This is a genomic window from Pseudomonas sp. M5A4_2d (genome assembly GCF_053345295.1).
Genome location: NZ_JBKEZW010000002.1, coordinates 1 through 115,343 on the forward strand (window position 1 = coordinate 1; position 115,343 = coordinate 115,343).

The 115,343-nt window shown below is 60.4% G+C and carries 102 protein-coding genes and 1 tRNA gene (1 of these 103 running past the window's edge); 56 read left to right on the top strand and 47 right to left on the bottom strand.

Going from position 1 to position 115,343, the window contains the following annotated elements; all coding sequences use genetic code 11:
• Positions 1-317: 317 nt before the first annotated feature.
• Positions 318-1,517 carry a tyrosine--tRNA ligase gene (gene tyrS, locus ACLBW8_RS06950; RefSeq protein ID WP_064454362.1) on the bottom strand — a complete coding sequence of 400 codons (1,200 nt, stop codon included), beginning with the start codon at positions 1,515-1,517 and terminating at the stop codon, positions 318-320.
• Positions 1,518-1,726: 209 nt separating this feature from the next.
• Between tyrS and ACLBW8_RS06955 the strand changes: the two genes are divergently transcribed.
• The gene (locus ACLBW8_RS06955; RefSeq protein WP_221295751.1) at positions 1,727-3,139 is read left to right on the top strand and encodes a peptidoglycan DD-metalloendopeptidase family protein; all 1,413 of its coding nucleotides are present in this window, start codon (positions 1,727-1,729) and stop codon (positions 3,137-3,139) included.
• Positions 3,140-3,142: 3 nt separating this feature from the next.
• A complete protein-coding gene (locus ACLBW8_RS06960) occupies positions 3,143-4,234 on the top strand; it encodes an anhydro-N-acetylmuramic acid kinase (RefSeq protein ID WP_447805030.1) in 1,092 nt (363 codons plus the stop codon).
• 78 nt (positions 4,235-4,312) lie between these two features.
• On the opposite strand, the gene erpA is transcribed toward ACLBW8_RS06960, so the two are convergent.
• Both erpA and argC read right to left on the bottom strand, forming a co-directional pair.
• A complete protein-coding gene (erpA, locus tag ACLBW8_RS06965; RefSeq protein ID WP_003176443.1) occupies positions 4,313-4,663 on the bottom strand; it encodes an iron-sulfur cluster insertion protein ErpA in 351 nt (116 codons plus the stop codon).
• Positions 4,664-4,827: 164 nt separating this feature from the next.
• Positions 4,828-5,862, bottom strand: a complete 1,035-nt coding sequence (argC, locus tag ACLBW8_RS06970; RefSeq protein WP_064454365.1) for an N-acetyl-gamma-glutamyl-phosphate reductase — start codon at positions 5,860-5,862, stop codon at positions 4,828-4,830.
• A 136-nt stretch (positions 5,863-5,998) separates the two neighbouring features.
• On the opposite strand from argC, the gene hemJ reads away from it, so the two are divergent.
• The 6 genes from hemJ (at position 5,999) to coq7 (ending at position 10,450) form a co-directional block, all read left to right on the top strand.
• Complete coding sequence (hemJ, locus tag ACLBW8_RS06975) at positions 5,999-6,427, top strand: protoporphyrinogen oxidase HemJ (RefSeq protein ID WP_017476328.1); 429 nt, start codon at positions 5,999-6,001, stop codon at positions 6,425-6,427.
• Positions 6,428-6,451: 24 nt separating this feature from the next.
• The gene (locus ACLBW8_RS06980) at positions 6,452-7,414 is read left to right on the top strand and encodes an NAD(P)H-dependent flavin oxidoreductase (protein ID WP_128589093.1); all 963 of its coding nucleotides are present in this window, start codon (positions 6,452-6,454) and stop codon (positions 7,412-7,414) included.
• 69 nt (positions 7,415-7,483) lie between these two features.
• On the top strand, positions 7,484-8,449 hold the full coding sequence (locus ACLBW8_RS06985) for a DUF805 domain-containing protein (RefSeq protein WP_064454368.1): 966 nt from the start codon (positions 7,484-7,486) through the stop codon (positions 8,447-8,449).
• 63 nt (positions 8,450-8,512) lie between these two features.
• Entirely contained in the window at positions 8,513-9,301 is a 789-nt protein-coding gene (locus tag ACLBW8_RS06990) for an SDR family NAD(P)-dependent oxidoreductase (protein ID WP_064454369.1), read from the top strand.
• Positions 9,302-9,346: 45 nt separating this feature from the next.
• Complete coding sequence (locus tag ACLBW8_RS06995; RefSeq protein ID WP_003210943.1) at positions 9,347-9,685, top strand: histidine triad nucleotide-binding protein; 339 nt, start codon at positions 9,347-9,349, stop codon at positions 9,683-9,685.
• Between the two features lie 117 nt (positions 9,686-9,802).
• Entirely contained in the window at positions 9,803-10,450 is a 648-nt protein-coding gene (gene coq7 / locus ACLBW8_RS07000; RefSeq protein ID WP_053258296.1) for a 2-polyprenyl-3-methyl-6-methoxy-1,4-benzoquinone monooxygenase, read from the top strand.
• A 64-nt stretch (positions 10,451-10,514) separates the two neighbouring features.
• On the opposite strand, the gene ACLBW8_RS07005 is transcribed toward coq7, so the two are convergent.
• Positions 10,515-10,937: an OsmC family protein gene (locus ACLBW8_RS07005; RefSeq protein WP_017138086.1), complete on the bottom strand. Its 423-nt coding sequence runs from the start codon at positions 10,935-10,937 to the stop codon at positions 10,515-10,517.
• A 249-nt stretch (positions 10,938-11,186) separates the two neighbouring features.
• On the opposite strand from ACLBW8_RS07005, the gene crp reads away from it, so the two are divergent.
• Complete coding sequence (gene crp, locus ACLBW8_RS07010) at positions 11,187-11,831, top strand: cAMP-activated global transcriptional regulator CRP (protein WP_064454370.1); 645 nt, start codon at positions 11,187-11,189, stop codon at positions 11,829-11,831.
• Here the strand turns inward: crp and ACLBW8_RS07015 are convergent.
• The 4 genes from ACLBW8_RS07015 to ACLBW8_RS07030 all read right to left on the bottom strand — a co-directional run bounded on the left by ACLBW8_RS07015 (position 11,828) and on the right by ACLBW8_RS07030 (position 15,152).
• Entirely contained in the window at positions 11,828-12,523 is a 696-nt protein-coding gene (locus ACLBW8_RS07015) for a lipoate--protein ligase family protein (RefSeq protein WP_447805031.1), read from the bottom strand. The two genes, crp and ACLBW8_RS07015, sit on opposite strands and share 4 nt — an antisense overlap.
• A 143-nt stretch (positions 12,524-12,666) precedes the next feature.
• A complete protein-coding gene (trpC, locus tag ACLBW8_RS07020; protein ID WP_064454372.1) occupies positions 12,667-13,503 on the bottom strand; it encodes an indole-3-glycerol phosphate synthase TrpC in 837 nt (278 codons plus the stop codon).
• Positions 13,500-14,549: an anthranilate phosphoribosyltransferase gene (trpD, locus tag ACLBW8_RS07025; protein ID WP_064454373.1), complete on the bottom strand. Its 1,050-nt coding sequence runs from the start codon at positions 14,547-14,549 to the stop codon at positions 13,500-13,502. Before trpD ends, trpC begins: the two co-directional genes overlap by 4 nt.
• A 9-nt stretch (positions 14,550-14,558) precedes the next feature.
• Positions 14,559-15,152, bottom strand: coding sequence for an aminodeoxychorismate/anthranilate synthase component II (locus ACLBW8_RS07030; protein ID WP_447805032.1), 594 nt, complete (start codon positions 15,150-15,152; stop codon positions 14,559-14,561).
• Between the two features lie 423 nt (positions 15,153-15,575).
• Between ACLBW8_RS07030 and estP the strand changes: the two genes are divergently transcribed.
• Positions 15,576-17,498: an esterase EstP gene (gene estP, locus ACLBW8_RS07035; protein ID WP_432750186.1), complete on the top strand. Its 1,923-nt coding sequence runs from the start codon at positions 15,576-15,578 to the stop codon at positions 17,496-17,498.
• Between the two features lie 135 nt (positions 17,499-17,633).
• Here the strand turns inward: estP and trpE are convergent, their stop codons facing one another.
• From trpE to ACLBW8_RS07085, 10 genes are all read right to left on the bottom strand, one after another.
• Positions 17,634-19,115, bottom strand: a complete 1,482-nt coding sequence (gene trpE / locus ACLBW8_RS07040; protein ID WP_447805033.1) for an anthranilate synthase component I — start codon at positions 19,113-19,115, stop codon at positions 17,634-17,636.
• Between the two features lie 68 nt (positions 19,116-19,183).
• Positions 19,184-20,002, bottom strand: a complete 819-nt coding sequence (locus ACLBW8_RS07045; RefSeq protein WP_053258304.1) for a phosphoglycolate phosphatase — start codon at positions 20,000-20,002, stop codon at positions 19,184-19,186.
• Entirely contained in the window at positions 19,999-20,673 is a 675-nt protein-coding gene (gene rpe, locus ACLBW8_RS07050; protein ID WP_046035020.1) for a ribulose-phosphate 3-epimerase, read from the bottom strand. Before rpe ends, ACLBW8_RS07045 begins: the two co-directional genes overlap by 4 nt.
• Positions 20,674-20,756: 83 nt before the next feature.
• Positions 20,757-21,905: an iron-containing alcohol dehydrogenase gene (locus tag ACLBW8_RS07055; protein WP_064454377.1), complete on the bottom strand. Its 1,149-nt coding sequence runs from the start codon at positions 21,903-21,905 to the stop codon at positions 20,757-20,759.
• Positions 21,906-22,059: 154 nt separating this feature from the next.
• Entirely contained in the window at positions 22,060-22,884 is an 825-nt protein-coding gene (locus ACLBW8_RS07060; RefSeq protein ID WP_028618151.1) for an ABC transporter permease, read from the bottom strand.
• A gap of 12 nt (positions 22,885-22,896) precedes the next feature.
• Positions 22,897-24,129: an ABC transporter permease gene (locus tag ACLBW8_RS07065; protein WP_053258306.1), complete on the bottom strand. Its 1,233-nt coding sequence runs from the start codon at positions 24,127-24,129 to the stop codon at positions 22,897-22,899.
• A 197-nt stretch (positions 24,130-24,326) separates the two neighbouring features.
• Entirely contained in the window at positions 24,327-25,367 is a 1,041-nt protein-coding gene (locus ACLBW8_RS07070) for an ABC transporter substrate-binding protein (RefSeq protein ID WP_064454379.1), read from the bottom strand.
• Between the two features lie 43 nt (positions 25,368-25,410).
• Positions 25,411-26,523 (bottom strand): ABC transporter ATP-binding protein, encoded by a 1,113-nt coding sequence (locus ACLBW8_RS07075; RefSeq protein WP_064454380.1) that lies wholly within the window; start codon positions 26,521-26,523, stop codon positions 25,411-25,413.
• A 214-nt stretch (positions 26,524-26,737) separates the two neighbouring features.
• The gene (locus tag ACLBW8_RS07080) at positions 26,738-27,367 is read right to left on the bottom strand and encodes a response regulator (protein WP_064454381.1); all 630 of its coding nucleotides are present in this window, start codon (positions 27,365-27,367) and stop codon (positions 26,738-26,740) included.
• 18 nt (positions 27,368-27,385) lie between these two features.
• Entirely contained in the window at positions 27,386-29,380 is a 1,995-nt protein-coding gene (locus ACLBW8_RS07085; RefSeq protein WP_064454382.1) for a sensor histidine kinase, read from the bottom strand.
• A gap of 77 nt (positions 29,381-29,457) precedes the next feature.
• Here ACLBW8_RS07085 and ACLBW8_RS07090 point away from each other — a divergent pair, with 77 nt between their 5' ends.
• On the top strand, positions 29,458-30,432 hold the full coding sequence (locus ACLBW8_RS07090) for an alpha/beta hydrolase family protein (RefSeq protein ID WP_447805034.1): 975 nt from the start codon (positions 29,458-29,460) through the stop codon (positions 30,430-30,432).
• Positions 30,433-30,585: 153 nt separating this feature from the next.
• On the opposite strand, the gene ACLBW8_RS07095 is transcribed toward ACLBW8_RS07090, so the two are convergent.
• Genes ACLBW8_RS07095 through ACLBW8_RS07105 form a run of 3 tightly spaced genes read right to left on the bottom strand, consistent with a single transcriptional unit; the run spans position 30,586 to position 33,054 of the window.
• A complete protein-coding gene (locus tag ACLBW8_RS07095; protein ID WP_447805035.1) occupies positions 30,586-31,353 on the bottom strand; it encodes a TerB family tellurite resistance protein in 768 nt (255 codons plus the stop codon).
• Between the two features lies 1 nt (position 31,354).
• The gene (gene murU / locus ACLBW8_RS07100; protein ID WP_447805036.1) at positions 31,355-32,032 is read right to left on the bottom strand and encodes an N-acetylmuramate alpha-1-phosphate uridylyltransferase MurU; all 678 of its coding nucleotides are present in this window, start codon (positions 32,030-32,032) and stop codon (positions 31,355-31,357) included.
• On the bottom strand, positions 32,029-33,054 hold the full coding sequence (locus ACLBW8_RS07105) for an aminoglycoside phosphotransferase family protein (protein WP_447805037.1): 1,026 nt from the start codon (positions 33,052-33,054) through the stop codon (positions 32,029-32,031). The genes murU and ACLBW8_RS07105 overlap by 4 nt, the downstream gene beginning before the upstream one ends.
• 130 nt (positions 33,055-33,184) lie before the next feature.
• Between ACLBW8_RS07105 and ACLBW8_RS07110 the strand changes: the two genes are divergently transcribed.
• The 11 genes from ACLBW8_RS07110 to ACLBW8_RS07160 all read left to right on the top strand — a co-directional run bounded on the left by ACLBW8_RS07110 (position 33,185) and on the right by ACLBW8_RS07160 (position 47,232).
• Positions 33,185-36,001 carry an LPS-assembly protein LptD gene (locus tag ACLBW8_RS07110; RefSeq protein ID WP_447805038.1) on the top strand — a complete coding sequence of 939 codons (2,817 nt, stop codon included), beginning with the start codon at positions 33,185-33,187 and terminating at the stop codon, positions 35,999-36,001.
• Positions 35,982-37,316 carry a peptidylprolyl isomerase gene (locus tag ACLBW8_RS07115; RefSeq protein ID WP_447805039.1) on the top strand — a complete coding sequence of 445 codons (1,335 nt, stop codon included), beginning with the start codon at positions 35,982-35,984 and terminating at the stop codon, positions 37,314-37,316. Before ACLBW8_RS07110 ends, ACLBW8_RS07115 begins: the two co-directional genes overlap by 20 nt.
• Complete coding sequence (pdxA, locus tag ACLBW8_RS07120) at positions 37,313-38,302, top strand: 4-hydroxythreonine-4-phosphate dehydrogenase PdxA (RefSeq protein ID WP_447805040.1); 990 nt, start codon at positions 37,313-37,315, stop codon at positions 38,300-38,302. Before ACLBW8_RS07115 ends, pdxA begins: the two co-directional genes overlap by 4 nt.
• On the top strand, positions 38,299-39,111 hold the full coding sequence (rsmA, locus tag ACLBW8_RS07125) for a 16S rRNA (adenine(1518)-N(6)/adenine(1519)-N(6))-dimethyltransferase RsmA (protein WP_064454389.1): 813 nt from the start codon (positions 38,299-38,301) through the stop codon (positions 39,109-39,111). The genes pdxA and rsmA overlap by 4 nt, the downstream gene beginning before the upstream one ends.
• 106 nt (positions 39,112-39,217) lie before the next feature.
• Positions 39,218-39,598, top strand: a complete 381-nt coding sequence (gene apaG, locus ACLBW8_RS07130; RefSeq protein ID WP_064454390.1) for a Co2+/Mg2+ efflux protein ApaG — start codon at positions 39,218-39,220, stop codon at positions 39,596-39,598.
• Positions 39,598-40,446 carry a symmetrical bis(5'-nucleosyl)-tetraphosphatase gene (locus ACLBW8_RS07135; RefSeq protein WP_262666382.1) on the top strand — a complete coding sequence of 283 codons (849 nt, stop codon included), beginning with the start codon at positions 39,598-39,600 and terminating at the stop codon, positions 40,444-40,446. Before apaG ends, ACLBW8_RS07135 begins: the two co-directional genes overlap by 1 nt.
• A 9-nt stretch (positions 40,447-40,455) precedes the next feature.
• Positions 40,456-40,785 carry a thiosulfate sulfurtransferase GlpE gene (gene glpE, locus ACLBW8_RS07140; protein ID WP_064454392.1) on the top strand — a complete coding sequence of 110 codons (330 nt, stop codon included), beginning with the start codon at positions 40,456-40,458 and terminating at the stop codon, positions 40,783-40,785.
• 284 nt (positions 40,786-41,069) lie between these two features.
• Positions 41,070-42,992: a PrkA family serine protein kinase gene (locus tag ACLBW8_RS07145; protein ID WP_003194732.1), complete on the top strand. Its 1,923-nt coding sequence runs from the start codon at positions 41,070-41,072 to the stop codon at positions 42,990-42,992.
• A gap of 116 nt (positions 42,993-43,108) precedes the next feature.
• A complete protein-coding gene (locus ACLBW8_RS07150; protein WP_003194735.1) occupies positions 43,109-44,380 on the top strand; it encodes a YeaH/YhbH family protein in 1,272 nt (423 codons plus the stop codon).
• Positions 44,377-45,939 carry a SpoVR family protein gene (locus ACLBW8_RS07155; protein ID WP_053258321.1) on the top strand — a complete coding sequence of 521 codons (1,563 nt, stop codon included), beginning with the start codon at positions 44,377-44,379 and terminating at the stop codon, positions 45,937-45,939. The genes ACLBW8_RS07150 and ACLBW8_RS07155 overlap by 4 nt, the downstream gene beginning before the upstream one ends.
• 63 nt (positions 45,940-46,002) lie before the next feature.
• Positions 46,003-47,232, top strand: coding sequence for a multifunctional CCA addition/repair protein (locus ACLBW8_RS07160; protein ID WP_447805041.1), 1,230 nt, complete (start codon positions 46,003-46,005; stop codon positions 47,230-47,232).
• Here the strand turns inward: ACLBW8_RS07160 and folK are convergent.
• On the bottom strand, positions 47,227-47,745 hold the full coding sequence (gene folK, locus ACLBW8_RS07165) for a 2-amino-4-hydroxy-6-hydroxymethyldihydropteridine diphosphokinase (protein ID WP_064454394.1): 519 nt from the start codon (positions 47,743-47,745) through the stop codon (positions 47,227-47,229). The two genes, ACLBW8_RS07160 and folK, sit on opposite strands and share 6 nt — an antisense overlap.
• A complete protein-coding gene (gene folB, locus ACLBW8_RS07170) occupies positions 47,736-48,089 on the bottom strand; it encodes a dihydroneopterin aldolase (RefSeq protein WP_053258324.1) in 354 nt (117 codons plus the stop codon). Before folB ends, folK begins: the two co-directional genes overlap by 10 nt.
• Before the next feature lie 72 nt (positions 48,090-48,161).
• Between folB and plsY the strand changes: the two genes are divergently transcribed.
• Complete coding sequence (plsY, locus tag ACLBW8_RS07175) at positions 48,162-48,731, top strand: glycerol-3-phosphate 1-O-acyltransferase PlsY (RefSeq protein ID WP_064454395.1); 570 nt, start codon at positions 48,162-48,164, stop codon at positions 48,729-48,731.
• A 33-nt stretch (positions 48,732-48,764) separates the two neighbouring features.
• Here plsY and tsaD read toward each other — a convergent pair whose 3' ends face one another.
• Entirely contained in the window at positions 48,765-49,790 is a 1,026-nt protein-coding gene (gene tsaD / locus ACLBW8_RS07180; protein ID WP_053258326.1) for a tRNA (adenosine(37)-N6)-threonylcarbamoyltransferase complex transferase subunit TsaD, read from the bottom strand.
• Positions 49,791-49,993: 203 nt separating this feature from the next.
• Between tsaD and rpsU the strand changes: the two genes are divergently transcribed.
• The 14 genes from rpsU (at position 49,994) to pqqE (ending at position 67,555) form a co-directional block, all read left to right on the top strand.
• Positions 49,994-50,209: a 30S ribosomal protein S21 gene (gene rpsU / locus ACLBW8_RS07185; protein WP_002551877.1), complete on the top strand. Its 216-nt coding sequence runs from the start codon at positions 49,994-49,996 to the stop codon at positions 50,207-50,209.
• Positions 50,210-50,650: 441 nt separating this feature from the next.
• Positions 50,651-52,621, top strand: a complete 1,971-nt coding sequence (gene dnaG, locus ACLBW8_RS07190) for a DNA primase (protein ID WP_262666384.1) — start codon at positions 50,651-50,653, stop codon at positions 52,619-52,621.
• 67 nt (positions 52,622-52,688) lie between these two features.
• Positions 52,689-54,539 carry an RNA polymerase sigma factor RpoD gene (rpoD, locus tag ACLBW8_RS07195; protein ID WP_064454398.1) on the top strand — a complete coding sequence of 617 codons (1,851 nt, stop codon included), beginning with the start codon at positions 52,689-52,691 and terminating at the stop codon, positions 54,537-54,539.
• A gap of 135 nt (positions 54,540-54,674) precedes the next feature.
• A complete protein-coding gene (locus ACLBW8_RS07200; protein ID WP_447805042.1) occupies positions 54,675-58,418 on the top strand; it encodes an EAL domain-containing protein in 3,744 nt (1,247 codons plus the stop codon).
• Between the two features lie 15 nt (positions 58,419-58,433).
• A tRNA-Ile gene (locus ACLBW8_RS07205) sits at positions 58,434-58,510 on the top strand.
• 133 nt (positions 58,511-58,643) lie between these two features.
• Positions 58,644-59,090: an Lrp/AsnC family transcriptional regulator gene (locus tag ACLBW8_RS07210; protein WP_053258330.1), complete on the top strand. Its 447-nt coding sequence runs from the start codon at positions 58,644-58,646 to the stop codon at positions 59,088-59,090.
• A 167-nt stretch (positions 59,091-59,257) separates the two neighbouring features.
• Positions 59,258-60,940, top strand: a complete 1,683-nt coding sequence (locus ACLBW8_RS07215; protein ID WP_064455019.1) for a flavin monoamine oxidase family protein — start codon at positions 59,258-59,260, stop codon at positions 60,938-60,940.
• A 10-nt stretch (positions 60,941-60,950) separates the two neighbouring features.
• Positions 60,951-61,745 (top strand): carbon-nitrogen hydrolase family protein, encoded by a 795-nt coding sequence (locus ACLBW8_RS07220; protein ID WP_447805043.1) that lies wholly within the window; start codon positions 60,951-60,953, stop codon positions 61,743-61,745.
• A 59-nt stretch (positions 61,746-61,804) separates the two neighbouring features.
• Positions 61,805-64,180 (top strand): pyrroloquinoline quinone biosynthesis protein PqqF, encoded by a 2,376-nt coding sequence (gene pqqF, locus ACLBW8_RS07225; protein ID WP_447805315.1) that lies wholly within the window; start codon positions 61,805-61,807, stop codon positions 64,178-64,180.
• 158 nt (positions 64,181-64,338) lie between these two features.
• Positions 64,339-64,413, top strand: a complete 75-nt coding sequence (pqqA, locus tag ACLBW8_RS07230; RefSeq protein ID WP_003194766.1) for a pyrroloquinoline quinone precursor peptide PqqA — start codon at positions 64,339-64,341, stop codon at positions 64,411-64,413.
• A gap of 71 nt (positions 64,414-64,484) precedes the next feature.
• On the top strand, positions 64,485-65,396 hold the full coding sequence (gene pqqB / locus ACLBW8_RS07235) for a pyrroloquinoline quinone biosynthesis protein PqqB (protein ID WP_447805044.1): 912 nt from the start codon (positions 64,485-64,487) through the stop codon (positions 65,394-65,396).
• Between the two features lie 11 nt (positions 65,397-65,407).
• Positions 65,408-66,160: a pyrroloquinoline-quinone synthase PqqC gene (gene pqqC, locus ACLBW8_RS07240; RefSeq protein ID WP_053258334.1), complete on the top strand. Its 753-nt coding sequence runs from the start codon at positions 65,408-65,410 to the stop codon at positions 66,158-66,160.
• The gene (pqqD, locus tag ACLBW8_RS07245) at positions 66,157-66,432 is read left to right on the top strand and encodes a pyrroloquinoline quinone biosynthesis peptide chaperone PqqD (protein WP_447805045.1); all 276 of its coding nucleotides are present in this window, start codon (positions 66,157-66,159) and stop codon (positions 66,430-66,432) included. Before pqqC ends, pqqD begins: the two co-directional genes overlap by 4 nt.
• Positions 66,425-67,555, top strand: a complete 1,131-nt coding sequence (gene pqqE / locus ACLBW8_RS07250) for a pyrroloquinoline quinone biosynthesis protein PqqE (protein WP_447805046.1) — start codon at positions 66,425-66,427, stop codon at positions 67,553-67,555. The genes pqqD and pqqE overlap by 8 nt, the downstream gene beginning before the upstream one ends.
• Before the next feature lie 5 nt (positions 67,556-67,560).
• Here pqqE and ACLBW8_RS07255 read toward each other — a convergent pair whose 3' ends face one another.
• Together ACLBW8_RS07255 and ACLBW8_RS07260 are read right to left on the bottom strand one after the other, a co-directional pair.
• Positions 67,561-67,719 carry a YqaE/Pmp3 family membrane protein gene (locus ACLBW8_RS07255; RefSeq protein ID WP_010207008.1) on the bottom strand — a complete coding sequence of 53 codons (159 nt, stop codon included), beginning with the start codon at positions 67,717-67,719 and terminating at the stop codon, positions 67,561-67,563.
• Positions 67,720-67,901: 182 nt separating this feature from the next.
• Positions 67,902-69,161: an aspartate aminotransferase family protein gene (locus tag ACLBW8_RS07260; protein ID WP_447805047.1), complete on the bottom strand. Its 1,260-nt coding sequence runs from the start codon at positions 69,159-69,161 to the stop codon at positions 67,902-67,904.
• Positions 69,162-69,370: 209 nt separating this feature from the next.
• Between ACLBW8_RS07260 and ACLBW8_RS07265 the strand changes: the two genes are divergently transcribed.
• Positions 69,371-70,270: a LysR family transcriptional regulator gene (locus ACLBW8_RS07265; protein WP_221295774.1), complete on the top strand. Its 900-nt coding sequence runs from the start codon at positions 69,371-69,373 to the stop codon at positions 70,268-70,270.
• Between the two features lie 226 nt (positions 70,271-70,496).
• Here the strand turns inward: ACLBW8_RS07265 and ACLBW8_RS07270 are convergent, their stop codons facing one another.
• The 10 genes from ACLBW8_RS07270 to bioB all read right to left on the bottom strand — a co-directional run bounded on the left by ACLBW8_RS07270 (position 70,497) and on the right by bioB (position 82,868).
• Positions 70,497-72,275 carry an acyl-CoA dehydrogenase C-terminal domain-containing protein gene (locus ACLBW8_RS07270; protein ID WP_447805048.1) on the bottom strand — a complete coding sequence of 593 codons (1,779 nt, stop codon included), beginning with the start codon at positions 72,273-72,275 and terminating at the stop codon, positions 70,497-70,499.
• 119 nt (positions 72,276-72,394) lie between these two features.
• Positions 72,395-74,167: an acyl-CoA dehydrogenase C-terminal domain-containing protein gene (locus ACLBW8_RS07275; protein ID WP_447805049.1), complete on the bottom strand. Its 1,773-nt coding sequence runs from the start codon at positions 74,165-74,167 to the stop codon at positions 72,395-72,397.
• 90 nt (positions 74,168-74,257) lie between these two features.
• The gene (locus tag ACLBW8_RS07280) at positions 74,258-75,547 is read right to left on the bottom strand and encodes a GGDEF domain-containing protein (RefSeq protein WP_064454415.1); all 1,290 of its coding nucleotides are present in this window, start codon (positions 75,545-75,547) and stop codon (positions 74,258-74,260) included.
• Between the two features lie 205 nt (positions 75,548-75,752).
• Positions 75,753-77,558: a phenylacyl-CoA dehydrogenase gene (locus ACLBW8_RS07285; RefSeq protein ID WP_221295775.1), complete on the bottom strand. Its 1,806-nt coding sequence runs from the start codon at positions 77,556-77,558 to the stop codon at positions 75,753-75,755.
• Between the two features lie 334 nt (positions 77,559-77,892).
• On the bottom strand, positions 77,893-78,174 hold the full coding sequence (locus tag ACLBW8_RS07290; protein ID WP_053258342.1) for a hypothetical protein: 282 nt from the start codon (positions 78,172-78,174) through the stop codon (positions 77,893-77,895).
• 106 nt (positions 78,175-78,280) lie between these two features.
• The gene (bioD, locus tag ACLBW8_RS07295; protein WP_064454417.1) at positions 78,281-78,961 is read right to left on the bottom strand and encodes a dethiobiotin synthase; all 681 of its coding nucleotides are present in this window, start codon (positions 78,959-78,961) and stop codon (positions 78,281-78,283) included.
• Entirely contained in the window at positions 78,958-79,770 is an 813-nt protein-coding gene (bioC, locus tag ACLBW8_RS07300) for a malonyl-ACP O-methyltransferase BioC (protein WP_128589035.1), read from the bottom strand. The genes bioD and bioC overlap by 4 nt, the downstream gene beginning before the upstream one ends.
• Positions 79,763-80,494, bottom strand: a complete 732-nt coding sequence (locus ACLBW8_RS07305) for an alpha/beta fold hydrolase (RefSeq protein WP_262666407.1) — start codon at positions 80,492-80,494, stop codon at positions 79,763-79,765. Before ACLBW8_RS07305 ends, bioC begins: the two co-directional genes overlap by 8 nt.
• Positions 80,487-81,668 carry an 8-amino-7-oxononanoate synthase gene (bioF, locus tag ACLBW8_RS07310; protein ID WP_447805050.1) on the bottom strand — a complete coding sequence of 394 codons (1,182 nt, stop codon included), beginning with the start codon at positions 81,666-81,668 and terminating at the stop codon, positions 80,487-80,489. The genes ACLBW8_RS07305 and bioF overlap by 8 nt, the downstream gene beginning before the upstream one ends.
• A gap of 144 nt (positions 81,669-81,812) precedes the next feature.
• Entirely contained in the window at positions 81,813-82,868 is a 1,056-nt protein-coding gene (bioB, locus tag ACLBW8_RS07315; RefSeq protein ID WP_064454421.1) for a biotin synthase BioB, read from the bottom strand.
• A 92-nt stretch (positions 82,869-82,960) separates the two neighbouring features.
• Between bioB and ACLBW8_RS07320 the strand changes: the two genes are divergently transcribed.
• The 5 genes from ACLBW8_RS07320 to rarD all read left to right on the top strand — a co-directional run bounded on the left by ACLBW8_RS07320 (position 82,961) and on the right by rarD (position 88,980).
• Positions 82,961-83,698, top strand: coding sequence for a phosphoribosyltransferase family protein (locus ACLBW8_RS07320; RefSeq protein WP_447805051.1), 738 nt, complete (start codon positions 82,961-82,963; stop codon positions 83,696-83,698).
• 57 nt (positions 83,699-83,755) lie between these two features.
• Positions 83,756-84,520 (top strand): TOBE domain-containing protein, encoded by a 765-nt coding sequence (locus ACLBW8_RS07325; protein WP_447805052.1) that lies wholly within the window; start codon positions 83,756-83,758, stop codon positions 84,518-84,520.
• Between the two features lie 90 nt (positions 84,521-84,610).
• A complete protein-coding gene (locus ACLBW8_RS07330) occupies positions 84,611-86,509 on the top strand; it encodes a PhoX family protein (RefSeq protein ID WP_447805053.1) in 1,899 nt (632 codons plus the stop codon).
• 434 nt (positions 86,510-86,943) lie between these two features.
• Positions 86,944-87,918 carry a serine/threonine protein kinase gene (locus tag ACLBW8_RS07335; RefSeq protein ID WP_015886213.1) on the top strand — a complete coding sequence of 325 codons (975 nt, stop codon included), beginning with the start codon at positions 86,944-86,946 and terminating at the stop codon, positions 87,916-87,918.
• A 177-nt stretch (positions 87,919-88,095) separates the two neighbouring features.
• Positions 88,096-88,980 carry an EamA family transporter RarD gene (gene rarD / locus ACLBW8_RS07340; protein WP_064454425.1) on the top strand — a complete coding sequence of 295 codons (885 nt, stop codon included), beginning with the start codon at positions 88,096-88,098 and terminating at the stop codon, positions 88,978-88,980.
• 222 nt (positions 88,981-89,202) lie between these two features.
• Here rarD and ACLBW8_RS07345 read toward each other — a convergent pair whose 3' ends face one another.
• Entirely contained in the window at positions 89,203-89,715 is a 513-nt protein-coding gene (locus tag ACLBW8_RS07345; RefSeq protein WP_064454426.1) for a glycine cleavage system protein R, read from the bottom strand.
• 386 nt (positions 89,716-90,101) lie between these two features.
• On the opposite strand from ACLBW8_RS07345, the gene ACLBW8_RS07350 reads away from it, so the two are divergent.
• On the top strand, positions 90,102-92,279 hold the full coding sequence (locus ACLBW8_RS07350; protein WP_447805054.1) for a malate synthase G: 2,178 nt from the start codon (positions 90,102-90,104) through the stop codon (positions 92,277-92,279).
• Between the two features lie 173 nt (positions 92,280-92,452).
• Here the strand turns inward: ACLBW8_RS07350 and ACLBW8_RS07355 are convergent, their stop codons facing one another.
• A complete protein-coding gene (locus ACLBW8_RS07355) occupies positions 92,453-92,899 on the bottom strand; it encodes a response regulator (protein ID WP_064454428.1) in 447 nt (148 codons plus the stop codon).
• A 246-nt stretch (positions 92,900-93,145) separates the two neighbouring features.
• On the opposite strand from ACLBW8_RS07355, the gene ACLBW8_RS07360 reads away from it, so the two are divergent.
• The 8 genes from ACLBW8_RS07360 (at position 93,146) to ACLBW8_RS07395 (ending at position 102,166) form a co-directional block, all read left to right on the top strand.
• On the top strand, positions 93,146-95,080 hold the full coding sequence (locus tag ACLBW8_RS07360) for a putative nucleotidyltransferase substrate binding domain-containing protein (RefSeq protein ID WP_447805055.1): 1,935 nt from the start codon (positions 93,146-93,148) through the stop codon (positions 95,078-95,080).
• Complete coding sequence (locus tag ACLBW8_RS07365) at positions 95,077-95,784, top strand: 3'-5' exonuclease (protein WP_447805056.1); 708 nt, start codon at positions 95,077-95,079, stop codon at positions 95,782-95,784. Before ACLBW8_RS07360 ends, ACLBW8_RS07365 begins: the two co-directional genes overlap by 4 nt.
• A 100-nt stretch (positions 95,785-95,884) precedes the next feature.
• Positions 95,885-96,409 (top strand): RNA polymerase sigma factor, encoded by a 525-nt coding sequence (locus ACLBW8_RS07370; protein ID WP_447805057.1) that lies wholly within the window; start codon positions 95,885-95,887, stop codon positions 96,407-96,409.
• Complete coding sequence (locus tag ACLBW8_RS07375) at positions 96,400-97,368, top strand: FecR domain-containing protein (RefSeq protein WP_447805058.1); 969 nt, start codon at positions 96,400-96,402, stop codon at positions 97,366-97,368. The genes ACLBW8_RS07370 and ACLBW8_RS07375 overlap by 10 nt, the downstream gene beginning before the upstream one ends.
• Before the next feature lie 229 nt (positions 97,369-97,597).
• Positions 97,598-100,027 carry a TonB-dependent siderophore receptor gene (locus ACLBW8_RS07380; protein ID WP_447805059.1) on the top strand — a complete coding sequence of 810 codons (2,430 nt, stop codon included), beginning with the start codon at positions 97,598-97,600 and terminating at the stop codon, positions 100,025-100,027.
• Between the two features lie 62 nt (positions 100,028-100,089).
• Positions 100,090-101,193, top strand: coding sequence for a PepSY-associated TM helix domain-containing protein (locus tag ACLBW8_RS07385; protein ID WP_447805060.1), 1,104 nt, complete (start codon positions 100,090-100,092; stop codon positions 101,191-101,193).
• Positions 101,190-101,372: a hypothetical protein gene (locus ACLBW8_RS07390; RefSeq protein ID WP_064454434.1), complete on the top strand. Its 183-nt coding sequence runs from the start codon at positions 101,190-101,192 to the stop codon at positions 101,370-101,372. The genes ACLBW8_RS07385 and ACLBW8_RS07390 overlap by 4 nt, the downstream gene beginning before the upstream one ends.
• A gap of 164 nt (positions 101,373-101,536) precedes the next feature.
• Positions 101,537-102,166, top strand: a complete 630-nt coding sequence (locus ACLBW8_RS07395; RefSeq protein WP_447805061.1) for a glutathione S-transferase — start codon at positions 101,537-101,539, stop codon at positions 102,164-102,166.
• 377 nt (positions 102,167-102,543) lie between these two features.
• Here ACLBW8_RS07395 and creD read toward each other — a convergent pair whose 3' ends face one another.
• The 4 genes from creD to rloA2 are packed head-to-tail and all read right to left on the bottom strand — an operon-like array spanning position 102,544 to position 106,600.
• Positions 102,544-103,917, bottom strand: a complete 1,374-nt coding sequence (gene creD, locus ACLBW8_RS07400; protein WP_447805062.1) for a cell envelope integrity protein CreD — start codon at positions 103,915-103,917, stop codon at positions 102,544-102,546.
• Positions 103,918-103,968: 51 nt separating this feature from the next.
• Entirely contained in the window at positions 103,969-105,408 is a 1,440-nt protein-coding gene (gene creC / locus ACLBW8_RS07405; RefSeq protein ID WP_447805063.1) for a two-component system sensor histidine kinase CreC, read from the bottom strand.
• Positions 105,408-106,076 carry a two-component system response regulator CreB gene (gene creB, locus ACLBW8_RS07410; RefSeq protein ID WP_128589008.1) on the bottom strand — a complete coding sequence of 223 codons (669 nt, stop codon included), beginning with the start codon at positions 106,074-106,076 and terminating at the stop codon, positions 105,408-105,410. Before creB ends, creC begins: the two co-directional genes overlap by 1 nt.
• 8 nt (positions 106,077-106,084) lie before the next feature.
• A complete protein-coding gene (gene rloA2 / locus ACLBW8_RS07415; protein ID WP_447805064.1) occupies positions 106,085-106,600 on the bottom strand; it encodes a retropepsin-like aspartic peptidase RloA2 in 516 nt (171 codons plus the stop codon).
• Between the two features lie 171 nt (positions 106,601-106,771).
• Here rloA2 and ACLBW8_RS07420 point away from each other — a divergent pair, with 171 nt between their 5' ends.
• Positions 106,772-107,662 carry an acyltransferase gene (locus tag ACLBW8_RS07420; RefSeq protein ID WP_447805065.1) on the top strand — a complete coding sequence of 297 codons (891 nt, stop codon included), beginning with the start codon at positions 106,772-106,774 and terminating at the stop codon, positions 107,660-107,662.
• Positions 107,663-108,088: 426 nt separating this feature from the next.
• On the opposite strand, the gene ACLBW8_RS07425 is transcribed toward ACLBW8_RS07420, so the two are convergent.
• On the bottom strand, positions 108,089-108,658 hold the full coding sequence (locus tag ACLBW8_RS07425; RefSeq protein WP_064454441.1) for a DUF2780 domain-containing protein: 570 nt from the start codon (positions 108,656-108,658) through the stop codon (positions 108,089-108,091).
• Between the two features lie 151 nt (positions 108,659-108,809).
• Here ACLBW8_RS07425 and ACLBW8_RS07430 point away from each other — a divergent pair, with 151 nt between their 5' ends.
• The 3 genes from ACLBW8_RS07430 (at position 108,810) to ACLBW8_RS07440 (ending at position 111,040) form a co-directional block, all read left to right on the top strand.
• Entirely contained in the window at positions 108,810-109,436 is a 627-nt protein-coding gene (locus tag ACLBW8_RS07430; RefSeq protein WP_064454442.1) for a sigma-70 family RNA polymerase sigma factor, read from the top strand.
• Entirely contained in the window at positions 109,433-110,110 is a 678-nt protein-coding gene (locus ACLBW8_RS07435; RefSeq protein ID WP_447805066.1) for an anti-sigma factor, read from the top strand. Before ACLBW8_RS07430 ends, ACLBW8_RS07435 begins: the two co-directional genes overlap by 4 nt.
• Positions 110,111-110,779: 669 nt before the next feature.
• Positions 110,780-111,040, top strand: coding sequence for a hypothetical protein (locus ACLBW8_RS07440; RefSeq protein WP_447805067.1), 261 nt, complete (start codon positions 110,780-110,782; stop codon positions 111,038-111,040).
• Positions 111,041-111,094: 54 nt separating this feature from the next.
• On the opposite strand, the gene fdhA is transcribed toward ACLBW8_RS07440, so the two are convergent.
• From fdhA to ACLBW8_RS07460, 4 genes are all read right to left on the bottom strand, one after another.
• Positions 111,095-112,294 (bottom strand): formaldehyde dehydrogenase, glutathione-independent, encoded by a 1,200-nt coding sequence (fdhA, locus tag ACLBW8_RS07445; RefSeq protein WP_048722231.1) that lies wholly within the window; start codon positions 112,292-112,294, stop codon positions 111,095-111,097.
• 181 nt (positions 112,295-112,475) lie between these two features.
• Positions 112,476-113,333, bottom strand: a complete 858-nt coding sequence (gene purU / locus ACLBW8_RS07450; protein ID WP_032883972.1) for a formyltetrahydrofolate deformylase — start codon at positions 113,331-113,333, stop codon at positions 112,476-112,478.
• Positions 113,334-113,343: 10 nt separating this feature from the next.
• Positions 113,344-113,976 carry a sarcosine oxidase subunit gamma gene (locus ACLBW8_RS07455; protein WP_064454445.1) on the bottom strand — a complete coding sequence of 211 codons (633 nt, stop codon included), beginning with the start codon at positions 113,974-113,976 and terminating at the stop codon, positions 113,344-113,346.
• 123 nt (positions 113,977-114,099) lie between these two features.
• On the bottom strand, positions 114,100-115,343 hold the 3' end of the coding sequence (locus tag ACLBW8_RS07460; RefSeq protein WP_447805068.1) for a sarcosine oxidase subunit alpha. The gene runs 1,774 nt beyond the window's last position; the window shows 1,244 of its 3,018 coding nt (coding positions 1,775-3,018); its start codon lies off the right edge, out of view — the gene reads right to left on this strand; the stop codon is at positions 114,100-114,102.

A 115,343-nucleotide genomic window follows, 5' to 3' on the forward strand; every position in this document is an offset into this window, starting at 1 on the left:
CAGAAGTTTTCGAAGAATTCCTCAACAACTTCAACCACTTGCGCTTCCGATCTCTCGTTAGCGGAAGGCGAATTCTACAGCGTTACACGCTGCTGTCAACACCTCTTTTTCTCCGCTTTCGACCGAGAGGATCGAAACGTTAATAGAGCCAAACAACACTGCCCTACCAACTCCTTCTGGGCTTCGATCAACTGAAGCAACTCGCTGTCGAACTCTGTATAACTTCTTGTTTACCAAGGAGTTTTCCGTTTCGACTGCGCCGGAAGTGGGGCGAATTATAGACAGATATAAATCGCCGTCAACACCTAATTCCAGCTTTATTCGGATTTGAGCGTAATACGCGCAAATGCCTTCTTGCCGGCCTGGCAAACGTGGGTAGCGCCCAGCTCGTATATAAAGGTGCGATCCACAACCTCACCATCTATACGCACACCACCGGAACCCAAAAGGTCACGAGCAACCGCGGAGTTCTTCACCAGACCCGCCTTATTAAGGACGGCAGCAATCGGCATCGCCTCAGCAGCAGTCAATTCGATCTCCGGCAGATCATCCGGCAGCTCGCCATCCTTCATACGGTTACCCGCTGCACGGTGAGCATTGGCCGCAGCCTCCTCACCATGGAAGCGTGCCACAATCTCTTCCGCCAATTTGATCTTCACATCACGCGGATTGGCGCCCGCCTCGACTTCAGCGCGCAGTGCATTAATCTCGTCCATCGAGCGGAAGCTCAACAGCTCGAAGTAACGCCACATCAATGCATCTGGAATCGAAACCAGCTTGCCGTACATAACACCCGGCGCTTCCTGGATACCCACATAGTTACCCAAGGACTTGGACATCTTCTTGACGCCGTCCAACCCCTCCAGCAACGGCATGGTCAGAATGCACTGGGCCTCTTGACCGTATGCGCGCTGCAGCTCACGCCCCATCAGCAGGTTGAACTTCTGGTCGGTGCCGCCCAGCTCAACGTCTGCGCGCAATGCCACCGAGTCATACCCTTGTACCAGCGGGTAGAGGAACTCATGGATAGCGATAGGCTGATTGGTGGAGTAGCGCTTGTCGAAGTCATCACGCTCAAGCATGCGCGCTACGGTGTACTGGGATGTCAGGCGAATGAAATCCGCCGGCCCCATCTGATCCATCCAGGTGGAGTTGAATGCCACCTCGGTCTTGGCCGGATCGAGAATCTTGAACACTTGGGTCTTATAGGTCTCGGCATTATCGAGAACCTGCTCACGAGTCAACGGCGGACGCGTCGCGCTCTTGCCGCTCGGATCACCAATCATCCCGGTGAAGTCACCTATAAGGAAGATCACCTGGTGCCCCAGTTCCTGGAACTGGCGCAGCTTATTAATAAGCACGGTGTGACCCAGGTGTAGATCCGGCGCTGTCGGATCAAAGCCAGCCTTGATACGCAGGGGTTGGCCACGCTTGAGCTTTTCGATCAGCTCGGCCTCGACCAACAGTTCTTCCGCACCACGTTTTATCAGCGCTAGCTGCTCTTCAACCGACTTCATAACAGACCCGCAAGGCTCAGATTCAAAAGGGAACCAACCATACAAGATCAGGGACTAATTACAAGTTTTGCCCTGCGCACGGACACCGTTCAGCAAGCCCAGCGTTCGCGAGCTTGCGCCACAGATGATTTGGTTATATTTTATACAGTTATTTCATCTTCATCATGTCATTCATCTTTTCCATTTCATCTTCAAAGTCAAAATTACTTATGACCACAGAACCGTCTAAAGCGCCGCCGCTTTACCCGAAGACCCACCTGCTCGCCGCAAGTGGTATCGCCGCCCTTCTCAGCCTGGCACTCCTGGTATTCCCTTCCAGTGACGTAGAAGCCAAACGAACATCCCTGAGCCTTGACCTGGAAAGTCCAGTTGAACAACTGACACAAGATCAAGACGCTTCCGACGCGCAACAAGCCACAAACGCACCAGCCGAATCACCATTTGCACAGATAGAAAGCACTCCCGAAGACACTCAACACGCCGCTCAAGAGCAGCCTGCAGCGGTTGTCCCAAAGAATCCCCTGCACCGCGAAGTAATCGTCGCCAAAGGCGATACGCTTTCAACGCTGTTCGAAAAGGTCGGCCTGCCCACTGCTACTGTTAATGAGGTGCTGGCCAGCGATAAACAAGCCAAGCAATTCACCCAGCTCAAACACGGCCAGAAGCTTGAGTTCGAATTGGCACCCAATGGCCAGTTGAAGAACCTGCACAGTAATGTCAGCGACCTCGAGAGCATTACCCTCACCAAGGGCGCCAAAGGCTTTGCCTTCAACCGCATCACCACCAAACCGGTTATGCGCTCCGCCTACGTACACGGTGTGATCAACAGCTCATTGTCACAATCGGCCGCCCGCGCCGGCTTGTCACACAGCATGACCATGGACATGGCCAGCGTGTTTGGCTACGACATCGATTTCGCCCAGGACATTCGCCAGGGTGACGAATTCGACGTGATATACGAACAAAAAGTCGCCAACGGCAAGGTGGTCGGCACCGGCGCCATTCTTTCCGCGCGCTTCACCAACCGTGGCAAGACCTACACCGCTGTGCGCTACACCAACAAACAAGGCAATAGCAGCTACTACACGGCTGACGGCAATAGCATGCGCAAAGCCTTCATCCGCACGCCAGTGGACTTTGCTCGCATCAGCTCGCGCTTCTCCATGGGTCGCAAGCATCCAATCCTGAACAAAATCCGCGCCCACAAAGGCGTCGACTATGCCGCTCCACGCGGCACGCCAATCAAAGCGGCCGGTGATGGCAAGGTCCTGCTGGCCGGACGTCGCGGTGGCTACGGCAATACCGTAATCATCCAGCACGGCAACACCTACCGCACGCTGTACGGCCATATGCAAGGGTTCGCCAAAGGCGTCTCCACGGGCAGTAACGTGAAGCAAGGCCAGGTGATCGGCTACATCGGCACCACAGGCCTGTCCACCGGCCCGCATTTGCACTATGAGTTCCAGGTGAATGGCGTCCACGTCGATCCATTGGGTCAGAAGCTGCCGATGGCCGACCCCATCGCCAAAGCAGAGCGCGCGCGCTTCCTGCAACAAAGCCAGCCGTTGATGGCACGCATGGACCAGGAGCGCTCCACCCTGCTGGCCTCGGCGAAGCGTTAAGGTATGCCGCGCTATATAGGTGTGATGTCGGGGACCAGCCTTGATGGCCTGGATATCGCCCTGATCGAACAAAACCCGGCGATCAACTTGATCGCCACGCACTACATCCCTATGCCAGACACCCTGCGCGCAGAGCTGCTAAGCCTGTGCGCCAGCGGCCCGGACGAAATCGCTCGTTCGGCCATTGCCCAGCAACACTGGGTGACACTTGCAGCCCAAGGCATTCACGCCTTACTGGGCCAGCAGCACCTCACGCCTCATGACATTCGCGCAATTGGCAGCCACGGCCAGACCATTCGCCACGAACCTGCACGGGGCTTTACCGTACAGATCGGCAACCCGGCCCTGCTGACCGAGCTGACTGGCATTACTGTCGTCAGTGATTTTCGCAGTCGCGATGTCGCCGCCGGGGGCCAGGGCGCACCATTAGTGCCTGCCTTTCATGAAGCATTGTTCGGGGAACATACCTGCAACCGCGCGGTGTTGAATATCGGCGGGTTCAGCAACCTTAGCCTGATCGAGACCGGCAAACCTGTAGCCGGCTTCGACTGCGGCCCAGGCAACGTCCTGCTCGACGCCTGGATTCACCATCAACGTGGCGAACAATTTGATCGCGACGGCCAATGGGCCGCCAGTGGCAAAGTCGAGATTCAGTTGCTTAACGCGCTACTCAGCGATCCATTCTTCCTGACCCGGGGCCCCAAAAGTACCGGGCGTGAAGTCTTCAACCTGGGATGGCTGCAACATCACCTTGGCAGATTGCCAGCCTTCCAACCCCGGGATGTACAAGCAACCCTGCTTGAACTGACCGCGTTGACCATCGTCGAGTCCCTGCAAGCGGCACAAGCCGACACCAAAACGTTACTGGTGTGTGGCGGCGGCGCGCATAACGCAGCACTCATGAGCCGTTTGGCGGCGCTGTTGCCGTCCACCCAGGTCAGCAGCACCGCGACTTACGGCGTGGACCCCGACTGGGTTGAAGCCATGGCCTTCGCCTGGCTGGCCCATTGCTGCCTGGAAGGCATCGCCGCCAACCGCCCCAGCGTCACCGGCGCACACGGGCTGCGGGTACTGGGCGCGATCTACCCCGCCTGACTACCCCTTCAGAATCTGCAGACAGCAAAACGCCGCTTGGCCTATTAAGCCAAGCGGCGTTTTTGTTTCCGTTGCCGATCAGATCGAGAACGAAGACCCGCAACCACAGGTCGTGGTGGCGTTAGGGTTTTTGATCACGAAACGCGAACCTTCAAGACCTTCCTGGTAATCCACCTCGGCACCTGCCAGGTATTGGAAGCTCATCGGGTCCACGACCAGGCTGACGCCCTCGCGCTCAACGATGGTGTCGTCATCGGCTACATCTTCATCGAAGGTAAAACCGTACTGAAACCCTGAACAACCGCCGCCCGTAACGAATACGCGCAGCTTCAAGCGATCATTACCCTCTTCATCGACCAGGCTCTTCACCTTGTGCGCAGCACCGTGGGTGAATTGCAAAGCCGTGGGGGTGAAGGATTCAACGCTCATGCTGATAATCTCCCGGCGTACCGCCGCCATATGCGTAATGACGGGCATTATCCGCTTCTCCTAGAAAAGCGGTCAACTATTGTTACGGTATATCAATCTGCGCTGCTGCCATTAAAAACACAAAAGGCCCGATCATCGGGCCTTTGGCAATCAACCGCGAAGCCTTAAGGCAACATGCCTGCGTGGGACAGGCCCAGCTTCTCATCCAGGCCAAACAGGATGTTCATGTTCTGTACCGCCTGGCCCGACGCGCCCTTGACCAGGTTATCGATCACCGACAACACCACCACCAGGTCGCCATCCTGCGGCCGATGAACCGCAATACGGCACACGTTTGCACCACGCACGCTGCGGGTTTCCGGGTGACTGCCGGCAGGCATCACATCGACGAACGGTTCATTCGCATAGCGCTTTTCAAACAGCGCCTGCAGGTCTACCGAGCGATCGACAACGGTTGCGTACAGCGTGGAGTGAATGCCACGGATCATCGGCGTCAGGTGCGGAACGAAGGTCAGGCCCACATCCTTACCGGCAGCACGACGCAGCCCCTGGCGGATTTCCGGCAAGTGACGATGCCCTTTTACTGCATAGGCCTTCATGCTTTCCGACGTCTCGGAGTACAGAGAACCCACTGCAGCACCACGACCGGCGCCGCTGACACCCGACTTGCAGTCCGCGATCAGGCGCGAAGTATCCGCCAACCCCGCTTCCAGCAATGGCAGGAACCCCAGCTGCGTCGCGGTTGGATAGCAACCTGGCACCGCAATCAGGCGCGCTTGCTTGATTTGCTCGCGATTGACTTCCGGCAGGCCATACACCGCCTCCTCCAACAACTCAGGGGCGCCGTGCGGCTGGCCGTACCACTTGGCCCACTCATCGGCGTCCTGCAGACGGAAGTCAGCCGACAGGTCGATGACTTTGGTACCGGCAGCAAGCAGTTCGCCAGCCAGTGCATGGGCCACTCCGTGCGGGGTAGCAAAGAACACCACATCACACGCGCCAAGGGTCTTGATGTCCGGAACGCTGAACGCCAGGCCGTCATAGTGGCCTCGCAGGTTCGGATACATATCGGCAACGGCCAGCCCGGCCTCGGATCGGGAAGTGATGACCACCACCTCAGCTTGCGGATGCTGAGCCAACAGACGCAGCAATTCGACACCGGTGTAACCCGTGCCGCCGACGATACCGACCTTGACCATAAACCTGCCCTCAACGAACCCACTGGAAAGCCGTCGATAATAGGGGCCGTATCGTCCTGCGACAACCGCCAACGTGACGTAAGGGCGCATGAGCCACTACTATCTTCAGTTACCGTGAACCTGGGAATAACTAGAAATGCTCTATCTATGGGTCAAAGCCTTCCACATCGTCAGCATCGTCTGCTGGTTTGCCGCGCTGTTCTACCTGCCACGCCTGTTCGTCTACCACGCCCAAAGTGAAGACACCGTCAGCAAAGAACGCTTCAGCGTCATGGAGCGCAAGCTCTACCGCGGCATCATGGGCCCGGCGATGATTGCCAGCCTGGTGTTCGGCGGCTGGCTGATCTACCTCAACCCCGCCATCTTTCAATCCGGCGCGTGGATCCACGCCAAGCTGACGCTCGTGGTGCTGCTAATCGGCTACCACCATATGTGCGGCGCCCAGGTAAAACGCTTCGCCCGTGGCGAAAACACCCGCAGCCATGTCTTTTATCGCTGGTTCAATGAAGTGCCCGTTCTGATATTGCTGGCTATCGTAATTTTGGTCGTGGTCAAACCGTTCTAATTTCAATTACTCGGGGTACCTCCAATGTCATTGCCTGCTTTGCTCGAACAACGTCTGCGCCTGCCCGTGGTGGCGGCGCCGATGTTTCTGATTTCCAACCCGCAACTGGTCCTGGCGTGCTGTCGCAATGGGGTGGTCGGGAGTTTCCCGGCGCTCAACCAGCGCGAGAGCAGCGGCTTCAAGGCCTGGCTGGAAGAAATCGAAGCGGGCCTGGCGCAACTGGACAACCCTGCGCCATATGCCGTGAACCTGATCGTGCACAACAGCAACCCACGCCTGGAAGCCGACTTGGCGATTTGCGTCGAGCACAAAGTGCCGATCGTCATCACCAGCCTGGGCGCAGTAAAGGAATTGGTCGATGCCGTGCACAGCTACGGCGGCCTGGTGTTTCACGACGTGACCACTCGGCGCCATGCCGAGAAAGCCGCAGAAGCCGGTGTTGATGGCCTGATTGCCGTGGCCGCAGGCGCCGGTGGCCATGCCGGCACGTGGAGCCCATTTTCTCTGATTGCCGAGATTCGCCAATTCTTCGATAAAACCCTGCTGCTGGCCGGCTGCCTCAACCATGGGCACGAGATCCTCGCCGCCCAAGTGCTGGGCGCAGACCTCGCCTATTTCGGCACGCGCTTTATCGGCACCACTGAAAGCCACGCCCCGGATGCCTATAAAGAGATGCTGCTCACATCGCGCGCCGCCGACATCGTGCACACTCCCGCAGTCTCCGGCGTACCGGCGAGCTTCATGCGCCAAAGCCTGGAAAACGCCGGTTTCGACCTCGCTGCCTTACAAGGCAAAGGTGAAGTAAACTTCGGCTCCAAGCTCAAGCCGTTGAGCGACGAAGCCAAAGCCTGGAAGACCGTATGGTCCGCCGGCCAGGGCGTCGGTGAGATTAATGATTTGCCCAGCGTCGATGAACTGATTGCCCGCCTGGATGCCGAATACCGCAAGGCACGCGAGCACGCGGCACAACTTCGCTGGCCACGCTGATAACCGCCAGGCCTGCTGACCGAAGTCGGCCTGTACTCCTTCCCTGATTCAAGTGACAAGGATGCCCGCATGAGCGACAACCGTTTCAAGATTGTGTTTGACGGAGCCCTGCTCCCGGGTGTCGAAAGCACCACTGCCAAGCTGAACCTCGCCGAACTGTTCAAAAGCGATGTGGCAGCCATCGAAAAGCTTTTTACCGGCCGCCCGGTCGCGCTCAAGCGTGACCTGTCCCGCTCCGATGCCGAAACCTACCTCACGGCGCTGAAAAACGCCGGGGTCGATGCACGTATCGAACCTGAGCAACCCGTGGCCTTCAGCCTGGCCGAAGCTCACGAAACGGATACCCGCGCGTCTGACTTCTCGCGTTCCGCTGCTTCGCCCTATGCTCCGCCGCGTGCGGCAGTGGGTGACCACACCGAGGAGTACTCGACACTCAAGGTCTTCACCATCAACGGGCGTATCGGCCGCCTCCGGTATCTCGCCTGGACGCTGGTGTTGACCCTGGCAATGCTGGTCGCTGGCGGCATCATCAGCACCGCGAGCTTTGCCGTGGCGACCGCCTCACCGACCGCCGGCATCATTCTCGGCTCGCTGCTGGGCTTCGCGCTGGTTGTTGCGATTGTCTGGGTCAGTGTGCAAATCGGTGTGCAACGCCTGCACGACCTGGGTTGGTCGGGCTGGCTGTGGTTCCTGCACCTGGTGCCTTTGGTGAACAGCGTCTTCCCGATCCTGTTGCTGGTATTGCCGGGTAATGCAGGCGCCAACCAATACGGCGCGCCGCCTCCGCGCAACTCCACCGCGGTAAAAGTGTTGGCTGCCCTGTGGCTGGCATTCATTCCGGTGATGTTCGCCATTGTGGTGGCGCTGGGTATGAACGGCTACTTGAACCAACTCGAAGCCAATATGGACAGCAGCTACGAAAGCAGCTCCATCACCTCCGATGACGCCACCGATCAAAGCGTCACCGTTGATGAAGAAGAAGGCGCGCAAAGTGCTGACGACACGGCCGAACCTGTAGACTCTCCAGAACAGTGAAGAAACGCCCGCCGCCTGTGATGCCTCTGTCACAGGCCCGGCGGCGTTGCGATGGAGAAAGGCATGACCCGTTACGCTCTGATCACCGGTGCCTCCAGCGGCATCGGCCTGGCTTTGGCCGAAGCACTGGCCCGTCGCGGCCGCAGCTTGATTCTGGTGGCCCGCCAGCGTGATCAGTTGGAAAGCATTGCAATTGAATTGACTCAACGCTTCGGCGTCGAGGTGCTGTTTCGTGCCTGCGACCTGGGCGAGCCGCTGCGCTTGTCCGGGTTTCTGCTGGAACTTGAAGAAGGTGAGCGCCAGATAGACCTGCTGGTCAATTGCGCCGGCATGGGCACCAGCGGGCCATTCCTGGCCCAGGACTGGATGACTGAACAAGACCTGATCGAAGTCAACATCCTGGCCCTGACCCGCATGTGCCATGCCCTTGGTAACGCCATGGCCCTCAATGGTGGGGGCCAGATTCTCAACGTTGCCTCGGTCGCAGCCTTTCAGCCTGGCCCGTGGATGAGCAGCTATTACGCCAGCAAGGCGTATGTGTTGCACTTCTCCGAAGGCTTGCGCGAAGAGTTGAAGACCTGCGGCATCAAAGTCTCGGTACTGTGCCCCGGCCCTACGCGCACCGCATTCTTCGGCACCGCTCAAATGGACACCGCCAAGCTGGACCGCAGCAAGCAACTGATGAGCCCCGAAGAAGTTGCGCTCTACACCGTGCGTGCGCTGGAAAGAAACAAAGCCATCATCATTCCCGGGCGACGCAACCGTTGGCTGGCCTTCAGCCCGCGTTTCAGCCCTCGCTGGCTGACACGCAAGATCGCCGGTGCGATCAACAAGGCCTATTGCCCACGCTGACTGGCTGGGTACACTCCCCTGCACTTTCACAATGGAGAAACAGCTGTGGATACTCTGTTCACCAAGATCATCAACAGGGAAATACCCGCGAAGATCATCTATGAAGATGACCAGGTCCTCGCCTTCCACGATATTGCCCCAATGGCGCCCGTGCATTTTCTGGTGATTCCGAAAAAGCCTATTCGTACCCTCAACGACCTGACCGAAGAAGACAAAGCCCTCGCTGGCCACATTTTGTTCACCGCTCAGCGATTGGCGGTGGAGCAAGGCTGCGAGAAGGGCTTTCGCGTGGTCATGAACTGCAATGAGGATGGCGGGCAGACCGTTTATCACATTCATATGCACGTGCTGGGTCAGCGCCAGATGAACTGGCCACCGGGCTGATCAACCCTGCAACCACGGTCGCAGCCCCGGGCTGCGACCCAATGCCCTTGACTCAGCGCAAACGCTTCACCCTCTCTTGCGGTAAACTGACCGCCGAGATTCTTCCCGGAGGTCAGCATGACTACCCAACGTCACTACTCGCCGATTGACCGTCTGTTGCTGCAAGCCGACACGGCCATGCGCACGCTGTTGCCGTTCAGCGGCCAACCGTACCGCCCATCGCCTGCCATCGTGCAGCCCGACGCGCAGATGAGCGAGACCGACACCCGCCACGTTGCCGGCCTGATGCGCATCAACCATACCGGTGAAGTCTGTGCCCAGGCGTTGTACCAAGGCCAGGCGCTGACCGCCAAGCTGCCGCAAGTACGTGCAGCGATGGAACATGCGGCCGAAGAAGAGATCGACCACCTGGCCTGGTGCGAGCAACGCATTCGCCAGCTCGGTAGCCATCCCAGCGTGCTCAACCCACTGTTTTACGGTTTGTCGTTTGGTATCGGCGCCGCTGCCGGCTTGATCAGCGACAAGGTCAGCCTGGGTTTTGTCGCCGCCACGGAACATCAGGTCTGCAAACACCTGGATGAACACCTGGAGCAACTGCCGGCTGAGGACGAAAAGTCTCGCGCCATTCTTGAGCAGATGCGTATTGATGAAGAACATCACGCAGATAGCGCACTGGATGCGGGCGGCTTCCGCTTCCCGGCGCCGGTGAGGTTTGGTATGAGCCTGCTGGCCAAAGTGATGACCAAAAGCACTTATCGCATCTAAGTGCGTCAAAACTGAGCCACAAAAAAGGGCGCTATCGAAGCGCCTTTTTCTTTTGCGGTGTGTCTCAACCTAACTCAATGATCTCGTAATCATGAGTGATAGCCACACCGGCCGCGCCGAGCATGATCGACGCCGAGCAATACTTCTCAGCTGACAGCTCAATGGCACGCTTGACCTGGGCTTCCTTCAGCGCCCGCCCCTTCACCACGAAATGCATGTGGATCTTGGTGAACACCTTGGGATCTTCGGTGGCGCGCTCGGCTTCCAGGAAGGCTTCGCAGCTTTCCACGGCCTGACGGGATTTCTTCAGGATGCTGACCACGTCGAAGTTGCTGCAACCGCCTACCCCCAGCAGGAGCATTTCCATCGGGCGTACGCCCAGGTTACGGCCACCGGCGTCCGGCGGGCCATCCATGACCACTACATGGCCACTGCCCGACTCACCGAGGAACATGGCCTCGCCCGCCCATTGGATGCGTGCCTTCATCGCCCAGACTCCACTGCTAAAAAAGGGTCGCCAGCTTAGCACAGGGCTTTGAAACCGCAGCGCCCAGCATGAAAGCGATAAATAGCAGTCTTTGCCCGGTAAATTCCTTAATCGAAGCAGAATGTGTCTGTTAAGCTGGCGCCAATTCAATGGCGCATTGCCATCCTTTGTACAGCGTGTCTCAATGCCGACACCGCTGGATAAAAAAATAAATCCAACCACACCGTGCAGTCTTTCCGGGAAACAACCATGGTTGCTCTTACTCCCACACCCAAGATCAAGAACCTCGACAAACTGTTGATGCATTGCCAGCGCCGGCGTTATCCGGCCAAGCACAACATCATCTGCGCGGGCGAACGTTCGGAAACACTGTTCTTCATTATCAAGGGCTCGGTCACCATCCTGATCGAGGATGAAGAGGGCCGCGAAATGATCATCGCCTACCTCAATACCGGCGATTTCTTTGGGGAGCTGGGGTTGTTTGAACAGGCGGGCAAAGAGCAGGAACGCAGCGCCTGGGTGCGGGCCAAGGTCGAGTGCGAAGTCGCTGAAATCAGTTACACGAAGTTCCGCGAACTGGCCCAGCATGATCCCGACATCCTGTACGCCCTGAGCGGTCAGATCGCCCAGCGGCTGCGCGACACCACACGCAAAGTGGGTGACCTGGCGTTCTTTGATGTCACCGGACGCGTGGCCCGTTGCCTGCTGGAGCTGTGCAAGCAACCGGACGCCATGACCCATCCTGACGGCATGCAGATCAAAGTCACGCGCCAGGAAATCGGGCGCATTGTCGGCTGCTCACGGGAAATGGTCGGTCGGGTGCTCAAGGACCTGGAAGAACGCAACCTGGTGCACGTCAAAGGCAAGACGATGGTGGTGTTCGGTACGCGTTAAACCGGCAGGAACCCGGCCAGCATCTGACGGTACAACGTATCCAGACGGGTGATCGCATCCGGCGCGGGAAAGGCTTCGTGCAAGGCAATATGGCTGTCGGCACGCACCCGCTGGTCGAGGCCACACGCTTCATTGAAGCGATTGACCGCCGCAATCAACTCCTCGCGGTCGTTATCCAGCAACAAAGCACCGTGCACCAAGCCCACCGGGCGGCCGCCGCTTTGCCGCCAGCGCTGGGCGGTGCCCACCATCTTGCGACCGTTGAGGTTGACGTTGTAACGGCCATCGCAGAAGGCGCCGTCAATCTCACCGACACTGGCATCACCGCCCAACTCAATCAGAAAGTCACAGATCGGCTGGCACAAACGCTGGTAGCCGGTTTCGATCCGCCCTTGATCGCCTTCACTGCGCGGCGGTGCGTAAACCAGCGCGATATTAACGGTCGCAGCAGACTGCGGCACCGGTTCACCGCCGGTTTCGCGCAGCAATACCGGCCAACCGGCATCGGCCGAGACTTGGCTGGCCGCATCAAAAGCCGGCAAGCGGCTCAACCGGCGCGGCATGACCAAGGCCTGATCACTGGGCTGCCAGAACAGCAGGCCGAATTCTTGCTCGCCCGCGCAAACGGCCGCCAGCAGGTCCTGCTCGGCGGCAAGGCCTGCTTCAACTGTCATCGGCACTGGCTTGAGCATCGAACACCTATTTCTATGAATAGACACAAAACCAAATGTGGGAGCGGGCTTGCTCGCGAATGCGGTGGATCAGCGAGCACATGTATCGACTGACACTCCGTCTTCGCGAGCAAGCCCGCTCCCACATTTGAACCGCACTTCAATCAATCCAGGGTCGAACCGCTGACGGCCACGCCACGCTCAGGGAAGAACAGGCGTTGCAGTTCCGCGCCCGGGTTCTCGGCGCGCATGAAGGTCTCGCCCACCAGGAACGAATACACACCGCTGATTTCCATCAGTTCCACGTCGGCGCGGTTGACGATGCCACTTTCGGTAATCACCAGGCGATCGCGTGGAATACGTGGCAGCAGGTCGAGGGTGTTTTCCAGGCTGACTTCAAAGGTGTGCAGATTACGGTTGTTGACCCCCACCAGCGGTGTGTCGAGGGTTTTCAGCGCTCGCTCAAGTTCGTCGCCGTCGTGCACTTCGACCAGCACGTCCAGGCCGACGCTTTTGGCGACTGCCGCCAACTCCGCCATTTTCACGTCATCCAATGCGGAGACGATCAGCAATACGCAGTCGGCGCCCAAGGCACGGGCTTCGACGATCTGGTAAGGGTCGACCATGAAGTCCTTGCGGATCACGGGCAACTTGCACGCGGCGCGGGCCTGCTGCAGGAACAGATCGGAGCCCTGGAAGTAGTCGATATCGGTCAGCACGGACAAACACGTGGCACCGCCCTTCTCGTAGCTCTTGGCAATGTCTTCAGGAATGAAGATCTCGCGAATCACGCCCTTGCTGGGTGAAGCTTTTTTGATCTCGGCAATGACGGCGGGCTGCTTTTCCTTGGCCTGCTTGATCAAGGCATTGGCAAAGCCACGCGGTGCATCGGCGCTTTTCGCCAGGCCTTCCAACTCGGCCAGGCTGACACGGGCGCGGCGCTCGGCGACTTCTTCAGCCTTGCGGGCCAGAATTTTTTCCAGAACGGTCGGAACACTCATCCTTCATTCTCCATTTTGAACACCGCAGTAAAGGCACCCAGCTCTTCGAGTTTCTCGCGAGCAAGCCCGGTGTGCAGAGCGTCATGAGCGAGGGCCACGCCCTCTTTAAGACTGTAGGCGTGATCCGCGGCATACAGCGCCGCACCGGCATTGAGCACAATCATTTCTGCCGCTTTCTGGCCGTTCTCAGTCTTGCGGCGCCCCAGGGCATCACGAATCAGCTCAAGAGACGCTGCCGGGCTTTCTACGGACAGTCCATGCAAACTCTGGCTTTTCATACCAAGGTCTTCAGGCTCGACCCAATATTCAGTGACCTCGTCATTCTTCAGCTCCGCCACAAAGGTTGGGGCGGCCAGGCTGAATTCGTCCAGGCCATCTTTGGAATGCACCACCAGCACATGCTTGCTGCCCAGGCGCTGCAGGACTTCAGCCAATGGCCGGCACAGTGCCTGGCTGAACACGCCTACCACCTGATGTTTCACACCGGCCGGATTCGTAAGCGGGCCGAGCATGTTGAACAGGGTGCGCAGGCCGAGGTCCTTGCGCGGGCCGGCGGCGTGTTTCATCGCGCCGTGATGGGACTGGGCAAACATGAAGCCAATGCCGACGCTGTCGATGCAGCGCGCCACTTGCACTGGCGTCAGGTTCAGGTAGATCCCGGCGGCTTCCAACAGGTCGGCACTGCCGCTCTTGCCGGAGACCGCACGGTTACCGTGCTTGGCCACGGTGCAGCCAGCCGCTGCGACCACAAAGGACGCCGCCGTGGATACGTTGAAAATATTCGCACCGTCACCGCCGGTGCCGACCACATCGACCACACCGTCGAGGGTCTTGAGTTCGACCTTGTCCGCCAGCTCACGCATGACCGATACGGCGCCGACGATTTCGTCGATGCTTTCGCTCTTCATGCGCATCGCCATCATGAACGCGCCAATCTGCGCATCGGTGCATTGGCCGGTCATGATCTCGCGCATCACATCGCTCATTTCAGCGGTGCTCAGGTCCAGGTGGCCGACGATACGGCTCAGGGCAGTCTTGATATCCATGGAAGGTCCTTAGCGCGTGCCGCCGCTTTGCTTGAGAAAGTTGGCGAACAGCTCATAGCCCTGCTCGGTCAGGATTGACTCGGGGTGAAACTGCACCCCTTCGATATTCAGTGTCTTGTGGCGCAGGCCCATGATCTCGTCGACCGAGCCGTCTTCCAGTTGGGTCCAGGCCGTCAGTTCCAGGCACTCGGGCAGGGTTTCACGCTTGACCACCAGCGAGTGGTAGCGGGTTACCGTCACCGGCAGGTTCAAACCGTGGAATACACCGAGGTCCTTATGGAATACCGGGCTGGTCTTGCCGTGCATCACCTGGCGCGCGCGCACCACATCACCGCCAAAGGCCTGACCGATGGACTGGTGGCCCAGGCACACGCCCAGAATCGGCAACTTGCCGGCGAAATACTGGATGGCTTCGAGAGAGATGCCCGCTTCGGTCGGCGTGCAAGGGCCAGGCGAAACCACGATGCGCTCCGGGTTCAGGGCAGCGATTTCGGCAACCGTCAGTTCATCGTTACGCACCACCTTGACCTCGGCACCGAGTTCGCACAGGTACTGCACAACGTTGTAGGTAAAGGAATCGTAGTTATCAATCATCAGCAACATGTGGGTTCAAACCTCTTGAATTCACTGATTTCGAATGACCGCCTTCCAAGAGAGTGTCCCGCTGCCAGACGCACGTTCCGGTTGCCAGGGTTAGCCGGCAAGGGGCGTCGAACAACGGGTGAAGAAGGCAAATCGGTACAGGTCCGGCCGGGCCGGCAGAGAAAAATGTCAGGCGCGCCAACGCCAACGGGCGTGTGCCTTGACTACTCGCATCAAGAGTTTGCTGATGATCAACACGGGAAGGGTCTCATTCATACGTTCAGGCACAGTAACGTAGCCTCGCCAGCGGTGCAATATGGAGCAGCGAATACGGGGGAATCACTACGACTTCTTTATAGGAAAAAACTGTTTTCTTCGAAGAAAACCCTCACTACATTGCTAGTGTTTCGCGTCCGATACAAAAACAACTAAATGGAATTTCGCATGCTCAGACCACCGTTTTTCGCTCCCCTCGCTGGCGCTCTCTTGTCCCTGGCCTGCGCGCAGGCGTTTGCAGCCCCTTCACCCTATTCAACCATGGTCGTTTTTGGCGACAGCCTGGCAGACGCCGGCCAGTTCCCCGATGGCTCGGCCGGCGCCACTTTGCGCTTCACCAACCGCACCGGGCCGACCTTTCAGGGCGACTATGGCCTTGTCTCATCGACCCTCCTGGGTGCGAAACTGGGTGTAGCGCCCAACGACCTGAATGCCTCCACTTCGCCGGTTCGCGCGGCACAAGGCCTGCCTGACGGGAACAACTGGGCGGTCGGCGGCTACCGTACCGACAACATCCTGGACTCCATCACCTCAGTCTCCAATGCGGCGATTCCGCCTGGAAACCCCGGTGGCGGCACCGTTTTGCGCAGTCGCCAGGGTTATCTGCCGGCAAACGGCGGGCGGGCCGACCCGAACGCGCTGTATTTTCTGTCCGGTGGCGGCAATGACTTCCTGCAAGGGCGTGTGCTCAGCCCGGGTCAAGCCGTTGCCGCGGGTGGGCGCCTGGCGGACAGCGCCCAAGCCCTGCAACAGGCCGGGGCTCGCTACATCATGGTATGGATGCTGCCCGACCTGGGCTTGACCCCCGCCATCAACGGCACGCCGGCGCAGGCAGCAAGCTCGGCCCTGAGCGGCATCTTCAACCAGTCACTGGTGCAACGCCTGTCGCAGATCGATGCCCAGATCATCCCGCTGAACATCCCGCTGCTGTTAAACGAAACCTTCGCTGACCCAGCCCGCTTCGGCTTGGCCTCCGGGCAAAACCTCACGGGCACCTGCTTCAGCGGCAACAGTTGCACCGCCAACCCGACCTACGGCATAGGCGGCACCCAGCCGGACCCGACCAAGCTGATCTACAACGACTCGGTCCACCCCACCATCGCCGGCCAACAACTGATCGCCGACTACGCCTATTCCCTGCTCGCAGCCCCCTGGGAAATCACCTTGCTGCCGGAGATGGCCCAAGGCACCTTGCGCGCCCACCAGGATGAACTGCGCAACCAGTGGCAAGCCGACAACGGCAACTGGCAAGCCGTCGGCCAATGGCGCGCGATCGTGGCCGGTGGTGGCCAGCACTTGGACTTCGATGATCAACGCAGCTCGGCCAGTGGCGACGGCAGTGGCTACAACGTGAATGTCGGCGGCAGCTATCGGCTCGACGACAGTTGGCGCGTCGGTGTAGCAGCCGGGCTGTATCGCCAAACACTCGAAGTCGGCGCCCGCGACTCGGACTACACGCTCAACAGCTACATGGGCACCGCCTTCGCTCAATATCAGCAAAATCACTGGTGGGCCGATGCCGCGCTGACCGGCGGCAAGCTGGACTTCGACAGCCTCAAGCGCAAGTTCGCCCTGGGCGTCAGCGAAGGCTCCGAAAAAGGCGACACCGATGGCTGGCTCTGGGCCTTGAGCGGCCGAGTGGGCTATGACATTGCCGGCGTCGGCAGCGATTGGCACCTGTCACCGTTTATCAGCGCCGACTACGCGCGGGTGGAAGTGAACGGTTATTCGGAAAAGGACAGCCGCTCCACGGCACTGACGTTTGATGATCAACAACGCGACTCCAAGCGTCTCGGCGTCGGCCTGCAGGGCAGCTACCGCGTCACCCCGCAAACCCAAGTATTTGGCGAAGTGGCCCACGAGCACGAGTTCGAAAACGATGCTCAGAAGGTCAACATCTCACTCAACAGCGTGCAGGGAATCGACTTCAAGCTGGACGGCTACACACCTCGCAGCAATTCGGATCGCTTGAACCTCGGCATCAGCCACAAGCTGACTCAGGAGCTGGCGTTGCGGGCGGTGTATAACGTGAGGAAGGATGACAGCCTGACCCAGCAAGGGGTGAGTGTCGGGGTGAGTCTGGATTTCTGATGAAGTCTTAAGGACAGTAGATACCAATGTGGGAGCGGGCTTGCTCGCGAATACGGTGGATCAGCTACTTATTCAGTGACTGACACTGCGCATTCGCGAGCAAGCCCGCTCCCACATTTGGATCTGGGTCGACCGTTAACCCTGAGGAGTCTGCTCGGCCAACGCCACAGCCCGAAACATCGCGCGGCGTTTGTTCAGCGTCTCTTCCCATTCGAGCGCCGGCACCGAGTCAGCAACAATCCCGCCACCCGCCTGCACATGCAGCTCGCCGTCCTTGATCACCGCGGTGCGGATCGCAATCGCGGTGTCCATGTTGCCGTTCCAGGCGAAATACCCCACGGCGCCGCCGTAGACACCACGCTTGACCGGCTCCAGTTCGTCGATGATTTCCATCGCGCGAATCTTTGGCGCACCCGACAACGTGCCCGCCGGCAGAATCGCGCGCAACGCGTCCATCGCGGTCAACCCGGCTTTCAGCGCGCCGGTGACGTTGGACACAATGTGCATCACGTTGGAATAACGCTCGATCACCATCTTCTCGGTCAACTTCACCGAACCGATTTCCGAGACGCGCCCAGTATCGTTACGGCCCAGGTCGATCAGCATCAAGTGCTCGGCAATTTCCTTGTCGTCACTGAGCAAGTCTTCTTCCAGCGCCAGATCAGCCTCTTCGGTCGCGCCACGCGGGCGAGTGCCGGCGATCGGGCGCACGGTGATCAGGTTGTCTTCGACGCGCACCAGCACTTCCGGTGAACTGCCCACCACGTGGAAGTCGCCGAAGTTGAAGAAATACATGTACGGCGTCGGGTTGAAGCAACGCAGCGCGCGATACAGGTCAATCGGCGCAGCCTTGAAGTCGATGGACATGCGTTGCGACGGCACCACCTGCATGCAGTCACCGGCCAGGATGTATTCCTTGATCGTGTCGACCGCGCGCTCGTAGTCATCCTGAGTAAAGCTTGAACGAAAGATCGGATCGGCAGCAGGCGGACGGCTGAGGTCCAGGCCACGACGCGGGGTGATCGGCTGGCGCAGTTTTTCCAGCAGGGCTTCCAGGCTGGCCTGGCCTTGCTCGAAGGCATCGGCCTGGGAAGGGTCGGCGAGGACAATCGCATGCATCTTGCCGGCGAGGTTGTCGAACACCACCACCGCGTCGGAGACCATCAGCAGAATGTCCGGCACGCCCAGCGGGTCCGGATTCGGGCATTTGCCCAGGCGTTTTTCCACATAACGCACACAGTCGTAGCCGAAATACCCCACCAGGCCGCCGTTAAAGCGCGGCAGGCCGGCGATGGTCGGCACGTTGTAGCGCGCCTTGAACGCTTCGACGAAGGCCAGCGGGTCTTCAACGTCGTGGCTTTCGATCTCGACGCCGTCCTGCGTGATGCTCACATGGTGATCATGCACGCGCAGCACGGTGCGGCATGGCAGGCCGATGATCGAGTAACGGCCCCACTTCTCGCCGCCCTGTACCGATTCCAGCAAGTAGGAATTGGGCTCGTCGGCCAGTTTCAGGTAGATCGACAGCGGCGTATCGAAGTCAGCCAGGGTTTCGCAGGCCAACGGGATACGGTTATAGCCGGCAGCGGCCAAACGCAGGAATTCTTCGCGGTTCATGAGGTGCCTCGTGGCTTGAGGGTCAAACGGTCAGGTGTGCAAACATGCCGCAGCGCGGCCAGGATCAGTCAGGCGCGCCAACGCCAGCGGGCCAGGGCCTTGATGACTTTCATCCAGAGTTTGCGAGTGACCACCACGATGGGATTTCCAGAAGGGGACGGTTCGGTGTCGGGCAACGTTATCTCAGCGCCCGCTCCCAAGCAACCGGGGATTAGCAGTCGCAGGTCATCAATCACCAGTGCCGGCGATTCTTCGGCAATCGGACGACCATGGTTGTAGCCGTAACTCAGGGCCACGCACTGCACACCGGCGGCTTTTGCGGCCAGCACGTCACTGCGCGAATCGCCGACAAACAACGATTGGGATGCCGGGATGTTGGCCATTTTCATCACGAAAAACAGCGCTGCCGGGTCGGGCTTTTTCTGCGGCAAGGTATCCCCGCCGATGATCCAGCGGAAGTAACGGCCGATTTTCATCTGGTCCAACAGCGGCGCGACAAAGCGCTCCGGCTTGTTGGTGATCAGGGCCATTTCCACGCCCTGCTTGTGCAGCCATTTGAGCGTGTCGCGCACGCCGGGGTAAACCACGGTCAGTTCGTGGCTGCTTTCGTAGGCTGCATTGAACAATTCCAGGGCGTGTTCGGCTTCGACATCATCGACACCTTCAGCCTCGATATGATTGGCCAGGGCCCGGCGCACCAGCATCTGCGCGCCATTGCCGACCCACTCGCGTACCGACTCGATACCCGCCGGCTTGCGCCCCAGCTTGAGCAGCATCTCGTCCACCGCCGCTGCCAGGTCAGGCACCGAGTCGATCAACGTACCGTCCAGATCGAACATCACCAGCCGTGGCAGTTTGCCGGGGAACAGCCGCTCAAAACCGCTCATGGACGCGCCAGCGCGAGTTCGGCACGCATCTTGTCGATGACTTCCTGGTAGTCCGGGGCGTTGAAGATCGCCGAGCCGGCCACAAAGGTATCGGCCCCGGCGGCGGCGATCTCACGGATATTGTTGACGTTAACCCCACCGTCGATTTCCAGGCGGATATCACGCCCAGACGCATCGATCAGCGCGCGGGCTTCGCGCAGCTTGTTCAAGGTGCCGGGGATGAACTTCTGGCCACCGAAGCCTGGGTTGACGCTCATCAGCAGGATCATGTCGACCTTGTCCATCACGTACTCAAGTACGCTCAACGGGGTCGCCGGGTTGAACACCAGGCCCGCCTTGCAACCGCCTTCGCGGATCAGTTGCAGGGTGCGGTCGACGTGCAGCGAGGCTTCCGGGTGGAACGTGATGTAGGTCGCGCCGGCGTCAACGAAGTCGCCGATGATGCGATCCACCGGGCTGACCATCAGGTGCGCATCAATCGGCGCGGTGATGCCGTACTTGCGCAGTGCGGCGCACACCATCGGGCCGATGGTCAGGTTGGGCACGTAGTGGTTGTCCATGACATCGAAGTGCACGAAATCGGCACCGGCGGCCAATACCTTGTCCACTTCCTCACCCAGGCGGGCGAAATCGGCGGAGAGAATCGATGGAGCAATGACGAAGGGCTGCATGACGCACCTTTTTGAGCTAAATCACGATGGCGCGCATTGTATACCTCATGCTTTGCCGTGCGCACCGTGACCTCACTCAACGGTTAGTAAGCTGCCCGGTAGATTTTCTCGATATCCGCTGCGCTGAGCTTGCGTGGGTTGTTGCGCATCAGGCGCTCGATACCCGCCGCTTCCGTGGCCATGGCCGGGATTGCATCCTCGGGTATCCCAAAGCTGCGCAGGCCCGAAGGGATCTCCACTGCGGCACACAGCCGCGTCATCGCCTCAACCGCCTGGTCGGCTGCGTCGTTGATGCTGAGCCCGGTGACATTGACCCCCATCGCCTGGGCAATGTCCTGCATGCGCTCGACACACGCCAGCTTGTTCCAGTGCATCACGTAGGGCAGCAACAGCGCGTTGCTCACGCCGTGGGCAATATTGAATCGCCCGCCCAGCGGGTAGGCCAACGCATGCACCGCGCCCACCCCGGCATTGCCGAACGCCATACCGGCCATCAGGCTGGCGGTGGCCATGTCGTCACGGGCTTGCAGGTTGGCCGGGTTGGCGTAGGCCTTGGGCAGCGCATTGGCAATCAGTTTGATCGCGCCAATGGCCAGGGCATCGGTGATCGGCGAGGCATTCAGTGACAGGTAGGATTCGATGGCGTGCACCAAAGCATCCACGCCACTGGCGGCGGTGACACTGCGCGGGCACGTGAGCGTCATTTGCGGGCTGATCAGCGCGACGTCCGGCAGCAGGTAGTCGCTGACGATGCCTTTTTTCAGCTGTGCCACTTTGTCCGAGAGGATCGCCACGTTGGTCACCTCCGAGCCGGTGCCGGCCGTGGTCGGGATGGCGATCAGCGGCGGGCCCTTGCGCGGCACCTGGTCAACGCCGAACAAGTCCGCCAGGGCGCCGTGGTAACCGGCATAGGCCGCAACGCTTTTGGCAATGTCGATGGCACTGCCGCCGCCCACGCCGATCAGGCCGTCATGCCCGCCTTCGCGGTATGCGCGCATGCAGTCTTCGACGATGGCGATTTCCGGGTCGGGCAGCACACGGTCGAAGATTTCATAGGGCCGCTCGCCCAAGTGTTCCAACGCCAGCGCCACGGTGCCGGACTTGACCAGCGCGGCGTCGGTGACGATCAGCGGGTTATCCACATCCAGGCGTGTGAGTTCGGCGGCCAGTTGTTCGATGGCGCCAGCGCCGGTCAACAGTTTGTGGGCGATCTTGAATGAGGAAGTGCTCATGTGCGCGGCCTCTCGTTAATGTTGGGCTTGCACAAGAGTAGCTGAGGCAAATGGGTTGTCTGCCATTCAGCGGCTGAATGGTCATTATCTGAATAAACACAAACCAATGTGGGAGCGGGCTTGCTCGCTCCCACATTTTGAGCTCGGTTTGGCCTCAGACCTGCGCAGTGCGCAGTTTTTCGCTGCGGCCTCGTAGCCATTCCAGTGTCAGCAACAGCAGCACAGAGAAGGCAATCAGCAAGGTTGCCGCTGCGGCAATCGTCGGGCTGAGGTTTTCACGGATGCCGCTGAACATCTGCCGAGGCAAGGTTGCTTGCTCAGGGCCGGCGAGAAACAGCGTCACGACCACTTCATCGAATGACGTGGAGAACGCAAACAGCGCCCCGGAAATCACCCCGGGCGCAATCAACGGCAAGGTCACCCGACGAAACGCAGTCAACGGCGAAGCGCCCAGGCTGGCGGCCGCCCTCACCAGGTTATGGTTGAAGCCCTGCAAGGTCGCCGACACCGTGATAATCACAAACGGCACGCCCAACACCGCATGCACCACAATCAGCGAGAAGAAACTGTTGCCCAGCCCCAATGGCGCAAAGAACAGGTAACTGGCCACGCCGATAATCACTACCGGCACCACCATCGGCGAAATGACCAGCGCCATCACCAGCGCCTTGCCGGGGAAGTTGCCGCGGGTCAGGCCAATCGCCGCCAGGGTGCCGAACACCATTGCCAGCACGGTGGCCGCCGGGGCAACGATGATGCTGTTCTTCAGTGCGCGCATCCATTCGGCCGAGGCGAAGAAGTCCTGATACCAATGCAGCGAGAAACCTTGCAGCGGGTACACCAGGAAACTCCCGCTGTTGAACGACAGCGGGATAATCACCAGCACCGGCAATATCAGGAACAGCAGGATCAAGCCGCACAAGATCCGCAAGCTGTAGAACCACACCCGTTCCACCGGTGACATATAAGGGCTCAGCATCGCAAGGTCTCCTCAGCTCAGGCGCAGGCGACTGGCGCCCACCAGCCGGTTGTAGATCAGGTACAGCAGCACGGTCGCCAGCAGCAGTAAGCCGCCCAATGCCGTGGCCATGCCCCAGTTGATGCTGGTGTTGGTGTAGAAGGCCACAAAGTAGCTGACCATCTGGTCGTTCGGGCTGCCCAGCAGTGCCGGCGTGATGTAGTAACCAATCGCCAGGATGAACACCAGCAGGCAACCGGCGCCGACACCGGCATAGGTCTGCGGGAAGTACACGCGCCAGAAGCTGGCGAACGGGTGGCACCCCAGGGAGATCGCCGCCCGCATATACGTGGGCGAGATGCCTTTCATCACGCTGTAGATCGGCAGGATCATGAACGGCAGCAGGATATGCACCATGGAGATGTACACGCCGGTACGGTTGAACACCAATTCCAACGGTTTATCGATCAGGCCCACACTCATCAGCGCGCTGTTGATCAGCCCACCGGATTGCAGCAACACAATCCACGCTGCCACGCGCACCAGGATCGAGGTCCAGAACGGCAGCAACACCAGGATCATCAGCAAGTTACTTTTGCGTGCCGGCAGGTTGGCCAGCAAGTAGGCCAACGGGTACGCCAGCAGCAGACAGATGAAGGTAATCACCAGGCCCATCCAGAACGTGCGGGCGAAGATGTCCAGGTAGATCGCCTGGTCCGGCGTTGCCGGGGCGACTTCGCCGAGGTCATCAATGCGGTGATCGACGGCCGCCAACAGGTAGTAAGGCGTAAGGCTGCTGGTATTGCGCCGGATAGCCTGCCAATACGCCGGATCGCCCCAGCGTTCGTCGAGGGTTTCCAGCGCCTGTTTATAAGAGGCGGGCGCTTCGGTAAACGGCAGCGCCCGCGCGGTCTTGGTCAGCAGGCTACGGTAGCCGGCCAGTTCCATGTTCAAGCGTTTGGACAGGTCGCCCAGTGTCTGGTTTTTACGCGCTTCGCCCAGGTCTTCGCTGAGTGCCTGATACACCGGTTCACCCGGCAGACCACGACCATCCCAGGTCTTGACCGCCACCACGGTACGCGGCAAACCACCCACCACTTCCGGGTTGCCGACGCTTTTGTATAGCAGCGCAACGATCGGCACCAGGAACACCAGCAGCAAAAACAACACCAATGGCGCAATCAAGGCTTGGGCCTTCCAGCGGTTGAGCCGCTCGGCACGCGCCAGGCGCTGCTTGAGGGTGGGGCTGGGAATGGCGATAACCATGGCAAACTCCGGAACTTAAAAATGAATGCACTCTGCCCAACACAACAGATCCCAAATGGGAGCGGGGTTGTGTGGGAGCGGGCTTGCTCGCGAATGCGATGTGACAGTCAGCGCATGAAGCGACTGATCCACCGTATTCGCGAGCAAGCCCGCTCCCACACTTACCGGTTCGCACAAGGATTTAGCGGTGTTGCTGGTTACTTAGCCGCCCACGAATTGAAGCGCTGCTCCAACTGCTCGCCGTTATCCGCCCAGAAGCTCACGTCGATCTGCACCTGGTTGGCAATGTTTTCCGGCGTGGTCGGCATATCCTTCAACACATCCTTGGCCAGCAACGGCACAGCCTGGGTGTTGGCCGGGCCGTAGGCGATGTTTTCCGAATAGGTCTTCTGCTGTTGCGGCTGTACCGAGAAGGCGATGAACTTCTTCGCCGCTTCCGCGCGGTCCTTGGCCAAGCCTTTAGGGATAGCCCACGCGTCGAAGTCGTAGATGCCGCCGTTCCAGACCACTTTCAGGTTGCTTTCTTTTTGCACGGCAGCGATGCGACCGTTGTAGGCAGAGCTCATCACCACGTCGCCAGAAGCGAGGTACTGCGGTGGTTGGGCGCCAGCTTCCCACCATTGGATCGACGGTTTGAGTTCATCCAGCTTCTTGAATGCACGGTCCTGGCCATCTTTGCCGGCCAGCACTTTGTACACGTCTTTGGGTGCCACGCCGTCGGCCATCAAGGCGAATTCCAGGGTGTACTTGGCGCCCTTACGCAGGCCGCGCTTTCCGGGGAATTTCTTGGTGTCCCAGAAATCCGCCCAACTGGTCGGTGCGCTGGTCAGCTTGTCGGCGTTGTAGGCCAGCACGGTAGACCACACGAAGAAACCCACGCCGCAGGGCTGGATCGCGCCTTTGACGTAGTCGCCAGGGTTACCGAACAGTTTAGGGTCGAGCGGCTCGAACATGTCTTCGTCACAGCCGCGGGACAGCTCCGGCGACTCCACTTCCACCAGGTCCCAGGACACGCTCTTGGTGTCGACCATGGCTTTGACCTTGGCCATTTCACCGTTGTACTCGCCGGCGACGATCTTGCCGTTGCCCGCACTTTCCCACGGTGCATAGAAAGCCTTGACCTGGGCCGCCTTGTTCGCGCCACCAAAGGACACGACCGTCAGGTCCGGGCCTGCCATGGCCTGTGTCGCGCCCATCAGGCCTAAAGCCAGGGCGGAATATTTAAGGGATCTCAACATTGTTGTTCTCTCCACGTGCAGGGTTGGTGAAGCCATGGGGCGATTAATTCGCCTCTAGAAGTGGGTCGAGTGCGCGAACGTGCTCGACTTGCCAGCCAATCGGTACCACGTCGCCGACCGCCAGGGCCGGGTCCAGCTCGGCAATCGGTTGTTTCACAAAAAAATCGGCCTTGCCGCAGACTTCCAGGCGCACGCGCACGTGGTCGCCCAGGTAGATAAATTCCACCACCCGTCCGGAGAAGCGGTTCACGCAGCTTTCGCTGGAGCCGTTGAGACTCACGCGCTCCGGGCGCACCGAAAGGGTCACCGGGCCGCCGATCTGGCCGACATTCACCGCCAGCGCCTCGACCTTTTCGCCACGCGCCAGCTCCACCACGCAACGCTCGCCGCTGTGGCTGTGCAGACGCCCGTTGAGGCGGTTGTTCTCACCGATGAAGTTGGCGACGAAGGTGTTTTTAGGTTCTTCGTACAAGGTGCGCGGCGCGGCGATCTGCTGGATCTCGCCTTGGTGAAACACCGCCACGCGGTCGGACATGGTCAAGGCTTCGCCCTGGTCGTGGGTCACGTACACCACCGTCACACCGAGACGCTGGTGCAGGTGCTTGATCTCCATCTGCATGTGTTCGCGCAATTGTTTGTCGAGTGCGCCGAGGGGTTCGTCCATCAGCACCAGCTGCGGTTCGAACACCAGCGCCCGGGCCAGGGCCACGCGCTGCTGCTGGCCGCCGGAGAGTTGCGCCGGGTAGCGCTGGGCGAAGGCGTCGAGCTGGACCATGCTCAACACACGTTTGACCCGCTCGCTGACATCGGTCTTGCTCAAGCCGCGCACCGACAACGGGAACGCCAGGTTTTCGGCGACGGTCATGTGCGGGAACAACGCATAGTTCTGGAACACCATGCCGATGTCGCGTTTGTGCGGCGGCACGTTGTTGATCGCGCGCCCGGCCAGCAGGATTTCACCGGCGGTCGGTGTCTCGAAACCGGCGAGCATCATCAGGCTGGTGGTCTTGCCCGAGCCGGATGGCCCGAGCAGGGTGAGGAACTCGCCCTTGCGAATCTCCAGGTTGAGGTCTTTGACGATCAGGTTCTCGCCGTCGTAGCTTTTCTGCACGCCACGAAAGCTGACCAGCACATCATTTGAATCCACCTCGCTCATACCCGCACCTTTGTGTTTTGGACTGCTGTGGCACAAGCGTAGTCCAGGCGCGAGGCCCCGGAAATCGGGGGCCAGGAGAGAATTGCATCAGCAGGATGGAAGCCTGGGGGTAGGGATTGCCCTACAGCGATGACGGGGATGGAACAGTGTCAGGGTCGCGCCCGCCGGGAACGCTCACGACAGGGCTCAAGGGAGGTCGCAAACAGGCATGTCGTCACAACAGCTTATGTTCCATGGCGTACTTCACCAATTCGGCCAGGGAGGTGATATTGAGCTTTTGCATCAGGCGCGCCTTGTGGGTGCTGATGGTCTTGCTGCTCAGTGCCAGTTGCTGCGCGATGTCATTGACGTTCGCGCCCTGGGCCAGGCGCTCGAACACCGAAAACTCGCGCTCCGAGAGCAACGAATGCAGCGGCCGCGTATCCGTCAGGCCGACTTCAAACACCATGCGGTCAGCCAGGTCCGGGTCGATATAGCGCCCGCCCGCCGCGACTTTGCGAATCGCCGTCAGCAACAGGGCCGGGTCGCTGTCCTTGGTCGCATACCCCGCCGCACCGACTTTCAAGGCTCGGGCGGCCATTTGCGCTTCATCGTGCATGGACAACACCAGGATCGCCGGCGGGTTATTCAGTGCACGGATGCGCGCAATGGCTTCCAGCCCATTCACACCCGGCATCGAGATATCCAGCAACACAACCTCGCACGCCACATGGCGCAAGGTCTCCAGCAACTGCTCGCCGTTACTCGCCTCGCCCACCACTTGCAGGTCTTTGGCCAGGCCGATCAATTGCTTGATGCCTTCACGGACGATGGTGTGGTCTTCGGCTACCAATACGCGAATCACAGGGGTTTCCTCTTATAGTTATGCATCCAACGGCACCCTGACAGTCAAGGTGGTGCCCTCCCCCGGCTCGCTGTGCAGGCTCAGTTGCCCGCCCATCATCAACACCCGCTCGCGCATACCCACTACGCCAAAGGAGACGGGCCGCCCCTGGGACTCAACGAAACCGATACCGTCATCGCTGATGGTCAACTGCAGGTCGCCGCCCTCAACGACCAGGGTCAGCTCGACAGTATGCGCCCGGGCATGGCGCATCACATTGGTCAACGCCTCCTGCAGGATGCGGAACAGGCCGATGGCCTTGGCATCGCTCAGGGCCGGCAGGTTATCCGGGACTTGTACCAGGCAGGGGATTTGCGTGCGGGCTTCAAAGCGGCGGGCTTGCCATTCGATGGCCGAGGCGATGCCCGCGTCCAGAATCGGCGGGCGTAAGGCGGTTGCCACGTCGCGCACCAGTTGGAACAGCTGGGCGATCAGGCGCTTCATGCTGTTCAGGCGCTCGTTTAAGCCCGGGTCCAATTGCGCATAGGCCAGTTCGCACATCGAGGTTTCCAGCTTGAGCACCGTGAGCATCTGCCCGAGTTCGTCGTGCACTTCGCGGGCGATACGGGCCTTTTCTTCTTCGCGTACGGTTTCCAGGTGGGCGGACAATTCGCGCAACTGCGCCTCGCTTTGCAGCAAGGCGGCCACATAACGGCGGCGCTCGGTCACGTCATTGAGATAAACGACCAGGTATTCGCCATCGGCAAAGCGCAGAAAGCTCAGGGACACATCGGCGGGCAGTACTGTGCCGTCTGCGCGCACGCAATCGGCCGCAAAGTTTTGCGGGCCTTCTTCGCTGGCGCGGGCGCGCTTCCACAGGTTGAGCCAGCGGTCCATGTTCAACGTCGGGTCAAAATCGATCAACGGCCTTTCGATCAATGCCCCTGCGCCATAACCGAGCATGGTTTCGGCGGCGAGGTTGGCATAGCGCACATGGCTGTCCCAATTGACCCACAGGATGCCGACCGTACTTTGATCGATGGAAAATTGCGTCAACCGCAAGGCTTCGGCACTGGCGGCGCGCGCGGCACTTTCTTCCCGAGCCGCCAGCAGGCGCTGTTCCAGCTCACGCTGCTGGCGACGCTGCCAGACCACCACGGCGAGACTGGCGATCAGGAACAACCCCAAGAGCAGGCTGAGGTTTTTCCAGAAGGCCGGTGACTCCGACAAACGCGGGTACTTGGGTTGTAACCAGCGACTATGCAGTTGGTCCAGATCGCGGGCGGGGATCGCACGCAAGGCACTTTGCATGATGGTTGCCAGTTCCGGCCATTCACGGCGGGTGGCCACACGCAGCAATTGCGGCAAGCCGATATCCCCCACCACGGCCAGCCCGGCAAACTCCGCCTCGCCGGACAACCGGCTCAACTGCGCCTCATCCACCACGGCATAACGCGCCTGCTGGCTGACCAGCAATTGCAAGGCCTGACGCTCCATGGGCACGCCTTGCACATTCAGGTTGGGATAGTTACTGCGCAGGTAATCCGCTACGGCGCTGGGCATGCGCACGGCAACGCGAGACTGCTCATCGAGTTTTTCCAGCTCCACGGCACCGCCGCCTTCGCGGAAACCGACGATATGCTGGGGCACGCGCATGTACGGGTCGGTGAATAACCACAGGCGAAGGCCTGCGGGCGTTTGCTGCAGGCCGGGGGCGATATCCACCTCGCCGTCACGCACGGCGGCTTCCAATTGCTCCTGGCTGGGAAAGTTGCGCCAGGTCAGCTCAATGTTCAGCGCCTTGGCCAACCACTGCATCAACTCGACATTGGCCCCGGACAACCGCTGCAAGCGCCGGTCGTATTGCGCGTAAGGCGCCTGCAATACCAGACCCACGCGCAACTCCGGATGCTGGGCCAGCCATTCCCGCTGCTGTGCATTCAGTTGCGCCAGTGGTGCAGCAGGCGCAGGCGCGGCACTCGCCATCAAGGCAAAGCACCAACAGCCGATAACCAGCAGACAGCGAAAACCCATGATCCACGTCTCACATCACTGACAAATACTGACCAACCCATTAGGCTGCTGGAATGACTTCTGGCCGGGAATTAACGATGCTCTTTCTCCACCGTTCGGCACTGCCAGCATTGTGCCTGTCGCTACTATTTACCAGCGCCTTTTCTGTACAGGCCGCCGACGCACCTGCGCCCGCCGCCGAAAAACCGGTTGAACGCCAACCCCTGCCCGAGCGCAGCCAGGAAGAAGCCAACGCCCTCGAGCGGCAACTTCCGCAACAGGAACAGCAACAGTTGCAGGCCGGCACTGACTCATTCCTGGCCCTGTGGAAGCCGGCCAACAGCGCCGAGCCCCAAGGTGTGGTGATTATCGTGCCCGGCGCCGGCGAAAGTGCTGACTGGCCGCAAGCAATTGCGCCTTTGCGCAGTAAATTGCCGGACGCCGACTGGGGCACCCTCAGCCTTTCGTTACCGGACCTGAACATGGACACCTTGCCGCCACGGGCCATGGAAGCACCCAAGGCAGCGGTCGACACCAGCAGCAAAGAAGGCAGCACCGCCGCCAAACCCATCGAACAAGCCGCCAGCGCCGAAGCTGAAGGGACGGACCCGGCCGTGGTGCCGGGTGCGGAGCAACAGGACAAGACTGACGCCAAGCGCATCTTTGATCGTATCGACGCCGCCGTCGCCTTCGCCCAAACCCAGAGCGCGCGCAGCGTGGTGTTGCTCGGCCATGGCACCGGCGCGTGGTGGGCCGCGCGTTACCTGAGCGAGAAGCAGCCGTCCCAAGTGCAGAAGCTGGTGATGGTGGCCGGCAAGACGCCTGCGGGTCGGCAGCCGAATCTGCAACAACTGGCCCCAACGCTGAAAGTGCCTACGGCGGACGTCTTCTACCAGGACGGCGCCCAGGAGCGCAAAAACGCACTGGAGCGCGCGCAAGCCGCCAAGCGTGCGAAGAATGACGGCTACAAACAGGTGTCACTCAAAACCCTGCCCGGCAATAGCTCGGCCGAGCAGGAGCAGTTGTATCGGCGGGTTCGCGGGTGGCTGAGCCCGGAGCCGAGAGAGGGCTGACCGCCTATCTCAAAAGCGCCGTAGACCTAATGTGGGAGCGGGCTTGCTCGCGAATAGGGTGTGTCAGTCAACAGATTCATCGGCTGATCCACCGCATTCGCGAGCAAGCCCGCTCCCACATTGGATTGAGTGCTCACTTCCAAAGGGTGGTAGCTATCTGAAATCCCGCCGCTCGCGAATCAATGCATAGGCGTTATGCAGTTCGCGGGTTCGCTCGGTCGCCTCGCGCACTTGCGCGGGGCTGGCGCCAGTACCGGCGATCTTGTCCGGGTGGTGGCGACTGAGCAGGCGACGATAGGCACGTTTGATCACCGACGGTTCGCTGGTGGCGGTTACGCCAAGCGTGCGCAACGCCTCCTGATAGGCGCCGCTGCGGCTGACCATTGGCGTGCGTTCGGGCGCGTAATCGGAGGCCAGCGCCTGCAACTGTTGCGGCGTCCAACCCAGCCACTTGCCCCATTGATCGATCAGGTCGCGCTCGGCCTCATCTGCCCTGCCATCCGCCCAGGCCATTCGCCAGCACGCACGCAACACGCCTTCCGCCGCATGCGGCTGAGCCTTGAGCACGCGCAGATAAGTGCGCACCCGGTCGGACCCGGACTTGCCGCGATTGAACGCGGTAATTGCCCGGCGCCGTGCCGGCTCGCTCATGTCCAGCGAGCGCATCTCCTGGCGCGCCTGCTGGATATGCCCATCCACGACCCGGCCATTACTTTTGGCCAGGCGCCCCAGCAGCACAAACAGCAGTTCATCGTTGCGCAACGCCGTGCGCCCGCCCAGGCGTTCGCGCAATTGCGCCCAACTGTGCAATTGCAGGCGGCGATCCAGTGCCTGCCCCAACAATGCGCCCAACAAGGCCCCCGGAATACTGGCAATGGCAAAGCCAGCCCCGGCACCGATCAGTGTCCCTGGCCACAACATCCTATCGCCCCGCAGTCAGCAAGGTTTCGACCCGCGCCAGACGTTCCAGCGTGCCGACATCAATCCAGCGTCCCGTCATGTGTTCCCCCGTTACCCGTCCTTTGGCCATGGCCTCCCGCAACAGCGGCGCCAATTTGAAGGCTCCGGCGCTGCAACCCGCGAACAGCTGGGGGTCGAGCACTGAGATGCCACTGAAGGTCAGGTTATCGGCACCGGGCGCGGCATCATGAAGCACGCCGTCGCTCAAATAGAAGTCGCCGCCCGTAGGGGCATGGTCAGGCATGTCGACCATCACCAGGTGGGCAAGCCCTTGCAGCGGCTTGTTGCGCAGGCTGGCGAAGTCGAAGTCGGTCCAGATGTCGCCGTTGACCAGCAGGAAGGGTTCGTCGCCCAGCAGTGGCAGTGCCTTGAAAATACCCCCGCCGGTTTCCAGCGGCTCGCCTTCGGCCGAGTACTGGATGCGCAGGCCAAACTGCGCGCCGTCGCCCAGGTAGCTTTCGATCTGCTGCCCGAGCCAGGCATGGTTAATGACGATATCGGTGAAGCCGGCCTTGGCCAGCGCTTCAAGGTGATACTCGATCAACCGCTTGCCGCCCGCCTGCACCAGGGGTTTGGGCGTGTGCAGCGTGAGCGGACGCATGCGCTCGCCCTTGCCTGCCGCCAGGATCATCGCCTTCATACGCCCGCCTCGGCCGGTTCGCGCAGGCTGGCGAGCAATTCACCCAGCTCATCCAGTTCAGGCCGGTCGGCCAGTACCGCTTCTATATAAGCAAAGAAGCGCGGCACGTCCGCCAGGTAGCGTGGCTTACCGTCGCGATGGCAAATGCGCGCAAAAATGCCGATCACCTTGAGGTGGCGCTGCACACCCATCAGGTCACTGGCGCGCAGGAATGCTTGAAAATCGCCCTGCACCGGGATGCCCAATTGCCCGGCACGCTCCCAGTAACCACGCTGCCATTCGCGCACGCGCGCCTTGGGCCAACTGAGGAACGCATCCTTGAACAGGCAGGTGATGTCGTAGGTCACCGGGCCGTAGACCGCGTCCTGGAAATCCAGCACGCCCGGGTTCGGCGTGCTGATCATCAGGTTGCGTGGCATGTAGTCGCGATGCACCAGCACTTTGGGCTGGGCCAGGGCGCTGTCGATCAAGTGATCGCTGACGCGCTGCCACAAGGCTTGTTGCCGGGCGTCGAAATCGATACCCAAATGCCGGCGAACGTACCACTCCGGAAACAATTCCAGCTCACGGCGCAACAAGGCGACGTCATAGCTGGGCAGCGGCGTGTCCATCGGCAACTGCTGAAAAGCCAGCAGCGCATCGATGGCATCGGCAAACAATTGGTCGGCGTTTTGCTCGTCAATCACGTCCAGATAGGTTTTTCTGCCCAGGTCGTTGAGCAAAAGAAAGCCGCGAGGCAAATCTTCTGCATAAATTTTTGGCACATTAATTCCCGATTTCGCGAGCAAATCAGCGATATCGACGAAAGGTTTGCAGTTTTCCTGGGGGGGTGGCGCGTCCATGACGACGAACGTTCGACCGCCGCCTTCCCAACGGAAGTAACGCCTGAAACTCGCGTCGCTGCTGGCCGCGGTCAATGTGGCCGGTGGTACGACACCCCAATCCTGAGCGTTGAAAAGGATCGGCAACTGCTCATCCAGCCATACTTTCAGCTGTTGTAAACGTAGATCTTGCTCGGGCATTACAAGGGTCTCCGACGGCGCTAGCCGTCAAGCGGGTCATGCTTTATTATCACGCATCTTTTTCAGACCATCGAGAGGCGTGCGGCCCAAACCGCGGGCAGATGGCACGCAGGAAGCCCGGACTAATAAGATGGCATTGAAATCCCCCGCGTTTCGTAGAAAATTTCCGTTGCTGGTAACCGGCAGTCTGCTGGCCATGCAACCTTTCGCCACCTCATTCGTGGTCGCCGCGGAACAGTATGACTGCTCAGTCTCTGCTTCGGGTGCCTGGGATTGCGCGCCGAAAACCGCCGCAGCCCCGTTGCCACCGCGCCCGGTGCATGACGGTGCAGCCGTCAGCTCGGCCGGCAGTACGGCGCAAGCCGACGCTGGCGGCAGCGGCGACGCTGAACCGAAGACCGCGCTGGTCACCGAAGCCAAGGGCCGTGGCCTGCGTTCGCGCAGCGCCGACTACAGCCACCTGGACTGGGTGCCTCGCGAGAAGCTGACCGCGGCCCAACTGGCCGAAACCGGTCCTTATTGCTCCGGCGCGTACATCGAGCCGACCCGTCCTGGCATGAACGACAAGACGGACAAAAGCGATACGCCGACCTTCATCGGTGCCAAGGCCTCTCGTTACGAGCAGGAACAGCAAGTCGCGACCCTGGCCGGTGACGTCGTCATGCGCCAGGGCAGCATGCAGCTGGAGGCTCAGGAAGCCAGCCTGTATCAGGCTGAGAACCGTGGCGAGTTGAACGGTAACGTTCGTCTGCGCGACAACGGTGCCCTGATCGTGGGCGACCACGCAGAGGTCCAGCTCGACACGGGCGCCGCCCAGATCGACAACGCCGAATACGTACTGCACAAGTCGCGCATACGCGGTAACGCGCTGTACGCCAAGCGTGCCGAGAACGCGATCATCCGTCTCAAGGACGGTACGTACACCACCTGCGAGCCGGACAGCAACGCCTGGCAGCTCAAGGGCAACAACATCACGTTGAACCCGGCCACCGGTTTCGGTACGGCGACCAACGCGACGTTACGGATCAAGAACATCCCGATCCTGTACACCCCGTACATCTATTTCCCGATCGACGACCGTCGCCAATCCGGCTTCCTGCCGCCGAGCTTCAGCACCGGCAGCAAAACCGGCTTCACACTCGTCACACCTTACTACTTCAACCTGGCACCGAACTACGATGCCACGTTGTACCCGCAATATATGACCAAGCGCGGCATGATGGTGGAAGGCGAATTCCGCTACCTCACCAAGTCCAGCGAAGGTCAGTTCGGCGGCGCGTACCTGAACGACGACAGCGACGAACGGAAAAATCAGACCGACTACGAAAAAACCCGCTATATGCTCAATTGGCAGCATAAAGGTGGGCTGGATTCGCGACTGACGACCCTGGTCGACTACACCAATATCAGCGACCCTTACTTCTTCCAGGATCTCAAAACCTTCGAAGAGGGCATCCAACCGCGGGACTTCGTCAACCAGCAGGGCGCCGTGACCTATCGCGGCGACTCCTACCAGGCGCGCCTGAACCTGCAGGCCTTCCAGCTGGCGACGATCTCCCAGATCACGCCGTATGACAGGTTGCCGCAGATAACCTTCAACGGGACACTGCCATACCATCCGGGCGGTTTGAATTTCAGCTATGAGACTGAAGCTGTTCGGTTCCAACGTAGCCTGGAGAACGGCACGTTTACGGATGAGAATGGCCTTGTGTCGCGGCGCCTGGATACCTACGTTACCGGCTTGACCCGTGCAAACGGTGATCGCTTGAACATCGCTCCGGCCGTCGAGTACCCGATGACCTCGACCTACGGTTTTATTACGCCGAAGCTCAAGTATGTCTATACCAAGTACGATCTGGACCTGGATAGCCAAGGCAAGAACGACATTATTGAAGCGCAGCAGGCGGCCACTCTACCCGGCGCTTCTCCGTACGCAGGCGGTGTGTTCAAAAGTTCACAAGACCGCGCGGTTCCAGTCGCCAGTATTGACAGCGGCCTGTACTTTGACCGCAATACCAACTGGTTTGGCAAAGACTATCGTCAGACCTTGGAGCCGCGAGCCTTCTATCTCTATGTCCCGAATAAGGACCAGAGTGACATCCCGGTATTCGACACCAGTGAACTATCGTTTAGCTATGCCTCACTCTTCCGCGACAACCGCTTCAGCGGCACCGACCGGATCGGCGACGAGAACAAACTCTCCTTGGGCGTCACCAGCCGCTGGATCGAAGAGAATGGCTTTGAACGTCAGCGTGTCAGCGTGGGCCAAGCCGTGTACTTCAAGGATCGCCAAGTCCAACTGCCAGGTATTCTGGCCTCCACACGTGACGACGCGACCGAGAAGGTCTCCCCAATTGCCCTGGACTATGAATTCCGCTTCAACCGCGATTGGCGCGCCACCGCAGACTACAACTGGGACCCTACTTCCCATAGCCCACGTTCCGGCAGCGCAATGTTCCACTACCAGCCGGAAGACAACCCGAACAAGGTTGTTAACCTCGGTTATCGCTATCGCAACGACCAAGTGGTTTATAACCAGTTGACCGGTAAATACCAGTTTGGCGGTGACTTCGGTACACCTGGCGACCCTAACTACGTGAAGGATTACTACAAAATCCAGCAACACGACTTCTCGATGATGTGGCCGATCATTCCTCAGTGGAACCTGATCACCCGCTGGCAGTATGACTATGCCCGCAACCGCACCCTGGAAGCCTTCGGTGGTTTCGAGTACGACAACTGCTGCTGGAAACTGCGTGTGATCAACCGTTACTGGGTTTCCAACGACGAATACAGCCAGATCGCCCCGCTGAACGAAAAGGGTGACCACGGGCTCTTCTTCCAGATCGTCCTTAAAGGACTCGGCGGCCTGACCGGCGCCAAGGTAGAGAGCTTCCTCGACAAAGGCATTGAAGGTTATCGTGAACGTGAAGACCAAGCTTTCTGATTGCGTGCGCCCGCTAGTGCTGGGCGCGCTGTTCCTGGGGGCCGCATCGGCACACGCTGCGGTTCAACAGCTGGACAAAGTTGTGGCCATCGTCGATAACGACGTGATCATGCAGAGCCAACTCGACCAACGGGTCAAGGAAGTTCAGCAAACTATCGCCAAGCGTGGTGGCGGCGTGCCGCCTACCAGCGTGCTCGATCCACAGGTGCTGGAACGCCTGATCGTCGAAAACCTGCAACTGCAGATCGGCGATCGTTCCGGCATCCGTATTTCGGATGAAGAACTGAACCAGGCAGTAGGCACCATCGCTCAGCGCAACAACATGAGCATTGACCAGTTCAAAGCTGCTCTGGCCCACGACGGCCTGTCCTATGAGGACGCCCGTGACCAGATCAAGCGTGAAATGATCATCAGCCGTGTGCGTCAGCGCCGTGTGGCCGAGCGGGTTCAAGTGTCCGAGCAGGAAGTGAAAAACTTCCTGGCGTCGGACCTGGGCAAGATGCAGCTCTCCGAAGAACTGCACCTGGCCAATATCCTGATCCCGACACCGGACAGCGCCAACGCCGAGCAGCTCAATGCAGCCGCCGCAAAAACTCAGGCCGTTTATGACCGTTTGAAAGCCGGCGCTGACTTCGCCCAGACGGCAATTGCCGTCTCCGGCAGCGACAACGCCCTGGACGGCGGTGATATGGGCTGGCGTAAAGCCGCTCAATTGCCACCTCCGTTTGACCGTGAACTGAGCGCCATGCAGCCGGGTGAAATTACCCAGCCAGCACGCACACCGGGCGGCTTCATCATCCTCAAGTTGCTGGAAAAACGCGGCGGCGAGACCTCGCTGAAAGACGAAGTGCATGTTCGTCACATCCTGGTCAAACCAAGCGAAATCCGAACCGAGGCGCAAACCAAGGAACTGGCCCAGAAGATCTATGACCGCATCGAAGGCGGTGAAGACTTCGCCACCTTGGCCAAGAGCTTCTCGGAAGACCCGGGTTCGGCCCTCAACGGTGGCGACCTGAACTGGATCGACCCGAAAGCGCTGGTGCCGGAGTTCCAGGACGTTATGGCCAAGACCCCGCAAGGCGTTCTGTCCAAGCCGTTCAAAACTCAATATGGCTGGCACGTCCTGGAAGTTCTTGGCCGTCGCGCGACCGACAACACCACCCAGGCCCGCGAGCAACAAGCCCTGACCGTATTGCGTAACCGCAAATACGACGAAGAGCTGCAAACCTGGTTACGTCAGATCCGTGACGAAGCCTACGTGGAAAACAAGCTGCCAGGCGCCGAGCAAACAGGCACCGACCAGGCAACGAAGTGAAACCACAGCGTTTCGCGGTCACACCCGGCGAGCCGGCCGGCATTGGTCCAGACCTGTGCCTGCTCCTCGCCTCGCAACCCCAGCCACACCCCCTGATTGCCATAACCAGCCGCGACCTGCTCCTTGAGCGGGCCGCGCAACTGGGTGTGGCCGTCACGTTGCTGGACGTGGCGCCGGGCAATTGGCCTGACCTGCCGGCACCCGCAGGCAGCCTGTATGTGTGGGACACCCCGCTTGCGGCCAAGGTCGTTGCCGGGCAACTGAACAAGGCCAATGCGGCGTTTGTGCTGCAAACCCTGACCCGTGCCGGCCAAGGCTGTATCGACGGCGACTTCGCGGGCATGATCACCGCCCCTGTGCACAAGGGCGTCATCAACGACTCCGGTATCGCCTTTTCCGGCCATACCGAATTCCTCGCCGAACTGACCCACACCGCTCAAGTCGTGATGATGCTTGCCACACGCGGCCTGCGCGTGGCCCTGGTGACCACGCACCTACCGTTGCGCGATATCGCCGATGCCATCACCGCCGAGCGCGTGGAGCGCGTCACGCGCATCCTGTATACCGACTTGCAACAAAAATTCGGCATTGCCCAACCCCGAATCCTGGTCTGCGGGCTTAACCCGCACGCCGGTGAAGGCGGCCATTTGGGCCATGAAGAAATCGACATCATTGAACCGACATTAGAGCGTCTGCGCCAAGAAGGCATGGACCTGCGTGGCCCACTGCCTGCGGACACTCTGTTTACCCCCAAATATCTGGAGCACTGCGACGCAGTGCTGGCGATGTACCATGACCAGGGGCTGCCCGTGCTGAAATACAAAGGCTTCGGCGCCGCAGTCAACGTGACACTGGGCCTGCCGATCATCCGCACCTCCGTCGACCATGGCACTGCCATGGACCTGGCGGGCAGCGGCAAGATCGATACCGGCAGCCTGCACGTGGCCCTGGAAACCGCCTATCAGATGGCCGAGACCCGTATATGACCGAGCATTACCAACACCGTGCGCGCAAGCGCTTCGGGCAGAACTTCCTGCACGACGCCGGCGTGATCGACCGCATCCTGCGCTCCATCCATGCCAAACCTGAAGACCGCCTGCTGGAAATCGGCCCGGGCCAGGGCGCACTGACCCAAGGCCTGCTGGCCAGTGGCGGTCAACTGGACGTGGTTGAACTGGACAAGGACCTGATCCCGATCCTCAACCAGCAGTTCGCAGGCAAGTCCAACTTCAACCTGCACCAGGGCGACGCACTGAAGTTCGACTTCAACAGCCTCAATGCCGCGCCCAACAGCCTGCGGGTGGTCGGCAACCTGCCTTACAACATCTCCACACCGCTGATTTTCCACCTGCTGAACAACGCAGGGATCATTCGCGACATGCACTTCATGCTGCAAAAAGAAGTGGTTGAGCGCTTGGCGGCGGGGCCTGGTGGTGGTGATTGGGGCCGTCTGTCAATCATGGTTCAATACCATTGCCGCGTGGAACACCTGTTCAATGTTGGCCCAGGCGCGTTTAATCCGCCGCCGAAGGTCGACTCGGCCATCGTGCGCCTGGTGCCTCACGCCGTACTGCCGCACCCGGCCAAGGACCACAAGCTACTGGAGCGGGTGGTGCGCGAAGCGTTCAACCAGCGCCGCAAGACCCTGCGCAACACACTCAAGGCGCTGCTGAGCAACGCCGAGATCGAAGCCGCCGGCGTCGATGGCAGCCTGCGCCCCGAGCAACTGGACCTGGCCGCGTTCGTGCGCCTGGCCGACCAGCTTGCCATCCAGCCTGCGCCAACCGTGGACTGAAGCCTGCCATGCATGGGCCAGACAGCATGTCTGGCCTAGTGCCCTGCTGATGGCCTAGACTGATCCGCATCTGCTGTCCTCCGCTTTTGCTTTTAAGGCCTCTTGCATGTCCGATCCTCGCTACCAGATCGACGTCAGCGTCGTCACCCGCTTCCTCGCGGACCAATCTCAACCCGAACATAACCGTTTCGCCTTTGCCTACACCATCACGGTGAAGAACAACGGGCAGGTGCCGGCCAAGCTGCTGTCGCGCCACTGGGTGATCACCGACGGTGACGGCCAGGTTGAGGAAGTGCGCGGCGCCGGTGTGGTTGGCCAGCAACCGTTGATCGACGTTGGCGCCAGCCATACCTACAGCAGCGGCACGGTGATGACCTCCAAAGTCGGCACCATGCAGGGCTCGTATCAGATGAAAGCCACCGACGGCAAACTGTTCGACGCCATCATCGCGCCCTTCCGCCTCGCCGTGCCTGGAGCCCTGCACTGATGGCGACGTACGCGGTCGGCGACCTGCAAGGCTGCCTGGAACCCCTCAAGTGCCTGCTGGAGCGGGTTGCCTTCAACCCGGCGAGCGATCGCCTGTGGCTGGTGGGTGACCTGGTCAATCGCGGCCCCGAGTCCCTGGAAACCCTGCGTTTCCTGTATGGCCTGCGCGACTCCCTGGTGTGTGTACTGGGCAACCATGATCTGCACTTGCTGGCGGCCGGCAATAACATCGAGCGCCTGAAAAAGAGCGACACCCTGCGCGAAATCCTTGAGGCACCGGATCGCGCGCAACTGCTGGATTGGCTGCGTCGACAAAAGCTCATGCATTACGACGAAGGCCGCAACATGGCCTTGGTCCATGCTGGCATCCCGCCTCAATGGACACTGAAGAAAGCCCTCAAGTGTGCCGCTGAAGTGGAAAGCGCACTGGCCGATGACAGCCTCTACACCGCGTACCTCGACGGCATGTACGGCAATGAGCCCGTCAAGTGGGACAACGACCTCACCGGCGTGACCCGCCTGCGCGTCATCACCAACTACTTCACACGCATGCGTTTCTGCACCGCAGAGGGCAAACTGGACCTCAAAAGCAAGGAAGGCGCCGACACCGCGCTGCCCGGCTACAAGCCCTGGTTTGCCCACAAGGAGCGCAAGACCCGCGACACGCAAATCATTTTCGGCCACTGGGCTGCCCTTGAAGGCAAGTGCGACGAGCCGGGTGTCTTTGCCCTCGATACCGGCTGCGTGTGGGGCGGCGCCATGACCCTGATGAACATCGACACCGGCGAGCGCTTGAGCTGCCAGTGTGAATCCCCCCTTTCCGTGACACTGCCGGCCGCCAAGCCATAGGAGCCCGCCATGAGCGAATTCAAACGTATCCCTCCCGAAGAAGCCCAGGCCCTGCGCGAGCAAGGTGCCGTGGTGGTCGACATCCGCGACCCGCAGGCTCACGCCGCTGGCCATATCACCGGCGCGCAGCATCTGGACAACCACAACATCGCCGACTTCATCCGTGCCGCGGACCTCGACGCACCGGTGATCGTGGCCTGCTATCACGGCAACTCCAGCCAGAGCGCGGCCGCCTACCTGATCAGCCAGGGCTTCTCCGACGTCTATAGCCTGGACGGTGGCTTTGAGCTGTGGCGTACGACCTATCCTGCAGAAATTGCCTCCGGCGATTCGCAATAATTTTTTTCACACCCCGCTACCCCGCGTGACGCATGGGCTCGCGCCGTTTCTGACGAACGGCGCAGCCAACTAATTGCGCATCGCGCCTTGAACTCCCGGATTCCGAACTATCCTTAAGCGCAGGCCATCCGAATCAGGGGAGAGCCGGTACACCGGCGTGCGGGTCATCGGTAGCGTTTGAGGGTGTTCTGGGGGGAAAACAGCCATTGGTGATCACCAATGACTGCCAGCATCGACTGATTGATCCGGCGTCGGCTCCACGTATCGAGCGAGGTGACGACGTCATGAGTATCTTTAGCCACTTCCAACAACGCTTCGCGTCCACACAGCAGGAAGAGCTCACGCTGCAAGAGTATCTCGAGCTGTGCAAGCAGGACCGCAGCACCTACGCGTCTGCCGCCGAACGTCTGCTATTGGCAATTGGTGAGCCGGAACTGGTGGAAACCGCCAACAATTCGCGCCTGTCGCGAATATTTTCCAACAAGGTGATCCGCCGCTATCCGGCCTTTGAAGACTTCCATGGTATGGAAGAATGCATCGACCAGATCGTCTCCTACTTCCGCCATGCCGCCCAAGGCCTGGAAGAGAAGAAACAGATCCTTTACCTGCTCGGCCCCGTCGGCGGCGGCAAGTCGTCCCTGGCTGAAAAACTCAAACAACTGATCGAGAAGGTACCCTTCTACGCGATCAAGGGCTCACCGGTATTCGAGTCGCCACTGGGCCTGTTCAACGCCACGGAAGATGGCGCGATCCTCGAAGAGGACTTCGGCATTCCGCGCCGCTACCTCAATACCATCATGTCGCCCTGGGCCACCAAGCGCCTGGCCGAATTTGGCGGTGATATCAGCCAGTTCCGCGTGGTGAAACTCTACCCGTCGATCCTCAACCAGATCGGCGTCGCCAAGACCGAGCCAGGCGATGAGAACAACCAGGACATTTCGGCCTTGGTGGGTAAAGTCGATATCCGCAAACTCGAAGAATTCCCGCAGAACGACGCCGACGCCTACAGCTATTCGGGCGCACTGTGCCGGGCCAACCAGGGCCTGATGGAGTTCGTGGAAATGTTCAAGGCACCGATCAAGGTGCTGCACCCACTCCTGACCGCGACCCAGGAAGGCAACTACAACAGTACTGAAGGTCTGGGCGCGATTCCGTTCACCGGGATCCTGCTGGCCCACTCCAACGAATCGGAATGGCATACCTTCCGCAACAACAAGAACAACGAAGCCTTCATCGACCGGATCTACATCGTCAAGGTGCCGTACTGCCTGCGGGTCAGCGACGAGATCAAGATTTACGACAAGCTGCTGTTCAACAGTTCTCTGGCCAAGGCTCACTGCGCGCCCGACACCCTGAAAATGCTTGCGCAATTCACCGTGCTGTCGCGCCTCAAGGAGCCGGAGAATTCGAACATCTACTCGAAGATGCGTGTGTACGACGGCGAAAACCTCAAGGACACCGATCCCAAGGCCAAGTCGATCCAGGAATATCGCGACACGGCGGGCGTGGATGAGGGCATGAACGGCCTTTCCACACGTTTCGCGTTCAAGATCCTCTCCAAGGTCTTCAACTTCGACCCGCACGAAATCGCCGCCAACCCGGTGCACCTGCTCTATGTGCTGGAGCAGCAGATCGAACAGGAGCAATTCCAGGCGGAAACCCGCGAACGCTACCTGCGCTTCCTCAAGGAATACCTGGCGCCGCGCTACATCGAGTTTATCGGCAAGGAAATCCAGACCGCGTACCTGGAGTCCTACAGCGAGTATGGCCAGAACATTTTCGACCGCTACGTGCTGTACGCCGACTTCTGGATTCAGGACCAGGAATACCGCGACCCGGAAACCGGCGAAATCCTCAACCGCGTAGCCCTCAACGAGGAGCTGGAAAAGATCGAAAAACCAGCCGGCATCAGCAATCCGAAGGATTTCCGCAACGAAATCGTCAACTTCGTGCTGCGCGCCCGGGCCAACAACAACGGCAAGAACCCTACCTGGCTCAGCTACGAGAAGCTGCGGGTGGTTATCGAGAAGAAAATGTTCTCCAACACCGAGGATCTGCTGCCGGTCATCAGCTTCAACGCCAAGGCCAGCAAGGAGGACCAGCAAAAACACAACGACTTCGTTACACGAATGGTCGAGCGTGGCTACACCGACAAACAGGTACGGCTGCTCTCCGAGTGGTATCTGCGGGTTCGCAAATCGCAGTGAAATAGCGACAAGCTTCTAGCGACAAGCTGCAAGATAAAGGCGAGTGAGCCGTCATATTGGGCGCACACTCCTCTTGCAGCTTGTAGCTTACGACTTGAAGCTCCCCGGAGGGGCCTATGAGCTATGTGATCGACCGACGCCTTAATGGCAAGAACAAGAGCACGGTAAACCGCCAGCGTTTCCTGCGGCGGTACCGTGACCACATCAAAAAGGCCGTTGAAGAGGCTGTCAGCCGCCGCTCCATCACCGACATGGAGCATGGTGAACAAATCAGCATTCCCGGACGGGACATCGACGAACCGGTGCTGCACCATGGCCGGGGCGGCAAGCAGACCGTCGTGCACCCCGGCAACAAGGAGTTCACCACCGGCGAGCACATCCAACGGCCCCAAGGTGGCGGCGGGGGTAAAGGCCCGGGCAAGGCCGGCAACTCCGGCGAAGGCATGGATGAGTTCGTGTTCCAGATTACCCAGGAAGAATTCCTCGAATTCATGTTCGAGGACCTGGAGCTGCCCAACCTGGTCAAACGCAACCTGACCGGCACCGATACGTTCAAGACCGTGCGCGCCGGGATCAGCAACGAGGGCAATCCGTCCCGGATCAACATCATCCGCACCCTGCGCTCGGCCCATGCTCGCCGTATCGCACTGTCGGGCAGCAGCCGCGCCAAACTAAAACAGGCCAAGGAAGAGTTGGCGCGCTTGAAGCGCGAAGAGCCGGACAACTTCGGCGATATTCAGGAAATCGAGGCCGAAATCGAAAAACTCAGCGCGCGCATTCACCGCGTGCCGTTTCTCGATACCTTTGACCTGAAATACAACCTGCTGGTGAAGCAACCCAACCCCAGCTCCAAGGCGGTCATGTTCTGCCTGATGGACGTGTCCGGCTCCATGACCCAGGCCACCAAGGACATCGCCAAGCGCTTCTTCATCCTGCTGTACCTGTTTCTGAAGCGGAACTACGACAAGATCGACGTGGTGTTCATCCGCCATCACACCAGCGCCCGGGAAGTGGACGAAGAAGAGTTCTTTTACTCGCGGGAAACCGGCGGCACCATCGTGTCCAGCGCGTTGAAGCTGATGCAGGAGATCATGGCCGAGCGCTACCCGGCCAACGAGTGGAATATCTACGCCGCCCAGGCTTCCGACGGCGACAACTGGAATGATGATTCGCCCATCTGCCGCGACATCCTGATCAACCAGATCATGCCGTTTGTGCAGTACTACACGTACGTCGAAATTACCCCCCGTGAGCACCAGGCCCTGTGGTTCGAATACGAGCGCATCGGCGAAGCCTTTGCCGATACCTTCGCCCAGCAGCAACTGGTCTCGGCCGGCGATATCTACCCGGTCTTCCGTGAACTCTTCCAGCGCAGGTTAGTGACATGACGGCCAAAGCGCATAAGCGCCAACCCATTTCCACCGGGTCCGAGTGGACCTTTGAACTGATCCAGGCCTATGACCGGGAAATCAGCCGTATCGCGGCGGGTTATGCCCTGGACACTTACCCTAACCAGATCGAAGTCATCACCGCCGAACAGATGATGGATGCGTATGCGTCAGTCGGCATGCCCTTGGGCTATCACCACTGGTCCTATGGCAAGCACTTCCTCAGCACCGAAAAGTCCTACACCCGCGGCCAGATGGGCCTGGCCTACGAGATCGTCATCAACTCCGACCCATGCATCGCCTATCTGATGGAGGAAAACACCATCTGCATGCAGGCGTTGGTGGTGGCCCATGCATGCTACGGGCACAACAGTTTCTTCAAAGGCAATTACCTGTTCCGCACCTGGACCGATGCCAGCTCGATCATCGATTATCTGGTGTTCGCCAAGCAGTACATCATGCAGTGCGAGGAGCGTCATGGCATCGACGCGGTGGAGGACTTGCTCGATTCCTGCCACGCCCTGATGAACTATGGGGTTGATCGCTACAAACGTCCGTACCCGATTTCTGCCGAGGAAGAACGCCTGCGCCAGAAGGAGCGTGAGGAACACTTGCAGAAACAGATCAACGACCTGTGGCGCACCATTCCAAAACGTGCGGGCAAAAACAGCGACAAGGACAATGCGCGCTTCCCCGCCGAACCTCAGGAAAACATCCTCTATTTCCTGGAAAAACACGCGCCACTGCTGGAGCCGTGGCAGCGGGAAATCGTGCGCATCGTGCGCAAGATCGCCCAGTACTTTTATCCACAGCGCCAGACCCAGGTGATGAACGAAGGTTGGGCCACGTTCTGGCACTACACCTTGATGAATGACCTGTACGACGAGGGCCTGGTCACCGACGGTTTCATGATGGAGTTCCTCACCTCCCACACCAGCGTAGTGTTCCAGCCAGGCTTCGATAGCCCGTATTACAGCGGCATCAACCCCTACGCACTGGGCTTTGCGATGTATCGCGACATCCGGCGCATGTGCGAACACCCCACCGAAGAAGACCGCCGCTGGTTCCCGGAAATCGCCGGCAGCGATTGGCTGTCGACCATCAAGTTCGCCATGAGCAGCTTCAAGGATGAGAGCTTCATCCTGCAGTACCTGTCACCCCAGGTGATTCGCGACCTCAAGCTGTTCAGCATCATGGATGACGACCTCAAGGATGACTTGGTGGTGCCCGCGATTCATGACGAACCCGGCTACCGCACCATCCGTGAAACCCTGGCGGCGCAGTACAACCTGGGCAATCGTGAGCCTAACGTGCAGATCTACAGCATCGATGTACGCGGCGACCGCTCGCTGACCCTGCGCCATCAGCAGCACGACCGCAAACCCTTGGGCGAATCCACCGAGGAGGTGCTCAAGCACCTGCATCGGTTATGGGGCTTCGATATTCACCTGGAAACCCTGCAGGGCGATCAAGTGATGAAGACCCACCACGTGCCGCCACGCAGCGATCACAACGACAACGACTACGGCCGCCTGGACCTGGCCGTCGTTCACCTCTGAAACAGCAAAGCCTCCATTGGTCAGGCACAGGCGTTATCCTGTGCCGCTAATGGAGGCTTTTTCATGAAAATCTACAAAGTCGGCGGTGCGGTGCGTGACCGCTTGCTGGGCATCAAGGTCACCGACATCGACCGTGTTGTCGTCGGCGCAACCACTGAAGAAATGCTCGCCAAGGGCTACAAGCCGGTGGGCGCTGACTTTCCGGTATTCCTGGACCCCAAAAACGGCGACGAATACGCCCTCGCCCGCACCGAACGCAAGAGCGGCCGGGGTTATGGTGGTTTTGTATTCCATGCCAGCCCCGAGGTGACGCTGGAAGAAGACCTGATTCGTCGCGACCTGACCATCAACGCCATGGCGGAGGATGATGACGGCAACCTGACCGATCCCTATCACGGCCAGCAGGATTTGACAGCGCGCGTTTTGCGTCACGTTTCCCCCGCATTTGCCGAAGATCCCCTCCGCGTACTGCGCGTTGCACGTTTTGCAGCACGTTACGCTCACCTCGGCTTTACCGTCGCGCCGGCAACGTTGGAGCTGATGCGTCAGCTCAGCGAATCCGGCGAACTGGAAGCCCTGACGCCAGAGCGCAGTTGGAAAGAAATCTCCCGGGCGCTGATGGAGGATCAGCCTCAAGTCTTTATTCAGGTACTGCGCGACTGCAACGCGCTGAAAACCCTGATGCCGGAAGTGGATGCCCTGTTCGGTGTACCGCAACCAGCAGCCCATCACCCTGAAATCGACACCGGCCTACATACCTTGAGCGTGCTGGAACAGGCGGCCCGGCACAAACAGCCGCTCACCGTGCGCTGGGCCTGCCTGCTGCATGACGTGGGCAAAGGCCTGACACCTGTGGATAAGTTGCCGCAGCATATTGCCCACGAACAGACCGGCCTGAAGCTGATCAAGGCGGTGAACGAGCGCTTCAAGGTGCCGAAGGATTGTCAGGAATTGGCCCTGCTTGTCGGCCAATATCACACCCACGGCCATCGCGCGCTGGAGCTGAAAGCGTCGACATTGCTGGAATTGCTGCAGAGTTTTGACGTTTATCGCAGGCCACAGCGTTTTGAAGAGTTCGTGGTGAGCTGTGAAATGGACGCTCGGGGCCGCAAAGGCCTGGAACAAAGAAGTTATCCACAAGCGGATTATTTACGCGGCGCGGCGAAAGCGGCCCGTGAGGTGCCTGTGGCGCCTTTGCTGGAGAAAGGTTTCAAAGGCCCCGAGCTGGGTGAGGCGCTCAAGCGTGAGCGGCTCAAGGTGTTGAAAGCCTACAAAGAACAACACGCCCTATAGGGGCGCGTCCGGCGTCAGCTGCTGGCCCTGCCACTCAAAACCGACAGGCGCCAGCACTTGATCGATCTGTGCATCGCGCCATAGCTGCGCCAATGTCTTGCCCGCCTCAGGGTGCACACGATCGGGCGCCATCAACGACAGCGGCCACAGCACAAAGGCGTTTTTCAGGATCTCTGCCCGCGGCAGGATCAAGCCATCAAAATTTCCCACCAGCTCGCCGTACAGCAACACATCGATATCCAGCGGCAGCCCTTTGCGGTCCGGGGCATAACGACCATTGTCGGCCTCGATGAATTTCAACCGGCGATCCAGCTCCATCAGCGGCAGGTCGGTGTAGGCCGAGACCACCAGATTGAAGAATGGCCCGCTTTTGATCCCCACTGGCTGGCTTTCGAACACTGGAGAACAGCGCACATCGGTCAAGAAGCTCGCCAGCGCATCCAGGCCGGCGACCAAATGGCGCTCGCGCTCGATATTGCTGCCAAGGCCTAGATAAATCTGAGTTAGCGACATCCGCGCTCGATCTCCACGCCCACGCCTTTGGCTGCCGGTACGGCGCCGGGCTTGGTCAACTTGAGGTGCAGCCAGGGAATCTGAAATTCACGCATCAGCACTTCGGCCAGGCGCTCGGCAAAGGTTTCCACCAACTGGTACTGGGATTGTTCGGCAAAGGCCTGGATACGCGCAGATACGCTGGCGTAATCGAGCGCCAGGGTCAGATCGTCACCCGCAGCAGCCGGGCGGTTGTCCCAGGCAAAGCTCAGGTCCAGACGCAGACATTGCTTGATGCCGCGCTCCCAGTCGTAGGCCCCGATCACGGTGTCGACTTCCAGGCCTTCGATAAACACTCTGTCCAAGCTCTTCTCCGCAGCACGACAAGGGCGCGTTGCCCCGTTAGAATCAGGGCGTCCTCGCCCGGAATAGTTAGCATGTTTTGGTTACTGGCGACTCTCGCCTACCTGCTCGGCTCGCTGTCCTTCGCCATTTTGCTCAGCCGCCTGACGGGAAATCCCGACCCGCGAATGAGTGGCTCAGGCAATGCCGGCGCCACCAATATGTTGCGCCTGGCCGGCAAGAAGCTCGCCGTCCTGACGCTGCTGGGCGACGTGTGCAAGGGCCTGCTGCCCGTGCTGATCGCCAACGGCGTCGGCCTCTCCCTGCAACAGCAAGCCTGGGTGGGCGTGTCTGCCGTCCTGGGCCATCTGTTCCCGCTGTACTTCCGCTTTCGCGGTGGCAAGGGCGTCGCCACGGCGGCCGGCATGTTGCTGGGGATTTACCCTCCGGCAGCGTTGCTGGCCGTGCTCGCCTGGTTACTGACGTTCTACCTGACCCGCACGAGCTCCTTGGCCGCACTGATCGCCACGCCGCTCACCCTGCCATTGCTGGCCTGGCAAGAACCTGCGGCGCTGTTGCCGATGAGCGTGCTGACACTGCTGATCGTCTGGCGCCACCGCGGCAATTTACGCGACCTGTTTGCCGGGCGCGAACGGCATTTTTAAATACGTTCGATGAACCCGGCTCACAGTGAGCCCTTACAACGGTGTCAGCTGCTCCATCGGCCAGCGGGCCTGCACGCTGATCGCCAGGCTCTCATGCTGGCCGGCCTGCAGGCGCTGGCAACCGGCATACGCAATCATTGCGCCGTTGTCGGTGCAGAACTCAGGGCGCGCGTAAAAAACATCGCCCTTCATGTCGCCGAGCATTTTTTCCAGCGAGGTGCGCAGGGCCTTGTTGGCACTGACGCCGCCCGCAATCACCAGGCGCTTCATACCGGCCTGCTTGAGGGCGCGCTTGCACTTGATGGTCAAAGTCTCCACCACGGCCTGCTGGAACGCCAGCGCGATGTCGCAACGGGCTTGCTCACTGTCGTCCCCGGCGCTGACGCTCTGTTGCCAGGTGTTGAGCGCGGAGGTTTTCAAGCCGCTGAAACTGAACATCAGGCCAGGGCGATCACACATCGGACGCGGGAACGTGTAGCGGCCCGGGACGCCTTTTTCGGCAAGACGGGCAATTTCCGGCCCGCCGGGGTAATTGAGGCCCATCATCTTCGCGGTTTTGTCGAAAGCCTCGCCGGCAGCGTCATCCAGAGACTCGCCTAAAAGCGTGTATTGGCCTATCCCATCGACCTGAACCAGCTGCGTATGGCCGCCGGAAACCAACAAAGCGACGAACGGGAACTCTGGAGGTGTTTTTTCCAACATCGGGGCCAGCAAATGGCCCTCCATGTGGTGCACACCCAGGGCAGGAATGCCCCAGGCAAACGCCAGTGCCTGAGCGCAAGAAGCCCCAACCAGCAGGGCTCCGACCAATCCAGGGCCAGCGGTGTAAGCGATGGCATCGATCTCGGTCGGCACGCAGCCGGCCTCGTCCAACACCTGGCGAATCAACGGCAGCATACGTTTGACGTGATCACGGCTGGCCAGCTCCGGCACCACGCCGCCATAGGCGCGATGCAGGTCGATCTGACTGAACAGTGCATCGGCCAAAAGCCCGCGTTCACTGTCGTAAAGTGCGACACCGGTTTCGTCGCAGGAGGTTTCAAGTCCCAGTACTAGCATGGGTTTGCGCCTTGTAGAGGCTGAATTCGAAGGCGCGCATAATAGTCGCCACTCCCCCTCCCGACTAGCGGTTTTCGATCAGAGGCTTTGCATTCCGGGCAATGAGGGGTTAACATCCGCAACCCTTAAAAACCGACGACCTCAGCCGCGAATTTTTTGCGACGAGAACGTTGATTCCCGGTAATGAAAGAAGGTAGCTCTGGATGCCAGCCGTCAAAGTAAAAGAGAACGAACCCTTCGACGTAGCTCTGCGTCGTTTCAAGCGCTCCTGCGAAAAAGCCGGTGTTCTGGCTGAAGTTCGTAGCCGCGAATTTTATGAGAAGCCAACTTCTGAGCGTAAGCGTAAAGCAGCAGCCGCTGTTAAGCGTCACGCTAAGAAAGTTCAGCGCGAGCAGCGCCGCGCCGTTCGTCTGTACTAATACACAGACGTTCGTAGCAAGCTTCTGCCAAGCCCGGCCCTCAGCCGGGCTATTGGCATTTGCGGATATCGCTTGATGCTTCACCGTCGACGCCGCACACGCGACCGAGACACTGCTTCAAACGTCAGGACTGGCTTTTCTGCCAGCGGTGCGCGTCTCTTCTGACGAGCCTAACAAGGCTACTGACGAGCACACTTATTTTTTAACAGGCGATCAACAGATCGACTGCGCCCACCGATGAGCTTCCGAGGCCCGCACACGGCCAAGACCGGACTCCCGGGCAACATTTCCATGCCGAAATCTGATTGAAATTAACGTCAGTGAATGTTCGGCAGATACACTTCCTGACAGCCCAAGCAGACGACAGTTGATCGAGCCGCACAATTTGCGCGCCCGAGCACTTCACGGGCCTCATTGACACGCAGTGATGACGAGAACGCCATGGCCGGGCTAATTCCCCAGAGCTTTATTGACGACCTTCTGAACCGCACCGACATCGTCGATGTAGTCAGCTCGCGCGTGCAAATGAAGAAGGCTGGCAAGAACTACACCGCCTGCTGCCCGTTTCACAAAGAAAAAACCCCGTCGTTCAGCGTCAGCCCCGACAAGCAGTTCTACTACTGTTTCGGCTGCGGCGCGGGCGGCAACGCCCTCGGCTTCATCATGGACCACGACAACCTGGACTTCCCCCAGGCCGTCGAGGAACTGGCGAAAGCCGCCGGCATGGAAATCCCTCGCGAAGAAAGTGGCCGCCCGCACAAACCGCGACAACCCACCGACTCGCCGCTGTACCCGCTGCTGACGGCCGCTGCCGACTTCTATCGTCAGGCGCTTAAAAGCCATCCGCAGCGCAAGGCCGCCGTCGATTATCTCAAGGGCCGCGGCCTCACGGGCGAGATCGCAAGGGACTTCGGCCTCGGCTTCGCCCCGCCCGGCTGGGACAACCTGTACAAGCACCTGAGCAGCGACACCTTGCAACAGAAGGCTATGATCGACGCCGGCCTGCTGGTGGAAAATGCCGAGACGGGTAAGCGCTACGACCGGTTCCGCGACCGCGTGATGTTCCCGATCCGCGACAGCCGTGGCCGGATCATCGCTTTCGGCGGCCGAGTACTGGGGGACGATAAACCCAAGTACCTGAACTCCCCGGAAACTCCCGTATTTCATAAAGGCCAGGAACTCTACGGCCTGTTCGAGGCGCGCAAAAACAATCGCAACCTCGATGAAATCATCGTGGTGGAAGGCTACATGGACGTGATTGCCCTCGCCCAGCAGGGCCTGCGCAATGCCGTCGCCACCCTGGGGACTGCCACCAGCGAAGAACACATGAAACGCCTGTTTCGCGTGGTGCCCAACGTATTGTTCTGCTTCGACGGCGACCAGGCCGGCCGTAACGCCGCCTGGCGCGCACTCGAAGCCACACTGTCGAGCCTGCAGGATGGGCGCCGCGCACGTTTCCTGTTCCTGCCCGAAGGCGAAGACCCGGACACCCTGGTGCGCTCCGAAGGCACCGACGCCTTCCGCGCGCGCATTAATCAGCATGCGCAGCCCCTGGCGGACTATTTCTTCCAGCAACTGACCGAAGAAGCCGACCCGCGCTCCCTCGAAGGCAAGGCCCACATGGCCACCCTCGCAGCACCGCTGATCGACAAAGTGCCGGGCGCCAACCTGAAGTCACTGATGCGCATGCGCCTGCTGGAAATAACCGGCTTGAGCGGCGAGGCCGTCAGCCAGCTGGTACACAACGCACCGCAAGACGCGCCACCCGCGTACGACCCAGGCATGGATTACGACGCCATGCCGGACTATTCCGACTTCCACCAACCGCAGGACGCCTACGCGCCACAGCAGGAGTGGACACCGAAAAAGCCCGGCGCCGGCGGTAAAAAATGGGACAAGAAGCCCTGGAGCAAGAACGGCAAGCGCGGTGATCGTGATGAGTCCTACGCTCCACGCACGCCCCTGGCGGTCGAAGCCCCGACACTTATTGCGTTGCGAACGCTTATTCACCACCCGCAATTGGCGGGAAAGGTGGAAAGCGCCGACCATTTTGCCAACGAGAGCAACACCTATGCTCAGGTACTGATCGCCTTGATCGAGGCGGTACAGAAAAATCCTAAGCTAAACTCAATTCAGTTGATGGCTCGTTGGCATGGCACCGAACAAGGCCGCCTCCTTAAAGCACTTGCAGAAAAGGAGTGGCTAATTGACGGCGATAACCTTGAACAACAGTTTTTAGACACCATTACTAGGTTATCCGCGGGTCAGCATACGCAGACCCTCGATGAACTCATCAAAAGAGCGAGGCAGCCGGGATTGTCGGCTGAAGAGCAAATTCAGATAGCAAAACAGATGCGTGACCTCTTAAAACAGAATGTTTCCGCATCAAACCCGACCTCAGCTGGCGTGTGAGGTCATAGCTCGGGTATAATCCTCGGCTTGTTTTTTGCCCGCCAAGACCTTCAGTGGATAGGGTGTTATGTCCGGAAAAGCGCAACAGCAGTCTCGTATCAAAGAGTTGATCGTTCTCGGTCGTGAGCAGGGTTACCTGACTTACGCGGAGGTCAACGACCACCTGCCTGAGGATATTTCAGATCCAGAGCAGGTGGAAGACATCATCCGCATGATTAACGACATGGGGATCAACGTATTCGAAGCTGCGCCAGATAAGGATTCCCTTATGCTGGCGGACGCCGATACCGACGAGGCTGCCGCTGAAGAAGCGGCTGCCGCGCTGGCCGCTGTGGAGACCGATATCGGTCGTACCACCGACCCTGTGCGCATGTATATGCGTGAAATGGGTACCGTCGAGCTGTTGACACGTGAAGGCGAAATTGAAATCGCCAAGCGTATCGAAGAGGGTATCCGTGAAGTGATGGGCGCAATTGCGCACTTCCCAGGCACGGTTGACCACATTCTCTCCGAGTACACCCGCGTCACCACCGAAGGTGGTCGCCTGTCCGACGTTCTGAGCGGTTATATCGACCCGGACGACGGTATTGCGCCGCCTGCCGCCGAAGTACCGCCGCCCGTCGACCCGAAGGCCCCTAAAGCCGACGACGACACCGAAGAAGACGATGCTGAAGCCAGCAGCGACGACGAAGATGAAGTCGAAAGCGGCCCGGACCCGATCATCGCTGCCCAGCGTTTCGGTGCGGTTTCCGATCAAATGGAAATCACCCGCAAGGCCCTGAAAAAGCACGGTCGTGGCAACAAGCTGGCAATTGCCGAGCTGGTGGCCCTGGCTGAGCTGTTCATGCCAATCAAGCTGGTGCCGAAGCAATTCGAAGGCCTGGTTGAGCGTGTTCGCAGTGCCCTTGAGCGTCTGCGTGCCCAAGAGCGCGCAATCATGCAGCTCTGTGTACGTGATGCACGTATGCCGCGTGCCGACTTCCTGCGCCAGTTCCCGGGCAACGAAGTTGATGAAAGCTGGACCGATGCACTGGCCAAAGGCAAGGCGAAATACGCTGAAGCCATTGGTCGCCTGCAGCCGGACATCATCCGTTGCCAGCAGAAATTGACCGCGCTTCAAACCGAAACCGGTTTGACGATTGCTGAGATCAAGGACATCAACCGTCGCATGTCGATCGGCGAGGCCAAGGCCCGCCGCGCGAAGAAAGAGATGGTTGAAGCGAACTTGCGTCTGGTGATCTCCATCGCCAAGAAGTACACCAACCGTGGCCTGCAATTCCTCGATCTGATCCAGGAAGGCAACATCGGCTTGATGAAGGCTGTGGACAAGTTCGAATACCGTCGCGGCTACAAGTTCTCGACTTATGCCACCTGGTGGATCCGTCAGGCGATCACTCGCTCGATCGCCGACCAGGCCCGCACCATCCGTATTCCGGTGCACATGATCGAGACCATCAACAAGCTCAACCGTATTTCCCGGCAGATGTTGCAGGAAATGGGTCGCGAACCGACGCCGGAAGAGCTGGGCGAACGCATGGAAATGCCTGAGGATAAAATCCGTAAGGTATTGAAGATCGCTAAAGAGCCGATCTCCATGGAAACGCCGATTGGTGATGACGAAGACTCCCACCTGGGTGACTTCATCGAAGACTCGACCATGCAGTCGCCAATCGATGTGGCTACCGTTGAGAGCCTTAAAGAAGCGACTCGCGACGTACTGTCCGGCCTCACTGCCCGTGAAGCCAAAGTACTGCGCATGCGTTTCGGCATCGACATGAATACCGACCACACCCTTGAGGAAGTCGGTAAGCAGTTTGACGTGACCCGTGAGCGGATCCGCCAGATCGAAGCCAAGGCACTGCGCAAGTTGCGCCACCCGACGCGAAGCGAGCATCTACGCTCCTTCCTCGACGAGTGATACCAGAACCCCCGGCCCAGGCCGGGGGTTTTGCTTTTTACAGACTACTTTCTATAGATTTACTGCCCCGCAATACCCCTCTCCCGCAATGCCCGTCTACACTCGAACCATTCCCCGTGCCATAACGAGACCGTTATGCCCAGACTGCCGACCGTGATACTGCTGTCGCTGCTGACCTGGACCGCAACGGCTGGCGCGTTGACTCTTACTGATGAAGAGCGTGGCTGGCTGTCGGACCATCAGGAGCTGCGCCTGGGGGTGGATGCTTCCTGGCCACCCTTCGAATACCGTGACGAAAATGGCCGTTACCAAGGCCTGGCTGCTGACTATGTTCGCTTGATCCAGGACCGCCTGGGCGTACGGATCAAACTGGTCGAGCCCGTAAACTGGACCGCCGTGCTTGAGCAGGCAAAAAATAACCAGCTCGACCTGCTGCCCGGCATCATGTCCACGCCGGAGCGCCAGAACTACCTGGCCTTCACACGCCCCTATCTGGATTTCCCCATCGTCATCCTCGCCCATGAGGGCGGCGCGCAACCGCGCAACCTCAAGGACCTGTATGGCCTGAAGATCGCGGTCGTGGAGAACTACGCGCCTCACGAATTGCTGCGCACCCACCATCCCGATCTCAACCTGGTGGCGATGCCCAATGTCAGCTCGGCCCTGCAAGCACTGGCCACTGACGAAGTGGATGCCGTGATTGGCGACCTGGCATCCAGTGTCTGGAGCCTGCGCCAGCTCAAACTGGATGGTTTGTACGTCAGCGGCGAAACGCCCTACCGCTATCAGTTGGCGATGGGTGTGCCGCGCGATCAGAAAATGCTGGTAGGCATTCTGGACAAAGTCCTCGCCGACCTCAGCTCAGACGAAACCGACGCGATCCAGCAGCACTGGGTCGGTAGCGTTACCGATCACCGCACCTTTTGGGTCGACTTGCTGAAATATGGCCTACCGGCGGTGCTGTTGTTGAGTACCGTGCTGGCCATCGTGATTCGGATCAATCGTCGACTCAGCTCGGAGATTGCCCGGCGGGTCGCCCTTGAGCAGGAACTGCGCAGCAGCGAGTATCACTATCGCGGCCTGGTAGAGAGCCTGTCCGCCATCGCCTGGGAAGCCAGCATCAGCGATTTCACCTACAGCTACGTATCACCCCATGCCGAAGAACTGCTGGGCTACCCCCGCGCCCATTGGCTGATTCCAGGCTTTTGGCGCAACATCATCCACCCCGCCGACCTGACGCGCGCTGAAGCCTATTGCTACCGGGAAACGCGCGCCAACCGCGACCACAGCATCGATTATCGGGTGATGACCGCCGACGGCCGCTGCTTGTGGGTGCGCGATATTGTCAGCCTCATCGAGCACGGGCATGAGCCGGTGCTACGCGGCTTGATGATCGATATCAGCGAAGCCAAGCGCACCGAAGAAGCCTTGCAGCTGTCCGAGCAAAAATTTGCCTCGGTGTTCCAGCAATGCCCGGACATCCTGGTGATTGCGCGGATGTCCGATGGCTGCCTGCTTGAAGTGAACAAAGCGTTCGAGGATCAGATTGGCCTTAGCGCCGAAGAAGTGGTCGGTAAAACCGCCACCGAACTGAATATCTGGGGCATCCAGGGCGTCGGCCCCGACCTGCTGCAACGGGTCCAAAGCAGCAGCGTGCGCAACCTGGAAATGCCTTTTCTGCGCAGCAATGGCCAAGCGTTTACCGGGCTGATCTCCGCGGAGCCGTTCCAGCTCGACACCACCGAGGCCCTGGTCGTGGTGGTGCGTGATATCACCCAGCTCAAGGAAACCCAACAACAGCTGCAAACCTCCGAAGAGAAATTCGCCAAAGCCTTCCACGCCTCACCGGATGGCTTGCTGCTGAGCCGCCAAAGCGATGGGTTACTGATTGAAGTGAACGAGGGTTTCAGCCGACTGACCGGGTTCACCAGCGCAACCTCACTTGACCAGTCAACCCTGGACCTGGGCATTTGGGTCGACCTCAACGAACGCACACAACTGCTGAAACTGATGCAGCGCGACGGTTTTGTCCGCGATTTCGTCTGCCATATACGGCGCAGTGATGGGCAAATTCGCCTTTGCGAAGTGTCCAGCCGCCCGCTGCCCATTGCTGATGAAGATTGCATGCTGACCATCGCGCGGGACATCACCGAACGCCAATTCATGCAGGAAAAACTGCAACAGGCCGCCACCGTGTTCGAGAGCACGGCCGAAGGTGTATTGATCACCGACACCCGGCAGAACATCAGCGCCGTCAACCGCGCCTTCAGCGAAATCACCGGCTACAGCGAAGCCGAAGCCCTCGGCAGTACGCCGCGCCTGCTCGCCTCCGGCCTGCATGACAGCGCATTCTATGCGGCAATGTGGCACCAGTTGACCGCTTTGGGGCACTGGCAGGGCGAGATTTCCAACCGCCGCAAGAACGGCGAGCTGTACCCCAGTTGGCTGACCATCAGTGCCGTGCGTAACCGCGAGCAAGTGGTCACACACTTCGTCGCTGTGTTTGCCGACATCTCCAGCCTCAAGCATGCCCAGGCCCGCCTCGACTACCAGGCCCATCATGATCCGCTGACTGGACTGCCCAATCGCACCCTGTTTGAAAGCCGGTTGCAGGCGGCACTTAACGGCCAGCAGGAAAGCGGTAACCAGGGCGCCGTGCTGTTCCTCGACCTGGACCGCTTCAAACACATCAACGACAGCCTCGGCCACCCCGTTGGCGACCTGTTGCTCAAAGACATCGCGGTGCGCCTCAAGGAGCAACTGCGCGACGTCGATACCGTGGCGCGCCTGGGCGGCGACGAATTCATCATCCTGCTGCCCGGCCTGCAGCAAGCCAGCGATGCCGAGCACCTGGCCAACAAGCTGCTCGCCTGCTTCACCCCACCGTTCCAGGCCGGCGAGCACGAGTTCTTTATCAGCGCCAGCATCGGCACCAGCCTGTACCCGCAGGACGGCACTGACGTCGCCACCCTGGTCAAAAACGCCGACGCCGCGATGTACCGCTCCAAGGCCAAGGGCCGCAACCGCGTTGAAAGCTACACCCGCGACCTCACCACTCAAGCCAAAGAGCGCGTAGCACTGGAGCATGAACTGCGCCGCGCCATCGAGCGTGAAGAGCTGTTTTTGTACTACCAACCGAAGCTGAGCCTGGACACTCAGGAACTGATCGGCGCCGAAGCACTGATCCGCTGGCACCACCCGACCTTCGGCGACGTGCCACCCGAACACTTCATCGCCCTCGCCGAAGAGAACGGCACGATCCTGCAGATTGGCGACTGGGTATTGGAACAAGCCTGCCGGCAGCTGCAAGCCTGGCAAACCGCCTATGAGGGTTTCGGCCCACTGTCGGTCAACCTTGCTGGCGCGCAACTGCGTCATCCCGGCCTGTTAGCGCGCATCGAACAACTCTTGCGCGACTACCGCCTGGAGCCCGGCTGCCTGCAACTGGAAATCACCGAAAACTTCATCATGAGCCAGGCCGAAGAAGCGCTGGAGGTGCTGCACCAGCTCAAACAACTGGGCGTGCAACTGGCAATCGATGACTTCGGCACCGGCTATTCATCCCTCAGCTACCTCAAGCGCCTGCCGCTGGACTTCCTCAAGATCGACCAGTCTTTCGTACGCGGCCTGCCCGACGACCCCCACGACGCCGCCATCGTGCGCGCCATCATCGCCCTGGGCCACAGCATGCAATTCACCATCATCGCCGAAGGCGTGGAAAACCCCGCGCAACAGGCCTTCCTCGCGGCCGAAGGCTGTGAACAGATGCAAGGCTACATCGTCAGCCTACCGCTGCCGCCCGAGCTTTTTGCCGAAGCTTTTCTTCATATGAGGGTTTCAGACTTTTCGGATGGCACAGCGGGGAAACCGTCGTTATAATCCGCGACCTACTGAGGGCCTATAGCTCAGTTGGTTAGAGCAGGGGACTCATAATCCCTTGGTCGTAGGTTCGAGTCCTACTGGGCCCACCAAACAAGAAAGCCGCGCACTGCGCGGCTTTCGTGTATCTGGCGTAGCGGTTTTTGTCAGCTGTTCGCCTACCACCTCCACACCCACGCAAACCTGTAACATGGCGCCCCATTGCCGCCCGCACTGGAGCTCCCCTTGCCCACCCTGGATGAAATCGATCGCCAACTGATCGCCGCCTTGCAGATTAACGCCCGCGAAAGCGTGGCCATGCTTGCCCGGCAGTTGGGTATTGCGCGCACCACGGTGACGTCGCGCCTGGCACGCCTGGAGAAAACCCAGGTGATTACCGGGTATGGCGTGCGCCTCGGCCAGCGAGTGATCGATGGTGGTTTGCAGGCTTATGTCGGGATCACCGTTCAAGCGCGTTCGGGCAAGGAAGTGTTGCGCCGGCTCAGCGCCATGGCGCAGGTGCAGCAGCTGTGTGCGGTGAGTGGCGAATTCGATTACGTGGCCTGGCTGCGCACCGACTCGCCGGAGCAGCTGGATCAGTTGCTGGACCAGATTGGCAGCGTCGATGGCGTGGAGAAAACCACCACTTCGATCATCCTCAGTAACAAATTGGATCGTGGCCAACCGATCTGACTTACAACTTCGTCACTTTGACTAAAAACAATCCAATCCGACGACACATTGCGTCTTATTAACGAACGCAACGCTCCCTAAACTGGCTGCCATCTTTTCCTATACTCAACGGGCCGAATCCCGCCGAGTCGCCAGTAAGGTCAGCCATGAGCATTCCGTCCAGCACCATCAGCAAAACCAATCGCCACCCCGCCGACGGTAAAAAACCCATCACCATTTTTGGCCCGGACTTTCCGTTTGCCTTTGATGACTGGATTGAGCACCCGGCCGGTCTGGGCAGCATCCCGGCGGCCAACCATGGCGCCGAAGTGGCGATTGTCGGTGCCGGGATCGCGGGCCTCGTGGCCGCCTACGAGCTGATGAAGCTGGGCCTCAAGCCCGTGGTGTATGAAGCCTCGAAAATGGGCGGTCGCCTGCGTTCCCAGGCATTTGAAGGGGCCGAAGGCATCATCGCCGAGTTGGGTGGCATGCGTTTTCCGGTGTCGTCCACCGCGTTTTACCACTATGTAGACAAGCTGGGCCTGGAAACCAAACCCTTCCCCAACCCGCTGACGCCGGCCTCCGGCAGTACCGTGATCGACCTCGAAGGCCAGACTCACTACGCGCAAAAAATCTCCGACTTGCCGGTACTGTTCCAGGAAGTTGCCGATGCCTGGGCGGATGCGCTGGAAGCCGGTTCGCAGTTCGGTGATATCCAGCAGGCCATCCGCGACCGCGACGTGCCACGCCTCAAAGCGCTGTGGAATAAGCTGGTGCCGCTGTGGGACGACCGCACTTTCTATGACTTCGTCGCCACCTCCAAGGCCTTCGCCAAGCTGTCGTTCCATCACCGCGAAGTGTTCGGCCAGGTCGGTTTTGGCACCGGCGGCTGGGACTCGGACTTCCCCAACTCGATGCTCGAGATCTTCCGCGTGGTGATGACCAACTGCGACGACCATCAACACCTGGTGGTCGGCGGTGTGGCGCAAGTGCCCATGGGCATCTGGCGCCATGTGCCGGAGCGTTGCGCCCACTGGCCGGCAGGCACCAGCCTCAGTTCGTTGCATCGGGGCGCGCCACGAGCGGGTGTGAAACGCATTGCCCACGCCGCCGATGGCCGTTTCGCAGTCACCGACAACTACGGCGACACCCGCGAATACGCCGCCGTACTGACCACCTGCCAAAGCTGGCTGCTGACCACCCAGATCGAATGCGACGAAACCCTGTTCTCGCAAAAAATGTGGATGGCCCTGGACCGCACGCGCTACATGCAGTCGTCGAAAACCTTCGTGATGGTCGACCGCCCGTTCTGGAAAGACAAAGACCCGGAAACCGGCCGCGACCTGATGAGCATGACCCTCACCGATCGCCTGACCCGTGGCACTTACCTGTTCGACAACGGCGACGACAAGCCTGGGGTTATCTGCCTGTCGTACTCGTGGATGAGCGACGCGCTGAAAATGCTGCCGCAGCCCATCGACAAGCGCGTGAAGCTGGCCCTCGACGCGCTGAAGAAGATTTACCCGAAAGTCGACATCAAGGCGCGCATCATCGGCGACCCGATCACCGTATCGTGGGAAGCCGACCCGCATTTCCTCGGGGCGTTCAAAGGTGCATTGCCCGGCCACTATCGCTATAACCAGCGGATGTATGCGCACTTCATGCAAAAGGACATGCCCGCCGAACAACGCGGGATTTTTATCGCCGGTGACGACGTGTCCTGGACGCCCGCCTGGGTGGAAGGCGCGGTGCAGACTTCGCTGAACGCGGTGTGGGGCATCATGACTCACTTCGGTGGCAGCACTCACTCGGAGAACCCGGGGCCGGGTGACGTATTTGATGAAATCGGACCGATCGCCCTGGCCGATTAAGGAGTTGAACATGCGCGTCGCCCTGTACCAATGCCCACCGCTGCCGTTGGATGTCGCCGGTAACCTCAAGCGCCTGCACCAACTCGCGCATGAAGCGTCGGGTGCCGATGTGCTGGTGCTGCCGGAGATGTTCCTCAGCGGCTACAACATCGGTGCCGAAGCGGTTGGCGCGCTGGCCGAAGCCCAGGACGGGCCGTCAGCACAGACGATTGCCGACCTGGCGAAAAGCGCCGGGCTGGCGATCCTCTATGGCTACCCGGAGCGAGCCGAGGACGGGCAGATCTACAACGCCGTGCAGTTGATCGACGCCCACGGCCAGCGCCTGTGCAACTATCGCAAGACCCACCTGTTTGGCGACCTGGATCACTCGATGTTCAGCGCCGGGGAGGATGATTTCCCGCTGGTGGAATTGAACGGTTGGACGCTCGGTATTCTGATCTGCTATGACCTGGAATTCCCGGAAAACACCCGTCGCCTGGCCCTCGCCGGGGCCGAACTGATCCTGGTGCCCACCGCCAACATGGTGCCGTTCGACTTCGTCGCCGACGTAACCGTGCGGGCACGGGCCTTTGAAAACCAGTGTTATGTGGCGTATGCCAACTATTGCGGGCACGAGGACGAGATTCAATACTGCGGACAAAGCAGCATTGCCGCGCCGAATGGTCAGCGAATCGCCCAGGCCGGCCTGGATGAAGCCTTGATCGTCGGGCAGTTGGATCGCCAAGCCATCACGGACGCACGCACTGCCAATCACTACCTTCAGGATCGACGCCCCGAGCTATACGGCGCACTGCACAAGCCCTGACCCAGCCGGTTTGTTAGCGGTTTGTTAACATGGGCACATCCTACGTTTCGGAAGTGCCCATGCCTGCGCCGGCCCACCCTCATCACCTGCACCTGACCCTGGCCAACGGCCTGCACGTTTCCCTGCACCATGCGCCGCGTTTGAAGCGTTGCGCCGCGTTGTTACGCGTGGCCGCTGGCAGCCATGACGTGCCATTGGCCTGGCCGGGGCTGGCGCATTTTCTTGAGCATTTGTTGTTTCTCGGCACCCAACGGTTTCCGACAAACGAAGGGTTGATGGCCTACGTGCAGCGTCATGGCGGGCAGGTCAACGCCAGCACCCGCGAGCGCACCACGGACTTCTTCTTTGAGTTGCCGGTGGCGCCCTTTGCGGATGGCTTGGAGCGGCTGGCCGAGATGCTGGCCAATCCGCGCCTGGCGCTTGAAGACCAACTGCGTGAACGCGAAGTGCTGCAAGCGGAGTTTGTTGCCTGGTCTCAGGACGCCCAAGCGCAACAGCAAGTCGCGCTGCTGGAAGGTTTGGCAGCCGATCATCCTCTGCGCGGCTTTCATGTGGGCAATCGCGATAGCCTGCCGGTGGAGCGTGAGGCATTTCAACAGGCACTGCGGGAATTCCACTCCGGGTTCTATCGGACCGGGCAGATGACCTTGAGCCTCGCTGGCCCGCAACCGCTGGAGGAACTGCACGCGTTGGCTCAACAGTTCAGCGAAACATTGGTTTCAGGGCCTGCGCGCCCACAGGCACCGCCGCCAGCGCTGATGCGAGGCCAGGCACGGCGTTTTCAACACACCGCCAACCACCACCTGCACCACGTCATTACCTGTGACGCCCCCCGTGAAGCACTGGATTTTCTCTGCACGTGGCTCAACGCCTCGGCACCGGGTGGGCTGCTGGCGGAACTGAAAGCACAAAAACTGGCCAGCGCTGTGCAGGCTTCCGTGCTCTATCACTTCGCCGGCCAGGCAGTGCTGGATATCGACTTTACCCTCGGCAATCAAGACAGTTCGACTACCCGAATCGAAGCGCTGCTGCACGACTGGCTGAGCTTTTTCATACACAGCGACTGGTCTTCGTTACGCGAAGAATTCGCCCTGCGTGCGGCTCGCCAACAACAGGTCCAGGGCGCCCTGGCATTGGCTCGGCACGACAGCGCAGACCTGTCGGATAACGACTGCGTAGCCCTGAAGGCGATGCTTGATGCTCTGCACCTGCCGCCCTCTGAACACACCTGGCAATTGCCACCCCACAACCCGTTCCTGCGCCCGCCTGTCAAAGAAGAACGCGCCGGGCTGATTCGCGGCCAGACCAGCGCCCACCGTGGTTTGCGCACCTTTGCCCAGGACCGCTCCCGAGGCCGCCGAGAAGTGTCGGCGCTGGCATTCAGCCAGGCCTTGGCAGATGACACCGATGAAGGCGCGCTCTACCTGCAGTGGCGGTTTGATTGCGCCGTACCCGTCGGGCTGGAAAGCACATTGCAGCCGTTGCGTGAGCATGCCCATCAGGCCGGAATCGAGTTGTCTTTCGAAACCACTGGCAATGACTGGCAGGTGAAAATGGTCGGCCTTCACGAGCCCATGCCGGCAGTGGTTGAAGAATTGGCGCGTCGCCTTGGCTCAGCGGATGAACACCTGCCGCCACCCGCCCCAGCGCCGCTGATCGCTATTCGCGCATTGCTCAAGGCGTTGCCTGCTTGCTGCACCGGTGATCATTCGCGAGCATGCGAGACGCCCGCCCCATGGACGAACGCCCGGTGGCAAGGGCTGGGTTTCGGTTTACCCGCCGCGTGTGAAGCTGCGATCAAAATCGCGGCAGCGCGGTTGCCCGGGCAGCCGGCAAGCCTTGAGTACACGTCACCCACCCTCGACGGCCAGAAGCGATGGCACGAGGTAAACACCGACGCCAGCGAGGCCGCGTTGTTGCTATTTTGCCCAACGCCGACGCGTGCCCTGGCTGACGAAGCGGCATGGCGACTGCTTGGGCATCTGCTGCAGGGTCCGTTTTACCAGCGCCTGCGCGTCGAACTGCAAATCGGCTACGCGGTCTTCAGCGGTATCCGACAGGTCAACGGGCAAACCGGGCTGCTGTTTGGCGTGCAATCCCCCGGCGTTTCCCTGAGCGGGATCGTTGATCACCTGCAAACCTTCCTGGAACAGGTGTCGGCATTGGTCGACAGCCGCGGCGACTTTGACAACCAACGCTTGGCGCAGCAATTCACTGCCGATGAGCTGCCTGTCGCCCAAGCCGCCGAGCTGCTTTGGCATGCCCACCTGGCGGGCCACACGTCGGATTATCTGGGGCAACTTCAACACCTGATCCAAACCCTGACGCGCGAGGATTTGCAGCACGCCGCCCAGCAACTCAACGACGCTACAGGAGGCTGGCGCTGTGTGGCCAACGGGCCGCGTGTCACGGGCGCCTGGCAACCGGCAGGCTGATCATTGCCAACCCTGCAACAGGCTTTTTCCGCCAAGACAGCGCTAACTTGAAAAGAATTGCGTAACATTAATAGGCAATATCTGAACATCTCCGATTGGAGGTGGACTATATGTATTACTCAGTAGTGAACGTCCCATCCCTTGGTAGGAGTATGAATATGACTTGGTCCAAACCTGCTTACACTGATCTGCGTATCGGTTTTGAAGTCACCATGTACTTCGCCAGCCGCTGATTGGCTGGGTAAGACAACGCCTCGGCTCGCCCGGGGCGTTTTTGTTTTGAGTTTTGCTTGATGGAGCGACCATGTTTGTCCAGATTCTAGGTTCCGCCGCCGGCGGTGGCTTCCCGCAGTGGAACTGCAACTGCGTGAACTGCGCAGGCTTTCGCGATGGCAGCCTGCGGGCCCAGGCGCGTACTCAGTCGTCCATCGCGATCTCTGACGATGGCGTTAACTGGGTGCTGTGCAATGCGTCGCCGGATATCCGCGCGCAACTGCAAGGCTTTGCACCGATTCAGCCCGGCCGCGCCCTGCGCGATACCGGCATCAGCGCGATCATCTTGATGGACAGCCAGATCGACCACACCACCGGCCTGTTGAGCCTGCGCGAAGGCTGCCCGCACCAGGTGTGGTGCACCGACATGGTCCATGAAGACCTGAGTACCGGCTTCCCGCTGTTCACCATGCTCACGCACTGGAACGGCGGCCTGGCCTGGAACCGCATCGAACTGGACGCCAGCTTCACCATCCCGGCGTGCCCTAACCTGCGTTTCACCCCGTTGCCACTGCGCAGCGCCGCACCGCCCTACTCGCCGCACCGCTTCGACCCGCACCCCGGCGATAACATCGGCCTGATCGTTGAAGACCTGCGCACCGGCGGCAAACTGTTCTACGCCCCGGGCCTGGGCAAGGTCGACGCGCAATTGCTGGAGATCATGGCCGGCAGCGATTGCCTGCTGGTGGACGGCACGATGTGGGATGACGATGAAATGCAGCGCCGTGGCGTTGGCACCCGCACCGGTCGCGAGATGGGCCACCTGGCGCAAAACGGCCCCGGCGGCATGCTGGAAGTGCTGGAGCAGTTGCCCAAGCAACGCAAAGTGCTGATTCACATCAACAACACCAACCCGATCCTCGATGAAGACTCCCCCGAAAGGGCCGAGCTGGTGCGACGTAACGTTGAAGTGGCTTACGACGGCATGAGCCTCGAATTGTAGGAGCAACCGAAATGACTGACACACCACTGACGCCCGCCGAGTTCGAGCACGCCTTACGGGCCAAGGGCGCCTTCTACCATATCCATCACCCGTACCACGTGGCGATGTATGAAGGCCGCGCCACCCGCGAGCAGATCCAGGGCTGGGTCGCCAACCGTTTTTACTATCAGGTGAACATCCCCTTGAAGGATGCCGCCATCCTGGCCAACTGCCCGGACCGCGAAATCCGCCGCGAGTGGATCCAGCGCCTGCTCGACCACGACGGCGCCCCCGGTGAAGATGGCGGTATCGAAGCCTGGCTGCGCTTGGGTCAGGCGGTCGGCCTCGACCCGGACCAGCTGCGTTCCCAGGAGCTGGTGCTGCCCGGCGTGCGGTTTGCCGTGGACGCTTACGTTAACTTCGCCCGCCGCGCCAGCTGGCAAGAAGCCGCCAGCAGCTCACTGACCGAACTGTTCGCGCCGCAGATCCACCAGTCGCGCCTCGACAGCTGGCCGCAGCACTACCCGTGGATCGACCCTGCCGGTTATGAGTATTTCCGCACCCGTCTGGGCCAGGCCCGGCGCGACGTGGAGCACGGTTTGGCGATCACGCTGCAGCACTACACCACCCGCGAAGGCCAGGAGCGCATGCTGGAAATTCTCCAGTTCAAATTGGACATTCTGTGGAGCATGCTGGATGCCATGAGCATGGCCTATGAACTGAACCGCCCGCCCTATCACAGCGTGACCGAGCAGCGGGTCTGGCATAAAGGGATCACCCTATGAGCTTTGATCGCAGCAAAACACCGACCTGGCGCCAGGGCTATCGCTACCAGTACGAGCCAGCGCAAAAAGGCCACGTGTTGCTCTACCCCGAAGGCATGATCAAGCTCAACGACAGCGCCGCGTTGATCGGTGGTTTGATCGACGGCGAGCGCGACGTAGCGGCGATCATCGCCGAGCTGGATAAACAATTCCCTGGCGTGCCTGAGCTTGGTAAAGACATCGAGGATTTCATGGAGGTCGCCTGTGCTGAGCACTGGATCACCCTTGCCTGAAAAGCCACCGATTGGCCTGCCGCTGTGGCTGCTCGCAGAGCTGACCTACCGCTGCCCGCTGCAGTGCCCGTATTGCTCCAATCCACTGGATTTTGCCGAGCAAGGCAAGGAGCTGGGCACTGAGCAATGGATCAAGGTATTTCGCGAAGCCCGGGAGATGGGCGCTGCGCAATTGGGCTTCTCCGGCGGTGAACCGCTGGTGCGCCAGGACCTTGCCGAGCTGATCGCCGAAGCGCGTAAGCTGGGCTTCTACACCAACCTGATTACCTCCGGCATTGGCCTCACTGAGCAGAAGATCAGTGACTTCAAGAAAGCCGGCCTGGACCATATCCAGATCAGCTTCCAGGCCAGCGATGAACAGGTGAACAACTTGCTGGCAGGCTCGAAAAAAGCCTTCGCGCAAAAGCTCGAAATGGCCCGCGCAGTGAAAGCCCATGGCTATCCGATGGTGCTGAACTTCGTCACCCATCGGCACAATATCGATAAAATCGACCGCATCATCGAGCTGTGCATCGCACTGGAAGCAGACTTCGTCGAGCTCGCCACCTGCCAGTTCTATGGCTGGGCGCAGCTCAATCGTGTGGGGTTGCTGCCGACTAAAGAGCAGCTGGTGCGCGCCGAACGTATCACCAACGAGTACCGCGCCAAGCTGGAAGCCGAAGGCCATCCATGCAAGCTGATTTTCGTCACACCGGATTATTACGAGGAACGCCCGAAAGCCTGCATGAATGGCTGGGGCAGCATTTTTCTGACGGTAACGCCGGACGGCACTGCCCTGCCCTGCCACGGTGCCCGACAGATGCCGGTGCAATTTCCCAATGTGCGTGACCACAGCATGCAGCACATCTGGTACGACTCGTTTGGCTTCAACCGCTTTCGCGGCTACGACTGGATGCCCGAGCCTTGCCGTTCATGCGATGAAAAAGAAAAGGACTTTGGCGGCTGCCGTTGCCAGGCGTTCATGCTCACGGGCGACGCGAGCAATGCCGACCCGGTGTGCAGCAAGTCCGAGCAGCACGGCATCATCCTGCAAGCGCGGGAAGAGGCTGAACATGCCACCCAGACCATTGAGCAACTGGCCTTTCGCAATGAGCGCAACTCACGGCTCATCGCAAAAGGCTGACGGCTTTAGCGTTTGGCGATGATGTACACGGCGTGAATGATGCCCGGGAAATAACCGCACAGGGTCAGCAGGATGTTCAGCCAGAACGCGCCGGCGAAACCCACTTGCAGGAACACACCCAGTGGCGGCAGCAGAATGGCGATGATGATACGAATAATGTCCATGGGTCAGCTCCAAAAAGTCGGCTCGTGTGAGCCGTGTAGCTAATCGACCTTGGCCGTTCGTGAGGGTTCAGTGGAATCTGGCACTGGGCCATCCTGAAGTAAGCAGGCAAAAAAACGCCCCCAGCCAAAAGAATCAGGCTGGAGGCGCCGCGTATGCCGCAAGACGGTTCGGGAAAATGGGGTTAAACGGCGATGCCCTTGCGGCATTGCAGTTGTGCGGTGCGCACGCGCGCGAAGGCGCGGGCCAGGCGTACGAGCATTTCGTCAATGTTGCTTTTGCTGACCGTGAGGGCCGGAGTAAAGCGCAGGCAGTCAGGTTGCGGGGCGTTAAGGATCAGGCCTTCGTGCAAAGCGGCTTTTACAACGGCATCAGCGCAATCATCCGATAACGTCAGGCCCCACATCAGGCCATGGCCGCGTAATTGGCCATGGTCGTATCGATAGGCCAACCGGGCGAGGCCTTCGCCGAGGCAAAGGCCGGATTCACGGACGTGTTGGAGAAAGTCGTTCGCCAATACCGTATCGAGTACCGCCACCCCGGCCGCGGCCATCAACGCATTGCCGTGATGGGTGCCTGCCAACTCGCCCGCTTCGAAGCAACACGCCTTGCCACGTGCCAGCAGTGCTGCCAACGGCACGCCGCCGCCCAGGCCTTTGCCGAGGGTCACGATGTCGGCGCGCACGCCGTACTGTTTTTCCGCAAGCAAGGTGCCGCAACGCCCAATACCGGTTTGCACCTCGTCGAGGATCAGCAGGATGCCCAACTCGCGGCACAGGCGTTCAACACCCTTGAGGTAGTGTTCGGTGGCAGGGATTACACCGGCTTCGCTCTGGATCGGCTCCAGCATGATGGCGACAGTCTGCGCATCCACCGCCGCATGCAGGGCGGGCAAGTCGTTAAAGGGCACATGGCTGAAGCCCGGCAACAGCGGTTCAAAACGGCTAGCGCCAGCGCCGGCCGAGGCCGCCATCGCCGCAAAACTGCGGCCATGGCAACCCGTGCTGGCGCTGATGATGCGATAAGCGCCGCCGCGATGCAGTTGCCCCCATTTGCGCGCCAGCTTGATCGCGGCTTCGCAGGCTTCCGCACCACTGTTGAGCAGGTAACCCTGATCGCTGCCGGTGTGCTGGCACAGCCGGTCGACGAGGTTCAATTGGGCGCGGTTGTGCAGGCCGCTACCTGGGTTGATCAGCGCTTGAGACTGATCGGCCAGGGCGTTGATCAATACCTGTGGGCTGTGGCCGAGGCTGTTGGCGGCGCTGCCCTGGCTGAAATCCAGATAGGCTCGGTCTTCGCTGTCCCAGAGCCAGGAGCCCTGGCCGCGCACGAAGACCTGCGCAGGCCTGGCCACCGTCGGCATCAGGGATTCACTGGGCAATTCATGCGGCGCGTCCAGGATCAAATCGTCCAGGCTCGGCGCAGGGCGACGAAATAGATTCACAGCTCACCCCCCATGGCAACCCGACCTTGGTCGGCGTCCCGTGCAAACACTGCCTGAAGGTTTTTTGCCTTGCCTATGTAAACGCTATCAAGATAAACGTTATTCATTGCCCGATTCGGCCCTGTAAGCCCTGCGAATAGGCGCTAGACTAGGCGTCTCAGGGGCCAGCGGCTATTTCGATTTTCCAGCTTTTTCGATAAGTAAGTCTTATGGATTTCAAGCAACTGCGTTATTTCGTCGCGGTGTATGAGGAAGGCCACGTGGGCCGTGCCGCGGAGCGACTTTCGATCTCTCAGCCGGCGCTGTCGCAACAGATTCGCCAACTGGAGCAGAACCTGGATGTGAGCCTGTTCGAGCGCAGCAGCAAGCGCCTGTTACCCACGCTGGCTGCGCATACGTTGTACAACCACGCGTTGCCTTTGATTGATGGCATGCAGCAGGCCGTCGAAGCCCTGCGCAACTTCAAGGGCCAGGCGATGCGCACCTTGGCCATTGGCGTACTGCAAACCGTGCACACCAGCCTGGTCCCGCAAATGCTGGAGCGCGTGCGCAAGGCCCAGCCGCATTTGGTGGTGCAGATTTACGAATTGACCGGGCTGGAGATCGAACGCCGGTTGCTTAACGGCTCGCTGGACATCGGCATCAGCTACTTGCCGCCGCGCCAGCCAGGGCTGCATGGCGTGCTGTTGTATGAAGATGAGTTGAAAGTGGTCATCCCCGAAGACCATCCTCTGCGGGCTTTCAAAAAAGTCTCGCTGAAACAGGCGGCCGAGTTGCCGATGTTGCTGCTGGGGGAAGAGTTTCAGGTGCGGCAGATCTGGCAAGGCCAGCTGTCCAACCTCGGGCGGCGACCGCAGGTGCAAGCGGAATTGAATACCATGGTGGGGATTCTCGACAGCCTGCCCCATACCAAACTTGCCACCGTATTGCCGGGGCGCTCCCAGGATGAACACAACAGCAAAGCACTGCTGTGGAAACCCTTGAGTGAACCGAGGGTGCCGCTCAAAGTGGGGTTGGTGTGCCGCGACGTACAGCGCCAGCAAGCGACCGTGGCGTTGTTGCGCACGCTGCTGGAGGACGTGATGAATGCCCCTCAGGCGCCGGCCTGACTTTTTCGCGGGCAAAAGAAAACCCCGCCGAAGCGGGGCTTTGCAGACTGTTTCCCTGACATCCATTTCACTCCGCCGTCCTGGCAGAATCCTACGTGTCCGTGTTGTTGCTTTGCGCTTCCTGCGCGACGTCCATGTGAAGTAGATTATCCGTGGATCCAATTTGGCGATAGAGGACGAATAGCAGCACGTCATGTAAGAGAATGCTTACACGCCCTCCAAGCCCTTAAAACAGTGCTTCATCCAGCAAAAACAGTGATTCACTGCCGGCTTTTACCGACGCACTCAGCGAATGAATACGTGGCAGCAGGCGGGCAAAGTAGAAGCGTGCGGTGCCCAGCTTGCTGGCGTAGAAGTCTTCTTCAGACTCCTTGCCCCACGCCGCCTTGGCCATGCGCGCCCACATGTAGGCGTAAGCCATGTAGCCAAAGGCGTGCAAGTACTCCACCGAAGCCGCGCCGATTTCATTCGGGTTGGCCTTGGCGCGGTCCAGCACCCAGGCCGTCAATTCATCCAGGTTATCCACTGCCGCGCTGAGCGGACGGGTGAATTCGCCCAGCTCGGGGCCAGCCGTGGCGATGAACTGACGGATTTCGTCGGCGAACAGGGTATAAAACGCACCGCCACTGCCGACAATCTTGCGGCCCATCAAGTCCAGCGCCTGAATGCCGTTGGTGCCTTCGTAGATCTGGGTGATGCGCACGTCCCGCACCAGTTGCTCCTGGCCCCACTCGCGAATGTAGCCGTGGCCGCCAAACACTTGCTGGCCGAGCACCGTCGTTTCCAGGCCCAGGTCGCTGAGGAAGGCCTTGGCGACTGGCGTCAGCAACGCCACCAGGTTGTCGGCGCGCTCGCGGGCGGCGGCATCTTCGCTGAACTTGGCGATGTCCAACTGTGTGGCCACATAGGTGGAGAACGCACGACCGCCTTCGTTCGAAGCCTTCATGGTCAGCAGCATACGGCGCACGTCCGGGTGCACGATGATCGGATCAGCCACTTTATCCTTGGCCTTGGCGCCGGTCGGCGAACGGCTTTGCAGGCGGTCGCGCGCATATTCAATCGCGTTCTGGTAGGAACGTTCGCCGGACGCCAAGCCCTGGATACCCACCCCCAACCGCTCGTAGTTCATCATGGTGAACATCGCCGCCAACCCACGGTTGGGCTCACCCACCAGGTAACCTACCGCTTCGTCGAAGTTCATCACACAGGTGGCGGACGCCTGAATACCCATTTTGTGTTCGATGGAGCCGCAGGTTACCGGGTTACGCGCGCCCAGGCTGCCGTCGGCATTGACCATGAACTTCGGCACCAGGAACAGCGAGATGCCCTTGGGGCCCGCCGGCGCATCCGGCAGCTTGGCCAGCACCAGGTGGATAATGTTTTCGGTAAGGTCGTGTTCGCCGCCGGTGATAAAGATCTTGGTGCCGCTGATCTTGTAGGAACCGTCCGTCTGAGGCTCAGCTTTGGTGCGGATCATCCCCAGGTCAGTCCCGGCATGCGCTTCCGTCAGGCACATGGAACCGGCCCACTCACCCGAGTACATCTTCGGCAGGTAGGTCGCCTTGAGCGCTTCGCTGGCGTGAGTGTTGATCGACACGCAGGCGCCGGAAGTGAGCATTGGGTACAGGCCAAACGCCAGGCTCGACGAGTTGATCATCTCTTCAACCTGGGCCGAGACGGCTTTGGGCATGCCCATACCGCCAAACACCGGATCACCGCCTACACCCACCCAGCCGCCTTCGGCGTAGGTTTTGTAAGCCGCAGGGAAACCCTCCGGGGTGCTGACCACGGTGTCGGCCCAGCGGCAGCCTTGCTCATCGCCGTTGCGGCTTAGCGGTGCGATGGATTTAGCGGTGACCTTGCCAGCTTCCTCAAGGATCGCCTCAACGGTTTCGGCATCCACGGTGTCTGCCAATGCCGGCAATTGGGCCCAAGTATTAGCGACCTCAAACACTTCGTTGAGGATGAAGCGCATATCACGCAGCGGCGCTTTGTAATCAGCCATGGCAAACCTCGTGAGAACATGAAAAGTGATTCGATAGGATCGGTTTTACAGACTCCGAGTGTACCCGAACAACTTTTCAGACACATAGGGTCCACTTGTGACTGATTGGTATTTTTTAGTCACGACAAGCCAAACGCCTCCGCCGGCAGACTCATCAAGCACTCACTGCCCGCCTCCACAGCAGCTCGGTGCGTCGTCGTGCGCGGCAGCAAGCGCTTGAAGTAGAAGTCGCACGTCGCCAGCTTGGCTTTGGCAAACTCGGTGTCGTCGAGTGCCTGGGCGGTGATCGCCATACGCAACCACAGGTAACCGAGGATGATGTAACCGCTGTACATCAAGTAATCCACCGCCGCCGCGCCCACTTCATCCGGGTTTTTCATCGCCGCCATCCCCACCTTGACGGTCAACTCACCCCACTGCTGATTCAGTTGATTGAGCTGCTCCACCTGGGCCTTGAGCTGCGGATGCTCGGCATTCGCCGCACAGAACTTATGCACGATCTTGGTAAACCCGCGCAGCAACTTGCCCTGGCTACCCAGCACCTTGCGCCCCAGCAGGTCGAGGGCCTGGATGCCGTTGGTGCCTTCATAGATCGACGCAATCCGGCAATCACGCACCAACTGCTCCATGCCCCATTCGCGAATGTAGCCATGGCCGCCGAATACCTGCATGCCGTGGTTGGTCACTTCCAGCCCGGTTTCGGTCATAAATGCTTTGCAGATCGGCGTGAGGAACGCCAGCAGGTCTTCAGCTTCCTGACGTTGCGTGGCGTCACTGCTCAGGTGCGCGGTGTCGAGTAGTTGCGCGGTGAAATACGTCAGCGCGCGGTTGCCCTCATTGAAGGCTTTCATGGTCAGCAACATGCGGCGCACATCAGCGTGCACGATGATCGGGTCGGCGGCTTTGTCCGGGGCTTTTGCGCCGGTCAGTGAACGCATTTGCAGGCGATCGTTGGCGTACTTGATCGCGCCCTGGAAGCTTGTCTCGCCATTACACAGGCCCTGCATGCCAGTGCCCAGGCGTGCGTGGTTCATCATGGTGAACATGCAGTTGAGGCCTTTGTTCGCCTCGCCGATCAGGAAGCCTTTGGCACCGTCGAAGTTCAGCACACACGTCGCCGAGGCCTTGATGCCCATCTTGTGCTCGATTGAGCCGCAGTGCACCGCGTTGCGCTCCCCCGAATCCGCGTGGAACTTGGGCACGATAAACAGGGAGATGCCCTTGGTGCCTGCCGGCGCATCCGGCAACTTGGCCAGTACCAGGTGGATGATATTGGCGCTCAGGTCATGCTCGCCGGCCGAGATGAAGATCTTGCTGCCGGTGACGGCGTAACTGCCATCCGCCTGGGGCACGGCGCGGGTCTTGATCAGCCCCAGGTCAGTGCCGCAGTGGGCTTCGGTCAGGCACATGGTGCCGGTCCATTCGCCGGCGGTGAGTTTGTTCAGGAAGGTGGCTTTCTGTTCCTCGGTGCCGTGGGCGTGGATCGCCGACATCGCACCGTGCGTGAGCCCCGGGTACATGCCCCAGGAGGTGTTGCTGGAGCCGATCATTTCGCTCAGCACCAGGCCCAACGAATGCGGCAAGCCCTGGCCGCCGTAGGCCGGGTCCGCCGCCACGCCGTGCCAGCCGCCTTCCACGTACTGGGCGAAGGCTTGCTTGAAGCCCTTGGGCGTGGTGACCACGCCATTATCGAAATGGCATCCCTCTTCATCACCACTGCGATTGAGCGGGGCGAGCACGTTCTCGCAGAACTTGGCGCCTTCCTCGAGGATCGCACTGACCATGTCCGGGCTGGCGTCGGTGGCGCCCAAGGCAGCGTAATGGCCGTGGAAATCAAACACGTTGTCGATCAGAAAGCGCATGTCGCGCAGGGGAGCTTTGTACTCAGGCATGGCGATGTCTCCGGCAGCAGATGGTTTCAACCTACTGCCGGCCACGACCGCAAACAATCACTGTAGAACCGCTGAATACACCACCATCACTCAACCGGCAGCGTTTTCCATGCGCACCGCGCCTCGACGGGTTTGCCCGGCCGCGACCACACAGTTGCGCCCGGCGCCCTTGGCGGCGTACAGCGCCTGGTCGGCGGATTTGAGCACTTCCTCAGGGCTGCGCTGTTCAGCCTGGCGTTCGGCCACACCGATGCTGACCGTCACCGACACACTCGACGCGCCGCTGCCTGCACGGCGCTGGCGGCCCTGCAGGTCGTCATGGGGACGGTCCGGGTTGCGCAGCTTGATGTCGTAGTTGGCGATGATCTCGCGGATCTCCTCCAGGTGCGGCATGCATTCATCCAGCGTCTTGCCTGCAAAAACCACGGCAAACTCTTCACCGCCATACCGATAGGCCCGCCCGCCACCATTGACCTTGGACAGCTTGCTGGCCACCAGGCGCAATACCTGGTCGCCGACGTCATGACCGTGAGTATCGTTGAACCGTTTGAAGTGATCGACGTCACTCATCGCCAACACATAATTGCGCCCCAGGCGCTGCATACGCTCGTTGAGCGCCCGGCGGCCCGGCAAGCCGGTGAGCTCATCACGAAAGGCCATTTGATAGGCCTCATGCGCCACGCCGGCCGCGATCATCAGCATCACCTGGCTGCACATGATGTTCAGGGTAAACGGCAGGATGAAGGTTTGCGGCAACATCCAGAACAACCCCAGCAAACCGACCAACTGCGCGGCGTGCAGAGGCCGCGGCTGGTACCAGTACTGCGCCGCCAGGGTGACAAAACCAATCAGGAACATGGGGTACGACAATTGGATCAGGCTCATCCAACTGCCGTGCAACGCCGGCCAACGAATCTCCGCCAGCCAGTTCAGCAGGGGCTGGGGGAAACTTTGCTCAAGCGCCAGTGCCACGCTGCCGATGGCAAGCAGCACAGCGCAGCGGGCAACGAAGTCGCGGAACAGGTGGGTTTTCTCCTGCCACACCGCGTAGATGCTGAACAGCAGCGGCAGCAACAGGCAACACAGATGAAAGACCACCGCCGCGTCTTCACGGACACGGCCGTTGTCGCGGTAGTAATCGGTCTGGGCGTCCAACAGGAAGTAAACGACATACACCGTGATCATCAGGAACAGCTCACGCTGGCGCCGATACACCGCGCAGTACGAACCGCCGAGCAACAGCACAAGGGTAGGCAACACGTTGAACAGCGAGGTGAAGAAGACGTTGAGATCTTTGACGTACGCAGCCGAGAGCCCGGCCAGTAACAGCAGTAATGAAGGAAGGAAATGACTGAAACGTACAGCGGACACGCGCAACAAGGGTAAAGCTCCGACCCGCTCAAAAAAAGATGGCACAGTGCCTTCACTGCACACAGTTAAGCACATTCACTGTGACCTGTATCACATTGCCATCACTGTAACGGCAGCCAACTGCAATCCCTGAGTGCGGCGCTGTGTTTTTTATCAGCCAATAAAAAACCGCCGCTCCCAAGGGAGCGGCGGCTTTCAAAAGATCCGGAAAGGCTTAGTAAGCCAGGCCGAAGTCTTCTTCTTTCATGTCCATCAGGTTGCTGGCGCCCGACAGCATGGTTGCAACGTGGGTGCGGGTACGCGGCAGAATGCGCTGGAAGTAGAAGCGCGCCGTCTGCAGCTTGGCGGTGTAGAACGCCTCTTCAGTGGTGCCGGCAGCCAGTTTCTCGGCAGCCAGGCGCGCCATGTCGGCCCAGAAGTAAGCCAGGCACGCGTAGCCGGAGTACATCAGGTAATCCACCGAAGCGGCGCCGACTTCTTCACGGTCTTTCATCGCGGCCATGCCGACCTTCATGGTCAACTCGCCCCACTCCTTGTTCAGTGCAGCCAGCGGTGTAACGAACTCTTTGACGGCTTCAACGCCTTCGTTGGCCTGGCAGAACTTGTGCACGATCTTGGTGAAGCCCTTGAGCGCTTCGCCTTGAGTCATCAGCACTTTACGGCCGAGCAGGTCCAGCGCCTGAATGCCGGTGGTGCCTTCGTACAGCATCGAAATGCGGCTGTCGCGAACGTTCTGCTCCATGCCCCACTCGGCGATAAAGCCGTGGCCGCCGTAGATCTGAACGCCGTGGTTGGCGGATTCAAAACCGACTTCGGTCATGAATGCCTTGGCGATCGGTGTCATGAATGCCAGCAGGCCGTCGGCCTGTTTCTTGGCTTCGTCGTCGGTGCCGTACTTGACGATGTCCACTTGCTTGGCGGTGAAGTACACCATCGCACGGTTGCCTTCGGCGAAGGCTTTCATGGTCAGCAGCATGCGGCGCACGTCAGGGTGCACGATGATCGGGTCAGCCGCTTTGTCCGGCGCTTTCGGGCCAGTCAGGGAGCGCATTTGCAGACGATCGCGAGCGTATTTCAGGCCGCCCTGGAAGCCGATTTCAGCGTGGGCCAGGCCTTGCAGTGCAGTGCCCAGGCGAGCGGTGTTCATAAAGGTGAACATGCAGTTCAGGCCTTTGTTCGCCGGGCCGATCAGGAAACCGGTGGCCGCGTCAAAGTTCATCACGCACGTGGCGTTACCGTGGATGCCCATTTTGTGCTCCAGGGAGCCACAGGTCACCGCGTTGCGCGCACCGATCGAGCCATCTGCGTTCGGCAGGAATTTAGGCACGATAAACAGCGAGATGCCTTTGGTGCCGGCCGGTGCGTCCGGCAGGCGAGCCAGCACGATGTGGACGATGTTGTCGGCCATGTCGTGCTCACCGGCCGAGATGAAGATCTTGGTGCCGGAGACTTTGTAGGAACCGTCCGCCTGAGGCTCGGCCTTGGTGCGCAGCATGCCCAGGTCGGTACCGCAGTGGGGTTCGGTCAGGCACATGGTGCCGGTCCACTCACCCGAGACCAGTTTGGTCAGGTAAGCGTCCTGCTGTTCCGGGGTGCCGTGCTCGGAGATGGTGTTCATTGCACCGTGGGACAGGCCCGGGTACATGCCCCACGACCAGTTGGCTTCACCAACCATTTCGCTGACGGCCAGGCCCAGGGATTCCGGCAAGCCTTGGCCGCCGTGCTCCACGTCGTGGGCCAGGCTTGGCCAGCCGCCTTCGACGAATTGTTTGTAGGCTTCTTTGAAACCAGCAGGGGTCTTAACGCCTGACTCGCTCCAGGTGCACCCTTCGATGTCACCCACGCGGTTCAACGGTGCCAGCACTTGCTCACAAAACTTGGCGCCTTCCTCGAGAATGGCGTCAACCATGTCCGGGGTAGCGTCCTGGCAAGCCGGCAGGCTCTGATAGTGCGCTTCATAGCCGAGCAGTTCGTCACGAACGAAGCGAATATCACGCAAGGGGGCCTTGTAGTCAGGCATAGCGATAAACCTCTGCTGATGTATCTGGGATGAACAACCGCGTGGATTTGTTATGGCGGTCAAACAGGTGTTTGAAACATACGTTTACGACCTGGGGTTGTCAAGCATCGTCCAGGCGCCATTTGTCATGACCCGGATCAACGGCGCGCGCAGCAGGGCCTGCGGCGGTACGCCACATCAAAAAGGACTGTAGAAATTCCAGAGAGCTAAACAGGACAACGGTGGGAGCTGGCTTGCCTGCGATACAGGCGCCGCGCTGTATCAGGCAAACCGAGTAGCTGCCATTGCAGGCAAGCCGGCTCCCACAGAAAGCGAGAGCCCGCGTATGAGGGCGTTAAGCGTAGGTGTCGATCAAGGTGCCGAGCATTTCATTCGAAGCCTTGGCAACTTTGGCGCCCAGCTCCACTTGAAACTTGCCCTGGGCCATTTCGACCATATTGCTCGCCGAGTTGGACGGCTGGGCGCGATCGTTGGCTTGCAAACGGTCGCTTTGGGCGTCGGAGGGCTGGGTCGTCGCGGCGCTGGCAATGTTGCCGGCGGCCTGGTCGACGCGGTTCTGCCCGGCCTGAATAGTGCTCAGCCCCGAATAAAACGCGCTGCTTCCAGAGATTTCCATGGCGTAAGCCTGCCTTTAGAGAATCGTGAACCTGAATTGAAGCAGACATCCTGGCAAAACGCCCGTCAAAAACACTAATGGCATAATGCCTTAGCGATAGCCAAAATCAGTCAAGCAAGTCCAATTCCAGGTACTCGGCCACGGCTTCGGCACTGGCCTGCTTGAGTTTCGGCACGCGGCCCAGGCATGGCGCGGGCAATCGTTCAGCCAGGGTAGCGAGGTTCTCTTCCAGACGAGAGGTCTTGGGGTCGATGATATTCGCCACCCAGCCAGCCAACGGCAAACCGTCCCGCGCAATGGCTTCAGCGGTCAGCAAGGCATGGCTGATACAGCCCAGGCGCACGCCCACCACCAGGATCACCGGTAACTTGAGCGCCATGGCCAGGTCCGACAGGTTGTCCTGATCGGCCAGCGGCACGCGCCAGCCGCCCGCACCTTCAATCAGGGTGAAATCTGCCTGCCGCGCCAGTATTTGCTGCATCGGTTTCAAGAGCGATTGCACCGTCAAGGCAACGCCCGCTTCGCGCGCCGCCAGGTGAGGCGCGATAGCCGGCTCGAACGCCACCGGGTTGACTTCGGCATAGCTCAGCGGCAACGAACACTCAGCCAGCAGCGCCAAAGCGTCGGCATTGCGCAGCCCTTTGGGCGTCACCTGACAGCCAGAGGCCACCGGTTTTCCGGCAGCGGTACTTTTTCCCGCGAGCCGTGCGGCATGCAGCAGGCCGGCGGCGATGGTGGTCTTGCCGACATCAGTGTCGGTGCCCGTGATGAAGTAAGCGGCGCTCATAGAGGTTTCTCCAGTACGGCATACACCACTTGATACGTGGCGGGCAGGCCCTGGGCCTGACGGAACTGCTCGTAAGCGTCCACCAGTGCAACAATCCGCGCGCGCCCCGTCAAGCCTCCCGGACGACCCGGGTTGAGGTTATGCGCGCCCAACGCTTTGAGTTCGTGGGTGAGGCTGCGCACATCCGGGTAGTGCAACACATGGGGCCGGCGCTCCAGGCTCACCACCCGCAAGCCGCTGGCGGCGCACAGCTGTTGATAAGCTTCAAAGGTGCGGAAGCGGTTGACGTGCACCCACCCATCCGCCGCACGCCAGCTTTCGCGCAACTCATCCAGGGTGCCCACGCACAGGCTCGCGAATGCCAGCACGCCACCAGGGTGCAGCACGCGGCGGGCCTCGCTGAGCACAGCGTCGAAATTCGCACACCATTGCACCGCCAGGCTGGAGAAGATCAACCCGCAACTGTCCGCCTGCAAAGGCAGGCGTTCGGCGTCCCCGGCGATGAAATGCTCGGCGCCGCCCAATGGCCGCGCGTGGTTGAGCATGCCCTCGGCAATATCCAGCGCGACACCCTGGCTGCCAGGCAATCGTTCGCCCAACACGCGGCTGAAAAACCCTGTGCCACAGCCCAGGTCCAGCCAGCGTTGCGGCGCGCTGCCCGCCGGCAAGCGAGCCAGCAGTTCAGTCCCCACCGCGCGCTGCAACTCGGCCACGCTGTCATAGCTGGCCGCCGCACGGGAAAACGACGCCGCCACCTGGCGCTTGTCCGGCAAGGCACCCGGCAGTGAGGGGTGGGATAAATCAGTCATCAACGCACTCATGCAAAAAAGCCTGAATGGCCCCCGCTACACCGTGAGGGTCCTCCAGAAGAAAAGCGTGACCGGCCTGTTCAATCAGGCCGATTTCAACATCAGGCAGCAGGGCCAGCAGATCGCTGGCGGCTTCGGCGGGCACCAGGCCATCCAGGCCGCCAAACAGGTGCAGTTGCGGGCCGCGATAGGCCTGCAAGGCCGCACGGGTATCCAGTTGGGCGAGCAGCTCCAGGCCCGGCATCAGCACATTGGAAGGCGTATTCGGTGCCCCGCTGACCAACAAGCGCGATAGCCCGCGGGGGTCTTCGGCACCCTTGGCGCACAGCAGGCCGAAGCGTTTGAGGGTGACCTGGGAATCGGCGTGGCAACCGGCGAGGAACGCATCGAAGGTTTCGGCGGGCATCGCGTTGGGCCAACTTTCATGAGCGACAAAACTCGGGTTGCTCGCCAACGTCAGCAGGCCGCAGCAACGCTCGCCACGCCGCGCCGCCAACTCGGAGGCGAGCATGCCGCCCAGGGACCAGCCGCCCAGCCAGGCGTTGTCCGGCAGTGTGGCGTCGAGTTCGTCGAGCCATTCATCCAGATCACTCGAAGCCAGCGTCGGCAATGGCTCAATGTGCACGTGCAGGTGTTCGTCGAGGCCGCGCAAGGCGGCGGCCAAAGGCTCCAGCGGTGAAACGCCGAGGCCCCAGCCAGGCAGCAATATCAGCCGATCACGCATGGTCGGGCTCCGTGATGTTTAACAACCGGAAACACTCTTCCAATCCGCTTAACAATAGCTGCACCTGCGCCTCGCTGTGGGCCGCCGTCAATGTCACGCGCAGTCGGGCACTGCCGGCTGGCACGGTAGGCGGGCGAATAGCAGTCACCATCAGGCCGCGCTCGCGCAACATCTGTGACAGGCGCATGGCCTTGGCGCTGTCGCCGATCATGATCGGCTGGATCGGCGTAAAGCTGTCCATCAATGCCAGGCCGATCTGCTCGGCGCCCCGGCGGAACTGGCGGATCAGGTTATTGAGGTGCTCGCGTCGCCACTGTTCGGTGCGCAGCAGCTCGAGGCTCTTCAAGGTTGCACAGGCCAATGCCGGCGGTTGGCTGGTGGTGTAGATATACGGCCGGGAGAACTGGATCAGGCTCTCGATCAGCTCTTCGCTGCCCGCCACAAACGCCCCGGCGGTACCAAACGCTTTGCCCAGGGTGCCGACCAGCACCGGCACGTCCTCCTGGCTCAGGCCGAAATGCTCGACGATCCCGCCACCCTTTGCGCCCAACGGGCCAAAACCATGGGCGTCGTCCACCATCAACCAGGCGCCTTTGGCCTTGGTTTCACGGGCCAACGCTGGCAGGTCAGCCAGGTCGCCGTCCATGCTGAATACCCCATCGGTGACCACCAGCGTATTGCCGGTCGCCTTCTCCAGCCGTTTGGCCAGGCTGTCGGCGTCGTTATGCAGATAGCGGTTGAATCGCGCCCCGGACAACAACCCTGCATCCAGCAGCGACGCGTGGTTGAGCCGGTCCTCGAGCACCGTATCGCCCTGCCCCACCAACGCGGTGACCGCACCGAGGTTGGCCATGTAGCCAGTGGTAAACAGCAGTGCACGCGGGCGACCGGTCAGGTCGGCGAGGGCTTCTTCCAGTTCGTGGTGCGGCGTGGCATGGCCCACCACCAAGTGCGAAGCGCCACCGCCCACGCCCCAACGGGACGCACCGGCGCGCCAGGCTTCGATCACTTGCGGGTGATTGGCCAGGCCCAGGTAATCGTTATTGCAGAACGCCAACAGCGGTTGGCCGTCCACCACCACTTGCGGGCCTTGGGGGCTGCCTAGCAAGGGACGTTGACGGTAAAGGTGTTCGGCACGGCGGGCAGCGAGACGCGCGGCGAGATCAAAAGACATGCAGGCCTCGGTAGATCAGGTGGAACTCGGTCAAAAATGTGGGAGCGGGCTTGCTCGCGAAGGCGGTGTATCAGCCACTGCATCTATCAACTGACCGATCGCCTTCGCGAGCAAGCCCGCTCCCACATTTGGAGTGCATTTCAATCAAACAACAGCGTTATAAAACTGCTCGCTGCTCTTTTGCTCAACCAACGCCTGCTCAATCGCCGCCTGATGCACTTCATCCGCGTGCTCTTCACGCGCTTCCGGCAGGATGCCCAGGCGCGCGAACAGTTGCATGTCCTTGTCTGCCTGCGGGTTGGCGGTGGTCAGCAACTTGTCGCCGTAGAAGATCGAATTGGCACCGGCGAAAAACGCCAGGGCCTGCATCTGCTCGTTCATCGCCTCACGACCGGCCGACAGGCGCACATGGGACTGCGGCATCAGGATGCGCGCCACCGCCAGCATGCGGATGAAGTCGAACGGGTCGATGTCTTCGGCGTTTTCCAGCGGCGTACCGGCCACCTTCACCAGCATATTGATCGGCACCGACTCCGGATGCTCCGGCAGGTTGGCCAACTGGATCAGCAGGTTGGCGCGGTCGTCGAGGGACTCGCCCATGCCGAGGATGCCGCCCGAGCAGATCTTCATCCCGGAATCGCGCACATAAGCCAGGGTTTGCAGGCGCTCGCCGTAGGTGCGGGTGGTGATGATGCTGCCGTAGAACTCGGGCGAGGTGTCGAGGTTGTGGTTGTAGTAGTCGAGGCCGGCCTGGGCCAGGGCTTCAGTCTGGTCCTGGTCGAGACGACCGAGGGTCATACAGGTTTCCAGGCCCATGGCCTTCACGCCTTTGACCATTTCAAGCACGTACGGCATGTCTTTGGCCGACGGGTGTTTCCAGGCGGCGCCCATGCAGAAGCGGGTCGAACCGATGGCCTTGGCGCGAGCGGCCTCTTCGAGGACCTTCTGCACCTCCATCAGCTTTTCTTTTTCCAGGCCGGTGTTGTAGTGGCCCGACTGCGGACAATATTTGCAATCTTCCGGGCAGGCGCCGGTTTTGATCGACAGCAAGGTCGACACCTGCACACGGTTGGCGTCGAAATGCGCGCGGTGCACGGTCTGCGCCTGGAACAACAGGTCATTGAAGGGCTGTACAAACAGCGCTTTGACTTCGGCTAAGGACCAATCGTGACGCAGGGTGGCAGTGGTGCTGGCGCTCATGGGCGATTCCTTGATTATGCTTGGGCTTTCGCTGTGGGAAGGGCAATACCCACAGGCACGACACGGATGCTCGGCATATTTAAGGAAGATTCATGCACTGTCAACCCGAACACAAACACAAGGTTTACATATGGTTAAAAAACAACCAGCACTGTTTAATCTGCGATGAAGCCACAGAATCCAGCGATTGCGTGTGCAACGTCTGCGAAATCGAACTGCCGTGGCTAATGGAGCACTGCGAAGTGTGTGCGCTGCCGCTGCCAATGGATGGATTGGTGTGCGGCCAATGTCAGAAGCAACCACCGGCCTTTAAACGGGTGATTGCGCCCTGGACCTACAGTTTCCCTGTCGACACACTCATCAGCCGCTTCAAACACCAGTCGCGCTGGCCGCTCGGCCATCTGCTCGCGCGTTTATTGGGGCACCACCTGCAACACCGCTTCGACAACGCCGAACTCGCCCGGCCCGACTGCCTGCTGGCGGTGCCCATGGCGCGCAAACGCCTGCGCCAACGGGGTTTTAATCAGGCGTTGATGCTGGCCCGCTGGCTCAGCGAAGACCTCGACCTCCCCCACGATGAACAGGTGTTGTTACGCCCCCATGAAACCGTCGCGCAACAAGCCCTGGACGCCAGGACCCGTAAACGCAACCTGCTCACGGCGTTTTCACTGGCACCTGGCGCCGACGTGCAAGGCCGCCACCTGGCGCTGGTGGACGACGTACTCACCACCGGCGCTACGGCCCACAGCGTGGCCCGGCTGTTGATGGAAGCCGGTGCGCGCCAGGTCGACATCTACTGCCTGGCACGCACGCCAAAACCCGGCACATGACTTGACTCCCGTGCGCCACGCCTGCAACGTCCGCTGACCTTATCCAAGCGTGCCCACATGTCTCTACCGACCTCCCTCAGCCAACACATCATCCGCCGTCCCCAGCGTATCGCCCTGCTGGCGCACATCGCCGAGCAGGGTTCGATCACCCGCGCGGCCAAAAGCGCCGGTTTGAGCTACAAGGCCGCCTGGGACGCCATCGATGAACTGAATAACCTGGCGCAAAAACCACTGGTCGAACGCAGCGTCGGCGGCAAGGGCGGCGGCGGCGCCAAGCTGACGGCCGAAGGTGAGCGCGTGTTGCGCCTCTATCAGCGCCTGCAAGTGCTGCAGGCGCAGGTGCTCGGTTCGGACGAAGATGCCAGCGACTTCAACCTGCTGGGCCGCTTGATGCTGCGCACCAGCGCGCGCAACCAACTGCACGGCCAGGTCAGCAGCATTGAGAGCCACGGCCGCAATGACGTGATCCGCCTGCAACTGTCCGGCGGCCTGAGCCTGAAGGCGCAGATCACCCACGACAGCACGCAGCGGCTGGAACTTGAAATCGGCACAGAAGTGGTGGCCTTGATCAAGGCCGGTTGGCTGGAATTGCTCGCCACCGAGCAAACTGCAACACCTGGACACAATTGCATGAGCGGTGTCATCGAGACGGTTTTCGCCGCCGATGACGGCCCCAGCGAGGTGCGTATCGCCCTGCCCAATGGCCAGGTTTTGTGCGCCCTGGCGCAGCCGGCCGCGCTCAGGGGATTGAGCGCCGCCGAAGGCCAACCGATCCAGGTGCAGTTCTCGCCCAGCAACGTATTGCTCGGCACGCCGGTGTAACGGGCGGGCGTGCTGCGCTCGCCTTCAAACTGCAACAATTTCGTCACGACTGCTCCTTAAGGTGTCTGCAAAAACCGCAGGGAGCCTGAAATGAGCTTATTAGAAGAAAACCAAGCCACTGACCTCGAACAGATGGTCGGCCTCACCCGCCGTCGTTTTATCGGCGCCGGCGCCCTGTGCGGTGCCGCGATGTTCCTGGGTGGCAACCTGTTGACCCGCAGCGCATTGGCCGTGAATGCCGCGACCGCCAGCCCATTGTTGGGCTTTACCAGCATCGCCGCCGCCACCAGCGACGCCATCACCTTGCCGCCCGGCTACACCGCCTCGGTATTGATCAGTTGGGGCCAGCCGCTGCACAAGAATGGCCCGGCCTTTGACCCGTCCGGCAACGGCAGCGCCAAGGCCCAGGAGCAGCAATTCGGTGACAACAACGACGGCATGAGCCTGTTCGCCTTCCCTGGCGACGACAACCGCGCACTCATGGCGATCAACAACGAATACACCAACTATCGCTACCTCTACGCCCACGGCGGTGCGCCGCAGTCTGCCGAAGACGTGCGCAAGGCCCAGGCCAGCGAAGGCGTGTCGGTCATCGAGGTACGGCGCAAGGGCGACACTTGGCAGTTCGTCCAGGACTCGCGCTACAACCGACGCATCCACGGCAACTCGCCCATTCGCTTGAGCGGACCGGCCGCAGGGCATGAATGGCTGAAAACCAGCGCCGACAAAACCGGCAAAAACGTGCTCGGTACCTTTCAGAACTGCGCCAACGGCAAGACGCCGTGGGGCACTTATCTGACGTGCGAAGAGAACTTCACCGACTGCTTCGGCAGCAGCAACCCTCAACAAACCTTCGACGCCGGGCAAAAGCGCTACGGCGTGGTGGCCACCAGTAAAGAGATCAACTGGCACCCGCACGACCCGCGTTTTGACATGGCCAAGAACCCCAATGAACTCAACCGGCATGGTTGGGTGGTGGAGATCGACCCGTTCGACCCGAAGTCCACGCCGGTCAAGCGCACCGCCCTGGGTCGCTTCAAGCACGAGAACGCCGCGCTGGCAGAAACCCGCGACGGGCGTGCCGTGGTGTACATGGGCGACGACGAACGCGGTGAGTTCATCTACAAATTTGTCAGCCGCGATCCGATCAATCATCACAACCCGAAAGCCAACAAGGACCTGCTCGACCACGGCACGTTATACGTGGCCATTTTCGACGCTGGCGACGGCAATGCCGATCATCCCAAGGGCAAAGGCGAATGGGTCGAGTTGACCCACGGCAAAAACGGCATCGACGCCAGCAGCGGTTTCGCCAGCCAGGCCGAAGTGCTGATCCATGCACGCCTGGCCGCCAGTGTGGTGAAAGCCACCCGCATGGACCGCCCGGAATGGATCGTGGTCAGTCCCACCGATGGCCAGGTTTACTGCACGCTCACCAACAACGCCAAGCGCGGCGAAGATGGCCAGCCCGTGGGCGGGCCCAACCCGCGCGAGAAAAATGTCTACGGCCAGATCCTGCGCTGGAAAGCCGATGCCGATAACCACGGCGCCCCGACCTTTACCTGGGACCTGTTTGTGGTGGCCGGCAACCCGGGTGTGCATGCCGGCACACCCAAAGGCGGCTCGGCCAACATTAACCCGCAAAACATGTTCAACAGCCCCGACGGCCTGGGTTTCGACAAGGCCGGGCGCCTGTGGATTCTGACCGACGGTGACTACAGCAACGCGGGCGACTTCGCGGGCATGGGCAATAACCAGATGCTGTGTGCCGACCCGACGACCGGCGAAATTCGCCGTTTCATGGTCGGGCCGGTGGCGTGTGAGGTCACGGGGATCAGCTTTTCGCCGGATCAGAAGACGCTGTTCGTGGGGATTCAGCACCCAGGGGAAACCGGCGGTTCGACCTGGCCGCAGCATCTGCCCAACGGTAAACCGCGCTCGTCAGTGATGGCGATTCGGCGGGATGACGGTGGGGTTGTCGGCGCCTGACAGGGCCTCATCGCGGGCAAGCCCGCTCCCACAATTGATCGAGTTTCACCTTTGGAATGCGGTCGAATGTGGGAGCGGGCTTGCCCGCGAAGGCGTCCGCACAGCCACCCCCTATCTCCCGCAATTGATCAAGTTTCACCTTTGGAATGCGGTCGAGTGGCTTGCCCGCGAAGGCGCCCGCACAGCCACCCCCTCTCTCCCGCAATTGATCAAGTTTCACCTTTGGAATGCGGTCGAATGTGGGAGCGGGCCCGCGAAGGCGTCCGCACAGCCACCCCTATCTCCCGCAATTGATCAAGTTTCACCTTTGGAATGCGGTCGAATGTGGGAGCGGGCTTGCCCGCGAAGGCGTCCGCACAGCCACCACCTATCTATGCGCGGGTGCGTTACCATACCGAGCCGGACGCGGCGCCCTGCTGCGCGCAGGAGTTCGCATGGCCCATCCGTTTGAAACACTCACCCCCGACCTGGTACTCGACGCTGTCGAAAGTATCGGCTTTCTCAGCGATGCTCGCGTTCTGGCGCTCAACAGCTACGAAAACCGTGTGTATCAGGTGGGCATCGAAGACTCCGAACCGCTGATCGCCAAGTTCTACCGGCCCCAGCGCTGGACCAATGAAGCGATCCTCGAAGAACACCGCTTCACCTTCGAACTGGCCGAGTGCGATGTGCCGGTGGTCGCCCCCATGATCCATAACGGAGAAAGCCTGTTCGAGCACGCCGGTTTTCGCTTCACCCTGTTTCCACGCCGTGGTGGCCGTGCGCCGGAGCCGGGTAATCTCGATCAGCTTTATCGCCTTGGGCAGTTGCTCGGCCGTTTGCATGCGGTGGGCTCCACCCGCCCGTTCGAACACCGCGAAGCCCTTGGCGTGAAGAACTTCGGCCACGATTCCCTCAACACGTTGCTGGAAGGCAATTTCATTCCCAAGAGCCTGCTGCCGGCGTACGAGTCCGTGGCCCGCGACCTGCTCAAGCGTGTGGAAGAGGTGTACAAGGCCACGCCGCACAAGAACATCCGCATGCACGGCGATTGCCACCCCGGCAACATGATGTGCCGCGATGAGATGTTCCATATCGTCGACCTCGATGACTGCCGCATGGGCCCGGCCGTCCAGGACCTTTGGATGATGCTCGCAGGGGACCGTCAGGAATGCCTGGGCCAGCTGTCGGAATTGATGGACGGCTATCAGGAATTCCACGACTTCGACCCGCGCGAACTGGCACTCATCGAACCGCTGCGCGCCTTGCGCCTGATGCACTACAGCGCCTGGCTGGCACGGCGCTGGGATGACCCGGCATTTCCTCACAGCTTCCCGTGGTTCGGCAGCGAGCGGTATTGGGGTGATCAGGTGCTGGCGTTGCGTGAGCAGCTGTCGGCCCTCAATGAAGAACCGCTGAAACTGTTCTGACCCTGACGCTGCTTCTTGTGGGAGCTGGCTTGCCGGCGATGCAAACAACTCGGTGCATCAGTAGCACCAAGGTGATGTCATCACCGGCAAGCCAGTTCCCACAGAAAAGCCAATCCCACCGGCGGACAAAAATCCTTACAATCGCGCTTTGATAGCTGCCTAAGCAAGGATTCTGCAATGCAAGCCGCCAACCCCCGCAAGGGGTACATCCTGGGCCTGAGTGCCTATGTCATCTGGGGTCTGTTCCCGCTCTATTTCAAAGCCATCGCCAGTGTTCCCGCCGCAGAGATCATCGTGCACCGCGTGTTGTGGTCCGCGCTGTTCGGCGGTTTGCTGTTAATGGTGTGGAAACACCCGGGCTGGTTCCGTGAACTGCGCGACAACCCCAGGCGCCTGGCCATTCTGGCACTCAGCGGCTCGTTGATTGCGGCTAACTGGCTGACCTATGTGTGGTCGGTGAACAGCGGGCGCATGCTGGAAGCGAGCCTCGGTTATTACATAAACCCGTTGGTGAATGTGCTGCTGGGCATGCTGATCCTCGGCGAACGCCTGCGGCGCTTGCAGTGGATGGCCGTCGGGCTGGCAGCGGTAGGTGTGGCGCAACAGGTGTGGCAAGTCGGCAGTTTGCCGTGGGTGTCGCTGGTGCTGGCGCTGACCTTTGGCTTTTACGGCTTGATCCGCAAGCAGGCGCCGGTCAAGGCGCTGCCGGGGCTGGTGGTGGAAACCTGGATGCTGGTGCCGATTGCCGTGGCCTGGTTGCTGTTCAACCCGTCGGCCCACAGTGCACAGCTTGAATTTTGGAGCACCTCCGAAGCCTGGTGGCTGGTGGCCGCAGGCCCGGTGACGCTGATCCCGCTGGTGTGTTTCAACGCCGCCGCACGGCATTTGCCCTACACCGCGCTGGGTTTTTTGCAGTACGTGGCGCCGACGCTGGTGCTGCTCGAAGCGGTGCTGTTGTTCGGTGAACACCTGGCACCGAGCACGCTGATTGCCTTCGCCTTCATCTGGGCCGGCCTGGTGGTCTACAGCCTGGATGCCTGGCTGACCGTGCGCAAACGCTGATCAAATAACGTACAAACCTCTGCAAGCCACAGCGCGCTTGGCTTGCAGATATCCACCCCAAGGTTATCCACAACCTGATCCCCGCCATTTGTGCACAAGCCGTTGAAACTGCTCGTTTTTTGCTCAGCCGACGAAGAACCCCGGCGCACGTGGCCTGGCGCCGGGTCTCTACAGGTTATCCACAGGCCCATGCAAGATTTCCATGCATAACCCTGTGGGCCGTTATTCCTCGCTGCGCAGTTCCACCATCAAGTCATCCGCCAAGGTTTCCAGGGATTCCTGCAGCGTCTCCAGGGACATCGTTGAGGGCACCCGCAACAGGGCCTCGGCGTTGAATAGCGGATCACCACTCATGGGGGCCGGACGCACATCGGTGCTCAAGCGCTCCAGGTTGACGCCCTGCCGGCTCAACAGCGCGGTAATCTCGCGCACAATCCCCGACCGATCATTGCCCACCAGCGTCATCAGGATCGGCTTGGAGTCCGACGCCTGCCCGGTACTGCCCTCGCCCACCAGCACACGAATGCCATGTGTGGATAAATCCTCCAGCGCGTTCACCAGGTCCTGACGGCTTTGCGTAGGAACGCTTACCCGCAGGATCCCGGCAAATTGCCCAGCCATGTGGGCCATTCGGCTTTCCAGCCAGTTGCCACCGTGAGCGGCGATGTTCTGCGCGATGCGTTCAACCAAGCCGGGTTTGTCGGCGGCGATAATAGTGAGTACAAGATGGTCCATGGCGAAGCCCTCTGAATTCAACTTACAAGGTGGACGCAGGCGCCCTCGAAAACAAATCGTGTACCATTTTTATATTTATCTGGAACAATCCAATAGTTTTTTGAGAACATCCCGTTATCCGCTGTGACCGCATGACCAAAATGGGTCGCTAAACGACGTATTTAGTCTAATTTTCACAACCGCAAGTCATCATGTAGTATGCCCAATCGCGCACTACATAACGTTAGGTCGATGTCTGCCAAGGCCCCCAAGTACCGCGTCAACCCTCTCGCCCAGCCGCCTGCACGGCATGTACTGGGAATGGGTTCGTGGTTTAAATGGCCAGAGGCTTCATTGGTAAATTGAAAAGCTGAAAAGCGCATTAGCTCCGCAGAGTGAGGCAAGCAATGACTGAACACGTTCAAGTCGGTGGCCTGCAGGTCGCCAAAGTCCTGTTCGACTTCGTGAATAACGAAGCCATTCCCGGTACCGGCATCACTGCCGACCAGTTCTGGGCCGGCGCCGACAAGGTCATCCACGACCTGGCACCGAAGAACAAAGCCCTACTCGCCAAACGCGACGATTTCCAAGCGCGGATCGATACCTGGCACCAGACCCACGCCGGCCAGGCCCACGACCCGGTGGCCTACAAAGCCTTCCTGCAAGACATCGGATACCTGCTGCCAGAAGCCGCAGACTTCCAGGCCTCGACCCAAAACGTCGATGACGAAATCGCCCGCATGGCCGGCCCACAGCTGGTTGTGCCGGTGATGAACGCCCGTTTCGCCCTCAACGCCTCAAATGCGCGCTGGGGCTCGCTGTATGACGCGCTGTATGGCACCGATGCCATCAGCGAAGCCGACGGCGCCGAAAAGGGCAAGGGTTACAACAAAGTGCGCGGCGACAAGGTGATTGCCTTCGCCCGTGCCTTCCTCGACGAAGCCGCGCCGCTCGCTGCCGGCAGCCACGTCGACTCCACCGCTTACAAAATCGTTGATGGCAAGCTGGTCGTCGGCCTCAAGGGCGGCAGCAACAGCGGCCTGCGCGACGATGCCCAGTTGATCGGTTTCCAGGGCCCGGCGACCGAGCCGACTGCGATCCTGCTGAAGCACAATGGCCTGCACTTCGAAATCCAGATCGACGCCAGCGCCCCGGTCGGCCAGACCGACGCCGCCGGCGTCAAAGACGTGCTGATGGAAGCTGCGCTGACCACCATCATGGACTGCGAAGACTCCGTCGCCGCTGTTGATGCCGATGACAAAGTGGTGATCTACCGCAACTGGCTCGGCCTGATGAAAGGCGACCTGGCCGAAGAAGTGGCCAAGGGCGGCAAGACTTTCACCCGCACCATGAACGCCGACCGTGTCTACACCGGCGTGGATGGCCAGGACGTGACCTTGCACGGCCGCTCGCTGCTGTTCGTGCGCAACGTTGGCCACTTGATGACCATCGACGCGATCCTCGACAAAGATGGCAACGAAGTGCCGGAAGGCATCCTCGACGGCCTGCTCACCAGCCTCGCGGCCATCCACAGCCTCAACGGCAACAGCAGCCGCAAGAACAGCCGCACCGGTTCGGTGTACATCGTGAAGCCGAAGATGCATGGCCCTGAAGAAGCGGCGTTCACCAACGAGCTGTTCGGCCGCATCGAAGACGTGCTGAACCTGCCGCGCAACACGCTAAAAGTCGGGATCATGGACGAAGAGCGCCGCACCACGGTCAACCTCAAGGCCTGCATCAAGGCGGCCAGCGAGCGTGTGGTGTTTATCAACACCGGCTTCCTCGACCGCACCGGCGACGAGATCCACACTTCCATGGAAGCCGGCGCGATGGTGCGCAAGGCCGCCATGAAGGCGGAAAAATGGATCGGTGCCTACGAGAACTGGAACGTCGATATCGGCCTGAGCACCGGCCTGCAAGGGCGTGCGCAGATCGGTAAAGGCATGTGGGCAATGCCCGACTTGATGGCGGCGATGCTCGAACAGAAAATCGCTCACCCGCTCGCCGGCGCCAACACGGCCTGGGTGCCATCGCCAACGGCGGCTGCACTGCACGCGCTGCACTATCACAAGGTGGACGTGTTCGCGCGCCAGGCCGAACTGGCCAAGCGCGAGCGCGCGTCGCTGGACGATATCCTGACCATTCCTCTGGCCAGCAATACCGATTGGTCCGACGAAGAAATCCGTAATGAGTTGGACAACAACGCCCAGGGCATCCTTGGCTATGTGGTGCGTTGGATCGATCAGGGCGTGGGCTGTTCGAAAGTGCCGGACATCAACGACGTCGGCCTGATGGAAGACCGCGCTACGCTGCGTATCTCCAGCCAGCACATCGCCAACTGGCTGCGCCACGGCGTTGTCAACGAAGCCCAAGTGATGGAAAGCCTCAAGCGCATGGCGCCGGTGGTAGACCGTCAGAATGCCGGTGACGCGCTGTATCGCCCACTGTCCCCGGACTTCGACAGCAACATCGCCTTCCAGGCGGCGGTGGAACTGGTGATTGAAGGGACCAAGCAACCCAATGGTTATACCGAGCCGGTGTTGCACCGTCGGCGTCGTGAGTTCAAGGCCAAGAACGGCTTGTAAATGAAAAGGCCCTGATCGCGAGATCAGGGCCTTTTCATTGGGTAGTGTGGTGGTCGCACTGGCGTTTTCGCGAGCAAGCCCGCTCCCACACTCGACCGCATTTCTACAGGAAGCATACGGCCAAATGTGGGAGCGGGCTTGCTCGCGAAGAGGCCTGCACCGTCAACAGATAATCAAGACGCCATGCCTAACTCGCGCTTCACCATCTTCGCCAACTTGGCGCTGTCGATGGGCTTGAGCATGAAGTCCACCACACTCATATGCATGGCCTCGATGACGTCGCGCGCTTCTGCGTCCCCCGACATGATGATAATCGGCAGCGCCGCTCGGCCAGAGCTGCGCACTTGCTGGATCAGTTCCAGACCATTGCTTGGCGCCATGCGCAGGTCAGTGATCAGTAAACCAATGGAGCTGCTGGACTCCAACAGATCCCAGGCCGTCTCGCCACTGTCAGCGGTCATGCAGCGAATGCCGTCCAGGCCCAGGATCTCCGCCAGCAATTCACGCGCGTCCTTGTCATCATCGACAATCAACACCCGTTGTGGCGGTAAATCAGGCTCCAGCATCACGGCGCTCAGCGCCTCGCGCTCGGCATCACTCAAAATATCGTGGTCGGACATACGTTTCTCAGCAGTTCTATTCAATCTCGCAGCACACTCGTCAGACATCTGCGGAAGGGCGAACAATGTGCACTTCGTCGGAAAGTTTGCCTAGTGGGCTTTCTACCGGGTTTTAACACTAGCCATGTAAGGTATTTCCCTAGTCGTGAATCGTTTTACCGCGCACTAGACTTACGTCCAATGGGCACCCGGAGCACGGGGGCTGACCATAAAGGACGATAACGACAAGAAACTGCGGTCACTGTTATGAGTAAAGCTGATGCTTTCACGCAGGCGGGAAAAACCGCCGTGTTGCAGAACATCCACGGCACCCTGCAATTCCTGCAACGCTTCCCCCCGTTCAACCAGATGGAAAACGCCCACCTGGCGTTTCTGGTGGAACAGTGCCAACTGCGTTTCTATGGCCCCGGCGAGAGCATCCTCAAGCCGTCGGGCGGGCCGGTGGAACATTTTTATATCGTCAAGCAAGGCCGAGTCGTCGGCGAACGCACACAGTTAAATCAGGAAGCGGCCGAAACCACCTTCGAAATCACCACCGGTGAGTGCTTCCCCCTGGCCGCGCTGCTGGGCGAACGAGCGACGCGCACCGAGCACAAGGCCGCCGAAGATACGTTCTGCCTGCAACTGAACAAGCCGGCGTTTATCAAGCTGTTCGCCCTCTCCAGTGCGTTTCGCGACTTTGCCTTGCGCGGTGTCAGCAGCTTGCTGGACCAGGTCAACCAGCAGGTGCAGCAAAAAGCCGTAGAGACCCTCGGCACCCAGTACTCGCTGAATACCCGTCTCGGCGAACTGGCCATGCGCCATCCGGTCACCTGCAGCCCGAACACGCCGCTGCGCGAGGCGGTAACGCTGATGCACGAGCAACAAGTGGGCAGCATCGTGATCGTCGACGAGCATAAGGCGCCCCTGGGGATTTTCACCCTGCGCGACCTGCGCCAGGTGGTCGCTGACGGCACCAGTGATTTCAGCCAGGCCATCGAAGGCCATATGACCCAGGCGCCGTTCTTCCTGAGCCCGGACCACAGCGCCTTCGACGCCGCCATCGCCATGACCGAGCGGCATATCGCCCATGTGTGCCTGGTGAAAGATCAGCGCCTGTGTGGCGTGGTGTCCGAACGCGACTTGTTTTCCCTGCAACGGGTTGACCTGGTGCACCTGGCCCGCACCATCCGCAACGCGCCTCGGGTCGAAAACCTGGTGGCGCTTCGCGGCGAGATCGGCCAACTGGTCGAACGCATGCTCGCCCATGGCGCGTCGTCCACCCAGATCACGCACATCATTACGTTGCTCAACGATCACACCGTGTGCCGGGTGATCGAGCTGACGTTGGCCGAGAGAGGCGACCCCGGCGTGCCCTTCAGTTGGCTGTGTTTCGGCAGCGAAGGCCGTCGCGAGCAGACCCTGTTTACCGACCAGGACAACGGCATTCTGTTCGACGCCAGGGACGCCGCCGAAGCCGCCGCGATTCGCGGCCGCTTGTTGCCCCTGGCGCAGCAGATCAACCAAAGCCTGGCGTTGTGCGGCTTCAGCTTGTGCAAGGGCAATATCATGGCCGGCAACCCCGAACTGTGCCTGTCGCGGGCCGAATGGGCGCGGCGCTTCGGTGCGTTTATTCGCGAGGCGACGCCGGAAAACCTGCTGGGGTCGAGCATCTATTTTGACTTGCGCGTGGTGTGGGGCGACGAACAGGGCTGCGAGCAATTGCGTCAGGGCATTCTGGATCAAGTCGCGGATAACCGGCTGTTCCAACGCATGCTGGCCGAGAACGCCTTGCGCCAACGCCCACCCGTAGGGCGTTTCCGCGACTTTGTACTGACGCGCAAAGGCGGCGAAAAGGCCACACTCGATCTTAAGGTGCAGGGCCTCACGCCCTTTGTGGATGGCGCTCGCCTATTGGCCCTGGCCAATGGCGTCCACGCCATCAATACCCTGGAGCGCCTGCGCCAATTGGTGGACAAAGAGGTCATTGAGCCACTGGACGGCGCCGCGTACGAAGAGGCCTATCACTTTATCCAGCAAACCCGCATGCAGCAGCACCAGTTGCAGACCCGCGAGAACCAGCCCTATTCCAACCGTGTCGACCCCGACAGCCTCAACCACCTGGACCGGCGCATCTTGCGTGAAGCCCTGCGTCAGGCCCAGCGCCTGCAAAGCAGCCTGACCTTTCGGTACCAGCTGTGAGCCTGTTCAGTTGGCTACGTAAGAAAAAGCCCGGGCTGGACGCCCCCCAACAGCTGCGCCTGACGCAACTGCCCAAACCCGCAGTACTGGGGAACGGTTCCCTGCGCAGCCAGCGGTGGGTGGTGGTTGACCTGGAAACCAGCGGCCTGAACCTCAACCGGGATCAGGTGCTGTCCATCGGCGCGGTGGTCATCGAGGACGGCGCGGTGGACTTCTCGCAAATGTTCGAGCGCACCTTGCAACGTGCCGAAACAAAACTGAGCCCCAGCGTGTTGATCCATGGCCTCGGCCCCAGTGCGATCGCCGCCGGCAGCGACCCGGTCGAAGCGCTGCTGGATTTCATGGCGTTTGTCGGCGACAGCCCGATGCTGGCGTTTCACGCACCGTTCGATCAACACATGCTGTGCCGCGCACTCAAGGACAGCCTGGGCTATCGGCTGAGCCATCCGTTTCTCGATGTTGCGGACATCGCCCCACTGCTGTGCCCCGAAGCGAATATCCGCGAAGCCGGCCTCGACGACTGGATCACCCACTTCAAGCTGCACGTGGGAGAACGCCATCACGCCAGCGCCGATGCACTGGCCACGGCTGAGCTGATGCTCATCCTGTTTAACCGCGCGCAGCAGCACGCCATCAACAGCCCTCAAGCGCTGCAAGAGCGCTTGAGCCAATGGAAACGCCGCAAACAAGCGCCAGCGTTTTAGTGGCACCGCCCGACAGACGCCAATTGCGCCCACCCCCTGCCTCTGACACAATCGCGAATAATTCTCGTTAGTTTAAACCTCTTGTTTATTCGGTGATGCCTTGTCGTCGGTCCAGACCCCACACAGTGAGCTTGTTGGCGCGTTATACCGCGACCATCGTGGCTGGCTGTTGGCGTGGCTGCGCCGCAACGTGGCCTGCCCGAGCCGCGCCGAAGACCTGAGCCAGGACACATTCATGCGCCTGCTGGGCCGTGATGAGTTGCGCGAACCGCGCGAGCCACGGGCGTTTCTGGTGTCGATCGCCAAAGGCCTGCTGTTCGACTACTTCCGCCGCGCAGCACTGGAACAGGCTTACCTCAACGAACTGATGCTGCTCCCGGAAAGCGAACAGCCGTCGCCCGAAGAACAGCAATTGATCCTCGAAGACCTCAAGGCCATCGACCAACTGCTCGCCAAGCTGTCGAGCAAGGCCCGCGCCGCCTTCCTCTATAACCGCCTCGACGGCATGGGCCACGCAGAAATCGCCCGGCGTCTCGACGTGTCGGTGCCCCGCGTGCGTCAGTACCTGGCCCAGGGCATTCGCCAGTGCTACGTCGCGCTGTATGGCGAGCCGTCGTGCCCGTGATCAGTTCCAAACCGGTCTCGGCCCGCGTGCTGGACGCTGCAATTGCCTGGCAACTGTCACTCGACTCGGGCGACGGCAGCCTGGTTACGCAGGAAGAGTTCGCCAAATGGCTGGCCAGCGATGAAGAGCATGCGCGCGCCTGGCGCCAGTTGGGCATGCTTGACCAGCGTTTCAGCAGGGCGTCGGGCCCGGCGCGGGCGGCGTTGGTGCAGTCTCGCGAGAGCCTGCGCCAGCGCGTGCGCAAACTTGGGCGCGGCCTGGCAAGTATCGCGCTGGTGTGCGGCCTGGTGTTGTTTGCCGGTGAGCGCTACGTGCCGATCCACTATTGGCTGGCCGACCAGCGCACCGCCACCGGCGAGCAGCGCACGCTGAAACTCGCGGATGGCACGCTGATCAACCTCAATACCCACAGTGCAATAGACGTGCGCTTCGATGAAAAACGCCGGCTGATCGTGTTGCAGGAAGGCGAGATGCTGGTCGAAACCGGTCACAACGATGCGCGCCCCTTCTATGTACAAACCCGCGACGGCAGCCTGCGGGCGCTGGGCACGCGGTTTATCGTCAAGCGCGAAGACGACGCCACGCGCCTGAGCGTGCTGCAGTCTGCGGTGGCCGCCCAGCCACAGGCACTGCATCAAGAACAGATTTTCAGCGAAGGCCAGCAAGTGCTGATGCGCAGCGACAGTCTCGGCCCTGTGCTGGCCGTCACGCCCGCCACCGACGCCTGGACGCGCGGCATGCTGGTGGTCGACAACGCCCGCCTGGGCGACGTGGTCGAGGAGCTCAGCCGCTATCGCCCTGGCTACCTGGGTGTGGATAAGCGCGTGGCCGACCTGCGCATCACCGGCAGTTTCCCGCTGCATGACACTACGCTGGCGCTGAACGCCCTGCTGCCGACCTTGCCGGTGCAGATCGAGCAGCGCACGCCGTGGTGGGTGACCGTTATCGCCAAGCCTTAGGTTATGCGGTGCATGGGCTGTAGCTTTCGCGAGCAAGCCTGCTCCCACATTCGGCCGCGTTTTTCCAAGTCGAACGCAGTCGAATGTGGGAGCGGGCTTGCCCGCGAAGAGGCCCTGAAAAACGCTTCAAATATTCGACTCAAAAAATATCTTCGCTCAGCCCTATCACTTTTCGAATCTCGCTCGGCACATAGGCAATTGAGAAATATTTCCATTCAGGAGCCACCCCATGTCCCGCACGCTAGACACCCTGTTGCGCCCCAGCCTGTTAGCCGTGGCCATTGCCCTCAGCACGCCGCTGACTAGCACGTCGCTGATCGCCGCTGAACAGGCCTCGAATGTGCGCGCCTACAACCTGCCGGCCGCGCCGCTGGCCAGCACCCTGAACCAGATCGCCAGCCAGGCGGGCCTGGCGCTGACCCTTAACCCGGCGCTGGCGTCGGGCAAAACCTCGGCACCGGTGAAGGGCCAGTACGATGCGCAAGGCGCGCTGCGTGAGGCCTTGCGTGGGACAGGGTTGCAGCTGGAACAGAGCAGCGCCGGGACGTTTACCCTGGTGGCGATTCCGGAAGGCGTCGTGGCGCTGCCGGAGACCAGCATCATTGGGCAGGGCGACACTGAAAGTGCCTGGGGCCCGGTGACAGGCTATCTGGCAACGCGCACCGCCGCCGGCACCAAGACCGACACGGCACTGGTCGAAGCACCGCGCTCGATCTCCATTGCCACCCGCGAACAGATGCAGGACCGCAACGTCCAGAACCTCGATGACGCCGTCAAATATATGCCCGGTATCGTATCGTCCAGCTGCGGCAGCGACACCCGCTACGACTGGATGCGCGTGCGCGGTTTCGAACCCACGCAATTCCTCGACGGCCTGCCACTGCCACGCGGTGTGTACGCCAACCCGAAAGCAGAAACCTGGAACCTGGACCGCCTCGCCCTGCTGCGTGGCCCTGCCTCGTCGATCTACGGCCAGACGCCACCGGGCGGTCTGCTGGATATGGTCAGCCGCCGTCCCAGCGCTGAATCGAGCAACGCCATCCAGGTGCAGTACGGCAGTGACAACTACCGCCAGATCAACTTCGCCAGTACCGGCAAGATCGATGATGAAGGGCAGTTCCTGTATGGCGTCAGCGGCGTAGTACGGGACGCGGGCACCCAGGTCGATCACATCGACAACAAACGCTACAACATCGCGCCCAGCCTGACCTGGAACATCGACACCGACACCAAGCTGACACTGCTCTCGCAGTTCACCCGTGACGATACCGGCACCACCAGCCAGTTCATGCCGATACAGGGCACCAAGATCAAATCACCACTGGGCGAGGTTTCCCACCACAAGAACCTGGGCGATCCGGATTACGAGTTCTACGACCGTACTTACTACGCATTGGGGTATGCGTTCGAACACCGTTTCAACGATACCTGGCAGTTCAAGCAGAACCTGCGTTACACCAAATCGGAGCTGGATTTCCAGCAGTTGACCGTGGGCTCCTATGCGTTTTCCCCGGCGGATGCGGCGGGTAATATCAGCCGGTCTACCACCAACGTTGACGAAAGCATTGGCCAGTTCGCGGTGGACAACAATTTCCAAGCCGACTTCGCCACCGGCGATATCAGCCATACATTACTGCTGGGCCTGGATCACCAGCGTACCGACACCTCCTACCGCGCCATATACGGCACGGCATCGAGTATCAACATCTTCAACCCGATCAACACTCAGCCGACTGTACGCCCGACGGATGTCCGACCGTTTTACGACTACAACCAGAAAACCGTACAAACCGGTCTCTACGTGCAGGACCAGATGGCCCTGGACAAGTGGCGCCTGACCTTGGGTGGGCGTGAAGACTGGGTGCATCAGGGCACCACCTATTTCAACGACAACGATGCGACCAACACCGACCGCATCAAACACTTCAGTGGCAACGCGGCACTGAGCTATGTGTTCGACTCGGGCTTCGTACCGTACTTGTCCTACGCTGAGTCCTTCCAACCAGCGAGCAACGCAGATACAACCGCGCTCAAGACGTTTAAACCGACTGAAGGCAAACAATGGGAAATGGGGGTTAAGTATCAGCCGCCAGGTTCCAATACGCTGCTGAGTGCGGCGGTCTACGACCTCACCCAAAAAAATGTGCAAGTGACCACCCTTGGCGCAGGGGGCCAGCAAATCAACAGCCAGACCGGCGAAGTGAAGGTCAAGGGCCTGGAGCTGGAAGCCGTGTCTGACGTGACCGAGAACCTCAAGGTCATCGCCGCCTACACCTTGGCAAAATCCGAGGTGCAAAAAGGCATTTACAAAGGCAACCGTCTGACATTGATGCCAAACCAGCAAGCCTCGCTGTGGACTGACTACACCTGGCACAGCGGCGTACTTGACGGTTTCGGTATCGGCTTTGGTGCCCGCTACACCGGCAACACCTATGGGGACCAGGCCAACACCTGGTTGGGTAAGGCCAATGCCTACACCGTATTCGATGGTTCGGTGCACTACGACTTGGGCCGTCTGGATAACAGCCTCAAAGGCGCATCGGTTAAGTTGAACGCCACCAACCTGTTCAACAAGGACTACCTTTCCACCTGCGATGGTAACTACTGCTACTTCGGCGACCAACGCAGCGTAGTCGCCAGCGCCACCTACCAGTGGTAATCAGCTGAGTTAATAATCAGGCCGTCCTCGGGGGCGGCTTTGGTGTGTCTGAAGGCAAGAAAATGAAAAGCAAAACCATCCGCCGCTGGTCCTTCATCCACACCTGGGCCAGCCTGATCTGCACAGTCTTCCTGCTGCTGCTCGCCCTCACCGGCCTGCCGCTGGTGTTTCACCACGAAATCGACCACCTGCTGGGCAACGAGCCTGAACTTGCGCAGATGCCCGCCGACACTCCGCACCTGAACCTTGAGCAGTTGGTGGCCAAGGCCCAGGCTCATCGCCCGGGTGAAGCCATGCAATACCTGGCGTGGGACGAGGACGACAAGAACGGCGTGATTGCGATCATGGCCGCCACGGCCGGCACCGAACCCAACTCGTCTCACACCTTCATGCTCGATGCGCGCACTGGCGACGCCGTGGAAACCCCGGCGGCCAACGGCGGGCTGACGCTGTTCCTGCTGCGCCTGCATGTGGATATGTTTGCCGGCCTGCCGGGCAAGTTGCTGCTGGCGTTCATGGGCATTCTGTTTGTGCTGGCGATTGTCTCGGGCACGGTGCTGTACCTGCCGTTTATGCGCCGCTTGAAGTTCGCCACCGTACGCCAGGACAAATCCACCCGCCTGCGCTGGCTCGACCTGCATAACCTTATCGGCGTGGTCACGCTGACCTGGGCGCTGGTGGTGGGCGTGACCGGCGTGATCAGCGCCTGCGCCGACCTGATCATCGCCGCCTGGCGCCAGGACAGCCTCAGCGCGATGATCGAACCCTACAAAAACGCGCCGCCGCTGACACAACGCGCACCGGCCACCGAGCTGCTGAGCATTGCGGCCAAGGCCGCGCCCGGCATGCAGCCGGACTTTATCGCCTTCCCCGGTACGCGCTTTTCCAGCGAGCACCACTATGCGGTGTTCATGAAAGGCAGCACCCATCTGACCTCGCACTTGCTCACGCCGGTGCTGATCGACGCGAGCACTCTGGCCGTCAGCGCCATCGCCGAACGGCCGTGGTACATGGACGCCATGGGCATGTCCCAGCCGTTGCACTTTGGTGACTATGGCGGCCTGCCGATGAAGATCCTGTGGGCAGTGCTGGATGTGCTGACCATCATCGTGCTGGGCAGCGGCATTTACTTATGGATCGTGCGGCGCAAGGCGGCCAGGGCATGAAGCCGCGCCAGTCGAATTTCTGGAAGGTGTTTGGTATTCCGCTGGGGATTGGCGTGCTCAGCGCGGCCGGGTTGTTTGCGGCGTTGCTGGGCGATGGGCTGTGGGATTCGCTCAGTTGGGTAGGCTTGGGGATTCCCGCTGTCATGGGTGTTTGGGCGTTGTGTAAGCGGCGCGGCTGAGGGCGCCATCGCAGGCAAGCCAGCTCCCACCTTGGGCTGCGTTCACAATTCAAAATGTGGGAGCTGGCTTGCCTGCGATGAGGCCCTCAAAAACACCCAAAAACCCCCTCGCCAGCCACGGCGCAACCCTCTAGGCTAGCCACTGCCCATTCAGAGGAATGCCCATGTCCGTGCCCAGCATGACCTTGTTCCACAACCCCGCGTCACCGTTCGTTCGCAAAGTCCGCGTGCTGCTGGCCGAGACCGGCCAGCAGGACCGTGTGGCCCTGCAAGGTTGCATGCCGACACCGGTCCAGCCGGCTGCGCAATTGGTGCAAGACAACCCCGTGGGCAAAATCCCGGCCCTGCGCCTGGCCGACGGCACGGTGCTGCACGACAGCCGGGTGATCCTCGATTACCTTGACTACCAACACGTCGGCAACCCGCTGATACCCCGCGACGGCGCGGCGCGCTGGCGCCGCCTGACCCTGGCCTCGATGGCCGACGGCATCATGGATGCCGCCGTGCTGGTGCGTTACGAGACGGCCATGCGCCCGGCGGAAAAGCACTGGGACCAGTGGCTGGACGAACAGCGCAAAAAGATTCGTCGCACCCTCGCCGCGCTGGAAGCCGATGCGATTGCCGAACTGGCCAGCCACTTCGACATCGCGTCCATCAGTGTGGCGTGCGCTTTGGGTTACCTCGACTTCCGCCACCCAGACCTGCAATGGCGTAACGCTAATCCCAAGCTTGCCGCCTGGTACGCCGAGGTCAGCCAGCGGCCTTCGATGCTGCAGACCCAGCCACCGGTGTGACATTCATCCCCATCCACTGTGGGAGCGGGCTTGCCCTAATGCCAGTCAGTTAAGCGAACGAAATGCTCAATGCAGCGAAGATCAAATGTGGGAGCGGGCTTGCTCGCGAAGGCGGCCCAGCAAACATTGATGTTGATTGACCCACCGCTTTCGCGAGCAAGTCGAATCGTCGAACCGCCGCTCCCACAAGGGATCTGCGTTTAACTGACTGGCATTAGGGCTTGCCCGCGATTGCGGCGTGTCATTCAGTACATCTGTTTGTGACCCACCGCTTTCGCGGGTAAGCCCGCTCCCACTTCGGAAGGTGGCGGAGTTGAGGAATATGACGATTCTTGCGGCCAACTGCGCGCCCACCTGCTGATCCTCACGCAACCCGATCATTGCACGGCCTCCAGATCAAACTGCAGGGGCTCGCCCGCTTTGCGTTTGCCCACGCCATACCAGTCCAGTTTGCGCGTCAGCACCATCACCGTGCCGAGCAGGCCGAACAGCAACAGCGAGCCCATCAGCAGCGCGTAATCCTCGGCACTCAGCAACCCGTACAACAAGCCATACAACGCCGCCAACCCCGCCGAAAACCCCAGGCCGTGGGTGACGCTGCGCAGCACATGGCACACGTAGAAACCAATCAACAACACGCAAGCACTGGCGGATATCCAATACGCCAGCGCAAAACCCAGGTGCTCGGACAACGACAACAACAGCAGGTAGAAGAACGCCAGGGCAACACCCACCAACGCGTATTGAATCGGGTGCACGGCCAGGTTCTTGAGCACTTCGAACAGGAAGAAGCCGGCAAACGTCAGGGCGATAAACAGCAGCGCGTATTTAATTGCTCGGTCGCTCTTGAGGTACTGGTCAACCGGGTCGATGAAGTTCACGCCGAAGCTGCGATTGGTGAAGTCTTCACAGCCCTGCCGGTCCAGGCAGGTTTGCAGGGCTTGTTCGAGGTTGGTGGAAAAAAACGAAGTCTGCCAGTTGGCGGTGAAGCCTTTATCGGTGACGTCTCGTTGAGCCGGGAGGAAGTTGCCGATAAAGCTCGGGTGCGGCCAGTTGGAGGCGAGGGATACCTGGCTTGTCTTGCCCACCGGCACCACTTGCAGCTGTTCGGTGCCTTGCAGGCGCAGGTCGAAAGCAAAGTCCACCACGGCCGGTTTTTTGCTGTCCTGCTCGGGCAGCGTTACGTGCACGCCTTCCCCCAGCCAATCCACTTGAGTGCCCGGCGAAAACTCCAGACGCTGGCTGCCCAGCTCCAGCTTCAGCGCGTTTTCGATACCGCGAATATCGCTGATACCCACCGCCAGAAACGCCGGTTCAAAGCGGTAATCGGCAAAGTCCTCGGTGATGCCCAACTGCACAGGCAGCTCAAAACGCCCGCTGATACGGTTGTCGGCATGGAACAGCCGCGCTTGATAAATGCCCCGTGCGCGCAGCTCGGTCTGCACCTTGCCGTCGAGTTCAAAACGCTCCGGCAGGAAATACAGACGACCGCGCTCTTCACGGGTTTGCTCGTAGCGTTTGTTGAGCTTTTCATTGAGTTTCCACTCGCGCACGGTCTTGCGATACGGCACCACCATCACCGGCCCGGTGACGCGCTGGCTGTAGCTGGAGCTGCGGGCGATGTCCATCAATACGCCATCGCGCAGTTGCTGACGGTCGCTGATGATGCCGTTGATCATCAGCAACGGAATCAGCAACAACAGAATCAACAGCGCAATTGCGCCAAGTTTGAAAAGCAGGCTGCGGTTCATGGGGCTCTCCCTGGTTTGATAGGCAGAGCGTGAGCCGCGCATATGGGCGATTTATGTGGGCAATGTGGAGACTGTGTGGAGATGCAGCACCACTTGCACGCCGCCTTGCACGTTGCCGATCTGCAAAGCGCCGCCGTGCAGCTTCATCACTTCTTCGACAAAGTTCAGGCCCAGGCCGGTGCTTTTACGCCCGCTGGCCGGGCGTGGCAGCGAGTAGAAACGTTCGCTCAGGCGTGGCAGGGCGTAGTCGGGAATCGGCGCCGCCTGGTTGAACAGGCTGACGTAGACGTCGTTGTGCTGGGTGTGCGCGCTGAACTTCAACGCGCCGCCCGGTGGAGTGAAGTCCAACGCGTTTTCCAGCAGATTGCCCAAGGCCTGGCGCAACAGGAAAGGCTCGCCGAACACCATCACATCCGCGGCAATGGCCTGCTCGACCTGCAAACCGGCGCCTTCGATTCGTGCGCATTGGGCCTTGAGTACGTCATCAACCAAGGCAGCCAACGGCACACTGGTTTGCTCTTCCAGGCCCTGGCGCTGCTCCACTTGCGCCAGGTTCAGCAGGCGTTCGATCAACTGTTGCAGGCGCGCGCTTTCACTGTCGATATTGCCGACGAAACGCTGCTGCTGCTCGCGGGTCATGTCGCCCTGCAACAGTTCCGCTGCGCCGCGAATCGCCGCCAGCGGGCTCTTCAGTTCGTGGGTCAGGGTGTGCACGTAATGCTCGACGTAGGCCTTGCCTTCCAACTGCGTGCGCATGTGCTCCACGGCGGTGGACAGTTGCTTGAGCTCGCCGCCACGGTAATGCGGCAGCTCGGCACGCCGCCCTTCGCTCACCGCCTGCGCGTAAGCCGTCAGCCGGTGCAGCGCAACGCTCAGCCACCACGACAACAGGGCGCCCAGCAGCAGGCCCATGACCACGAGCCCCGCCCCGTACCACAGCAGACGGCGCTCGGTGCGGTCGACATAGGGCTGCAACGAACTGTTGGGCTTGGCCACGGTGACCACGCCGATGATTTGCCCGTTATCGCGGATCGGCGCACCAACGTGCATCACCGACGAGGCGGGGTCATCCGGTTCGCTGCGCGTGGAGCGCGCGCCGTACTCGCCGCGCAGGGTCAGGTACACGTCGTTCCACTTGGAATAATCCTGGCCCACCGCTTCGCCCTTGGAGTCGAGCAGCACGATGCCCTTGGCGTCGGTCACGTAGATACGGTGGTTAACCTGGTTTTTCGGCAGGCCCCAAATGGTCGCGCCGGGCTGGCGATTGCCATAGGCCTTGAGCAGTTCGGCCCAATGGCTTTGGCCGAGGGTGTGGTTTTTCACGTCATCGCGCAGAATCTCGGCCAGCAGATTGGCGGTGTCCACCAGGGTTTCTTCGGTGGACTGGCGTACGCCCGGGCGGATCTCCTTCATCACCGTGTTGAGCACGAAGTAGCCGGTCAGGCCGATAAACAGCGCATACACCAGGAAAATCCGCAGCCCCAGGCGCATCAGCTGTGGCTCGGGCTGTAGCTGTAGCCCAGGCCGCGATGGGTCTGGATTGGCTCCGCATCGGCCGCGATACCACGCAGTTTGCTGCGCAGGCTCTTGATGTGGCTGTCGATATTGCGCTCGTAGCCGGCATCCGCCGCCACGCCCACCGCGTCGAGTAATTGCTCGCGGCTGAACACGCGTTCGGGTTGCTCGAGCAGGCTTTGCAGCAACCGGAATTCATGCCGGGTCAGGCTCAATGGCTGCCCGCGATAACTGATTTGCATGCGTTCCAGGTCCACCTGGAACACGGCGGGCGCCACACCTGGGCCGACGCGCTTGAGGATCGCCCGCACCCGCGCCGCCACTTCCCGTGGGCTGAACGGCTTGACCACATAATCGTCGGCGCCGATCTCCAGGCCCACCACACGGTCAATCTCGGCATCCCGGGCACTGAGGAACATCACCGGTACTTCGCTGAAACGGCGCAATTGCTTGCAGGTTTCAAAGCCGGTGATATCCGGCAAGCCGATGTCGAGGATGATCAGGTCGGCCGGTGTCTGGCGCTGATGGGCCAGCGCCTCCTGGCCGAGGCTCAGCCAGGTGGTGGTGAAGCCCTCGCCTTGCAGGGCGAAAACCAACGTGTCGGCTATCGCCGCTTCGTCTTCGACAATCAGGATATGCGGCATGGGTTCAATCAGCAGTCCGGTTTATCAGCGGTATAACGACGGGCCGGGTTTACCGCCGCGCCGAATTCACGCAGGGCCTTGGCGCCGATCAGCAGCGGGTAGTTGAAGCTGCTGCGGTCGGTGAGGTTGACCTCGACGGTGCGCTTGACGTTACCCAGGCACATTTCCAGGTCAATCACCGGGCGCTTGGCCACCGTGGCTTCGTCCTTGTCCTCGTCTTCGTCGGCGCGGCTCTTGATCTTGCTGATGCGCGAGACTTTATGTTCGTAGACCTTGTCGCTCGCATCCTTGCCGCCGAGGCGGAAGCGCACCCAGTCGTCGCCGTCGCGGGTGAAGGTTTCGATGTTACGGGCCGACAGCGAGGCGGTCAGCGCGCCGGTGTCCATCTTGGCCTTGAAGGTTTCACCGATCTCGGGCAACTGGATGTATTCGTAGCGACCGTAAAGGGTGGGTTCGGCGGCCATGACAGGCAGGGCAGCCATAACGGGAAGAACCAGGGCGAACGCAGCAAGGAGCAATTTCACGAAGTGATTTCCTCGAAAGAAGTAGGCGGATTCTAGACCGCAAAAGCCGGACTAAGTTAGTTCTCAACCATACCGGGCGCAGTGTGAAACATTCGTGCGGCGATTTGCGATTTGGCCTCTCGACTCAGCTTGCTTATCATGGCCCGCCCACGTCGATTCCAAGAGTTACTTATGCGCCGCCTGCTCACCGGCTGTTTCGTCACACTGCTGTTATTGCTCAACACCCTGGTGCTGTTCGGCCCCTTGATGGTGTTTGCCCTGATCAAGTTGGTGGCCCGCGGGCGCTATCGCGACTACGCGTCCTGGGCGGTGATGTGGATCGCCGAGACCTGGGCCGAAATCGACAAGCTTATATTCTCCCGGTGCACGCCCACTCAATGGGACATTCGCGGCGGCGACGACCTGCGACGCGATACCTCTTACCTGGTGATCAGCAACCATCAGTCGTGGGTCGACATTCCGGCCCTGATCCAGGCGCTTAACCGCCGAACGCCGTTCTTCAAATTCTTCCTGAAAAAAGAGCTGATCTGGGTGCCCTTCCTTGGCCTGGCCTGGTGGGCACTGGATTACCCGTTCATGAAGCGCTACACCAAGGCGTTCCTGGCCAAGCACCCGGAACTGGCGGGCCAGGACCTGAAAATCACCCAGCAGGCCTGCGAGCTGTTCAAGCGCCAGCCGGTGACGGTGGTCAATTACCTGGAAGGCACGCGGTTCAGCGAGGCCAAGCGCAAACAGCAGGATTCGCCGTTCTCGCGGTTGCTCAAGCCCAAGGCGGGCGGCGTGGCGTTTGTGCTGGCAGCGCTGGGTGAACAGCTGGACGCGGTACTCGACGTGACCGTGGTCTATCCATCTCAAGAGCAGCAGCAAAAGATTCCGGGGTTCTGGGATTTGATCAGCGGCGCGGTGCCGAAAGTGATCATTGATATCCGCACCCATGCGCTGGACCCGGCGTTGTGGCAAGGGGACTACGAGAACGATCCGGCGTTTCGCCAGACCGTCCAGAACTGGGTGAACCAGCTCTGGAGGGAAAAAGACCGGAGAATTGAGACGTTACTCAAATAAAGCCGTCTTATCGAATCAAATTGAGTTCTAACTAACGGGGAACACATTCTCCCCAAATGTTGAGTACAGGGTCATGAGACCCTTGGGGTTCTTGTGCCTTCGAGGTATTGGCCATTCCATTCTGGACATTAGAGTGCCGCTGGTGCCCCATCAAACCTGTACCTAGGGGCTCCCGCGGGATGGCAGGGGGGTTGATCCAATACGAGACGCCAACTGGCAAATGTGAAGTTTTCATCGTGTCACCACTTAAATTCCAATGAATGAAACCTTCCAAGCCCGTGATTAGCGAAGCTTGAAAGGTCTCAATCTGTGGCGCATCCGTTACGGCGGTTCCCTACAATTCAATACGCCTCATTACGTATGCTTTTTCATTTTTAGCATCAATAAAGTCATCGCCCCGTGTATGAAATACACATTCAAACGTATTTAGCTACCAGTGCCCCAGGCCGAGGCCAGCTTGCCCAGCACCGACTGGTTGGCGCCCTGGCCACCCAGGTATTGCAGGATCACCGGCGCAAACTTGCCGATCATGCTGTTATCCATGCCCAGCGCGCTGAACGCGGTGTTCAGGTCGCTGGTGTCCTTCACGTTACCCAGCACGCCGTCCAGGCCGCTGGTTTTGCTGCCGCCGCTCTGGCCAAGCATCCCGCTCAAAGCGCCGAGGCTGCCCAGCGAGTTGCTCCCCGACAGTTGATCCAGGCCCGGCACGCTCTTGCCCAGTTGCGAATAGTCGGTGCCGCTCAGCTTGTTTTTGGCCAGGCCCAGCATGGCGCCAGTGCCGCCAACGGCTTGTTCCGGGGTAACGTTCAGTTGCGAGGTCAGGGCCTGCAACAGGCCAGCGGTCTGGGAGCTCGGCGCTGCGGCAGCCGCCTTATTGTTGCCCTGGGCACCGGATACGGCATTGGCCACGTCACCGAGGCTGAAACCTGCGGCAAACACCGGGCTGGCGGCCACGGTCATCAGGCAGGACAGGGCAAAACCGCGTGAAATCTTCATCAAGACAACCTCTGAATGTAGGAGCTAAAAGCAGGCGTTTGACTGACAGTCCCGAAGGAATGTTCCCACTTACAGATTAGTTCAGAAAAAGCCGCATCCAAATGTCCCTGCTCCGCGTATATCCATCATGCACCGCCCGGAGTTGGATGGAATGAATGCTCAAGCTGGACTACCCTCTGCCTACCGTGCGCAGTCCCGTCGCCTTCGTCCGAGAGCCTGGAGAAGCCCTATTTCGATCAATGATGCTGACCCGTTGCGGCCGTTGCTGGCCCAATGCGCCCTGGGCAACCGCCAGGCGTTCGAAACCCTCTACCGCAGCGTCTCACCACGGCTGCACGGTGTGGCGTTGCGGTTCATGGGGCGCTCGGACCTGGCCGAAGAGGTGTTGCAGGAAGCTTTCGTGCGCATCTGGTACAACGCTTCGCGCTACGAGGCGCACCTGGCGGCGCCGATGACCTGGATGGTCAATATCACCCGCAACCTGGCGATCGACCAATTGCGCAAACACCGCGAACAACCCTTGGCCGACGGCCAGCAGGACGCCATGCTCGACGACAGCCCCAGCGCCCATGAGCAACTCGACAGCGAGCGCGAAGCTAGCGCACTAAACCGTTGCCTGGACACCCTCGACGGCATGCAGCGTCAATCAATTACCGTGGCTTACTTTCAGGGCCTGTCGTGCTCGGAGTTGGCCGACCACTTGGCCGCGCCCCTGGGCTCGGTCAAATCCTGGATTCGCCGCGGCATGGAGCGCCTGCGCAGGTGCCTTGAATCATGAACTACCAAACCACTGCCCTGCGCCGCGCCCTGGCCGCCGATTACGCTATCGGCCTAATGCCTGCTACCGCCCGTCGGCGCTTCGACGCCCTGTTATTGGAAGACGCCGCGCTGCGCGTCGAGCTTGGTCATTGGCAGGATGCACTCGCCAGCCTGACCGGCTCTTTGCCTGAGCGGCCGGTGCCGGAGCATGTGTGGGCAGGCATCAAGGCGCGGATCGAGCCGCAAGTGCTGCACGTGCCGGCGAAGAAACCGTTCTGGATGAACTTTCGCCTGCTGGCGGCTGCATGCGCGGTCGTCGTCGCTGTGTTGGTCGGCGTGCTTTATCAGCGTGATATCGGCGCCGAGTACAACGCCACGCTGGTCGCGGCTAACCAGCAACCGGCGTTGCAGATCCAGGCGTTTGGCGATCACCTGCAAGTAGAGCCACTATCGCTGACGGCGGTAGAGCCAACGCGAGCGCTGGAGTTGTGGGCCATTGCACCCGGCGGCAAACCGATCTCTCTGGGGCTGGTGCCTACCTCGGGTAAAGGCCGAATCCAGTTGAGCCAGGCACAACAAGCGTTGTTGAGCGCACCGCTGACCCTCGCCGTCAGCCTGGAACCACAAGGCGGCTCGCCCACCGGCCAGCCAACCGGACCAGTGCTGTACCAAGGCGCACTGGCCTCCCGCTGACCCCTCTCAACACCTGTGGGAGCGGGCTTGCTCGCGAAGGCGGTGTATCAGTTGATGAATGTGTTGACTGACACACCGCCATCGCAGGCAAGCCAGCTCCCACATTTTGATCTTCATCGGCCGGGCGACTTGCTCCAGGCGTTTGCCTGTGGGAGCGGGCTTGCCCGCGATGGCGGTGGGTCAGCTCAGAAAAGGTTGGCTGGCACGCCGCCTTCGCAGGCAAGCCAGCTCCCACATTTTGATCTTCACTGCCTGGGCGACTTGCTCACACCACTACCCTGTGGGAGCGGGCTTGCTCGCGAAGGCGGTGTATCAGTTGATGAATGTGTTGACTGACCCACCGCTTTCGCGAGCAAGCCCGCTCCCACATTTGATCTTCATCGGCGGGGCGACTTGCTCATGGCGAGGGATGGCGCTTATAGTTCGGCGGTCGTCCACATGTCGACACGGGTTTGGCGACCCGATTGAAATAATGCATGCAAAAGCACCTGCTCCTTTGCAGGTTTTTTTGTACGCGTAAAGCTGCTTTATGGCGGCTGTGCGCGGGAGACCTTCGGGTCTGCCGGCCTTTGCTTTATTTCACCGGTTCGCCAACCTGCGTACAGCTGCCACCCATTCGTTTGGCGACGTGTGAGTGGTAGCCCCATTCTCTGAAATAAAGGTTAAAACATGAACCGATACATGCCGCTCACCGGCCACGACAGCACCAACCCTTCCCTGCTCATCGACACCCAAGTCCCACTGGACGTGCTCCACGACGCCGCCGTCTACCGCATCCGCGCGGTCACTCAAGTCATGGAAAACCTCGCGTTTCGCGAAGGCCTGCAAACCGACACCCTTGTCCTGCAGGACTTTGCCCTGCTCTGCGCCATTCCGCTGCGAGATGGCTGCGACTTGCTCGATGTCATCAGTCGACGCTTGCAGGCTTAAGCACCCGACGCAAAAAGGGCGACCCTAGGGTCGCCCTTTTGATTTTGCCAATGCTTATGCCGCGCTGAACAGTTTGTGCGGATCAATCACAAACTTCTTCGGCACGCCCGCATCAAACTCGCCGTACCCACGCGGCGCGTCATCCAGGCTGATGACTTCGACGCCGACGATATCGGCAATATGAATGCGGTCCCACATGATCGCCTGCATCAGCTGGCGGTTGTACTTCATCACCGGGGTTTGGCCGGTGTGGAAGCTGTGGGATTTAGCCCAGCCCAGACCGAAGCGAATGCTCAGGCTGCCCATTTTCGCGGCGGCGTCGACGGCGCCCGGGTCTTCGGTCACGTACAAGCCTGGAATGCCGATTTTGCCTGCCACACGCACCACGCCCATCAGCGAGTTGAGCACGGTGGCCGGGGCTTCGGCCTTGGCGCCGTCATGCCCGTGGCCACGCGCTTCGAAGCCCACGCAGTCAACGGCGCAGTCCACTTCCGGCTCGCCCAGCAGGGCGGCGATCTGTTCGTGCAGCGGGGTGTCGGTGGACAGGTCAACCACTTCAAACCCTTGCGCCTTGGCGTGGGCCAGGCGGATAGAGTTGACGTCGCCGATGATCACCACCGCCGCGCCGAGCAGGCGTGCGGACGCCGCAGCGGCCAGGCCGACCGGGCCGGCACCCGCAATGTAAACGGTACTGCCCGGGCCGACGCCGGCAGTGACGGCGCCGTGGTAACCCGTCGGGAGAATGTCGGAAAGGCAGGTCAGGTCGCGGATTTTCTCCATGGCCTTGTCGCGGTCCGGCAGTTTCAGCAGGTTGAAGTCGGCGTACGGCACCAGCACGTATTCGGCTTGGCCGCCGGTCCAGTCGCCCATGTCGACGTAGCCGTAGGCGCCACCGGCACGGGCCGGGTTGACGGTCAGGCACACGCCGGTGTGTTGCTCTTTGCAGGAGCGGCAGCGGCCGCACGCCACGTTGAACGGCACCGAGACCAGGTCGCCGATTTTCAGGTTCTCGACATCGCTGCCCTTTTCGATCACTTCGCCGGTGATTTCATGCCCCAGTACCAGGCCGGTCTGGGCAGTGGTGCGGCCGCGCACCATGTGTTGGTCGGAGCCGCAGATGTTGGTGGAGACCACGCGCAGGATGACGCCGTGTTCAATCTTCCTGCCACGGGGGTCCTGCATTTTGGGATAGTCGATTTTCTGTACTTCGACCTTGCCGTTGCCGAGATACACGACACCACGATTACCAGACATGCTTTCACCTCGCTGTTGTTTTTATGGAACCGCGCTGCCCAGGCAGGCAGCGCGTAAAGTGCTCGGGTACAGATGCTGTTTGTGCGTTGTTGCTGATGGCCTCATCGCGGGCAAGCCCGCTCCCACCTTTTGATTTGTGAACACATTCAAATGTGGGAGCTGGCTTGCCTGCGATAGCGATCTAAAGAACGACGGTGCGATTGGCGTTCAAGAACACCCGCCGCTCTATGTGATACCCAACGGCCCGGGCCAGTGTCAGCCCTTCGATATCACGCCCCTTGGCAATCAGGTCCTCTGGATAATGGCTGTGGTCCACCACCTCCACGCCCTGGGCGATGATCGGGCCTTCATCCAGGTCGTTGTTGATGTAATGCGCCGTGGCGCCGACCAGTTTCACGCCCTTGTTGTAGGCCTGGTGATACGGCTTGGCGCCCTTGAACCCCGGCAACAACGAGTGGTGGATGTTGATCGCCTTGCCATCGAGCTTGCGGCACAGCTCCGGCGACAGCACTTGCATGTAGCGCGCAAGAATCACCAGTTCCGCACCGGTCTCTTCAATCACTTGCCACACCTGACGCTCCTGGGACGGTTTGTCGTTGGGGTCGAGGGGGAAATGGTAGTAGGGAATCTGGTGCCAGTCGGCCAACGGCTTGAGATCGGGATGGTTGGACACCACCGCGACCACGTCCATGGACAGTTGGCCGATACGCTGGCGGTACAGCAGGTCGTTCAGGCAGTGATCGGCCTTGGAGACCATGATCACCACTTTTGGCCGGTAGTTCGGCGCCGTCAGCTCGAAGATCATGCCAAAGGCTTCGCCACGGGTGGCCAGGCCATCGCGGAAAGCCTGCTCGTCGAAACCGTCGGGCTGGCGGAATTCCACACGAATAAAAAACCGGCCCGAGAGGCGGTCATCGAACGAGTGGTGCTCGGTGACGTAGCAGCCCTGCTCGAACAGGTAGCGGGTGACCGCGTCCACCGTGCCGAGCACGCTGGGGCAGTCGGCAGTCAAAATCCATGTATCGGGTGCACGGCTCATCGGTCACTCCTCAGGCTTGAACGTTCAGGCCAAATTCGGCTGACGCATCCTGCAGCCACAACCACCAGTAATCCGAGAAGCTGCGACGAATCAGCAGTTCCCAGGTGTCTTCGGCGGTATGGCGGATCACCAGTTGCGACTTGGCGAACACCGTGCCCACCGCCTTGCCCACCGGGAAATTGTTCGGGTGCACGTCGTAACTGGTGGACTTCATCAGCACGTCGCGCACATTCGGGCCGCTGAGTTCGAGGATCTGCTGGCCGCCGCTGACGTTGACGATCTGGATATGCAGGTCGCCCAGGGCAGCCCGCAGGTTTTGCTCGGCGGCGAATTCTTCACCGCTCGGCACAACCAGCAGCCATTCATCCGGGCCAAGCCATTGCAGGCTGGTTTCGCCTTTGACGATCACCTGCAGGGCGGCTGGAAGCTCGATGCCGAGGGCTTTGTGCACGCCGGCAGCGAACGCCGCGTCATGGCCATCGCCACGAATCGTCAGGTGGCCGAGGAGTTTCTTTTCGCGCACGGTCACGCCGGCGTTCTTGCGGCCCTTGCCGACCAGGCTGGCGAGGTCGGCATGGTGCAGCGACGACTCGGCCTTGGCGCCGGTGGTGGGGCGTTGTTGGTATACGTTGGCTGCTGTCATAAAGCACCTGTCTGAATTCTGTTGTGCGGCTACTGGCCTCATCGGGGGCAAGCCCCCTCCCACAGGGGAATGCATTTCAAAATGTGGGAGCTGGCTTGCCTGCGCTGCAGGCGCCTCGGTCTATCAGATGTTCTGCCGCTCGCCTTTCGGGTCGAAGAACACCGAAGACACAATCTCCGCCTCGATCACGCTGCCATCCGCTTGCGGTGAGAACACCCGCTCGCCGATGCGCTTCAAGCCGCCCTTGACCACCGCCATCGCAAACGAATAGCCGAGGGAGTTGTGGGCATAGCTTGAGGTGACGTGGCCGACCATCTTCATCGGAATCGTCTGCTTCGGATCGAACACCAGCTGCGCGCCTTCCGGCAGCCATACGTTCGGATCAATCGGCTTGAGCCCGACCAGCTGCTTACGCTCTTCGCGCACGCAGTCTTCACGGTTCATCCCGCGCCAGCCGATCCACGAGAACGGTTTGGTGCGGCCTACACACCAACCCATGTTCAGGTCGTCCGGGGTCATCGAGCCGTCGGTGTCCTGGCCGACGATGATGAAGCCCTTCTCGGCGCGCAGTACGTGCATGGTTTCGGTGCCGTACGGCGTCAGGTTGTACTTCTTGCCCGCCTCGACGATCTGTTCCAGCACGCCCATGGCGTAGTCGGCCTGCACGTTGACTTCGTACGACAGCTCACCGGTAAACGAGATACGGAACACCCGCGCCGGCACGCCGCCCACCAAGCCTTCTTTCCAGGTCATGAACGGGAAACCGTCCTTGTCCAGGTCGATGTCGGTCACTTCGCTCAGCAGCTTGCGGCTGTTGGGGCCGGACAGGGTCATGGTTGCCCAGTGGTCGGTGACCGAGGTGAAGTACACCTTGAGGTCCGGCCATTCGGTCTGTTGGTAGATTTCCAGCCACTGCAGCACGCGCGCTGCGCCGCCGGTGGTGGTGGTCATCAGGAAGTGGTTGTCGGCGATGCAGGCGGTGACGCCGTCATCGAAGACCATGCCGTCTTCCTTGCACATCAGGCCGTAGCGCGCCTTGCCCACGTCGAGCTTGGTCCAGGCATTGCTGTAGATGCGGTTGAGGAATTCACGGGCATCCGGGCCCTGAATGTCGATTTTGCCGAGGGTGGACGCATCCAGCAGGCCGACGCTGTCGCGCACGGCCAGGCATTCGCGTTTCACCGCAGCGTGCAGGTCTTCACCGTTGCGCGGGAAATACCAGGGGCGTTTCCACTGGCCGACGTCTTCAAACTCGGCGCCGTTTTTCACGTGCCAGGCTTGCAGCGCAGTGTAGCGCACCGGTTCAAAGATGTGCCCACAGTGGCGGCCCGCAACAGCGCCGAAGGTGACCGGCGTGTAGTTCGGGC

Excerpts from the sequence above, each read along its gene's own strand:
- tyrS (WP_064454362.1), bottom strand. The coding sequence starts at position 1,517 with ATGAAGTCGGTTGAAGAGCAGCTAGCGCTGATAAAACGTGGTGCGGAA.
- ACLBW8_RS06955 (WP_221295751.1), top strand. The coding sequence starts at position 1,727 with ATGACCACAGAACCGTCTAAAGCGCCGCCGCTTTACCCGAAGACCCAC.
- ACLBW8_RS06960 (WP_447805030.1), top strand. The coding sequence starts at position 3,143 with ATGCCGCGCTATATAGGTGTGATGTCGGGGACCAGCCTTGATGGCCTG.
- erpA (WP_003176443.1), bottom strand. The coding sequence starts at position 4,663 with ATGAGCGTTGAATCCTTCACCCCCACGGCTTTGCAATTCACCCACGGT.
- argC (WP_064454365.1), bottom strand. The coding sequence starts at position 5,862 with ATGGTCAAGGTCGGTATCGTCGGCGGCACGGGTTACACCGGTGTCGAA.
- hemJ (WP_017476328.1), top strand. The coding sequence starts at position 5,999 with ATGCTCTATCTATGGGTCAAAGCCTTCCACATCGTCAGCATCGTCTGC.
- ACLBW8_RS06980 (WP_128589093.1), top strand. The coding sequence starts at position 6,452 with ATGTCATTGCCTGCTTTGCTCGAACAACGTCTGCGCCTGCCCGTGGTG.
- ACLBW8_RS06985 (WP_064454368.1), top strand. The coding sequence starts at position 7,484 with ATGAGCGACAACCGTTTCAAGATTGTGTTTGACGGAGCCCTGCTCCCG.
- ACLBW8_RS06990 (WP_064454369.1), top strand. The coding sequence starts at position 8,513 with ATGACCCGTTACGCTCTGATCACCGGTGCCTCCAGCGGCATCGGCCTG.
- coq7 (WP_053258296.1), top strand. The coding sequence starts at position 9,803 with ATGACTACCCAACGTCACTACTCGCCGATTGACCGTCTGTTGCTGCAA.
- ACLBW8_RS07005 (WP_017138086.1), bottom strand. The coding sequence starts at position 10,937 with ATGAAGGCACGCATCCAATGGGCGGGCGAGGCCATGTTCCTCGGTGAG.
- crp (WP_064454370.1), top strand. The coding sequence starts at position 11,187 with ATGGTTGCTCTTACTCCCACACCCAAGATCAAGAACCTCGACAAACTG.
- ACLBW8_RS07015 (WP_447805031.1), bottom strand. The coding sequence starts at position 12,523 with ATGCTCAAGCCAGTGCCGATGACAGTTGAAGCAGGCCTTGCCGCCGAG.
- trpC (WP_064454372.1), bottom strand. The coding sequence starts at position 13,503 with ATGAGTGTTCCGACCGTTCTGGAAAAAATTCTGGCCCGCAAGGCTGAA.
- trpD (WP_064454373.1), bottom strand. The coding sequence starts at position 14,549 with ATGGATATCAAGACTGCCCTGAGCCGTATCGTCGGCCACCTGGACCTG.
- ACLBW8_RS07030 (WP_447805032.1), bottom strand. The coding sequence starts at position 15,152 with ATGTTGCTGATGATTGATAACTACGATTCCTTTACCTACAACGTTGTG.
- estP (WP_432750186.1), top strand. The coding sequence starts at position 15,576 with ATGCTCAGACCACCGTTTTTCGCTCCCCTCGCTGGCGCTCTCTTGTCC.
- trpE (WP_447805033.1), bottom strand. The coding sequence starts at position 19,115 with ATGAACCGCGAAGAATTCCTGCGTTTGGCCGCTGCCGGCTATAACCGT.
- ACLBW8_RS07045 (WP_053258304.1), bottom strand. The coding sequence starts at position 20,002 with ATGAGCGGTTTTGAGCGGCTGTTCCCCGGCAAACTGCCACGGCTGGTG.
- rpe (WP_046035020.1), bottom strand. The coding sequence starts at position 20,673 with ATGCAGCCCTTCGTCATTGCTCCATCGATTCTCTCCGCCGATTTCGCC.
- ACLBW8_RS07055 (WP_064454377.1), bottom strand. The coding sequence starts at position 21,905 with ATGAGCACTTCCTCATTCAAGATCGCCCACAAACTGTTGACCGGCGCT.
- ACLBW8_RS07060 (WP_028618151.1), bottom strand. The coding sequence starts at position 22,884 with ATGCTGAGCCCTTATATGTCACCGGTGGAACGGGTGTGGTTCTACAGC.
- ACLBW8_RS07065 (WP_053258306.1), bottom strand. The coding sequence starts at position 24,129 with ATGGTTATCGCCATTCCCAGCCCCACCCTCAAGCAGCGCCTGGCGCGT.
- ACLBW8_RS07070 (WP_064454379.1), bottom strand. The coding sequence starts at position 25,367 with ATGTTGAGATCCCTTAAATATTCCGCCCTGGCTTTAGGCCTGATGGGC.
- ACLBW8_RS07075 (WP_064454380.1), bottom strand. The coding sequence starts at position 26,523 with ATGAGCGAGGTGGATTCAAATGATGTGCTGGTCAGCTTTCGTGGCGTG.
- ACLBW8_RS07085 (WP_064454382.1), bottom strand. The coding sequence starts at position 29,380 with ATGGGTTTTCGCTGTCTGCTGGTTATCGGCTGTTGGTGCTTTGCCTTG.
- ACLBW8_RS07090 (WP_447805034.1), top strand. The coding sequence starts at position 29,458 with ATGCTCTTTCTCCACCGTTCGGCACTGCCAGCATTGTGCCTGTCGCTA.
- ACLBW8_RS07095 (WP_447805035.1), bottom strand. The coding sequence starts at position 31,353 with ATGTTGTGGCCAGGGACACTGATCGGTGCCGGGGCTGGCTTTGCCATT.
- murU (WP_447805036.1), bottom strand. The coding sequence starts at position 32,032 with ATGAAGGCGATGATCCTGGCGGCAGGCAAGGGCGAGCGCATGCGTCCG.
- ACLBW8_RS07105 (WP_447805037.1), bottom strand. The coding sequence starts at position 33,054 with ATGCCCGAGCAAGATCTACGTTTACAACAGCTGAAAGTATGGCTGGAT.
- ACLBW8_RS07110 (WP_447805038.1), top strand. The coding sequence starts at position 33,185 with ATGGCATTGAAATCCCCCGCGTTTCGTAGAAAATTTCCGTTGCTGGTA.
- rsmA (WP_064454389.1), top strand. The coding sequence starts at position 38,299 with ATGACCGAGCATTACCAACACCGTGCGCGCAAGCGCTTCGGGCAGAAC.
- apaG (WP_064454390.1), top strand. The coding sequence starts at position 39,218 with ATGTCCGATCCTCGCTACCAGATCGACGTCAGCGTCGTCACCCGCTTC.
- ACLBW8_RS07135 (WP_262666382.1), top strand. The coding sequence starts at position 39,598 with ATGGCGACGTACGCGGTCGGCGACCTGCAAGGCTGCCTGGAACCCCTC.
- glpE (WP_064454392.1), top strand. The coding sequence starts at position 40,456 with ATGAGCGAATTCAAACGTATCCCTCCCGAAGAAGCCCAGGCCCTGCGC.
- ACLBW8_RS07145 (WP_003194732.1), top strand. The coding sequence starts at position 41,070 with ATGAGTATCTTTAGCCACTTCCAACAACGCTTCGCGTCCACACAGCAG.
- ACLBW8_RS07150 (WP_003194735.1), top strand. The coding sequence starts at position 43,109 with ATGAGCTATGTGATCGACCGACGCCTTAATGGCAAGAACAAGAGCACG.
- ACLBW8_RS07155 (WP_053258321.1), top strand. The coding sequence starts at position 44,377 with ATGACGGCCAAAGCGCATAAGCGCCAACCCATTTCCACCGGGTCCGAG.
- ACLBW8_RS07160 (WP_447805041.1), top strand. The coding sequence starts at position 46,003 with ATGAAAATCTACAAAGTCGGCGGTGCGGTGCGTGACCGCTTGCTGGGC.
- folK (WP_064454394.1), bottom strand. The coding sequence starts at position 47,745 with ATGTCGCTAACTCAGATTTATCTAGGCCTTGGCAGCAATATCGAGCGC.
- plsY (WP_064454395.1), top strand. The coding sequence starts at position 48,162 with ATGTTTTGGTTACTGGCGACTCTCGCCTACCTGCTCGGCTCGCTGTCC.
- tsaD (WP_053258326.1), bottom strand. The coding sequence starts at position 49,790 with ATGCTAGTACTGGGACTTGAAACCTCCTGCGACGAAACCGGTGTCGCA.
- rpsU (WP_002551877.1), top strand. The coding sequence starts at position 49,994 with ATGCCAGCCGTCAAAGTAAAAGAGAACGAACCCTTCGACGTAGCTCTG.
- dnaG (WP_262666384.1), top strand. The coding sequence starts at position 50,651 with ATGGCCGGGCTAATTCCCCAGAGCTTTATTGACGACCTTCTGAACCGC.
- rpoD (WP_064454398.1), top strand. The coding sequence starts at position 52,689 with ATGTCCGGAAAAGCGCAACAGCAGTCTCGTATCAAAGAGTTGATCGTT.
- ACLBW8_RS07200 (WP_447805042.1), top strand. The coding sequence starts at position 54,675 with ATGCCCAGACTGCCGACCGTGATACTGCTGTCGCTGCTGACCTGGACC.
- ACLBW8_RS07220 (WP_447805043.1), top strand. The coding sequence starts at position 60,951 with ATGCGCGTCGCCCTGTACCAATGCCCACCGCTGCCGTTGGATGTCGCC.
- pqqF (WP_447805315.1), top strand. The coding sequence starts at position 61,805 with ATGCCTGCGCCGGCCCACCCTCATCACCTGCACCTGACCCTGGCCAAC.
- pqqB (WP_447805044.1), top strand. The coding sequence starts at position 64,485 with ATGTTTGTCCAGATTCTAGGTTCCGCCGCCGGCGGTGGCTTCCCGCAG.
- pqqC (WP_053258334.1), top strand. The coding sequence starts at position 65,408 with ATGACTGACACACCACTGACGCCCGCCGAGTTCGAGCACGCCTTACGG.
- pqqD (WP_447805045.1), top strand. The coding sequence starts at position 66,157 with ATGAGCTTTGATCGCAGCAAAACACCGACCTGGCGCCAGGGCTATCGC.
- ACLBW8_RS07255 (WP_010207008.1), bottom strand. The coding sequence starts at position 67,719 with ATGGACATTATTCGTATCATCATCGCCATTCTGCTGCCGCCACTGGGT.
- ACLBW8_RS07265 (WP_221295774.1), top strand. The coding sequence starts at position 69,371 with ATGGATTTCAAGCAACTGCGTTATTTCGTCGCGGTGTATGAGGAAGGC.
- ACLBW8_RS07270 (WP_447805048.1), bottom strand. The coding sequence starts at position 72,275 with ATGGCTGATTACAAAGCGCCGCTGCGTGATATGCGCTTCATCCTCAAC.
- ACLBW8_RS07275 (WP_447805049.1), bottom strand. The coding sequence starts at position 74,167 with ATGCCTGAGTACAAAGCTCCCCTGCGCGACATGCGCTTTCTGATCGAC.
- ACLBW8_RS07285 (WP_221295775.1), bottom strand. The coding sequence starts at position 77,558 with ATGCCTGACTACAAGGCCCCCTTGCGTGATATTCGCTTCGTTCGTGAC.
- ACLBW8_RS07290 (WP_053258342.1), bottom strand. The coding sequence starts at position 78,174 with ATGGAAATCTCTGGAAGCAGCGCGTTTTATTCGGGGCTGAGCACTATT.
- bioD (WP_064454417.1), bottom strand. The coding sequence starts at position 78,961 with ATGAGCGCCGCTTACTTCATCACGGGCACCGACACTGATGTCGGCAAG.
- bioC (WP_128589035.1), bottom strand. The coding sequence starts at position 79,770 with ATGACTGATTTATCCCACCCCTCACTGCCGGGTGCCTTGCCGGACAAG.
- ACLBW8_RS07305 (WP_262666407.1), bottom strand. The coding sequence starts at position 80,494 with ATGCGTGATCGGCTGATATTGCTGCCTGGCTGGGGCCTCGGCGTTTCA.
- bioF (WP_447805050.1), bottom strand. The coding sequence starts at position 81,668 with ATGTCTTTTGATCTCGCCGCGCGTCTCGCTGCCCGCCGTGCCGAACAC.
- bioB (WP_064454421.1), bottom strand. The coding sequence starts at position 82,868 with ATGAGCGCCAGCACCACTGCCACCCTGCGTCACGATTGGTCCTTAGCC.
- ACLBW8_RS07320 (WP_447805051.1), top strand. The coding sequence starts at position 82,961 with ATGCACTGTCAACCCGAACACAAACACAAGGTTTACATATGGTTAAAA.
- ACLBW8_RS07325 (WP_447805052.1), top strand. The coding sequence starts at position 83,756 with ATGTCTCTACCGACCTCCCTCAGCCAACACATCATCCGCCGTCCCCAG.
- ACLBW8_RS07330 (WP_447805053.1), top strand. The coding sequence starts at position 84,611 with ATGAGCTTATTAGAAGAAAACCAAGCCACTGACCTCGAACAGATGGTC.
- ACLBW8_RS07335 (WP_015886213.1), top strand. The coding sequence starts at position 86,944 with ATGGCCCATCCGTTTGAAACACTCACCCCCGACCTGGTACTCGACGCT.
- rarD (WP_064454425.1), top strand. The coding sequence starts at position 88,096 with ATGCAAGCCGCCAACCCCCGCAAGGGGTACATCCTGGGCCTGAGTGCC.
- ACLBW8_RS07345 (WP_064454426.1), bottom strand. The coding sequence starts at position 89,715 with ATGGACCATCTTGTACTCACTATTATCGCCGCCGACAAACCCGGCTTG.
- ACLBW8_RS07350 (WP_447805054.1), top strand. The coding sequence starts at position 90,102 with ATGACTGAACACGTTCAAGTCGGTGGCCTGCAGGTCGCCAAAGTCCTG.
- ACLBW8_RS07355 (WP_064454428.1), bottom strand. The coding sequence starts at position 92,899 with ATGTCCGACCACGATATTTTGAGTGATGCCGAGCGCGAGGCGCTGAGC.
- ACLBW8_RS07360 (WP_447805055.1), top strand. The coding sequence starts at position 93,146 with ATGAGTAAAGCTGATGCTTTCACGCAGGCGGGAAAAACCGCCGTGTTG.
- ACLBW8_RS07380 (WP_447805059.1), top strand. The coding sequence starts at position 97,598 with ATGTCCCGCACGCTAGACACCCTGTTGCGCCCCAGCCTGTTAGCCGTG.
- ACLBW8_RS07385 (WP_447805060.1), top strand. The coding sequence starts at position 100,090 with ATGAAAAGCAAAACCATCCGCCGCTGGTCCTTCATCCACACCTGGGCC.
- ACLBW8_RS07390 (WP_064454434.1), top strand. The coding sequence starts at position 101,190 with ATGAAGCCGCGCCAGTCGAATTTCTGGAAGGTGTTTGGTATTCCGCTG.
- ACLBW8_RS07395 (WP_447805061.1), top strand. The coding sequence starts at position 101,537 with ATGTCCGTGCCCAGCATGACCTTGTTCCACAACCCCGCGTCACCGTTC.
- creD (WP_447805062.1), bottom strand. The coding sequence starts at position 103,917 with ATGAACCGCAGCCTGCTTTTCAAACTTGGCGCAATTGCGCTGTTGATT.
- creC (WP_447805063.1), bottom strand. The coding sequence starts at position 105,408 with ATGCGCCTGGGGCTGCGGATTTTCCTGGTGTATGCGCTGTTTATCGGC.
- creB (WP_128589008.1), bottom strand. The coding sequence starts at position 106,076 with ATGCCGCATATCCTGATTGTCGAAGACGAAGCGGCGATAGCCGACACG.
- ACLBW8_RS07420 (WP_447805065.1), top strand. The coding sequence starts at position 106,772 with ATGCGCCGCCTGCTCACCGGCTGTTTCGTCACACTGCTGTTATTGCTC.
- ACLBW8_RS07425 (WP_064454441.1), bottom strand. The coding sequence starts at position 108,658 with ATGAAGATTTCACGCGGTTTTGCCCTGTCCTGCCTGATGACCGTGGCC.
- ACLBW8_RS07430 (WP_064454442.1), top strand. The coding sequence starts at position 108,810 with ATGAATGCTCAAGCTGGACTACCCTCTGCCTACCGTGCGCAGTCCCGT.
- ACLBW8_RS07435 (WP_447805066.1), top strand. The coding sequence starts at position 109,433 with ATGAACTACCAAACCACTGCCCTGCGCCGCGCCCTGGCCGCCGATTAC.
- ACLBW8_RS07440 (WP_447805067.1), top strand. The coding sequence starts at position 110,780 with ATGAACCGATACATGCCGCTCACCGGCCACGACAGCACCAACCCTTCC.
- fdhA (WP_048722231.1), bottom strand. The coding sequence starts at position 112,294 with ATGTCTGGTAATCGTGGTGTCGTGTATCTCGGCAACGGCAAGGTCGAA.
- purU (WP_032883972.1), bottom strand. The coding sequence starts at position 113,333 with ATGAGCCGTGCACCCGATACATGGATTTTGACTGCCGACTGCCCCAGC.
- ACLBW8_RS07455 (WP_064454445.1), bottom strand. The coding sequence starts at position 113,976 with ATGACAGCAGCCAACGTATACCAACAACGCCCCACCACCGGCGCCAAG.